This window comes from Nocardioides albertanoniae, from assembly GCF_006716315.1.
Lineage (GTDB): Bacteria > Actinomycetota > Actinomycetes > Propionibacteriales > Nocardioidaceae > Nocardioides > Nocardioides albertanoniae.
In genome coordinates this window covers 2,432,574-2,545,024 of the sequence record NZ_VFOV01000001.1, presented here as the reverse complement: position 1 = coordinate 2,545,024, position 112,451 = coordinate 2,432,574, and the positions used below count along the sequence as shown (strand labels likewise).

The following is a 112,451-nucleotide window of genomic DNA, read 5'->3' as shown; positions in this document are numbered from 1 at the left end:
AGGCTGTGCGGGGAGAGCTTGTCGGCGTGCTCGATGCCGGCCGCGGTGCCGAGCCTGCGCACGAGACGGAAGGCCTCGGAGCGATGCCAGCGGTTGCCGCTGCTGGTGATGAAGACCGGGCCCTCGACTCGTGCGTCGAGATAGGCATCGAGCGCCTGCGACGTGGCGGGGTTGAGCACCACGTCGCGGCGGGCGCCGCCCTTGCGGGTGATCGTCAGGATGCGGTGGCCGCGGGCGTGGCTGAGGTCGCCCACGTCTGCTCCCAGCGCCTCCGAGATGCGCAGGCCGTCGTGGAGAAGGAGCGTGACGAGCGCCCCAGCACGGGTGGAGTGCTCCTTGGCGGCGGCGAGGAACGCTCGGGCCTCTCCCCTGTCCATGCCGAGGGTCTGGGAGTCGTTGGCGGTCTTCGGGCGTTTGATGTGAGCAGCCGGGGACGAGGTGAGCACCTCCTCGGCGATGGCGTAGCGGTAGAAGCCGGCGAGCGCGGAGAGCCGCCGAGCGATCGTCGCGGGGCTCCGTCGGGCCTCCAGGTGGCGGGCGTAGCCGTCGACCATCGCCCGGTTGGCGGCCAGCGGGTCGATCTCCAGGGCTGCGCACCAGCCGAACCAGTCGGCGAGGTCGCGTCCGTAGGCGGCGCGGGTGTGGCCGGTGTAGGAGAGCAGGAACCGGCGGGCGAGCGCGTCGGCCCGTTGTGTCGGGGGCAGCTCCCTGAGGTCGCCGAGGAACAGCTCTCTGACGGATTGCGTCACCGCCAGGCCGGTGGACGGGGTCTGCTGACGGGGTTCGATGGCGCTCACGGACACACATCATAATGCCAGTTATGTTGTGCCGTCACTCAGGGGATCAGCTCGACAGTCTTTGAGTAACTGTTTCGTCTTTCGTCACGATACGGTGACGTTATGACGTCGATGAGCATGACGGACGAGAAGACCTGTCGCTTCCCCGGGTGCCCCCTGCCAGCCGCGGCCGCAGAGAGCGGGAGCGGCCGACCGCCGGAATACTGTGACGACCCCACGCACAACCGGGCAGCCGCATGGCGCGAGCGCAAACGGCAGCAGCGGCTGGCCGAGTCCCGCCCGCCCGAGGAGACGGCCCGTCCGGTGCAGGCGGCGCAGCAGCGTGCCGCGGAGATCACCACCCAGCTGACCCAGCTCGCCGACAGGTTTCTCGACCAGCTCCCGAAGGCGATCGACGAGCTGCGTACGGTCGGCGACCTGACCGCCGCCGAAGCCCAGATCGCCACGGTGCAGAGCGAGGCGCAGGAGCAGATCGCGGCAGCCGGAGCCCGGGCGGTGCGAGCCGAACAGGCACAGCGTGCAGCCCAGGCGGAGCGCGACGAAGCAGATGCTGCCGCTGCCGAGGCGATCGAGGATGCCGAGCGCGCCGCGGAAGAGCTCGACAAGGCACTCGAAGCCAAGACCGCCGCCGTGGAGTCGCAGCAGGGCGCGCAGGAGGCCTTGAAGAAGGCCGAGTCCGAGGCCGCGGAGGCAGCCAGGACGGCCGCGGCGAGGATCAACGAGCTCGAGGCGCAACTGGCGTCGACCGCCGCAGCCCACGACGGCGTGGCCGCGATGCTCGAGTCCGAGCAGGCAGCCCATGCCTCTGCCGTGCTTCGCACGAAGAGCGAGGCCGCGCGGGCCGACCATGCCGACAAGGCCGCGGCGCGCGTGCAGGAGCAGCTCGTCGCGGAGAAGCGAGCCGGCGAGAAGGCTGCCCAGAGCGCTGAGGCGACGATCGCCGAGACGCGTACGCAGCGCGACGCCGCCCGGGAGCAGGTCGACGCGCTGCGCGACTGGGTCGCCGACCTTCGAGGCAGCGAAGCCTCGGCGATCGCCGACCGCGACGCCACCCGGGCCGAGCTCGATCGTGAGCGCGCCTACGCCAGCCAGCGCCTCGATGACCTCAGGGCAGCTCACGCCGCGCAGGTCACACAGCTGATGGAGCAGATCGAGCGGCGTACGTCGTCGGCCGATGTCTCCAGCGATGTCTCCGGCGATGTCGCTGAAGAGACGCCGTGACACGCGCCCCCAGTTGGAGCTGAGCAGACCTCATCCGCTACTGTTCTTCTCGCAAGCGGACGTAGCTCAGTTGGTAGAGCGCAACCTTGCCAAGGTTGAGGTCGCGAGTTCGAGCCTCGTCGTCCGCTCCACTTTCGAGGGCCGCCCCACGGGGCGGCCCTCGGTCAATTTTCCCGTGGCGAAGCCACTATCCAGGCGCAACTGCTCTAGGATTTCACTGCTTTGGATCCATGGGCACCGGGTGCGACGCTCGGGGTCGAGACAGACAACCGGAGGACCGTGCGTGGGGGGCGTTGAGTGAGCGGGAAGTTCATCGACGCCTATTCCGTCCTGCAGATCGGCTCCGACGCCGACGACGCTGCTGTCCGGGCCAGGCACCGAGAGCTCGCGAAGCAGTTCCATCCCGACCGGGGCGGGCGCGCCGCTGACGGCGAGCTGATGATGCGCATCAACCGGGCTCGTGACGTGCTCCTGGACCCGGTCGCCCGCGCGATCCTCGACGAGGAGCTCGCCCGTCGTCGGCGTGAGTCGACTCGCGCGGGTTCCCCGGAAGAGACCCCCGCCGCATCCCCCGGGCCCCAGTCTCCTGGCCGTGACCGTCGCTGGCGGGCCGAGTGGGGCACCCCGTCGCCGTGGGCCACGCCGCCGACGGGCAGCGCGGTTCCGGGCCCGGTGCCACCGCCGGCCGCTGCCCCGGTGCGACCCTCGGTCAACCGGTTGCGGCACGCATCGCGCCAGGCACGAGCAGCGAGCACCAACCCCGCGCTCTCGGCGCGACGCCGCGCCGCGGCTGCGGCCCCGCCACCGCAGTCCGAACAGCCCCAGCAGGCACCGGCACAGCCCACACAGCCGGCACAGCGGCAACGGGTCAAGCCACAGCAGGCTCAGCCGACGGCCGCGGAGTCGGAGCTGCCTCGCCGTCGCCCGGCGAAGCCGCAGCGACCTGCCCGTGCAGCGGCCAAGCCACAGGCAGCCGACTCCCAGGGCACGTCGCAAGCAGCCAAGCCGACCGCGCCGCCGGCCGACAAGCCTGCCGGCGCCTGGTCCCTCTACTCGGTGCCGCTCGACGGCGTCTCGGTGGCGGCTTTCGTGGCGAGCGTGATCATGTGCGGGCCCCTGGGGTTCATCCTCGGCATCATCGGCCTGGCCCGCACCGCCGATGAGAAGCGCCGCGGACGCTGGGCCGCGGTCGCCGGGATCGCCATCAGCAGCCTGACGATGCTGGTCGCGATCGGCTACGTCATGCAGGCGATGTCCTCGCCCGTGCCCTGACCGCTCTTCAGCAGGGATACCCGGCCTCCCCAATTCCAAGGATGAGGTCGCGAAGTGGCACGGGCGCCGGTCGAGGATCATCCAGATTTGCCGACGGCACTCGGGCGTTCGACACGGGGGAGGTCGCTCACCGTGCGCCCGCGACGCTGCCACCAGCAGAGAAGAAGCCCGTTCAATGAAGCAGCACATCGTCCGGATCGCCGCGCTCGGGCTGTCCACCACCGCCATCATCGGCGCGGGCAGCACGTTCACCGCGGGTTACGCCGCCACCCCTGAGTGCACCGCCGGCTCAGCCCAGCTCATCGAGACCATCGCCGCGGTGACTCACACCGAGTCCCGCTATGCCAAGACTGTCCCCGGCACCCATCACGACGCCGTGACCCATGAGGTGGTGGCGCCGGACGGCTACGCCTACACGCAGCAGACGACCGGCAAGGTCCAGTTCAAGGACTCTTCCGACTGGAACCCCGGGAAGGGCTGGGACCGTACGCCGTCTCTCGACAAGCTCGTCACGATCGTCGACGCTCCCGCCTACGACGACCCCGACACCGTGCTCTACTACACCGGAAAGCCGGCCGGCTCGACGAACGTCGATGACGCCGCGTGGGTGCGCTACTCCCCCACCGGCTGGCCCACCAAGGTGGAGACCAGGACCGTCACCGATGCGCCCGAGACGTACGTCTGCGACTTCGTCAAGCCGGTGACGACGCTGCTCAACCCGGAGCCGCTGGTGCGTCCCGGCTATGTGTTCGAGCTGCAGACGACCGACGACCATGCGGTCGCCAAGACCGTCGGTAACGTCTATCGCGACGGGAAGCTGTTCACGTCCTTCCAGTCACCGACCGGTTCGCTCTCGGTGCCGGCGAACCTGCCCGACGGCGCCTACACGCTGCGCTACAACGGGCTCGACTCGGTCGGCAACCTCGCCAGCACCTCGACGTACGACTTCGTGGTCGACGGAACCGGCCCGACGGTGACCGACAAGGGCACCGCTGGTGCGGCTGCACAGTCGAAGTCGTTCAAGCTCTTCGACGCTCGTCGCGTCGACAAGGTCACCATCAACGGGGTCACGAAAGACCTCACCAACAACAACTGGTCCGACGTCAACGACATCAGACCCGGCCGATACGGCGCCGTCGAGGGCAAGAACGTCCTGATCGCCTACGACGAGGGCGGGAACGCATCCGCCCCGGTCGAGTTCATCCTCGACACCACGGGCCCGACGATCACCGACAAGGGCACCGCTGGTGCGGCGGGACGGACCAAGTCGTTCAAGCTCTTTGACCTGCGCAAGGTCGACAAGGTCACCATCAACGGAGTGACCAAGGATCTGACCGACGGCGTGTGGTCCGACGTCAACGACATCAAGCCCGGGCGTTACGGCGCTGTCGAAGGTGCCACCACGCTGGTCGCCTTCGACGCGCTCGGCAACACCTCGACCGTCACCTTCGTCCTCGACACCACCGGCCCGGTGATCACCGAGAAGGACGGCTCCTCGGAGACCAGCCGGTCGTTCAAGCTCGACGACGGCGCGCTCGGCTCGAAGGTCGCCGGGGTGCGCGTCAACGGCACCGACTTCCCGCTCTCGGTCAACCGCTGGTCGGACGCCAACAACCTCGAGATCGGCAACTGGTGGGGTGTCCACGCCGGTGAGAACACGCTCGTCGCCTACGACACGCTCGGCAACGAGAGCACGGTGACCTTCACCATCGCCGAGGCGGAGGCAGGCGGAACGGGTGCGGTCGACGGTGACCCTCAAGTAGAGCCTGAGACTGCTGCGACGCCGGGCGAAGCGGCCTCGGCCGAGACCGTCTCCGCCCCGGTTGCACCTCTCGGCGTCGCCACTCCGTCCGACGCAGGTCCGGTCGCGACGACCACGTCGAGCGCCGGACCCGCGGTGCACGCCACGACGGCTCTGGCGCCCGAGCTCGCTCGCGCGCCCTTCGCCGACGCGGGTCAGGACTCGACACCCACCTCCGCGCTCGACGAGACCGAGACCGTACGCACCGTGGCGGCCGCCGCACCCACGGCGGTCGACGACAGCCTTCCCGGGCTCGGGATCGCGATCGTGGCCGGTGGCGGCGTGCTGGCGCTCGGGGCCGCGTTCGGGCTGCGTGCCGCCGGCCGGCGAGTCTGATCGAGCCAGCCTGATCACGTCGGTGCCGGCCGGACTCACCGTTCGGCCGGCACCGTCACCGTCCCAGCGGCCACTCGGCGATCAGCCTGCAGCCGTGGTTGGCGTACCACTGCAGGCTGATCCGGTCCGCATGGCATCGCGCCGGCAGCACGCGGGCGAGCAACGTACGTGTCGAGTCGAGGTCGGCTCCCCCGGCGACATGGTCGACCGTCAGATGCGGTACCGGCGCGAAGCGACCCTCGTAGGGCGGGCACTGCGGGAACGCCGCGCACAGCTCGGCGGTCAGCGCCGCGAACGGCTCGGCCGCCTCCGGGGCGAGATGGATGTTGCCACCGGCCGACATCTCGACGTCGGCCAACGTGTAGGTCCAGGACGCCGCCGCGCTCGCGATCTTCCCGACCAGCTCCAGGTCGGCGTCCGACGGCGCCGGAACGAAGGGTGCGAGCAGCGTGATGTGGGCATGGACGAACGCCGGATCGGTCGACACGAACGAGTCGTCGTAGTGACGCGTCCGTTCCAGGACGTACGCCTCGAGCTCGGGAACCGGCACCACCAGCACCGAGTGGCCCGCAGTCGTCATGGCCGAATTCTCGCCGACGGCGGACCGCGCAGCTGCACCGGCCTCGGCTGGGCTAGGGTGCCGGGGTGTCAGCACCCGAGATGCCCGCCGATCTGCTCAAGCACGCCCTCGACGCGACGGGGTTCATGCCTCCCGAGGAGGGCCTGGCACTCTTCTCCTACGCCGCCGAGCGGCTGCCCCACGGGCCCGTCGTCGAGATCGGCACCTACTGCGGGAAGTCGTCGGTCTACCTCGGCGCGGCAGCCAAGCTGACCGGCGGCACGGTGTTCACCGTCGACCACCACCACGGCAGCGAGGAGAACCAGGCCGGCTGGGAGCACCACGACACCTCCCTCGTCGACCCGGCCACGGGGCGGCTCGACACCCTGCCCACCTTCCGCCGCACCATCGAGCAGGCCGGCCTCGAGGACGAGGTGGTCGCGGTGATCGGCTCCTCGCCCACCGTGAGCCGGTGGTGGACGACTCCCGTCTCGCTCGTCTTCATCGACGGTGGCCACGGCGTCGAGCCCGCGCAGCAGGACTACCGCGGCTGGGCCCCGAAGGTCGTGCCTGGCGGGCTGCTGCTCGTGCACGACGTCTTTCCCGACCCCGCCGACGGCGGCCGGCCCCCGTACGAGGAGATCTACCTGCCCGCGCTCGCCTCGAAGCAGTTCGAGGAGATCGACGCGGTCGGGTCCCTACGCGTGCTGCGCCGCCTCTGAGAGGTCGCAGCCACACTCCAGCGCCAGCTCCTCGAACCGCGCGGCCAGGGAGGTGCCGCGCATGATGCCGGACCCCGAGGTGGCGGCTCCGTAGCGCTCCCCCAGGGCGTCGACGGCCAGGATGACGGCGGCCGCGGTGAAGGTGGAGTGCTCCTCGGGCCAGAAGGCGTTCGGGTTGGGGTTGGGATAGCTCGGCGACTCGTAGACCCAGCCCGTCCAGTAGCCGCCGTCGGCGGCGCGCATGTGCTGCATCTCCGTCAGCAGCTGGAGGGCCCGGCGATGGTCGCCTATGTTGTCGAGCGCCATCGCGAGCTCGCAGGTCTCGGCGCCGGTCACCCAGGGGTTGGTGTCGACGCAGAGCGCACCGAGGCCGGGGCGTACGAAATGGTCCCAGCGCGACTCGATCAGATCGGCGCCGTCAGCGCCGAGCACGGCGCCGCCGAGCACCGGGTAGTACCAGTCCATCGAGTGGTGCGACTTGTCCTCGAAGAGGTCACGATGGCGGCGCAGCGCATGACCGAGACGGCCGCCGACGATCTCCCACTCCGGCTGCGGGTCGTCCATCAGGTCGGCCAGGGCGACCCCGGCGCGCAGCGACTGGTAGATCGACGACGAGCCGGTGAGCAGCGCGAACGGGTCGCGTGGGGTCCAGGCGATGCCGCCGAAGGGCAGCTGCAGCCCGACCACGAAGTCGAGCCCGGCGCGCACCGAGGGCCACAGCCGCTCCACGAACGCGCGATCACGCCGGATCAGCCAGTGGTGCCAGAGGCCGACGGCGAAGTAGGCCGACATGTTGGACTCGCCGATCGTCTCGGCCGCGACGCCGTCGACGATCTTCATCGGCCACGAGCCGTCGGGGTTCTGCAGCTCCGGGATCCAGGAGTACGCCGCCTCGGCCTCCTCCACCAGACCACCGACGAGCAGACCCATCGCCGCCTCGACGTGGTTCCAGATGTCGGTGTGCTGGCCCGGCACCCACGGGATGGCGCCGGAGGGCTCCTGGGCACGGGCGATGGACCGGGCGGTCGCGGTCACCTGGGCAGAGGTCAGCACGCCGTCGACGTAGGGCACCCGGATGCTCATGCGTGACAAGAAATCAGACCGGCTTGTGGAAGTAGAGGACCATGCTCTTGCCGATCAGCGGGTCGAGCACCTTGCCGGCGGCCTGCAGCACGCGGGGCGCCTTGACGATCTCCCACTCCAGGAGCTTGTGGTAGGCCTTCACCGCGGGGTGGTCGTTCTTCTCGACGCCGACGGCACACTTGAGCCACCAGTAGGGCGAGTGCAGACCGTGCGCGTAGTCGTCACCGTCGTAGACCAGGCCGCGCTTGGTGACCTTGTCGACGAGCTCCTCGCGCGTGTAGATGCGGATGTGGCCGCCCTCGTTGTTGTGGTAGTCGTCGGAGAGCTTCCAGTTGACGATCTCGGGGAACCAGCGCGGCACCGAGACGGCGAGGGTGCCGCCCGGGCGCAGCACCCGCACGAGCTCCTCGATCGCCTGGATGTCGGCGGGGATGTGCTCGAGGATCTCGGCCGCCACGATGCGGTCGAACTCGCCGTCGCCGAAGGGCAGCGAGAGCGCGTCGCCCTCCTTGATCTCGGCGTTGGCACCGGCCGGCACCTCGTCGCGCATCGCGAAGAACCACTCGCTGACCTTGGCGAGCTCGTCGGCGTCCTGGTCGAACGCGATCACGTCGGCGCCGCGGCGATACATCTCGAAGGCGTGACGGCCGCCGCCGGCCCCCATGTCGAGCACGCGCTCTCCGGCCTGCAGGCCAAGGCGGTCGAAGTCAACGGTGAGCACGGCTCACGTCCTTTCGGTGTTGGAGCTGGTTCCGGTCGAGGCCCGGAACTCGTCGATGGATTGCTGATAGACGGCCGTCATCCGCTCGGCGACGGCGTGCCAGGAGAAGTGCTCCTCGACCCGGGCGCGGCCGGCGGCCGAGTAGCGGGCCCGGCGCTTGGGGTCGTCGAGCAGCGCCGCGATGGCACGTTCGAGCTCCTCGGTGTCGCCCGGGGTGACCTGGGTGGCGCACACGTCGTCGTCCCCGACGACCTCGGGGATCGCGCCGGCGCGAGAGACGACCAGCGGGGTGCCGCAGGCCATCAGCTCGGCGGTCGGCAGCGAGAAACCCTCGTAGAGGGAGGGCACGCAGGCGATCTCCGCGGAGCCCATCAGCTCGACGAGCTCGGCATCGGAGATGCCGTTGACGAAACGTACGTGGTCCTTGATCGCGAGCTTCTCGATGAGCTGCTCGGTGGGGCCGCCCTTCTTGGGCTTGGAGACCAGCACCAGCTCGAGGTCACGCTCGGTGCGGAGCTTGGCGAACGCCTCGAGCAGGAAGGAGATGCCCTTCAACGGCGCGTCGGCGCTCGCCATGGCCAGGATCCGGCCGCGCACGCGCGGCTCGGTCGGCGGCACGAACTCCTCCGGCACCCCGAGGTGCACGGTCTGCACACGCTCGGAGGGCACGTTGAAGTCGGTGAGGATGTCGCGCTTGGAGTTGTCGGACGGCGTGATCACGTGGCGCAGCCGGGAGGCGACCTTCGCCTGCATCGTCACGAACGAGTACCAGCGCCACACGCCGAACTTCTTCTTCCAGCCCGTCGCGCTGTCGAGCTCGATGCGGCGGTCGAACGAGATCGGGTGGTGGATCGTGGTCACCAGCGGCAGCCCGAGGTCGGCCTCGACGCGCAGCAGCGGGGTGGCCAGCGTCTGGTTGTCGTGGACGACGTCGAAGTCGCCGGTGCACTCCCCCAGCACGCGCATCACGCGCTTGGCGAAGGTCAGCGGCTCCGGGAAGGCGCCGGTGCGCATCCGCGCCCACTCCTCCACATCGATCCGGTCGCGGATCTCGGAGAGCTTCGGGTTGCCGAACGGGTTGGGCTCCTCATACAGCCCGAGGCTCGGCACCTTGGTGAGGGTCACGCCCTCCCCCACGAGGTCGAGCTCGGGATAGGGCTGCCCGGAGAAGACCTCGACCGTGTGCCCGAGCTTGGCCAGCTCCCGGCTCAGATGGCGGATGTAGACGCCTTGGCCGCCGACGTGCGGCTTGCTGCGGTATGACAGCAGAGCGATCCGCATCCGCCACCCCCTCTAAGATCATCACGGTAAAACTAGAACGTGTTCTATACTAGCAGGTAACCTGCACGGGTCACTCTAATGCAGCCACGCGGTCGCACCGCGCCCCGTTCCCACCCGGGGTTGACGCCCACCCTCTAGGCTGAACGCGTGGACGGGTTCTGGGAGCAGTTCCGCATCGACCCGCGGGAGACGGACAACGCGCGCATGCGTGCCTCCGACGCCGATCGCGAGATCGTACGCACCGTGCTCGGTGATGCGTTCGGAGACGGCCGGCTCACCCGCGACGAGCACGACGACAGGGTCGGCACCCTCCTGGAGGCCCGTACGCTCGGCGAGCTCCCTCCGCTCGTGGACGATCTGGTCATCGACCGTCCCGCGCCGGCCACGTCTGCGCAGGCCAACCTCCCCGCCGCCGCCGATCTCCGCGAACGGGGTGCTGCCGCCTACCGCAAGGAGGTGCAGGAGACCCTCTCGACGCTCCTCGTGGTCAGCCTGATCACGTGGGCGATCTGGGGCTTCACGTCTGCGCCTGACGGACACCCGTGGCCGATCTACCCGATGCTCGTCCTGATCGCCAACCTCGTCGGCACGGTGGTGCGGCGGGAGGCGATCGTGGAGCGCGAGGTCCACCGCCTGGAGAAGAAGGCAGCCAAGAAGGCGGCGAAGAAGGCGGCGGAGGCCGCTGCCCACGCCGAGATCGAGGCACCTGCCGAGGAGTCCGGCCCGATCCTCGACCCGCCGTCAGGTCACTCCACGAAAGAGCGCCCCGGCGACGCCACCGCCTGAGCCGCTCGGCGGCCTATCGACCGAGCTTCACGTGCCTGATCCCCGGACGCGGCAGGCCGCAGCCGGCGGCGCAGCTGCGAGACGACGTACGCGGCGACGGCGAGCATCACCACGTCGGCAGCAATCAGGGCAAAGAGCCAGGAGGCGTCGGCCGGGCCGTCGATGCGCTGCTGGATGTGGAGGTGGGCGACCATCGCCGAGACGATGAACCCAACGCTCGCGAACAGTGCGATCCGGAGGTCGACGGACTCCTCGCTCCGCGCTGTGACCCAGCGGCGGCCGACGCGGAGGACGGCGAGCGAGGTGAGCGCCGCGATCACCGGCAGGAACGGCATCGCGTAGCGGGCATGGATCCACCCGCCGCCTGCGTGGAAGGACGCCAGGTTGACGATGATGATCACGCAGTACATCGCCATCAGCGCCCGCACCACCACCTCCAGGCGCAGCTGGAACCGGCTCGCTCCGGGCAGGTCGACGCGGCGCATCACCCCGACGGCCCGGGGTCGGGCCTTCGCGTTGGCGTCGAGGATCAGGCCGGTGATCGTCACCGCGAGCGTGGCGACGGCAGCCACGACCCAGATCTTCGGGAGGACGTCGTCGGCCCACAACGAGCCGTACAGGTGCAGATAGAGCTCGGGGTTGACCAGCTGGAAGAGCGTGCCGCCGTGCGTCTGGCGGGAGAATTTCGCGAACAGCGCCGCGGAGGCGGTCGGGTCACCGTAGAGCGCGATGTTGCGCGCGTAGAACCAGCCGATCACCACCACCGGCGCGAGCCCGATCTTCGCGGCCAGGACGACACCGCGGCGCAACGTACGGGCGGTCGGTTCGCGCATCCACAGCGCTGCCAGTACGCAGGCGCCCAGGACGAGCACGGCCACCAGGCCGGTGGACCGGAACGAGGCCGCGGCGACCCCGGCGGTCGTGGCCCAGATCAGCCGGTCACGGGTGACTCCCTCCCGCACCATCCGAAACCCCAGGAGCAGGGTCAGGTAGGCGGCGGCGGTGCCCCATCCATCGTTGTAGATCGCGCCGCCGTCGTAGGTGACCGCACCGCAGCCGAGCACCATCGCGCCTGCGAGCACCGGCACCACCCGTCTCCGCGGCACCAGCTCACGGGCGAGCAGCCCGACCAGCACGATGCTCAGCGCGTAGCCGAGCGCGTTGAGCAGCCGCATCCCGAGCAGCGTGACCCCTGAGGACCCGACCGCGTCGCCGAGCCAGACCAGCGGCAGGCTCATCACGTAGAACAGCGGCGGATGGTTGGCGACCCAGATGTCGCGGCGCGGCTCGTCGAGCCCGAAGAGCGCCTCGGCGAGCTGCGGGTAGCGCACCGGATCGGCCGGGGTGTTGGTGTCGATCGTGGGCAGGACACCCTGGGAGAGGACGATCGCGTAGGCGGCGTGCTGCTTCTCGTCGGCCTTGAGCAGCGGCGGCATCCCGATCGCGTACTGGGCGCTCATCGCGAAGCCGAGCACGCCCAGCAGGAGCAGACATGCGGTCATCTGGGACAGCGAGCGCGGACGCGAAGACACCTCGACAAGCTAGACCTCCTCGATGCCCGTCTGGCCGCTCGGCGGTTGGCTGCCAGATGACGAGTCGGCGAACGCTGTGTCGGGACCGCCGAGGTCGTCAACGCTCAGTCGGGCACCATCGAGGATCCCGACGCGACCTGCTCGCGCGACGTACGCCGCCGCACGTCGCGCCGGTGACGCCAGATCTGCACCGCGCCGACGCCCCAGAACAGATACTGCACCGACATCGCCCAGTGGAACGCCTCCGGCGTGTAGGAGGTCGACGCGCCCGGCGTATGCCAGTCGAGGATCCAGCCGACCAGCACGATCACGAGCAGGGCCGCCACGAAGCCGCCCTGGTTGATGATCCCGCTGGCACTGGCCATCCGAGCGGGTGGGTTGCTGGTGCGGCCGACGTCGAAACCGATCATCGAGGCCGGGCCGCCGATACCGACCACGCACATCAGGAGCAGCAGCACCGGCAGCGGGGCCTCCCCCGGCCAGGCGAGCACGATGGTCCACATCGACGCGATCGCGGCGATCATGGTCAGCGCCACGGTCGAACGGTGCCACGGGTGCCGGCCGGCGATGAGACCCATCACCGGCCCCGCGGCCAGGGCGGCGACGACCGTGACGGAGAGCAGGGTGCCGGCGAGGGTGTCGGAGAGCCCCTCGGAGGTGACCAGGAACGGGAAGCCCCACAGCAGCCCCATCAGGTGGGAGCTGAACGGGGTGGAGAAGTGGATCCAGAAGCCCAGCCGCGTGCCGGGTTGATACCAGGAAGCCTTCAGGCTCCGGCCGACCTCGCGGGGCTCGAGGGTGGTGCCACGCCGGTTGCGCTCCCCCGGGCCGTCGTGGACGAAGATCAGCAGCAGCACCAGCAGCACCGGGCCGATGAGCGCGGCGGAGACGTAGGCGCGCGTCCACCCGAGATGGCCCAGCGCCCAGGTCATCGGCACCGCAGCCGCGATCGCACCGATCTGGCCGATCGTGCCGGTCAGCTGGCTGACCAGGGGCACCCGCCGGAGCGGGAACCACGACGGCACCAGCCGCAGCACGCAGATGAACGTCATCGCGTCGCCCATCCCCACGAACGTACGCGCCAGCAGCGCCAGCGGGTAGGAGTCGGCGAACGCGAAGCCGGTCTGCGCCACGGCCAGGATCAGCGCACCTGCCGAGAGCACCGTGCGCGACCCGAACCGGTCGACCAGCAGCCCGACCGGCACCTGCATACCCGCATATACCAACAGCTGGAGCATGGTGAAGGTGGCCAGCTGGCTGGCGCTGATCCCGAAGCGTTCGGTGGCGACCAGACCTGCCACGGCCAGACTGCTGCGGTGGAAGACCGCCAGGCCGTAGACCGACACGCCGATGCCCCACACGAGCCATGAGCGGGCGGATGCCTGGGGGTCGTCGTGGTTCACATAGAGAGGCTACGTTGTCTTCGTGCCCGACGAGCTTCCGGTGCTCTGCCGTGGACGGTCATCAGCGACGTCGGTCACAGCACGGTCCTCGGCACCATTCACAGCACCGGTCGGCACAGGCGCCGCCAAGGCGCGGGCGGTGTCGAACGTGCCGGGCCGCATGCGGCGTCGCAGCTCGGTCGCGACGTACGCCGCGACGGCGAACATCACCAGGTCGGCCGCCACCAGGGCGACCAGCGCGAACGTGCTGCTGACCGGCCCGTCGACGTACTGCTCGGTGTCGAGGTGGCAGACCAGACCGACGACCAGGAACGCCAGCGAAACTCCCAGGCCGATACGCAGGTCGCGGGTCTCGTCCACCGAGGTCCCAGGCAGGTTCGGGGCTGCCGGGGCCCGCAGCGGCAGGAGTCGCCCCAGCCGGAGCGCGGCGACCCCGGCACCCGCGGCAAGGAACGGGAGGAACGGCACCGCGTAACGGGCGTGGATCCAGCCGCCGCCGGCGATGAAGCCGGCGACGTTGATCAGGATCAGCAGGCAGTAGGCGCCCAGCAGCGTCCAGATCGCGAGGTCTTGGTGATGCTGCACGGTGCTCTGCGGCGCGAGGCTGATGCGCCGCAGGACGCCGCGTCGACGCGGGTTGGCCTTGGCCACCGCGTCGAGCGCGAGACCTGCCACGGTGAGCGTCAGGACGACGACGGCAGCCTGGCTCCAGGTGTTGGCGATGTTGCCGTCGGTCCACAGGCTGCCGAGGAGGTGGCCGTAGAACTCCGGGTTGACCAGCTGAAACAGCGTGGATCCGTTGGGTTCACGCCCGAACTTCTCGAACAGCGAGCTCGACGCGGTCGGGTCGCCGTAGATGTGGATGTTGCGCACGTAGAACCAGCCGAACACGACGACCGGCGCCATCCCGATGCAGGCGGCGATGCCGACCGCACGCCAGAAGGTGCCCCGCAGGAACGTACGCAGCGACGACTCCCCCGTCGACGACTCACGCAGCCACATGGCCACCAGCACGCAGGCGCCGAGGAAGAGGACCGCCACGAGGCCGGTCGATCGAAAGCCCGCCGCGGCGACGCCGACGGCCGTCGCGGTGATCAGGCGCTCGCGCGTCACCCCCTGACGGATCATCCGGAAGCCCAGGTAGAGGGTCAAGAACGCCGCCGCGGAGGACCAGCCGTCGTTGTAGATCCCGCCGCCCACGAAGGTCATCGCACCACAGCCGAGGCTCATCGCCGATGCGATCACCGGCACCGCCGGACGCCTGGGCACCAGCTCGCGTGCCAGCAGACCCACCATGATCGTCGTCAGCGCGAATCCGAGAGCGTTGAGGAGCCGCATCCCGAGCAGCGTCAGGCCGGGCGAGCCGACCGCGTCGCCGAGCCAGACCAGCGGCAGGCTCATCACGTAGAACAGCGGCGGATGGTTGGCGACCCAGATGTCGCGGTGCGCCTCGTCGGCACCGAACAGGCTCTCCGCGAGCTGCGGGTAGCGCGCGGGGTCGTCGGGGATGTCGGTGTCGATCGTCGGCAGCGTGCCCTGAGAGAGCGCCACCGCGTAGGCGGCATGAGCACGCTCGTCGGCTTTGAAGAGGGCCGGCATCGCGATCGCCACCTGGGCACTCATCGCGAAGCCGAGCACGCCCAGCAGCAAGACGCAGATCGTGGACTGGGACCACGCAACCCGGGACGAAGACACCTCGCGATCGTATTCGGCGATTCTGGCCGATTCGTCCGCGCGCGGGTCACGGCGGGTGAATAGCGCGCGACGAGAAGGTAGCCCGGCGGTGCGGAAAACTCGGTCGCCCCGGAGCCGGTCCGGCACGTAGCGTCGGCGGCGCCATGACTACACCGCTGCCGCACCACATCGCCATGGTCGCCTCGCCCGCGATCAGCCACGTCCTGCCGAGCCTCGAGCTGATCAAGGAGCTGGTCGCCCACGGACACCGGGTCACCTACGCCACCCACGAGTCGATGGCCGGCGCCATCAAGCCGACCGGGGCCGAGCTGGTTCCGATGCCGACGGTGCTGCCCGTGGAGGACCGGCAGTGGCCCGAGGACCCGGTCGCCGGCATGGGGATCTTCCTCGACGACGCGATCGGGGCGCTCCCCCACCTGCATGCTTTCTACGACGCCGAGCCCGCCGATCTCTACCTCTACGACATCGGCGGCTATGCCGCACGGGCGCTCGCCGAGTCGCAGCAGCGTCGGTTCGTGCAGCTCTCGCCGACCTTCGTCGCCTGGGAGGGGTACGCCGAGGAGGTCGGTGCGCAGATGCGGCAGATGCCGGGCTACGACGGTTACCTGGATCGGTTCTCTGCGTGGCTCTCGGAGGCCGGTGGCGTCACGGGCGACCCGGAGACGTTCGCCGGTGCACCACAGCGGGCTCTCGCCCTGGTCCCGCGGGCGATGCAGCCCAACGCGGACAAGGTCGACGGGGACGTCGTCACCTTCGTCGGGCCCTGCTTCGCCCTCGACTCCGACGAGACCTGGACCCGCCCAGCCGCCGCCGAGCACGTCCTGCTGGTCTCGCTCGGCTCGGCTTACACCGGCGACGCCGACTTCTTCCGCGCCTGCGTCGAGGCGTACGCCGCGCTGCCGGGCTGGCACGTCGTGATGTCGATCGGCACCCAGCTCGACCCGGCCGCGCTCGGCGACCTCCCCGGCAACGTCGAGGTGCACTCCTGGCTGCCGCAGCGCGCGATCCTGGCCGAGGCCGACGCGTTCCTCACCCACGCCGGGATGGGCGGGAGCAGTGAGGGCCTGCTGGCCGGGGTGCCGATGATCGCCGTGCCGCAGGCGGTCGACCAGTTCATGAACGCAGACCGGCTGGTCGAGCTCGGCGTCGCCCGTCGGGTCGACGCCGAGGACGTCACGGCTGCTGTGCTGCGTACGGCGCTGGTGGAGCTGCTCGACGATCCGGACCGGGCAGCGCGTTCGGCTCAGCTGCGGGCCGATGCGCTCGCGGAGGGTGGCACGCGGCGGGCTGCTGATCTGGTCGAGGGCATGCTCGGTCGGTGATCCCGCTGGTCGAGCCGCCGGAGCCGCTAGGCGAAGGCGTGTCGAGACCAACACTGACACCTCGGCGTTCGGGGACTGTGTCGCTTGACGACTACTTCGTCGCCGGCGCTCGCTTCGCTCGCGCACGCCCCTCGTTCGTCGGGAGACCGCTTTCGACCTCGTACCTCGGTCGAGCGGTCTCCCTCCTCACTTCGTGGCTTCCATCATCTGCCGAAGCTCCTTCTTGAGCTCCGAGATCTCGTCGCGCAACCGGGCGGCGACCTCGAACTGGAGCTCGCCGGCGGCGCCCTTCATCTGCTCGGTGAGGTCGCCGATGAGCTGGGCGAGGTCGGAGGACGGGAGACCGACGAGGCCGCGCTCGCGGGCCTCGCGGGCGGCGTCGCCGAGCATCGGGGTGGGCGACTTCGCCGTCGTCTTGCCGGCGCGGCCCTTGGCCTCGGTGCCGGCCCAGGTGTTGAGCAGCTCCTGGGTGGACTCGTCCTCGCGGGCGAGCATGTCGGTGATGTCGGCGATCTTCTTGCGCAGCGGCTGCGGGTCGACGCCGTTGGCCTTGTTGTAGGCGATCTGGATCGCCCGCCGTCGGTTGGTCTCCTCGATCGCGGCCTCCATCGAGGGCGTGATCTTGTCGGCGTACATGTGCACCTGGCCGGACACGTTTCGGGCGGCTCGGCCGATGGTCTGGATCAGCGACTTGTCGGAGCGCAGGAAGCCCTCCTTGTCGGCGTCGAGGATGCTCACCAGCGAGACCTCGGGCAGGTCGAGACCCTCACGGAGCAGGTTGATGCCGACCAGCACGTCGTATTCACCCAGCCGGAGATCACGCAGCAGCTCGATGCGTTTGAGCGTGTCGACCTCGGAGTGGAGATATCTCGTGCGGATGCCGGCGTCGAGCAGGTAGTCGGTGAGATCCTCGGACATCTTCTTGGTCAGTGTGGTGACCAGGACGCGCTCGTTCTTGGCGACCCGGTCGTTGATCTCGCCGATCAGGTCGTCGATCTGGCCCTTGGTCTGCTTGATGACGACCTCGGGGTCGACCAGGCCGGTCGGGCGGATGATCTGCTCGACCGTGTCGCCACCCACCTTGTCGAGCTCATAGTTGCCCGGCGTCGCGGAGAGGTAGATGGTCTGCCCGATGCGCTCGAGGAACTCCTCCCACTTCAGCGGGCGGTTGTCCTGCGCGCTGGGGAGCCGGAAGCCGTGCTCGACGAGGTTGCGCTTGCGGGACATGTCGCCCTCGTACATCCCGCCGATCTGCGGGACCGCGACGTGGGACTCGTCGACGACGAGGACGAAGTCTTCCGGGAAGTAGTCGAGCAGACAGTTGGGCGCAGAACCCGGATCACGCCCGTCGATGTGCATCGAGTAGTTCTCGATGCCGGAGCACGAACCGACCTGGCGCATCATCTCGACGTCGTAGGTGGTGCGCATCCGCAGCCGCTGCGCCTCGAGCATCTTGCCCTGCTTCTCGAAGGTGCTCAGCTGCTGGTCGAGCTCGGCCTCGATGCCGTTGATCGCGCGCTCCATGCGCTCGGGCCCGGCGACATAGTGGGTCGCCGGGAAGACGTAGAGCTCCTGGTCTTCGGTGAGCACCTCACCGGTGACCGCGTGCAGCGTCATCAGCCGCTCGATCTCGTCCCCGAAGAACTCGATCCGCACCGCGTGCTCCTCGTAGACCGGGAAGATCTCGAGGGTGTCTCCGCGCACCCGGAACGTGCCGCGGGTGAAGCTCAGGTCGTTGCGGGTGTATTGGATCTCGACCAGCCGCCGCAGGATCGAGTCACGGTCGTGCTCCTCCCCCACCCGCAGCCGGATCATCCGGTCGACGTACTCCTGCGGGGTGCCGAGGCCGTAGATGCAGGACACCGTCGAGACCACGATCACGTCCCGCCTGGTCAGCAGCGAGTTGGTGGCCGAGTGGCGCAGCCGTTCGACCTCCTCGTTGATCGAGGAGTCCTTCTCGATGTAGGTGTCGGTCTGGGGGACGTAGGCCTCGGGTTGGTAGTAGTCGTAGTAGGAGACGAAGTATTCGATCGCGTTGTCGGGGAAGAGCTGGCGCAGCTCGTTGGCGAACTGGGCGGCGAGGGTCTTGTTGGGCTGCAGCACCAGCAACGGACGCTGCAGCTGCTCCGCCGTCCAGGCCACGGTCGCCGTCTTGCCGGTGCCGGTCGCGCCGAGGAGGACGACGTCCTTGACGCCGCCCTGGATCCGCTGGGAGATCTCCGCGATCGCCGCCGGCTGATCGCCCGAGGGCTGGTAGTCGGAGACCACCTTCAACGGTGCGACGCGGCGCTCGAGATCGGTGACTGGACGCATGACAACCAGGCTACGCGGGACCACCGACAGTTTCGCGCGAGCCGCCGCTGCGACGCGGCTCCACGATGCGTACGACCTCCGGAACCGGCCTCTCCGGCCGGCCCCCACGTGGTCGCCAGACCAGGGGCAGCACGACTGCGGTGAGCGCACAGAGCACCCCGACCCCCAGGATCACGTACGCCACCGGCCTGATCTCAGGAAGCAACGTGTCGGTGCCACGACGGAGCTGGGCAGTCATCGCGACGGCGAAGGTGTTGATCGCCATCCCCACCAGGAACGCGGAGATCAGCGCCGCCGCGATCTCCTCGCGCCGACGGATCTCGCCCCACGGCACCGCGTCGACGATGGCCAGCAGACCCATCGAGATCACGATCGCCACCAGCGGCATGATCGTCATCAGGTAGCGCTCGTGGGCGTTTCCGCCACCGGATCGGAACTGGGCGAGGTTGACGATGATCACGAGCGCGTGGGCACCGAGCACCAGCAGACCGACCGCGGCCACCGACGGCCCTCGCGAGAGCCGGGCGCCGAGCTCTCGGCCTCGGCTCTGGTCGCGCAATCGGGCTACGGCGCCGAGCATCAGCCCCAGCAGCGCGATGATCGTGATGGTGTCGATCACCCAGTGCAACCCGGTGCCGCGCAGCTGGAAGGGCACCCACAGGTGGTCGTACCAGCCGTGCCAGAAGCGGGGCGCGGTCATCACCTCGAACCAGGTGTCGACCTGCACCCTGTCATAGCGCTCCAGCAGCGCCGAGCTCGCCGTCGGATCACCGTAGAGCACGATGTTGCGCACGTAGAACCAGCCGATCGCCAGGCCCGGCACCGCGGTGGCGATCGTCGTAAGCCCGGCTGCGCGGAGGAAGCCCCGCAGCGTACGGTCCCTGAACAGCAGCGTGAGGCCGAGAGCCGCCCCGCACATGATCACCGTGATCACACCCGGTGCTTTCGCGGAGGCGGCGAGCGTGCCGGCCACCGTCATGACGATCATCCGGTTGCGGGTCACCCCGAGCCTGAGGATGCGCAGCGTCGCGAGCACCGTGAGCGACGACGCGGCCACGGCCAGGCTGTCGTTCACGATGTAGCCGGCCGCGACCGCCAGCACCGCGGGCGAGGCGGTGACGGCAGCGGCGAGCATGGACATCGCCGGACGCCGCGGCGTGACCTCGAACGCGATCAGACCGACGAGGAACACCAGCGCCCCGTAGGCGAGGGCGCTCACGATGCGCATCCCGGCGGTGAGCACCTGCGGCTTGTCGAGCGCGTCGGCGAGCACGACCGACGGCACCCCCAGCAGGTAGTAGAGGGGCGGGTGGTTGGCGGTCCAGATCAACCGATGCTGGGGGCGCTCCTCGCGGGCGGCGCCGCGCGTGATCTGCGGGTAGCGCTCCAGGTCGTGGGCGACCGGGGTGTCGATCGTGGGCAGGTGGCCCTCGGAGAGCTGGATGGCGTAGGACGCGTTCGGGCCCTCGTCACGGGCGTGGTAGGACAACGACTGCGTGGTGGCGAAGTAGAGGCTCATCGAGGCCGCGAAGGCGCCGAGCAGGGCGAGCACGGCGATCAGCCTGGCCGATGGCCGGCCCGGCACGTCCCTCTGGCCGGAGGCCAGCACAGCAGTGGCACCACTCATCGCAGCTCCCGGAGGTCGGTCAGCGTCATGAGGCGCAGGCCCGCGAGCTCGTCACGAACGTTAGGACACCACACGTGAGTCATCCGACCGACCCGCCGAACCAGTCCTGGCCGGTGGCGGGCACCAGGAAGAGCAGCAGCCCGGCGCACAGCAGCACCGGCGTCGCCACCGAGACCACCACCCGGTCGCGCAGCCGGCGTGAACCGACCCCGACCAGCGCGCCCAGATCACCGAGCCCGAGGAGGCCGATCGCGAGCACGGTGGCGGTCAGCGGGAGCAGCGAGAGCAGGTAGCGCTCGTGGTAGCCGCCGCCCGCGGCGGCGAAACCAGGCAGGTTGTAGAGCAGGGTCGCCCCGTACGCCGCCATCAGTCCCCAGGCGAGCACGGTCCGGCCCGCGGGGCGCACCGGATGCCGGACCCAGCGCACCGCGACCACCACCAGTCCGGCCACGGCGGCGAGAGCGAGCACGTCCACGAACGGCTCGGCCCAGCCAGAGCGGACACCGCCGATGTGCGTCCACGGCCGGGCGAACCACAGGTGCCACATGTCCAGATCGGTGGCCATCTCCGACCAGGTGCCGCGCAGGTCGCGGGGGAACTTCTCCCGGTTCACCCCGCTCGCGGTCAGGTCGCCGTAGATCATCAGGTTGCGCACGTAGAACCAGCCGATCGCCAGCGCGGGCACGACGGTGGCGACGGCGGCGGCGCCCAGCGCCCGCAGCGCTCCGGTGCGCGAACGGTCGCGGAGCAGCAGGCCGAGGAACAGTGCCGCACCGCACAGCGCGACCGTCGCCACGCCGGGGATCTTCGCCGCGGCCGCTGCGGTGCCCGCCAGGGTGAGCAGGACCAACCTTCTTCGGGTGAGACCGAGCCGGAGGATCCGTAAGGTCGCGAAGACGGTCAGCGCCGCGGTCGCGGCGGCGACGCCGTCGTTCTGCACGTGCCCGCCGGTGTAGGCGAACCGTCCGCAGGAGGCGGCGACCGCGGTGGCGAGCAGGGAGACTCCAGGCCGACGCGGGACCATCTCGAACGCGATCAGCCCGACCAGCAGCACGCTCAGCGCCAGCCCCACGGCGTTGACCAGCCGCATGCCGACGAGCATCACCTGCTCATCGCCCAGCGCATCGGCCAGGGCGACCACCGGCACGCAGAGCGCGTAGTAGAGCGGCGGGTGGTTGCCCGTCCAGATGTCGTGGTGCGCGGCGGTCGGCATCGTCGCCAGCTCGCTCGCCATCCGCGGCTGCTCTGCCGGGTCGAAGCGCATCTTCGTGTTCACCGTCGGCAGCTCGCCACGATAGAGCTCGAGGGCGTACGCCGTGTTCGGGCCCTCGTCGTGGGCGTGGAACTCCAGGTCGCCGGTGACGGCGACCCAGGTGCTCAGCGAGAGCACGAGCACGGCGATCAGCAGCAGCCCGGCCATGACAGCGCGCGGGGGACGTCGGCGTGCGATGGTCTCGTCGACGGGATCAGGCACGTCCCCGAACGCTAGTGCTGCTTCGGTGACTCCCCGACGACGAGAATCAGAACTCTTCGCGAACCTGCTCTTCGCTGAGCCCGTAGTCGGCGAGGCTGTAGGCGTGCTTTGGCCGGGCACTCCCGGAGCGCGACTCGGCGTCGATGCGGGCGACCTCGGCGCGTGCGGCCGCGCTCCAGTCGAGCCCGAAGCGGTCGTAGATCCCCTCCACGGTGCCGAAGGGGTCGTCGACGAACGCGCGGTAGTCGACGTCGACGAACTGCGCGGGGTCGTACCGCTCGCGGGCCTCGCCGAAGGCGCGCCAGGTGCGGGAGAGCATCTCCAGCTGGGTCGCGCCGATGGTCTCGCCGACGAACGTCGTCGACATCCCCGCCGTCGCCTCCGCCGACAGGGAGCAGCCCGACGCGACCGCGACGACCGGGTCGCGATGGGTGACCACCACGAGCGCGTCGGGGTAGACCTCCATCAGGGCGTCGAGCGCGACCAGGTGGGAGGGGTTCTTGAGCACCCAACGCCGGCCCTGGTCGTTGAGCCCGATCAGCTGAAGGGTCTGGCGATGGAGCTCGTACGCATCGCGCCAGTCCTGCTTCGCCAGCCACGCCGAGTAGCGCGGCACGTGGGCGAGAGACTCGAACGAGATCGACTTCCCGCTCTGCCGCAGCACCCGCCAGCACTCCTCCACGCTGGTGGCGTCCATGTAGTGGATCCCCATGAACTCCGGGTTGCTCACATGGTGCTGCTGGTAGGCGCCCTGCAGCGCGGTGAAGATCGGGTCCTGCTCCCAGGTCTCGCGCGGCGGCCTGGGCTGCGGGAACTCCGTCAGCCACGTCTCCAGCCCCTGGTGCGCGGGGTCCGCGGCCAGGAGCCGGTGCAGCGCGGTGGTGCCGGTGCGGACGAGCCCTGTCACGAAGATCGGGCGCTCGATGCGTACGTCGCGGTGCTGGGGGAACTCCGCGAACCGCGCCTGCGTCATCAGGCGGCCGACGAGGGCCGACTTCACCTGAGCGCGGTGGAAGTAGTTGCCGACCGGGGTCAGTCCGGCCTCCGACGAGGCCAGATCCTCGACGAGGAGCCGAAGGCCCTCCTCGTGGTCGGTGCCACCGAAGTCCGTCAGCCCGGTGGTGCGGGAGGCAGCGGCGCAGATGTCTTCGTAGGTCCCGAGATCCGCACGCTCGCGCGGCGCGGTCTCAGCGGTCATGGAACTCTCCGCAGTCGACGTTGAGCATGGTGCCGGTGACCGCGGAGGCCAGGTCGCTGCCGAGGAACAGCGCAGCCCGGGCGACCTCGTCGGGGGTCGCGAGCCGCTTGAGGTCCGTCGGAGCCGCCTTCTCGGCGTAGACCTCCTCGTGGGTGCGCCCCGAATCGGAGGCGATCCAGTCGAAGTAGGCCTTGTTGACGTCCTCGTAGATGTAGGACGGTGCGACGGAGTTGACCCGGATGCCTCGGGGGCCGAGCTCGGTCGCCAACGACGACGCCAGGTGGGCGAGCGCGCCCTTGGAAAGCTTGTAGCCCGCGAACTCGGGCTGGCTCTGGTAGACCACCGCCGAGTTGATCATCACGATCGCGCCGCCGGGCTTGTCCGGGGTGGCCGCGAGCGCATCGGCGAAGAGGGCCGAGAGGCGCAGCGGAGCGTGCACGTTGGACTCCTGGGCCAGCCGGAGCGCATCGAGCGGGATCTGGGTGAGCGGGTCCATGGGCGGGATGCCGAAGGCGTTGTTGAGGAGCAGGTCGACGTGACCGAACTCCTCCAGCGCGGCGTCGACCAGGTGACGGCGAGCGTCCTCGTCGGTGATGTCGGTCGGCACCACGAGCGCACGGCGGCCGAGCTCCTCGATGACTCCCGCCATCTTCTGCAGCCTCTTCTCGGTGCGGCTCGCCAGCACCAGGTCGGCACCCATCAGTGCCGCCTGCTCACCCAGCGAGCGCCCGAGTCCGGGGCCGACGCCCGAGAGCACGACGACCTTGCCATCCAGGAGTCCAGTCATGGCGCCTAGACTAGAACGTGTTTCAGTTCTTTGAAAGGGCGGAGCCGGAAAGGACTCACCCGATCACGTCGGGAAGCTGAACCTGGCGACCTCGTCGACCCAGTCCGCGTACGCCCCGATCCCCTGCGGCACCTGGTAGACCCGGGCGATGTCGGTGTAGGCACGGATCACCCGTGACCAGTCGGCACAGGGGCCGCACGTCGCCCGCCCGCACGCCACGGTGTGCTCGCGCGCGACCGTCTCGAGCAGCTTGCGGAAGGTGGTGCCGTCCTCGCCGGCCGCGAGGGCCTCGACCACGGCGTCACGCACCTGGTCGGCCTGCAACGGTGCGCCGACCAGGATGGCCATCAAGATCCCGAGGGCGCTGCGGTCGGCCGGCTCCTTGGTGGCGCTCTTCACCGGCGCGGATCGCGCCAGCCGATAGAGCGTGAGCAGCTTGCGCGCGCCTCGAGGAGTCGCACAGAAGCGCGCCAGCTCACTGGTGAACAACGCCTCGCCCGGAGAGATCTCGACGCTCTCGACCACGCCCCGGCGCGCCGACCGGTCTTCCGCGCCGCCGGCGGCCAGCGCGGAGGGCCACGACGGCACGGCCTGACGCATCAGCGACCGCATGAACCGCACCGCTGGGTCGCCCACGAACGCGCGCAGCGCGAACGGCACGTCGAAGACCTTCGCCAGGTAGGCCGACGGCTCGGCCACGCGGCCGGCGATCGAGCGTTGCAGCGTACGCGCATCGACGGCCGCGACCACCGCGACGCCGGGCTGGGTGCTCAGCTCGTCGATCGCCTGCAGCACGCCAGCGACGGTCGCCGGGTCGCACCTGTCGAGGTCGTCCACGTAGACGATCGTCGTCTCGGCCGGCCCCGTGGGCCCGGCCGGCGGGCCTGGCGGTGGTCCTGGTGGCGCAGCCCGCAACGCGGCCTCGGCGGCCGCGACCTCCCTGTCCACGGCCTCGAGCGCCATCGTGGAGGTCAGCGGCTGCGGCTTGCGCTTGCCACGGTGGCCGTCGTCGTCGGGAAGCCCCGCGAGGGCCGTACGCAGCTCCGCCTGCCGCTGCTGCGCAGCCCGGAGCCTCACCACTCCTGCCGGCGGCTCGTTCCGTCCCTCTCTCCGCACGCTCTCGAGCAACCGGGTCGCCACGTCTCCGTCGCCATGGCGGCGAGCGTCGACGCGGACGTGTCGTGCGCGGGGACGCTGCCCGCCGTCGTGCGCGGTGAGCCACTCGATGCGCTCCTGGAGGGTGCGCAGGAACGTCGACCGGCCGCTCCCGGGCAGCCCCTGCACCGCCACCGAGACCGGCAGCTGGGTGTGCGGGGACGCGAGCAGTCGCGCGAGCCGGTCGACGTCGGCGCGATGACCGAGCAGATCGTCCTCGTGGTCGATCCACGCGGAGTCCTCCGAGACCGGTCTCCCCTCGGCGACGGGCAGGGCGCTCGAGGTGGGCGCGGGGTCGATTACGACGGGCACCTCGGCGGTGTTCTCCGCCGGAGGCAGAACGGACTGGGACGGGTCGGGTGCCGGCGCGGCCGCCGGCTCCGGCGCGACCTCGGGCCTCGGCGCGGTGGCCGCGGTGGGCTCGAGGTCCTGCTCCCTCTCCTGCTCCGGGTCGGGGTCGGATGCGAAGGCCACCGAGTACGTCGCCATCCCCGGCGCCTTGAAGGCCGTCGGCGCGGTCTTCTCCGGCGGCGGCTGGACGATCCACTCCCCCGTCTTGACCTTGCCGGCCTCGGTCACGCTCGCCTCTGCAGCACCGGTCTCGGGGGTGGGCTCTGGACCGGGCTCGGGGCCGAGCTCTGGACTGGGCTCGGGCGTGGCGTCGGCGGCACTCTCGGCCGCGGCCTCACCTGCGGCCTCGAGCCTCGAGACCACCTTGGTCTCGGCAGTCGCCTCAGGTCGCCGCGCGGGCTGGGGCGAGGCCGCTTCGGCCTCGACGTACGGATCTGCGGCCGGCTCGGCCACCTGTTGCTCCGGCGGCTCGGCTACGGCCTCGTCGGCAGGCAGCTCGCTCGCCGAGACATCGGGTTCAGCCACCTCGGACACAGTCGCCTCGGACGCAGCCGCCTCGGGCACGGCCTCGATCTCGTCAGCCTCGGCCTCGTCGGGCGCGACGTCGGCCGTGTAGGACGGCGCCTCGTGCATGTCCGCGAGCGGCGTGACGGGCAGGCCGAGCTCCTTCTCGACGGTCTGGAGCGCCTTGGCGAAATCGGCGGCGCTCCAGTGTCGTCCGGCCCGCCGCTTGTACATCCCCTTGCGCAGCGCGCGCTCGAGCGATGCCGGGACGTCGTCACGGCCGATGGCCAGCGGGTCGTACTCCCGGATCCGCTCCACCACCGCCTCGGTGGCGTTGTCGGCGCTCACCCCTTCGAACGGCGTACGTCCCGCCAGCAGCGTGTAGCAGGTCGCGGCGAGGCTCCAGATGTCTGCCCAGGCGCTCGGCTCGGGCGGTTCGTCGAGCATCTCCGGCGCCGTCCACGGGAGCGAGGTCGACTCGACCCCGCTGGCGCGGCCGGCCGAGGAGATGCTGCCGAAGCCCGCCAGCTGCGGCACCCCGGCACTGGTCAGCAGGATGTTCGCGGGCTTGACGTCTCCGTGCAGGATCCCGTGCCGAGCGGCGACATCGAGAGCGCCGGCGACCTTGATCGTCAGGCTCAGCGCCTCCTCGACCGGCACCGGCTCCCGGCGCCAACGCCTCTCGAGGTCACCGCCGCCGCGATAGTCGGTCACCACGAACGTACGGTCGTCGCTGGTGACGCCGACGGCGTGGAGGGGCAGCACGTAGGGGTGCGGCACGAGCTCGGCGACGTCCTTGGTCTCCAGCGCGACCGCACCGTGCGTCTCGATGCCGAGCCGCTCGTGCCAGACCTTCACGGCGACGTTGACCCTCTCCTGCCGCCACTCGTAGAGGAAGACGTCCGAGGATCCGCCGGTGCCGATCAGCCGGCGAAACCGGAATCCCGGAATCTTCGGGGGCTCGTGATGGGGGCTGACCATAGACCGGAAGCATAGGGGTCGTGCGCTATCGCGTCGCGACCTGTCCTCAACTCAGCATCCGGCGCGCAACTGACCGCTGACGTGCGGTGATCCTGTCCTCATACCCCCCGGGGCTCAGCGTCTCACCATGCGGCAGCAGGCCGGCGACGTCCGCGAGGGGCACCTTGTGCACGACCGGTCCGTCGGCGGCGGTGAGGTCGCGTTCGAGCCGCTGCCAACGCAGCATCAACGAGCCCGTGCGGTGCCCGGTGGTCTCGAGCCAGTTGGCGATCGGCGCTCCGTCCAGCGGCGGACGCTCCGAGATCACGAACCGCATCACACCGTCGGGGTCGGTGACCGCCTGTGCCTTGGTGAGGCTGGTCTGGTGGGTCTCGTAGTCGGTCGAGGCATACCAGTCCGAGCCGATCTGGATCGCCTGATAGGAGCAGTCGTCGCACCGAGGAACCTCCACCACGAGCGCCTCGTCGTCGGCCAGCTCGTAGTGGCCGATCGAGGAGAACTGCGACTCCAGCCCGCCCGGCGTGCGGGCCGGCACGGTCAGGGTGTTGACCGGCTCCTTGTACTGGAAGAACTGAGGGAAGGCGAACCACGTCTGGATGGACCCGGTCAGCGACCGCGCCGCGACCTCGTACTTCTTCCGCATCACCTCCTGGGCCAGCGGGCGGCGCGGCTTCCCGAGCGTGTCGGGCCGCTCGATGGTGATGGTGCCGCGGGTCTCGGTGTCCCAGTCGTTGAAGACCTCACGCACGATCAGCGTCTTCGCGCCCGGCTCGGCCGTGTAGGTGAACTCGAAGCGCCCGTCGTCGTCGAGCTGCAGCTTGCGGTCGTCGAAGGCCATCAGGCTGGTCGCGGCGGAGTCGGCGGTGTAGGCGCCGCCCATGACCTGGAAGGAGAGGTCGGCGCTGGTGCCACGGCGGCCGCGGACGACGTACTCCACGTCTTCGCGCAGGTAGGCGCTGAGATAGATCGCGTCGGGGTTGTCGAGGCCCTGCTTGGAGAACTGGTGGGTCGGGTTCATGAAGAGCGGCTGCTCGAGGTCGTAGTCGAACGCGGTCTGCATCGCCATCCGGATCCGGCCGGAGAGGTATTCGTAGCCTTCGAGCCGGTCCTGCTCGGTGCGGATGAACGGCGCGTTCGCGATCAGCTCCTCCGCCTCCGCGATCGCCTTCTGGAGCGGCTCGGTGAGTCCGTACGCAGCGCTCGACCCCTGCGTCGCCATCTGCTGTGTCACTTCTGGGCCTTCGCGATGATGTTCTCGCCGTACCACTCCAGGTGCTTGATCTTCTTCTCCAGCGGCTCGGTGTCGGCGCCCTTCACGTAGGGGTCGCGGAAGCCGACGATGCAGTCGGTGACGCCCTTGTCCTCGAGGCGTTTGATGCCGTCGAGGTCGTAGGCGTCATAGCTGATCACGTGCACCTCGAAGTCGTCGCGGGTGTCGCCCTCCTCCTTGCGGATCTCGGCGAGGCGCACCAGGAGCCGGTCGAGCTCCTCGCCGTCGCCGCCGGCGTGCATCCAACCGTCGCCCTTGCGCACCGCACGGCGCAGGGCGGCGTCGGCGTGGCCACCGACGAGCAGCGGGATCTTCTCAGTAGGCGCCGGGCACTGCTGGAGCGGCTCGAAGCTGTAGAACTCGCCGTCGTAGCCGAAGAAGTCGCCTGACGGGTCGGTGAGCCCGCTCAGGATGTCCATGCACTCGTCCATCCGCTTGCCGCGGCGCTTCCAGTCGACGCCGAGGGCGGCGAAGTCCTCCGGCCACGGGGAGAGCCCGACGCCGAGACCGAGCCGGTTGCCGGAGAGGAAGGCGAGGCTCGAGGCCTGCTTGGCGGCGAGCACCGGGGGCCGCACCGGCAGCTTCACCACGAACGGCGTCAGCCGCAGGGTCTCGGTGACCGCGAAGAGATGGGCGCACATGATGAACGCCTCGACGAACTCCTTGCCCTCCAGGAACTCCCGGTCACCGGTGTCGGTGTAGGGATAGGTGGAGTCGGACTCCTCGGGGTAGATCAGGCTGTCGGCGACGGTCATGCTCGTGTAGCCCGCGCGCTCGGCGGCCTGCGCCAGCGGCGCGTAGTAGTCGGCCTGGGTCATTGCCTCGGCATAGGTGAAGCGCATGGGCCAACACTAGAACGTGTTCTAAGTTTCTGCCAGAGTGTTGGCCATGTCTCCTGCTCTCGATCGTCCTCCCGGCCTCGACTCGCCGCTGACGGCGAGGATCATCAAATACGGCGCCCGCGCCAACACGGCGCTCTTCAAGCTGACCGACGGGCGCGTCGGCGGTCGGTGGCGGGTGATGGCGGGCTGGCGCAAGCCCGCACCCGTGCTCCTGCTCGAGCACGTCGGCCGTCGCTCGGGGCGCAGCTTCACCACTCCCCTGCTGTTCATGCGCTCCGGCTCCGACCTGGTCGTGGTCGGCTCCCAGGGCGGCCTGCCGAAAGACCCGCAATGGGTCGCCAACCTGCGCGCCCAGCCCGACGTCGCTGTGCGCGTGCCTCGTCGTGGGCAGAGCCTCGTCCGGGCGCGCATCGCCGACCCCACCGAGCGGGCGGCACTGTGGCCACGGCTGCTGGAGACGTACGCAGACTTCGAGACCTACCAGACCTGGACCGACCGGGAGATCCCGGTCATCGTCCTCTCACCTCGCTGAAGGAGCATTCTCCATGGACGTCCACGAGCTGATCGACCGCACCGAGATCACCGACGCGATCACCCGCTACACCCTGGCTGTCGACGACGGCGACTGGGACGCGCTCGACACCGTCTTCGCCCCCGACGCCACCATCGACTACTCGGAGTCAGGCGGCACCGTCGGGTCATTTCCCGAGGTCAAGGCCTGGCTCGCCGAGATGCTCCCCGCCTTCTCGAGCAAGCGGCTGCACACCGTCGGCCAGGTCGCCATCACGTTCACCGGCGAGGGCGCGGCACCGGATGCCTCGGGCTTCGCCTCGGCAGACGTCGTGGCCTACTTCGACAACCCCATGGTCATCTCCGACGGCTCCGGCGGCGAACGTGTCGTCGAGGTCGGCGGCCGCTACCGCCACACCTTCGTGCGTACGCCGGACGGCTGGCGCTCGCGCCACCTCCACGAGGAAGTCACTTGGACCCGCGGCTTCTGACCGACACGATGTCTGCGTGACCCATGCCATCGAGGTGCGCCCACGGCGCGAGGACGATCTGGCGGATCTGACCGCATCGCTGCTCGAGCAGCAGCCGCAGACCCGCTATCCCGTACGCAACCCGCTGCCGTTCCCGGTCAGCGACTTCCTCCACTTCGACGATGCCGTCGCCGCCTGGACCGCGACGATCGACGGCACCCCCGTCGGCCACATCAGCACCACCCGAAGTCATACCGGCGTCAACGGCGGCGACGAGCTCCAGCGAGCCTGCGCCCAGGCACACGGTTGCGCCGTCGAGGATCTCGTATGGCTCAGTGCGTTCTTCGTCGGCACGCGTGCCCGGGGTCTCGGTCTCGGGCGCACGCTGCTGCACACGGCCGTCGACGACATCCGCCGCGCCGGCGGCCGTCCCAGCCTCGAGGTCGTGCCGGCCTTCCCCGCCGCCCTCCGGCTCTACGAGTCGACCGGCTGGTCCGAGGTGCTTCGCACCCGCCCCGAGTGGCTCGCGAGCGCTGCTGACAGCGATGGTCTCGAGGTCGTCGTGATGGTCCTGCTCTGAGTCACGACCAAACCCGTCGGGCAGGTGGTTGCTGCAGCGGCCACGAGGCGGGCAACACGGGCTGCGACACGCCGAGAACGCGGCGCGTCTCGAGCACATCACGCGCGGTTGCGGCCCCCACCCCGATCGGATCAGCGTGATACGGCGGTGGCGATGTGCTGTGGGTCAGGCACGCGAGCCAGAAAGACATGTTCCTTCCCCGGGCGATCGGGGGCGTCACGTACGTCGCTCACGGCGAAGCCATGGGTGGCCAGGTCGCGCGTGATCTCGTCGGGGCCGCGGAACCGGAGCGTCGAGGTCGACCTCAGCACCTCGTCGTCGATCGTGGCCGACGCCTCGAAGGTGACGAGCGGGAGCTCGACGTGGGTGACGTGGCGAGCGACGACGGCGGTGCGGCCGTCCGGGAGGTCGACGGTGGTCGGCGCGACGTCCCAGTCCTGCCAGGCTCGGGCCTCGGGACGGCGGGTCTCGAAGACGAACCAGCCACCGGGACGGAGAGCGGCACAGACAGCGGCGAGCGTCTGCGACCAGTCCTCGTCGGTGACGAAGACCTGCGCCACGTTTCCGGTCATGACGACCAGGTCGGCCTCGGCCGAGTGGCCGCCGAGAGCGTTCGCGTCGCCGTTGATCCAGGTGACGAGCTCGGCGTACGGCTTGGTGCGGGCCACCTCGAGGGAGGCCAGCGCCGGGTCCACCCCGACGACCGAGGCGCCCTCGGCAGCCAGCCGGACGGCGAGCGATCCCGTGCCACAGCCGATGTCGATGACCCGATGAGCGCCGACCTCGCGGGCGATCGCGGCGTACGCGTCCAGGTCGGAGCGGTCGTCGTCGAAGACGTCGTAGAGCGCGGCCTGACGGGGGTCGGCGAACGCGGCATCGGGGTCTCGCATCGGTGACGAACACTAGTCCGGAACGCTGGGTAGGGTGGTCGCATGGCGACCAGCACCCCGCTCCTGCCCTCGCCGGCCGCGGTCTCTGCCGCGATTCTCGAGCTGGCCGGGTCCGAGCGACCCGGCGGGGTCGACGACGGCCTGCGTCTCATGACGTCGCTCGGGATCGCCCACGAGACCTCAGGCGGCGCAGCGGATCAGGGGCCCACGGTGATCGCCGACGTCACCGGCGACTGGGGCGCCACCAGGTCGGGTCTGGTGCTCGCGCCCGACGGCACGGTCGAGCACTTCTGGTCGCACCTGTGGGTCGCCGCCGCGAGCGGCGCGTCCGGTTTCGACTCCCTCGTCGACGCCATCAGCTCCTCGATCGGCACCGCCGACGAGGACGTCGAGACCGACGGGTCGCGCTCCGCCTGGTGGAACCGGCATCCGGCCGAGATCGAGCTCTACCTCTACCCCGAGCGTGCGCCCGCACCTGCCGCCGCCCAGATCGGCATCACCTGGGCAGACGGCGCGAGCGCCGCCCGAGCGTTCTGACCAGCCCGGAACCGATCAGCCCAGACCCGGCCGGGCGTGCAGCCCGCCGCCGGACTCGTAGAGCAGACCCTTGTCCTTGATCATCTGGCCGGCCGCGGCCAGGATCGGGCTGTCGCCGACGGCCGTGTTGGCGAGGGAGACGATGGCCTCGAACATCTTGCCGGCGGCGTCGTCGACAGCCGGCCAGTTCCACTCCGACGGAGCGGCGCCGATCGGCTCCACGGCGTGCCAGCGGGTCGCACGGGCCTCGGCCATGGTGTTGAGGGTGCTCCAGCCGAGGCCGCCGAGCCCGACGACACCACCGAAGTTGAGCCCGATCAGGCCCCAGCCGTTGCACTGATACTCATAGGCGGATGGGCCGAACTCGTCCTCGTCGAGCTCCACCCGGGTGATCACCGGCTCCGGGCCGGTGTTGGGTGCGTACAGCTTGAACGCGGGCCGTGCCGCCAGGAGCGAGGCGGAGGCCGTCGTGGTGATCTCGCTGAGCGGCTGGCCGGGCGCCGAGAAGGCGTCGAAGACTCGGAAACCGAGGTCGAGGGCATAACCGACGACGAAGCGGCGATCGTCCTGGGCAGCGTAGAAGTTGCGGTTGAACACGTTGGGGGAAACCTCGCTAAAGCCCTACCGGTCAACCGACCTCGTTCGTCTCGGGTGACACGGCGGGATGTGGTCCGGGCAGCGCGACACTATCGCGCCGATCACGCGAATCCGACAACCGGTTGCTGATCTGTATCTCGGGCGAGTCCCTCAGGAGTAGGTGCCACGGACGGTGTCGGTGGTCGGCAGAGACTGGCACCCCAGCCGGATCCCGTCGTCGAGATCATCCTGCTCGAGCACGTCGTTGCGCACCATCTTCACCTCGCCCTCGAGCAGCCGGAAGGCACACGCCGAGCACTCCCCCTCGCGGCACGAGTAGGGCGCCTTGACGCCCTTGGCCTCGAGGAACTCGAGCATCGGCGTGCCGGGATCCCAGTCGTCGAAGGTCGTCGTGTCGCCGTCGAGCTCGATCTCCAGAGTCGCCGGCTGCTTGGGCCCGCCGTCGGTGTCGACGTCGGGCTCGGCCACCTCGACGTCGACGGTCTCGACCGGGGCGACGTCACCGAACGGGTTGCCGCCCAGCGAGGAGAACTTCTCCTGATGACGACGCGCCCGCGGGAACTCGAGCTCCTTGAGCGCCGCGACCGTCGCCTTCATGAACGGCGCAGGACCACAGACGAAGGCGTCGTACCTCAGATGGTCGGCCGCGAAGGCCTTGAGCTGCTCCCCGGTGGGGAGACCCTGCACAGACTCGAGCCAATGGACCACCTGGAGCCGGTCGGGGTGCTCCGCGGCCAGCCGCGCCCACTCCTCGGCGAAGATCACCGACGCCTCGTCGCGGTTGGCGTAGAAGACCACGATCCGGCCCTTGCCCTCGCGCAGGGCGGTGCGGGCGATCGAGATGATCGGGGTGACGCCGGAGCCGCCGGCGAACAGCAGCAGGTCGGCGTCGATGTCGGCAGGGGTGAAGATCCCGCTCGGCGGGAGCACGCGCAGCGTGTCGCCGGGCCGGAGGTTGTCGCAGATCCAGTTGGACGCATACCCGTCGGCGGTGCGCTTGACGGTCACCGTCAGCTGGTCGCCCGGAGCGCTCGAGAGCGAGTAGCAGCGCGCCGCCAGGCCGTCGCGGTCGCTCGGCACCGCGACCGTGAGAAACTGCCCCGGCTTCGGCTGGAACGACTCACGAGCATCCGCGGGCACCTCGAAGACGATCGAGTGGGCCTCGGCCGTCTCCTCGACGACATCGGCGACGGAGAGGAGAAACGAGTCAGTAGCCATCCTCGGCCCCGATCTGGATCCGGCCGTCGGCGACGGCTGCTTCGATGGAGGCTGCCAGACGCGGGCAGCCGGCATGGATGAGCCGACCGCCGTCGGCGGCCTGCTTGCGGCGTACGAGGTCGGGGCACTGTGCCTGTGCCTGCGCCGTCCACTGCACGGAGGTCTGGTGCTCGCTGTTCTTCTTCACGCCCACGCGGGCGAGACAGTCGAGACACTCGACCTCGACCAGGCGGGCCTGGGTGTAGAGGCGCTGGTCCTCGACGGTCTCGGGCGAGCTCGGGACGAACGAGGCCATCAACTGGCCCCGTGGGTGGTCTCGACAGGCGCCTCGGCCGTCTCGACGGACTCCGCCGCCTCCTCCGCCGACGCCTTGTCGGCCTCGATCTTGCGGAGGTTCTCGGCGACCTCGTCGTGCCAGAACTCGTTGGCCTTGGTCGTGTCGACCTCGAACTCGAAGCGGGCGCGCATCTCGGGCTCGATGTCGGCGACGTCGACGTAGAACTGCTCGTACCAACGACGCAGCTGGTAGACCGGGCCGTCCTCCTCGCACAGCAGCGGGTTCTGCACGGGTGCCTTGTTCTCCCAGATGGCGACGTCCTGCAGGAAGCCGTCGCCGAACATGTCGGCGTACTTCTTGCCGATGAAGTTGGCGGTCTTGTCGTCGAGACCCTCGGGCTTCTTGACGACGATTCCGTACTGCAGCAGGAACGAGTCGGGGCCGGTCGGGATGTGGCTGTTGATCAGGATCACCTCGGTCACGAACCCCTTGTAGTCGACCTCGAGCCAGTTGATCATGTAGGCCGGACCGTAGTAGGTCGCCTCCGACTTGAGGAACATGTCGGCGTCACCATAGCCGCCGTTGGCGACGTCGGGGCGCCCCTTGGAGGCCATGTACTGCGTCGCGGTGTGATCCTCGAAGACGTTGCGGAAGTCCGTCGGGAAGGCGAAGTGCACGTAGTAGAAGTGCGCCATGTCGACCACGTTGTCGATCAGCTCGCGGCAGTGGCTGCCGTTGATCTGCACAGTGTTCCAGATCCAGTCGGTGTAGACCTCGCGGTTGCTGATGTCGGGCAGCTCCGGGGGCAGGATGTCGTAGTCGGCCTTCGACCCCTCGGGGTCGTGCCAGATCAGCAGCGAGTCGTTGCGGATGACCGTCTCGTACGCCTTCGTGCGGGCGCGCAGCGGCACCCGGCGCGCGTAGGGGATCTGCTTGCAGCGACCGTCGGCGCCCCAGCGCCAGTCGTGGAACGGGCAGCCGACCTCGTCGCCCTTCACAGTGCCCTGGGTCAGGTCACCGCCCATGTGGCGGCAGTAGCCGTCGAGCACACCGAGCTCGCCCTTGGTGTTCTCCCAGACGACCAGCTTGCCGCCGAACGCCTCCACGGCGTGGGGCTTGCCGTCCTTGAAGTCGCTGGCCAGGCCCAGACAGTGCCAACCGCGCGCGAAGCGCTCGGGCTGGGTGCCGTGGTCGAGCGTGCGGGTCTGGGTGGTGGGGTCGGCCATCGTCGTACCTTCCGCTGTGGTCTTTCGAACCTGTACCTGGTCAAAACGTAGAACCTGTTCTAGTTTTATCACATGCATGTGGCCTTGACACCCGCCCAGGAGCAACTTCGCTCAGAGCTCAACGCGTATTTCGCCCAGTTGGTCACGCCGGAGCGCCGGGCGGCGCTCGCGCGGGCATCGGGCGAGTTCGGGGACGAGGCCGACAAAGAGGTCTACCTCTCGACCATCCGGCAGATCGGCTCCGACGGGTGGCTCGGGATCGGCTGGCCCAAGGAGTACGGCGGCCAGGACCGCTCCATGGTCGAGCAGCTGATCTTCACCGACGCCGCCGCCGTGGCCGGGGTGCCGATCCCCTATCTCACGCTCAACACGGTCGGCCCGACGATCATGCGGTTCGGCACCGCGGAGCAGAAGGAGTACTTCCTGCCGAAGATCCTCGCCGGCGAGCTGCACTTCTCGATCGGCTACTCCGAGCCGGGCTCCGGCACCGACCTCGCCTCGCTGCAGACCAAGGCGGTGCTCGACGGCGACGACTGGGTGATCAACGGCCAGAAGATGTGGACCTCGCTGATCCAGTATGCGGACTGGATCTGGCTCGCCTGCCGGACAGAGCCCGACGAGAAGCGTCACAAGGGGCTCTCGATGATCCTGGTGCCGGCCTCTGCGGAGGGTTTCTCCTACACGCCCGTGCAGACCGTCGCCGGCGTCGGCACCTCGGCGACCTACTACTCCGACGTGCGCGTGCCGGCCTCCAACCTCGTCTCCGAGCGAGGCGGCGGCTGGGCGCTGATGACCAACCAGCTCAACCACGAACGCGTCGCGCTCACCTCGGCGGCTCCGCTGGTGCACTCCCTGGGAATGGTCAAGGAGTGGGCGCGCTCGACCACGCTTCCGGGCGGCGGCCGGGTCATCGACACCGAGTGGGTGCAGCTCGCCCTCGGCCGAGCGCACGCACGGATCGAGGCGCTCTCGCTCGTCAACTGGAAGCTCGCCTCCGACGCCGACCACGGCGTCGCGCTCTCGCCGGCCGAGGCGTCGGCCACCAAGGTCTACGGCTCGGAGCTGGCGACCGAGGTCTACCGCACCCTGATGGAGGTCGTCGGACCGCACGCGGGCATCACCGCCGACTCCCCCGGCGCGGTGCTCGCCGGCCGCCTGGAGCGGTTCCACCGCTCCTCGCTGGTGATGACCTTCGGCGGCGGCACCAACGAGATCCAACGAGACATCATCGGCTACGTGGGCCTCGGCCTCCCCGCCGCCAAGCGCTGAACCGACGACAGGGACACACCATGGACTTCTCCTTCACCGCCGAATCCGACGACGCCGCCGAGCTCGCCGCGAAGATCATCGGCGACGCGACCACCGTCGAGAGGCTGCGTACGGTCGAGACGGCCGCCGCGGACCGCGGACGCTTCGACGCCGACCTGTGGTCGAGCCTCGGCCAGGCCGGCCTGCTCGGCCTGCATCTGCCCGAGGCGTACGACGGCGCCGGGCTCGGTCTCGCCGAGCTGTGCCGGGTGCTCGTCGAGTCGGGTCGCCGCCTCGCGCCGGTGCCGCTCGCGGTGCACGGCCCGTGCGGGGCACTGCTCGGCGAAGCCGAGCCGGAGGCGATGGCGGGCATCTCCGACGGGTCGCGCGTGCTGACTGCCGCCGTAGCCGAGGAGCACTCGCACCTGCCGGAATCTCCCACCGTCGTCGCCGCGGGAGACGCCATCACTGGCGTGAAGACGCTGGTCAGAGCCGGAATGATCGCAGACGCGTTCTTGGTCACCGCGTCGCTGCCCGACGGCGAGACCGGCGTCTTCCTGGTCGAGGCGACGGCCCCGGGCGTCGACCGCACCGCGCAGCACACCAGCGACGGCGATGTCACCGCACTGGTCTCGTTCACCTCGGCGCCAGCACAACGGGTCGGCGGCCCCACCGCCGCTGCCCGTCTCGGCGACCTGCTCACGGTCGCCGCTGCCGCCGAGCTGCTCGGCGTCACCGAAGGCGCCCTGACGCTGACCTCGTCGTACGCGAAGACCCGGGAGCAGTTCGGCCGCGCGATCGGCACCTTCCAGGCGGTCTCCCAGCGCCTCGCCGACGGGTTCATCGACGTGCTCGCCCAGCGCCTCACGCTCTGGCAGGCCGTCTGGCGGGTCGGCTCGGACCTGCCCGCGGCCGAGCAGGTCGCCGTCGCGAAGCTCTGGGCCGCCGATGCCGCCCACCACCTCGCCCACACCACCGTCCACGTGCACGGCGGCGTCGGCATCGACCTCGACGGCGAGGCCCACCGCTACTTCACCGCCGCCAAACGCTTCGAGTTCGTCTTCGGCGGCGCCACCGAGCAGGCGCTGCGGATCGGACGCGCGTACGCCGCGTCGTGACCCGTCACTGATCCTCAGCTCGCCTCGAGGGGCTCCGGTGCCAGCCGGAGCCCCTCTCTCGTGGCGGGGTGTGCGTGCTGTATCGCGGCAAACGACACAGATGTGCGATAGCGCTGTCACCTAGCGTCCGGGCCGAGACGACCTGAAGTGCCCAGCACAGGACTTTTATATGCGTTTCGCATATAGTTGCCGCATGGAGTCAGTGCTTGAATCAGCCGTCAACGAGTGGCACGCCGGCGTCAACGCCGGCGACCTGCAACGGTCGAAGGCGGCAGTCGGCGACCCGGTCGTCGTCCTCGGCCCGAAGGGCGCGGGCCCGATCACGCCCGACCAGTTCGCCGACTGGGTGGAGCGCTCCGGGATCAAGCTCGTCCCCCGTTCGTGGCACCCGATCAGCGATCGGCTCATGGTGGTCGAGGAGGATGCCACCTGGCCCGAGAGCCCCGAGCCCACTCGAGTGGCGACGATCTTCCGCGCCTCCGAGGAGAAGATCACCGCGGCGCTGCGACTCCCCGATCTCAAGGCCGCGCTCGAGCTGGCCTACATCTGCCGCGAGATGGCAGCGACCGAATGACGAGCGAGGGCCCGGGACAGGTCCTGTTCGGCTTCGTCCGCCACTGGGCGCGGCGATCCGGGTCGGCAGACGCCGGCGGAGAGCAGGGCCGCATCGTCCTGGCCTGCGAGGCCGTCGACGCACTCAGGCAGCGACAGGCGCCGGTCACGGTCAACGCCGTGGCGTGCGAGATCGGGATCGACCAGAGTGGCGCCTCCCGACTGATCAAGAGCGCCACCGCGGCCGGCCACCTGGCGATGACGGTGTCGGCGACCGACGGACGGCGACGCGAAGCATCGCTCACCCCGGCTGGTCGATCGATGCTCGACCAGGCACGTCACTGGCAGGAGGACGTCTTCGCGCAGCTGACCACCGACTGGAGCGACACGGAGCGCCGCACGTTCCAGCGAGCGATGACCGACCTGATGGACCGCTCCCGCACGATGAACCTCTGACGCCGGCCCGCATACAGACGGAGCAGACGTAGTCCCTGCTGGCCAGGGTCGCTCAGTCGCCCTCTCCCACGCCGCCGTCACGCAGTGACCGGATCAGACCCTGCAAGATCCGGAATGCTTCCGCCTGGTCGGCTGACGACATGCCGGCCAGCATCCGGACCTCGACGGACCGGACCGCCACGGTCGCCTTCTCGAGCCTCTCGCGGCCGCGCGGTGTGAGCCGCGCGGGAAGCACCTTGCCCACGGCTGCCTCGGTCGGCCGGGTCACGTCGCCGTCGCGTTCGAGCGACTTGAGCAGCACGTTCATCGTCTGCCGGGTCACGAACGCGCCCCGGGCCAGCTCGGAGTTCGACAGGCCCGGTCGTTGGGCCAGCAGCTCGAGACAGGAGTAGTGCGTCACGCTCATGCCAAGCGGCCGGAGCACCTCTTCCATCGACGCTCGCAGCGCGCTCGAGGACTCCTTCAGCAGGTAGCCCAGCGACTTGTCCAGGTCGACACCCTCTTGACTCATGTCAGTATTCTGACATACCGTTGCGTGTCAGATAACTGACACGCAAACGAAGGAGATCATCATGCCCGTCACCGGACCCGACTTCATCTCGCTGCAGGCTCGCGACCTCGACGCGTCGCAGGCGTTCTACGAGCGCTATCTCGGCCTCGTCCGCTCACCCGCCGGGCCGCCGCACGCCGTCGTCTTCGAGACGAAGCCGATCGCTTTCGCGCTCCGCGAGGTCATTCCCGGCACTGATCTGACCGCCGTGGCCCAGCCCGGCATCGGTGCTGCGATCTGGCTCCACGCAACCGACGTGCAGGCGATCCACGACCAGCTGGTCGCCGACGGCCACACCATCGTCTCGGCACCGATCGACGGCCCCTTCGGCCGTACGTTCGCCTTCGCCGATCCCGACGGCTACCAGATCACCCTCCACGACCGAGCCTGACAACCCCGGACCACAGCGCCCTCGTCGCGGCTCAGCCGCCGACGCACTCGTCGTTGTCACCGCCCGAGTAGCACGAAGGAGCGCTGTAGCCGTCCTCGACGTGCTCCACGCGCGGTAGATCGAGCGCGCCGGGGATGTAGCAGATCAGGGCGATGGCGGCACTGCCCAGCACCAGCAGGACCTGCCAGATCATCCCGAGCAGGCGCCGACGTCGGTTCAGGGCGTGAGCGGCCGCACCGCACAGGACAGCCACGACCAGGATCGCTCCCCAGATGCGGTAGCAGGCGATGTTCGACGGCTCGATCTCCGGCTGCTCGCCGAAGAAGACCAGATAGACATCCAGCCAGTTCGCCGCCAGGTTCGCCACCGCGAGGAGGGCCACGACGGAGGCGAGCACCGTCGCCGCCGGCAGCCAGCGCAGGCGTGAGACCCGCCAGCGCGTGATGATCGGGCGGTCGAGAACGGGCATGCGACGAGTCTCACGGCCAGGCGCCGCGATGGGATGAGCCTGCGTACTCATCTCCTTGACCTTCAGGCCGCTCGAAGGCTCAGGATCGGCGTCATGACCCCGACGCCTAGCGCTGACCCGACGATGGATGCCATCACCACCGCTGTGACCCTCGGCCGCGAAGGCGACGTCATCAGAGCGCGGGAGGAGCTGCTCGCGATCTGGGCCGACATCGGCGTGCTGGGCGATCCGTTCCACCGCTGCACGTTGGCGCACTATCTCGCCGACCTCTACGCCGCGCCGGCGACGTCACTGATCTGGGACGTACGCGCACTCGACGCCGCCGACGCCCTCACCGACGAGCGCGCCCACGAGCACGACGAGAGCCTGCAGGTCGCGGGTTTCTACCCGAGCCTGCATCTCAACATCGCCGACGACCTCCGCCGGCTGAGCGCCTTCGAGGAGGCGACCGAGCACATCGGCAGGGCCGAGGAGCGCGCCGCCGCGCTGCCGGTGGGTGCGTACGGAGACATGATCCGTGCGGGGATCGGCGGGGTCGCCGCCGCGATCACCGCGCGCGACACCGCCCCGCGAACCACCTCGCCGAACCTCGCCGCGAGCGAGTGAGCCTCAGGAAGCCTTGGCGATCGTGCCGAGGATCGCCGAGGCGGCGGCCTCGGGGGCCTTGGTCGGGATCCAGTGGCTGACACCGGTGAGCTCGATGAGCTCGTACGGGCCCGTCACGGAGTCTTCGTTGCCCTCGAGCGCCGAGCGGCCGATCGCCACGTCGCGGTCGCTCCACAGCATGGTCGTCGGCACCGAGACCCGACCGACGCGCGGCGCGAGGAAGAGGGCGCGATACCAGCCCAGGCCGCCGGGCAGCGCGCCGTAGTCGACGATCTCCTCGCGGAAGCGTTCGACGTCGGCGTCCTTCCAGCCGCTCCCCCGCATCATCCGCTCCATCCGGCCGTTCCGGCCGGCGACCAGCTCGGGCACGAACGGGACGTTGAAGAACGCCATGTAGGCCGACCTGCGTCGCTGCGGACCCTTCATCGAGCGCGCGAACGGCACCGGGTGCGGCACCGACATCGCGGTCCAGGAGCGCACCAGGTCGGGGCGCTCGGCCGCCACTCCCCAACCGACCGCACTCCCCCAGTCATGACCGGCCAGGTGCACCGGGCGACCGATCTCGTCGATGAGAGCCACCACGTCGGCGACCAGGTCGCGGGCACCGTAGCCCAGCCGAGTACGCGGTCGAGCGCCCGGCGAGTAGCCGCGCTGATCGGGGGCGAGGGTGCGGAAGCCCGCCTCGTGCAGGATCGGCGAGACCTCGCGCCAGCAGGTCGCCCGCTCGGGGAAACCGTGCAGCAGCACGACCGGGTCGCCGTCGGCGGGGCCGGAGTCGATCACGTCGAAGGTGAGTCCGTCACGTACGTAGCTCGAGATCGTCACGCGACCATCCTGTCAGGACTCCCCTGCTCGTGGCGGGGTGTGGGTGCGATAGCGGGCCGGACGACCCAGGTGTGCGATAGCGCGCCCGGATAAGGCGCGCGCGGCGGCGGGCACGAACGAGGGCGCCGGCTCGGGTGACCGAGCCGGCGCCCTCCTGGATCCTGCGGTCTACCCCTCGGAGATCGCGTCCAGGCGCTTGACGGTGGCCTCGAACTCCGCGATCAGGTCGCCCATCACCTCGGCGACGGGACGCACCTCGTTCATCCGGCCCACGATCTGGCCCACCGGCATCGCGACGACATCAGGGTCACCGGCCGCGTTGATGCGGTTGTGCGCGTCGGAGACCAGCAGGTTCTGCAGCGGCATCGGCAACGGCGCCGGCGAGCCGTCGGCCTCCCAGGCATCGGTCCACCTCGACTTGAGCAACCGGGCGGGCTTTCCGGTGTAGATCCGCATCCGGCGGGTGTCGGCCGAGGTGGCCCGGGTGAAGGCCGGCTCCCAGCCGGCGTGGGAGTTGAGGTTGCGATATTCGCTCGTGCCGAGCCAGATCGACCCGGTCCACACACCCTGGGCACCCAGCGCCAGCGAGGCGGCGATCTGGCGACCCGAGCCGATCCCGCCGGCGCCCAGCACGGGCACGTCGGGGCCGACGGCGTCGACGATGTCGGGCTGGAGCACCATCGAGGCGATCTCACCGGTGTGACCGCCCGCCTCGTAGCCCTGGGCGACGATGATGTCGACGCCGTTGGAGACGTGGGAGACGGCGTGCTTGGGTGCGCCGGCGAGCGCGGCCACCTTGATGCCGTGCTCGTGGGCCTTCTCGATCACGTCGTTGGGCGGGGTGCCGAGCGCGTTGGCGATGAGCACCGGGCGGTGCTGCAGCGCGACGTCGACGTGGGAGCGCGCGGTCGAGTGGAGCCAGCCGAGCACACCCTCACGACCCTCGCCGTCGGGCAGCGGAGGCACCCCGAGCGAGAGCAGCGTCTTGTCGACCCAGTCCTTGTGCTCCTCGGGGATGTAGGACGAGAGGTCGGTGGAGGTGCCCTCGGTCGGCACCTTCATCGGCATGACCACGTCGACGCCGTACGGCTTGCCGTCGGTGTTCTCGTCCATCCAGGTCAGGGTGCGGTCGAGCTCTTCGGCGTCGTTGAAGCGCACACAGCCCAGCACACCGAGCCCGCCGGCCTTGGAGACCTCGGCGGCCACATGCTCCGAGGGGGTGAAGGCGAAGATCGGGTAGTCGATCCCGAAGGCCTCGCACAGCGGCGTACGGATCATGCCTTTGCTCCTTCCGAGCCGGCGGTGTCGGTCTCAGGTGTGGGTCGGGAGGCCAGGGCGATCTCCTTGGCCTTGGGATACTGCGCCTTGCCGGTGGCGTTGCGCGGCACCTCGTCGACGATGGTCACCGCACGCGGCAGCTTGTAGCCCGAGAGGTGAGCACGCAGGAACGTACGCAGCTCCTCGACCTCGATCGTCGCGCCCGGTCGTGGCTCGATGACGGCGGCGACGGCCTGGCCGTAGCGCTCGTCGGGCACCCCGACGACGAGGGTGTCGTAGACGTCGGGGTGCGCCTTGATCGCGGCCTCGACCTCCTCGGGGTAGACCTTCTCGCCGCCGGTGTTGATGCAGTTGGAGCCGCGGCCCAGCAGGGTGAGCCGGTTGTCGGTCTCGATCCGCGCGTAGTCGCCCGGGATCGCGTAGCGCTCGCCGTCGATCTCGACGAAGGTCTTCGCCGACTTCTCCGGGTCCTTGTAGTAGCCGACCGGCACGTGGCCCTTGCGGGCCGTGCGGCCGATCTTGCCGACGTCGGTGGCGAGATCGAGGGGGTGGCCGTCGTCGCCGATCACCGCGGTGTGGTTGCCGGCGGTCACCACGGGGCCGTCGGTGGAGAGCGCGGAGGCGTCCTGCAGGCCGGTGCCCTGGAACCCGGTCTCGGTCGATCCGACCGAGTCGGTGAAGACGGCGTTGGGGAAGGCCTTCATCCAGCGCTCCTTGACCGACTTGGAGAAGATCGCGGCGCTGGAGGCGATCGCGAACAGCGACTGGCCGTCGAAGCTCTGCCCATTTCCGGGACCGGCTTCGTACGCGTCGATGAGCGGCACAGCCATCGCGTCACCGGTCATGAACATCATCTGGACCTTCTCGCGGTCGACGATCTCCCAGGTCTTCACCGGGTCGAACTTCGGCTCGAGGATCGTCACCTGGCCGGCGAAGAGGTGCATGAGGAGCGAGGCCTGGGCGCCACCGTGCATCAGCGGGCTCAGCGGCAGCGTGATGAGCCCGTCACCCGCGGCCTGCTTGGACTGGTCGTACTCTTCGAGCGGCTCGCCGGTCATGAAGTCGATGCCACCGCCGAGCACGCGCCAGAAGTCCTCGTGACGCCACATCACGCCCTTCGGGAAGCCCGTGGTGCCGCCGGTGTAGATGACGTGGATGTCGTCGGGGCTGCGCTCACCGAAGTCACGCTCCGTCGACTGCCCGGAGAGCGCTTCTTCGAGCGTGATGCCGCCGAACGGCGTCAGGTCGGAGGCGTCGGTGGGCTCGAGCGGGTTCGGCACGGCGACGAAGGTCTTCAGCCCGCCCAGCTTCGGAGCGACCTCGGCGACCAGCGGTGCGTAGACGCGGTCGTGGACGAGTGCCTTGAGGTCGGCGTTGGTGAACAGATACTCGAGCTCGCCGGCGACGTAGCGGAAGTTGACGTTGATCGCCACCGCCCGGATCTTGAGGATCGCCAGCAGGGCGATCACGTGCTCGACGGAGTTCTTCGAGTAGAGCCCGACGTGATCGCCCTTCCCGATCCCCTGGCCGGCCAGATAGTGGGCCAGCCGGTTGGACTCACGCTCGAGCTCGGCGTACGTCACTGTGCGGTCGCCGACTTGGACCGACACCTTGTCGGGCGCGGCGTCGACGGCGTGTTCGAAGAGGTCAGCAAGGTTCAGCGCCATGCGGCCGAGACTAGAACACGTTTCAGTTTTTCGCTAGGGTCTGGTGCCATGCCGATCACCGAATCTTCCACCCCGGAGCAGCCGCACGCGATCGTCGAGCAGGACGGCCACAAGCTCGTCGTGACCTTGAACCGCCCCGAACGACGCAACGCCCTCTCCTCGGAGATGATGCGGATCATGGAGGAAGCCTGGGACCGGGTGAACTCCGACCCCGAGATCAGGGTGTGCATCCTGACCGGCGCCGGCGGCTACTTCTGCGCCGGCATGGACCTCCAGAAGGCCGATGAGAAGCCGCCCTCGGAGTCGTTCGAGGAGGGTTTCGACCCCTCGGTGATCAAGGGCCTGCTCAAGGGCTTCCGGCTCACGAAGCCACTGATCGCCGCGGTCGAGGGCCCCGCCATCGCCGGCGGCACCGAGATCCTGCAGGGCACCGACATCCGCGTCGCCGGCGAGTCGGCGAAGTTCGGCGTCGCCGAGGCCCGCTGGTCGCTCTACCCGATGGGCGGCTCCGCGGTCCGGCTCCCCCGCCAGATCCCCTACACCGTCGCCGCCGAGCTGCTGCTGACCGGACGTACCTTGAAGGCGCCCGAGGCCAAGGAGCTCGGCCTCATCGGCCACGTCGTCCCCGACGGCACCGCGATCGCGAAGGCCCACGAGCTCGCCGACATGATCGCCGCCAACGGCCCGCTCGCCGTGCAGGCGATCCTGCGCACCATGCGCGACTCCGAGGGCAAGCACGAGGAGGAGGCCTGGGCCGAGGACGCCAAGGTCGGCGCCGCCGTCTTCGCCTCCGAGGACGCCAAGGAGGGCCCGAAGGCCTTCCTGGAGAAGCGCAAGCCCGAGTTCAAGGGCAAGTAGCCCGTCGAAGCGTCACTCCTGCAGGTCGAGAAGTCACGGCGTGACTTCTCGACCTGCAGGAGTGACTTCTCGGCTTCAGACGAGCCAGCTCGGGTCCGCAAGCAGTGTGCGGAGGTCGTCGACGAGACGGGCCGTATGGAAGCCATCGGCGGCGGCGTGGTGGATCTGGACGGCGAGCGGAAGGTGTGTCTCCTCGCCGCGCTCCTCATACTTCCCGAGAGTGAAGATCGGGGCCAGGTGATCCCAGCCGTCCTTGATGTTCAGCGCGAAGGACGAGAACGAGGTCCACGGCAGGCTGGAGACGTCGAAGTGGTTGGCCGGTAGATCGGCCTGCGGGAAGAGCTCGGTGGCGTGACGATGTTCGGCCAGGTCCTCGCTCATCCGGGCGCTGAACGCGCCGAAGTCAGCGTCGTAGGGCGTCGAGACGCAGGCGAAGGTCTCCCGGTCGGGGTTGAAGACGGTGTACGCCGGGTGGAGCAACGGCCAGGTCGCCGGCGCGCCGTCGACGAGCGTCATCCGGAATTCCTCGTGGCGGTTCACCACGGTCGCCAGCGCCCAGACCTGGGCGGCGTACGTCTTGGCTCCGGTCCCTCTCGACGCGGCACGGAGGTCGGTGACGTCGAGGTCGACCGTGATCGCATACGAGCACGGCACCCGGCTGCGGTAGTGCTCGAAATGCTCTCGGCGGGGCCACGCCGCCAGGTCGATCCGCTCGGGTTGATCCATGACCGGATCCTTGCATCAGGACCGGTCGGCATCCCACCGAGTTTGTGGCTCCCCGTTCAGGCGAAGCGGGCGCGCAGGGCCTTCTTGTCAGGCTTGCCGAGGGCCGTCATCGGGATCGCGTCGACCTCGACGACCTGCTTCGGTGTGTGCACGGAGCCCTTCTTCTCCTTGACCAGGGCCTGGATCTCGGCGACGACCTCGTCGGAGAGGGCTGCGTCGGGGCGCGGCACGACGACGGCGGTGACGGCCTCGCCGAACTTCTCGTGCGGGGTGCCGATGACGGCGACCTGGGCGATCGCGGGATGGGTCGCGACGACGTCCTCGACCTCGCGCGGGAAGACGTTGAAGCCGCCGGTGACGATCATGTCCTTGGTGCGGTCGACGATGTACCAGAAGCCGTCCTCGTCCTCGCGGGCGACGTCGCCGGTGTGCATCCAACCGTCCGTGAAGGTCTCGGCGGTCTCCTCCGGCTTCTGCCAGTAGCCACCGGAGACCAGCGGCCCGGCCACGCAGATCTCGCCGGGCTCGCCGGGGGTCACCGGGGCGCCGTCGGCGTCGAGCAGTGCCGTACGCACCAGGGCGGCCGGGCGGCCGCAGGAGGTGAGTCGGTGGGTGGCCGGGGTGCCGTCGGGGTTCACGTGGTCGCCCTTGGCGAAGTAGGTGATCGCCATCGGCGCCTCCGACTGGCCGTAGTACTGCGCGAAGATCGGCCCGAACCGTTCGATCGCCTCGGCCAGGCGCACCGGGTTGATCGAGGAGGCTCCGTAGTAGACCGTCTCCAGCGAGGAGAGGTCGCGGGTGCGGGAGTCGGGGTGGTCCAGCAGCGCGTAGAGCATCGAGGGCACCACCATCAGCGAGGAGATCCGCTCGCGCTCGATGGTCTCCAAGACGGCTGCAGGGTCGAACTTCGGAAGCACGAAGAGGGTGCCGCCCTTGATCACGACGGGTACGAAGAAGGCGGCGCCGGCGTGCGAGAGCGGGGTGCACATCAGGAACCGCGGGTCCTCGGGCCACTCCCACTCCGAGAGCTGCACCTGGGTCATGGTCGCGAACGAGCCGGCCTGGCCGATCACACCCTTGGGCTTGCCGGTCGTGCCGCCTGTGTAGGTGATCGAGGTGACATGGTCGGGCGGGAGCAGCCGCGCCTCGAGGGGCTCGACCGGGTATGTCGCCGCGGCGGCGACCAGGTCGACACCGACGTCGGCGAGCTGCGCTGGCACCGGACCGATGGTGAGCACCTGCTTCAGGCCCGGGCACAGCTCGAGGAGCTCGACGGCGCGGTCGGCGAAGTGGGGGTCGATGATGATGCCGGTGATGCCCGCGTCGTTGATGACGTACGCCTGGTCCTCGGCGCTGCCCAGCGGGTGCAGCGCCGTGCGCTGGAAGCCCTGGGTCTGCCCGGCGCCGAGGATGAAGAGCACCTCGGGCCGGTTGAGCGCGAGCAGCGCCGACGCCGTGCCGGTGCCGACACCGAGCGCCTCGAACGCCTGCACGTACTGGCTGATCCGAGCCGCCACCTCTCCCCCGGTCAGCGTGACCTCTCCGAGATGGATGATCGGACGGTGCTTGTGGCGCGCCAGCGCCGAGACCATCAGATGACCGTTGTGGGGACCGATACGGCGTGATTCCATGACCGCACCCTACCGCGGAACTAGAACGTGTTCTAGAGGTTGTGGCTGGGTCGGGCACGGCGCAGCACCGCCTCAGGCGTCGCCGACGTGCTCCCGATCGGCGCCGTCAGGCTCGTCGCGCGCCCAGCGAGGCAGGATGAAGATGCCCTCGGCCTCGACGCACAGCACCGGCTCGGAGCCGTCGGTCGGCCGGGTCAGCAGGCGACCGCGTACGACAGACTTCACGCCTTCGGTCGACTCGATCCGCGCCTCGCCGCGCAGCGGGCCCAGCGGGGTGCCGTGCCGGTAGACGACGTTGAGGGTGCCGGTCATCCCCGGCTTGCCGCCCGCGGAGGCGGCCTCCCCGAGCATCTGGTCGAGGACCATCGCGGAGACTCCCCCGTGGACCAGTCCCGGAGGGCCCTCGTAGGCCGGCCCGAGCTCGAAGTCGGCCCAGACCGCTTCACCCTCGCGCTGGAAGTCGATCGGCGGGGCGATCGCGTTGCCCCTCCCGACCACCGGGTTGCCGTAGTTGCGGTAGCCGCCCTCGATGCCGAACCGCACCCCGTGCGGGCCCGGGAGGGCATCGGCGAGAAGCTCGTCGGTGAGCGCGTCGACCCGGTGGCGTACGCCGTCGAGCTCCGGCTCCGCGACCTGCGTGCGCACGAGCGCGTCGATGAGCCGGCGCACCGAGTCGGTCAGCGGAACCAGGGCGGCCTCGCGTGCCTCGATGTCGGCGTTGGTCATCTCGTCGTGGACGAAGCCTGCCGGCGTCTGCATGCGGCGCGGGCGCCCGTAGTGGGTGGACATCTAAGGCCTCGTCTCAGGTTCCGGGAGTCAGGATCGGGTGAGCCTCACCGTAGACGTGGTCGGTGTCGAGGTGGCAGTGGGTCCCCGAGTAGATCGTCGACATGCACAGGTTGCAGTGGATGCACCGCGAGGTGGCCGTACGGTCCACCTGGATCCGGTTGACCAGATCGGGCTCACGCAGCAGGGCACGGGCCATCGCGACGTAGTCGAACCCCTCCTCCATCGCGGTGCTCATCCCGTCCAGGTCGGTGACGCCACCGAGGAGCACGAGCGGCATCGACAGCGCACGGCGGAACTCCCGGGCGTTGTCGAGGAAGTAGAGCGGCTTGTAGGGGTAGTTCTTGAAGAAGCCCTTCCCCACCATCCGCATGCCCATCTTGATCACCGGGTGCAGAGGCATGCCGGCGGCCATCTCCCGGTAGGGCGCGTCGCCGCGGAAGAGATACATCGGGTTCATGAACGAGGAGCCGCCGGTGAGCTCGAGCGCGTCGAGATGGCCGTCGGACTCCAGCGTGCGCGCGAGCTCCACCGACTCGGGCATGTCGAAGCCGCCGCGGTAGCCGTCGCGCATGTTCATCTTCGCGAGCACCGCGACCTGGCTCCCGACCGCCCCTCGTACGGCCTCGAGGATCCGACGCGGGAACGAGGCCCGGTTGGCCAGCGAGCCACCGAGCTCGTCGGTGCGCTGGTTCAGCCGCGGGCTGAGGAACGAGCTGGGCAGGTAGTTGTGACCCAGGTGCACCTCGATCGCGTCGAAGCCCGACTCCAGCGCCATCCTGGCGGCATCGGCGTGCTGATCGACGACCCGGTCGAGGTCCTCGGCGGTGGCGGCCCGGTTGAACGCCATCCCCAGCGCGTTGAACGACCGCGTCGGCGCCAGCGACGGCACCCCGTTGGACTTCGCGTTGGCCACCGGTCCGGCGTGGCCGATCTGAGCGGAGACCTTGGCGCCGGTCTTGTGGATCTCCTCGGTCAGCCGGCGCAGACCAGGCAGCACCTCGGGTCGCCAGTAGATGCAGTCGGCATGCGTACGCCCCTCCGGGGAGACCGCGAGATAGGCGACCGTCGTCATTCCGACACCACCCTCGGCGACGGCGAGGTGGTAGTCGATCAGCCGGTCGGAGACCAGCGCGCCGGGCGAGGCCCCCTCGAAGGTCGCCGCCTTGATCACCCGGTTGCGCAGCGTCAGCGGCCCCAACCTCGCCGGGGCGAGCGGGTCGGGTGTCGGGCCGCTCATGCGCGCACCGCCCTGAACTCACGCATCCGGCGCAGATATCCCCGCAGCCGTCGGGCGGGCACCGGCCGTGGCCAGTCGTCGGCCCGGAACCACGCGTCGGTGCCGCCGTCGACCACGACGACGCTGCCCACCATGAAGTCGGCAGCCGGACTCAGCATGTGGATGACCCAGTCGGCCAGCAGTCCCGGGTCGCCGAAGCCACCGGCCGGCACCGGGAACGACCTGATCGCCCGTGCCTCCCCCGGCGTGGCCAGCTGCCTCTCCAGCAGCGGCGTCATGACAGCGCCCGGCGCGATCGCGTTGAGCCGGATCCCCGCGTCGACCCATGACGGGTCGACGGCCCGGCGCCGCACCCAGCGCGAGAGCGCGACCTTGGAGGCGCCGTAGGCCATCGTCGGAGCGTTCTTCCCGAAGAGCCGGTAGGCCTTCAGAGCGCGCTCCGCGTCGCCGTCGAGCAGGGCGGTGACGGCACGGCCCGGGATCATCGGCATCGTCGTGGCCGAGTTGCTGGCGAACACCACGACCTTGGCGGCGCCCGTCGCGGCGAGCGCGTCGCGCCAGCCCTCCAGCAGCTCGACGACGCCGAAGTAGTTGACCTGGGTGATCAGCGACGGTCGGTCTCGGCCGGGTGCCGGTCCGAGACCGGCGGCGAGCACCGCGCCGTCGAGCCGGCCATCCGCGGCGGCGAGCACCTTCTCCACGGCGCCGCGTCGACCCGCCGCGGTCGAGAGATCGGCGACGACGTCAGCGTCGTCGATGTCGACGGTGATGACGCGGTGGTGCGCGGCGCGCAGCCGATCGACGACCGCGGCGCCCATCCCGGAGGCCGAGCCGGTGACGACGTACGTTCCCACTCAGCGGGCCTCGCTCTCTGTCGACGCTCTCGCCCAGCTCATCCGAGCACCTCGGCGATGCGACGCACCTCGTCGGCCGAGCCGAGACTCAGCAGGAGCGTGGTCACACCCGTCTCCTCCCACTGCGCGACCTTCTCGCGAACCTCGCTCTCGGTGCCGATGATGTGGAGGTCCTCGACGAGCTCGTCGGGGATGAGCGCGGTGGCCTTCTCCTTCTCCCCGGTCAGGTAGAGAGCCTGCACCTGGCCGGCGAGCTCGGCGTAGCCCATCCTCTCGAAGACCTGGTTGTGGAAGTTCTGCTCCTTGGCACCCATGCCGCCCATGTAGAGCGCTGCGAAAGGCTTCATCGCATCCAGGACGGCGCGCTTCTCGCTCTCGCCGGAGACGATCTGCAGATGACAGGTCGCCGCGATCTCGAAGTCGTCGGCGCTGCGCCGAGCCCCGGGCCGCGCGAAGCCCTCGGCCAGCCAGTCGGCGTACATCGGAGCGGACTTGGGCGTGTAGAAGATCGGGATCCAGCCGTCGGCGATCTCCGCGGTCTGGGCAACGTTCTTGGGGCCTTCGGCGCCGATCCAGATCGGGATGTCGGCGCGCAGCGGATGCACGATCGGCTTGAGCGGCTTCCCGAGGCCGACCGACCCCGGACCGGCATAGGGAAGCGGATAGTGGGGGCCGGGGCTGGTCACCGGCGCCTCCCGGGCCAGCACCTGCCTGATGATCGAGACGGCCTCGCGGGTGCGGGCCAGCGGCTTGGCGAACGGCTGGCCGTACCAGCCCTCGACGACCTGCGGTCCGCTCACGCCGAGGCCCAGGATGAACCGGCCGCCGGAGAGGTGGTCGAGGGTGAGCGCGTGCATGGCGATCGAGGTCGGCGCGCGGCCCGACATCTGCACGATCGAGGTGCCGAGGCGTACGCGAGAGGTCTCCCTGCCCCACCAGGCCAACGGGGTGAACGCGTCGCTCCCCCAGGCCTCGGCGGAGAAGATCGCGTCGAACCCGGCCTCCTCGGCCGCGGCCACGAGCTCCGCGACCCCGTTCGGCGGCTGCGCGCCCCAGTACCCCAGCTGCAGACCTAGCTTCACCTGTGACTCCTTCGTCGCCTCGTACGGGTTGTGGCCAATAGTAGAACGTGTTTCACTTTCTGTCATGACCGAGCGCCAGCGAGTGACCCCCGAAACCCCCTTGCCGCCACCTCCGTGTCCAGGCGCTCCAGCGAGGGCGGTGACCGCATGAGCCGCACCCTGCAGGCACCCGTGACGGTCGCCTTCGACTACACCAGGTCGACCGGTCCGGTGATCGGCCGCTTCCTCACCGGGCTGCGCGACGCCACCGTCGTGGGCGGACGTCTCGCCGACGGCCGGGTCGCCGTGCCCCCGCCCGAGTACGACCCCGTCTCCCACCAGGCGGTGACCGAGTTCGTCGACCTGCCCGACACCGGCACGGTGACGTCGTGGACCTGGGTCAGCGAGCCGGTCGCCGGCCAGCCGTTCGACCGCCCGTTCGCGTACGCCCTGGTCACCGTCGACGGTGCCGACACCGGGTGGCTGCACGCGGTCGACGTGGCCTCGGCGGCCGAGATCGAGACCGGGATGAAGGTGCGCGCCCGCTGGGCGGAGCAGCGCACCGGGTCGGTCAACGACCTGGTCTTCGTGCCCGACGACGGCGGAGACAGCGGCGGCGCCACCGGCGAGCCCGGGAACGAGGACGTCGACCGGATCATCACCCCGGTCAGCCTCGACTACAGCTACGCGGCCTCCCCCGAGGAGTCGGCGTTCTTCCGCGGCCTCGCCGAGGGCCGGATCCTCGGCCAGCGCTGTCCGCAGTGCAAGAAGGTCTACGTGCCACCGCGCGGCGCCTGCCCCACCGACGGCGTGCCGACCTCCGAGGAGGTCGAGCTCGCCCAGGTGGGCACGGTGACCACCTTCTGCGTCGTCAACGTCCCCTTCCTCGGGCAGAAGATCAAGCCGCCCTACGTCTCGGCGTACGTCCTCCTCGACGGCGCCGACATCGCGCTGCAGCACCTGATCCTCGACATCCCGGCCGAGGAGGTCCGGATGGGGATGCGGGTCGAGGCCGTCTGGCGCCCGCGCGATGAGTGGGGCACGAGCATCGAGAACATCAGCCACTTCGCGCCGGCCGACGAGCCGGACGCGGACTTCGACAGCTACAAGCACCACCTGTGACCCGCGACGAATCGATGAGAGGCCGCGCATGAGAGAGACAGCCGTCGTCGGGTTCGCCCAGCGACAGATGAAGGACTTCGACGGGTCACCGAGCATGGCCGAGCTGCTCGTACCGATCCTGGCCGAGTGCTACGAGCAGACCGGATGGGCGAAGAAGGACATCGGGTTCTGGTGCTCCGGCTCCTCCGACTACCTGGCCGGCCGGTCGTTCTCGTTCGTGAGCGCGATCGATGCGATCGGGGTGCTGCCGCCGGTCAACGAGTCGCACGTCGAGATGGACGCCGCCTGGGCGCTCTACGAGGCGTGGCTCAAGATCCAGACCGGCGAGGTCGACACCGCGCTGGTCTTCGGCTTCGGGAAGGCGTCGGCCGGCGTGCTGCGCCGCACCCTGGCGCTGCAGCTCGACCCCTACACGATGACTCCCCTGTGGCCCGACACGGTCTCGCTGGCTGCGCTCCAGGCGCGCGCCGGGCTCGACGCCGGGCTCTGGGACGAGGCCGCGCTGGCCGAGGTGGTCAACCGCTCCCTGACGGATGCGGAGAAGAACGAGTACGCCGTGCGTGCCGGTGGCTCCTCGGTCGAGGAGCTGCTCGCCCGGCCGATGTTCGCCGACCCGCTGCGCAAGCACGACTGCGCGCCGGTCACCGACGGCGCGGCCGCGATCGTGCTTGCCGCAGGCGACCGGGCGCGCGAGGCCAACCAGCGCCCGGCCTGGATCTCCGGGATCGCGCACAGCTCCGACGGGCTCCACCTCGGCACCCGCGACCTGACGAGCTCTGGTTCGGCCGAGCGTGCCGTCGCCGCCGCGGGCGGCACCGCCGGCGTCCAGGTGGCGGAGCTGCACGCCCCCTTCAGCCACCAGGAGCTGGTCCTGCGCTCCGCGCTCGGGCTGGGCAACGACGTGCGGATCAGTCCCTCGGGTGGGGCGCTGGCCGCCAACCCGATGTTCAGCGCCGGTGCGATCCGGATCGGTGAGGCCGCCAAGCAGATCTGGGACGGCTCCGCCGACAAGGTGCTCGGTCACGCGACCAGCGGGCCCGCACTGCAGCAGAACCTCGTGTGCGTGATGGAAGGACGAAACTGATGGGCAAGACCCCAGCCGCCGTGATCGGGATCGGCCAGACCCACCACCGCGCCAAGCGTGAGGACCTCTCGATGGCCGGGCTGTGCCGTGAGGCCATGGACCGCGCCCTCGAGGACGCTGGACTGACCCTCGACGAGGTCGACGCCATCGTCATCGGCAAGGCACCTGACCTGTTCGAGGGCGTCATGATGCCCGAGCTCTATCTCGCCGAGGCGCTCGGAGCGGCCGGCAAGCCGCTGCTCCGTGTGCACACGGCCGGATCGGTCGGCGGCTCGACCGCCATCGTGGCCTCCTCGCTGGTGCAGGCCGGCGTCCACAAGCGCGTCCTCACCGTCGCCTTCGAGAAGCAGTCGGAGTCGAACGCGATGTGGGCGCTCTCTGTGCCGGTGCCGTTCGTGATGCCGGTCCACGCCGGCGCGGGCGGCTACTTCGCCCCGCACGTACGCTCCTACATCCGCCGCGCGAACGCCCCTTCGCACATCGGCGCCATCGTCGCGGCCAAGGACCGCACCAACGCGCTCAAGAACCCCTACGCCCACCTGCACAACGAGGGCACCACGGTCGAGTCGGTGCTGGCCTCGCAGATGCTCTGGGACCCCATCCACTATGACGAGACCTGCCCGTCCTCCGACGGCGCCTGCGCGATGGTCATCGCCGCCGAGGACGTCGCCAAGACCTACGACTCCCCCGCCTGGATCCACGGCACCGTGATGCGCTCGGAGCCCACCAGCGCCGCCGAGCGCGACCAGGTCAACCCGCAGGCCGGGCGTGACGCCGCGGCCGCACTGTGGAAGGCCACCGGCATCACCGACCCCGCGCGCGAGATCGACTGCGCCGAGATCTACGTGCCGTTCGCGTGGTTCGAGCCGATGTGGATCGAGAACCTCGGCTTCGCGCCCGAGGGCGCGGGCTGGAAGCTCACCGAGGCCGGGGAGACCGCGATCGGCGGCAGCCTGCCGATCAACATGAGCGGTGGCGTGCTCTCCTCCAACCCCATCGGCGCCTCCGGCATGCTCCGCTTCGCCGAGGCCGCCCTCCAGGTCCGCGGCCGCGCCGGCGAGCACCAGGTCGACGGCGCCCACCGCGCGCTCGGCCACGCCTACGGCGGCGGGTCGCAGTTCTTCTCGATGTGGGTCGTGGGATCGCAGCCGCCCTCGAACTGACCCGCACACAGTCGTTACGGGTGTGACGGATGGGCCACCTCATCTGTCACACCCGTAACCTCTGTGTGCATGACCCACTCAGGCCTGAGCAAGCTGCTGGTCCTACCGGAAGGGTTCGAGGCGCCGAAGGTGCTCACCCACGGCGACCTGCGCGCGACGCCGCTGGCGCGCGAGTGCCTCGCCGATGACGTACGCGCGATCAACGACGACCGCGAGCTGATCAACGCGACGCGGGGCGGCGGCTGGCCGGAGGGACCGACGTCGGAGGAGGACGACTACGTCGACCTCGTCTGGCACGAGGGCGAGTGGAAGGAGAGCAAGTCGTTCTCCTACGTCCTCTCGACGCCCGATCTGGGCTACGTCGGGTGCGCCTATCTCTACCCGCTCGGCGTGCGGCAGGACCTGAGCGAGGAGCTGGCGGCGTACGACGTCGACGTGAGCTGGTGGGTGACCACCGAGGCCTACGAGCAGGGGCTCTACGAGGGGGTCTATGAAGCACTGAAGAAGTGGGTGCCGGCGGAGTATCCGTTCCGCCGGCCCCACTTCTCCAACGTGAGGCTCCCCGATCAGGCGTAGGTGACCGGCAGCTCCTTGATGCCGTTGATCCAGGAGTGGCGCAGCCGGCGCGCGGCGCCGTTGGGCTTGAGGTCGGGCATCCGGTCGGCGATCACGTCGAACATGATCCGCACCTCCATCCGGGCCAGGTTGGCGCCGATGCAGTAGTGGGCGCCGTGGCCGCCGAAGGCGAGGTGGGGGTTGTGCTCGCGGGTGATGTCGAAGGTGTCGGGGTCGTCGTAGACGTCCTCGTCGTGGTTGCCGGAGGCGTAGAAGATGCCGACGCGCTGGCCCTTCTTGACCAGCTGGCCGCCGACCTCGACGTCATTGAGGGCCGTACGCTGGAAGACGGTCACCGGGGTGGCCCAGCGGATCACCTCGTCGACCATCGTGTCGGGACGCTCCTTCTTCCACAGCTCCCACTGGTCGGGGTTGTCGAAGAAGGCCTGCATACCGTGGGAGATCGCGTTGCGGGTGGTCTCGTTGCCGGCGACGGCCAGCAGGATCACGAAGAAGCCGAACTCGTCCTCGCCCAGCGCCCCGCCCTCGAGCTCGGCGTTGATGAGCTTGGAGATGATGTCGTCCTGCGGGTCGGCCTTGCGCTCGGCGGCCAGCGTCATCGCGTATGTCAGGATCTCGATCGAGGCGGCCTCGGGGTCGGCGTCGTACTCCGGGTCGTCGTAGGCGAGCATCTGGTTGGACCAGTCGAAGAGCTTGCGGCGGTCCTCCTGCGGCACGCCGAGGAGCTCGGCGATCGCCTGCAGCGGAAGCTCGGCGGCGACCTCGGAGACGAAGTCGCCCTCACCTTTGGCCAGGGCGTCGTCGACGATGTTGTTGGCTCGCTCGACCAGGCGCTCCTTGAGCGCGTTGATCGCGCGCGGGGTGAAGCCGCGGCTGATGATCTGGCGCAGCTTGGTGTGGTCGGGGGCGTCGTGGTGGATGAGCATCGCGCGCTGCAGCTCGACCTGCTCGCGGGTCATGTCGGGCGCGAAACGGATGATCACGCCGTTCTCGTTGGTGCCGAAGTTCTCGCTGTCCTTGGAGACGGCGAGGATGTCCTCGTGCTTGCTCACCGCCCAGAAGCCGGTGTCGAGGAAGCCCGCGCGGGCTTCCGGCGTCTGCTCGACCCACCACACCGGAGCGGTCTTGCGCAGCTCGAGGAACTCCTGAAGCGGCACGCGCTCTTCGTTGAGCACAGGATCAGTCGGATCGAAGTCCACGGGGAGAGCGGTCACGGCGGGGTGCTCCTTCTGCTGTAGTTCTACAAGCACAGAATTTCTATAACACGTTCTAGTTTATCGTCACACAGTGTTCGCCATCACACAAGGCTCAGAACACAGGGTTGCGCCAAACGAGAACACGTTCTAATTTGGTGGACAGTTGTTGACCCCGAAGAGCGAGGTTCCATGGGCACGCCCGTCATCGTCGAAGCCGTCCGTTCCCCCATCGGCAAGCGCAAGGGTTGGCTCGCCGGCCTGCACCCGGGCGTGCTGCTCGGGGCCGCCCAGGTCGAGGTGCTCAAGCGCTCCGGCGTCGACCCCGAGCTGGTCGACGAGGTGATCGGCGGCTGCGTCTCCCAGGCGGGCGAGCAGTCCAACAACATGGTGCGCCGCGCCTGGCTGCACGCCGGGCTGCCGATCCACACCGGCTCGACGGTCATCGACGCGCAGTGCTCCTCCGCACAGCAGGCCACCCACCTGATCAACGCGATGATCGCCTCCGACCAGATCAAGGTCGGGATCGCGTGCGGCATCGAGTCGATGTCACGCATCCCGCTCGGCGCGAACGTACCCAAGGGTGCCGGCGACCCTCGCCCCGCCGACTGGAACATCGACCTGCCCGACCAGTTCACCGGCGCCGACCGGATCGTGGCCGACCGCGGGTTCTCCCGCAACGAGGTCGACGAGTTCGGCCTGTGGTCGCAGGTCAAGGCGCGTCAGGCCCGCGACGCGGGCTACTTCAAGAGCCAGATCTTCGCCGTCGAAGCCCCCATGCTCGACGACGAGGGCAAGCCCACGGGCGAGGTGCGCACCATCGCCGAGGACCAGGGCATCCGGGAGACCTCGCTCGAGAAGCTGGCCGCCCTGAGCCCGGTGCGTGAGGGCGGCTTCCACACCGCGGGCACCTCCTCCCAGATCTCCGACGGCGCCTCGGCGCTGCTGCTGATGGACTCCGAGGTCGCGACCTCGCTGGGGCTGAAGCCGCGCGCCCGGATCATCACCTCCAACCTGGTCGGCTCCGACCCCTACTACCACCTCGACGGACCGGTGCAGGCGACCGAGAAGGCGCTGAAGGACTCCGGTATGTCGATCGGCGACATCGACATCGCCGAGGTCAACGAGGCGTTCGCCGGCGTGGTCATGTCGTGGGCCAAGGTGCACGAGGTGCCCGAGGAGAAGATCAACGTCAACGGCGGCGCGATCGCCCTGGGCCACCCCGTAGGCTCCACCGGCACGCGACTGCTCACCACCGCGCTGCACGAGCTCGAACGCCGTGACGCCAGCACTGCCCTGGTCTCGATGTGCGCCGGCGGCGCGCAGGCGACCGCAACGATCATCGAGAGGCTCTGAGATGGCACGAGAGAAGATCACCGAGGCCGAGTACGTGGTCGTCGGGGCGGGATCGGCCGGCTGTGCCGTCGCCGGACGGCTCGCGGCCGCGGGCAAGTCGGTCATCCTGCTCGAGGCCGGCAAGCGCGACAAGCACAACTACCTGGTCACCAAGCCCGGGATGATCGGGCCGCTGCACGCCGAGCCGCGGTTGAAGAAGCTGGTCGACTGGGGTTACCACACCGTGCCCCAGCAGCACGCCCGCAACCGCGAGCTCCCCCAGCCGCGCGGCAAGGTGCTCGGCGGGTCGTCCTCCGTCAACGGACTCCTGTGGGTGCGTGGCAACCGGGCCAACTACGACGCCTGGGCCGCCGAGGGCAACACCGGTTGGGACGCCGACACGGTCAACGACGTCTACCGAGGCATCGAGGACTACGACGGCGGCTCCTCCGACTTCCGCGGCGTGGGCGGGCCGATCAAGGTCATGAAGCACCCGCGACCGACCGAGGCGTCGCTGACCTTCCAGCAGGCGACCTCGCAGACCTTGGACGTCAAGGTGCTCGACGACTACAACGGCGCCGAGCAGGAGGGTGTCTCGACCTTCCAGCAGAGCGGCATCGACGGCCTGCGCTACTCGACCTCGCGTGGCTACCTCCACGACCAGGACCTGCCGAGCCTGACCACGCTCACCAGCGTGCACGTGAGTCGCATCGTGATCGAGGGCGGCCGTGCGCGTGGGGTCGAGATCACCACGAAGCGGGGACCGCAGACGATCTCGGCCACCAAGGAGGTCATCGTCTCGGCGGGCGTCTTCGGCTCACCGCAGCTGCTGATGCTCTCCGGGATCGGGCACCCCGACCACCTGGCCGAGCACGGGATCAGCACCCTCCACGACCTGCCGGTCGGCGACAACCTGCACGACCACATGTTCGTGCCCACCACCTGGGAGATGCCCTCCGCGATCCACCACGGCACGGCTGGCTACTTCGCCAAGGCCGTGCTCAAGGAGCAGACTGTCGGCAAGTCGATCCTCGGTCACACCGTCTTCGAGACGGTCGGGTTCGTGCGTACGTCGCAGGCCACCGACGTACCCGACCTGCAGCTGCACGTGCTCCCGTGGGCCTACCCGTCCCCCAACCAGGACGCACCGATCCGCCACGACGTCGACCCACGGGCCGCGCTGACGGTGATGTCGTCGCTGATCTACCCGCGCTCGCGAGGCACCCTGCGGCTGCGCAACGCCGACCCGAGCGCCGCGCCGCTGATCGACTTCAACTATCTCGCCGAGCCCGGTGACAAGCAGGTGCTCCTCGAGGGCGTCGAGATGATCCGCGAGATCATGGCCTCCTCCGCCTTCGGCGGCCAGGTCAAGTCCGAGATCCACCCCGGCAAGGCGATCGACTCCGAGGCGATGAAGGACGAGGTCACCAACCGGGCCACCTCGATCTATCACGGTGTCGGCTCCTGCCGGATGGGCGTCGACGAGCGGGCCGTGGTCGACCCACAGCTTCGCGTACGCGGCGTCGAAGGGCTCCGCGTCGCCGACGCCTCGATCATGCCGTCGATCATCGGCGGCAACACCAACGCTCCTGCGGTCATGATCGGTGACCGTTGCGCAGCCTTCGTGCTCGAGAACAGCTGATCGGAGCAGATGTGACCACCGAGACCGCCAACACCCGAGGCGTACGCCGCCCCGACTGGATCACCGAGGACATCCTCAACGAGCTCGTCTCACGGGTGCCGTCCTCGACCGGATCGTCGTGGAAGCTGACCGAGGTCTACAGCGGCGAGGTGCTGGTGGCGCTGCCCCAGTCCTCACCGGCCGATGTGGAGCGGGCGGCCGCGGCCGGGCGGGCAGCTCAGCGCCAGTGGGCGGCCACGCCTCTGCCCGAGCGGCTGGCGGTCTTCAGGCGCGCCCACGAGCTGATCCTGCGCAACCAGCACAAGATCGCCGACCTCATCCAGGCCGAGTCGGGCAAGGCCCGGCGGATCGCGTTCGAGGAGGTGTGCGACCCGCCGATGGTGATCTCGCACTACCTCAAGCGCGCCCCGAAGCTGCTCAAGGACAAGACGCGCCCCGGCGTGATGCCGCTGCTGTCGAGCTCGATCGAGCGTCACCCGCCACGCGGCCTGATCGGCATCATCGCGCCGTGGAACTTCCCGTTCGCGACCGGTCTCTCCGACGCCATCCCGGCGCTGATGGCCGGCAACGCGGTGCTGCTCAAGCCCGACAACAAGACGGCGCTCTCGCCCCTGTTCGGCATCTCGCTGCTCGAGGAGGCGGGCCTGCCCAAGGGTCTGTTCCAGGTGGTCTGCGGCGAGGGGCCCGACGTCGGCCCGACCCTGATGGACAACGTCGACTATGCGATGTTCACCGGGTCGACCGCCACCGGCAAGGTCATCGGCGAACAGGCCGGCCGCAACCTGATCGGCGCCTGCCTCGAGCTCGGCGGCAAGAACCCGATGATCGTGCTCGACGACGCCGACATCGACGAGACCGTCGCCGGCTCGATGTTCGCGGTCTTCGGCAACACCGGCCAGATCTGCATGCACATCGAGCGCATCTACATCCCGGATGCGATGTACGACGAGTTCCGCGACAAGTTCGTGGCCGCCGTCGAGGGGATGCGGATCGAGGCCGCCTACGCCTTCGGGCCCGACCTCGGAGCACTGATCTCGCCCGACCACCTGGCACGGGTGCAGTCGCACGTCGACGACGCGGTCGCCAAGGGCGCCACCGTGCTCACCGGCGGGAAGGCGCGCCCCGACATCGGGCCGACCTTCTTCGAGCCGACCATCCTGGAGGGCACCACCAAGGAGATGGAGCACGGGGTCACCGAGACCTTCGGGCCGGTCGTCTCCCTGCACGCCTACTCCACCCTCGACGAGGCGGTCGAGCTGGCCAACGACACCGACTACGGGCTCAACGCCTCGGTGTGGACCACCGACTTCAAGCGGGCCCAGGCCGTGGCGACCCGGATCGAGTCGGGCAACGTCAACATCAACGACGGCCTCGCCGCGGCGTACGCCTCCAAGTCGACGCCGTCGGGCGGCATGAAGAAGTCGGGCGTCGGCGCCCGCCACGGCGACCAGGGCCTGCTGAAGTACACCGAGACCCAGAACGTCGCCACCTTGAAGAAGCAGGTCATGGGGCCGCAGGGCAAGCAGACCTTCGACGACTACGCCAAGCAGATGCAGATGTCGCTTCGATGGATGCGCAAGCTTCGGATCCGTTGAGCCCAGCAGGCTCGACCCCCGCAGCATCGGCCACCGGCGAGCCACCCCGGTCCCGCTACGCCGACCTGAGCCGCGAGGAGCTCGCCGACGTCGTCCGCGAGCTCCTCCTCATCGGGCAGCTCATCGACCGCTCCGGGATGGCCTGGTGCATCTCCGCGTTCGGGCGCGAGGAGATGGTGCAGATCGCGATCGTCGAATGGGCGGCGGCCTCGCCCATCTACACCCGGCGGATGCAGCGGGCGCTCGGCTACGCGCCGGAGGTGGACGGCCAGGGTGATGTGCCGACGATCTTCAAGGGCCTCCAGCTCGACATCGGCGCCCCGCCGCAGTTCATGGACTTCCGCTACACCGTCCACGACGCCCGCCACGGCGAGTTCCACCTCGACCACTGCGGGGCGCTGATGGACGTGGAGCCGATGGGCGAGGCGTACGTGCGGGGAATGTGTCACGACATCGAGGATCCGACCTTCGACGCCACCGCCATCGCGACCCATCCTCGGGCTCAGGTCCGCCCGATCCACCGGCCGCCGCGCGCGCCCGCCGACCGTACGCCGCACTGTCGCTGGAGCGTCGTCATCGACGACACCCACCCGGAGGCGGTCGCCGTGCCCGAGCTGGCCGTCAACGAGCGTTCGCGGGCGGCGGGCCTCGAGCTCGCACCGATCGACGCTGCCGAGGACGGCGCCGCCGACTACTCCGGACCGCTCGTCTCCGACCTCGACCTGGGTGCGTTCTCCCGCTCGGCACTGGTGCGCATCGCCGACGAGGTCTGTCTCCAGATGGCGCTGCTCGACCGTGGCTTCACGCTCGCGCTGGAGCCACGGGTCTCCTCGCCCGATCAGCTCGTCGAGATCCGCCGCAAGCAGCTCATCGGGGTGGCGGGCATCGCCGCCGCCCGGCTCGCCCGGGTGCTCGACCTCTCGCCCGACCCCGCTGGCGCGCTGCGCCTGCTCGCGCTCCATCCCATGCTCAACCCCGCCGCGTACGTCACGGTGCGGGTCGACGAGGCCAGCCTGGTCGTGCGCCCCTCGGCGGCCGACGACGACGGCGCCTGGGTGTCCCTGATCGGACCGGAGTGGACCGCCCCGCTCCAGGCGGCCGTCCACGCCCTCGACCCTCACCTCGACGTCGAGGTGAGGCCGATCGAGGACGGCTGGCGGGTCGAGGTGGTGCGGCGCGCCGAGCCGGCGCCCGAGGCCGCCGAGGTCGCGGTGGTGCGGTTCAGCACCGGAGCCGACTTCGACTTCGAGCCCCGACGCTCCTTGCCGATCACACCGGTCTGATCAGCGGCGGCGCAGCGAGAGCACCGGGATGACGCGGTCGGTCTTGGCCTCGTACTCACCGAAACCCGGGCTCATCGCCTTGAACCGCTCCCACGCGGCGTCGCGCTCGGCGCCGGCCAGCTCGGTCACGGTGACCTCGACGACGCCGTCCTCGGGGGTCTCGATCTCGGTCTCCGGGTTGGCCAGCAGGTTGTGATACCAGGCCGGGTTCTCCGGAGCTCCGGCCTTCGAGGCCGCGATCAGCCAGGTGTCTCTGTCATGACGCAGGAACGCCACCGGAGAGACCCGCTCGGTGCCGGACCTCGCACCGCTGTGGTGCACCAGCACGAGACCGCGTCCGAACGGGACCGAGGTCACGTTGCCGCCGTTGGCTCGGAACTCGTCGATGATCGACTGGTTCCAGTCCTTGTAGCTGCTGCCTGCCATCGAGCGCCCTCCCGACGATCGGTTTTCGTCCACTCTTACAGACATTCCCGGTCGGCCAGGGCAAAACCGCGGCATCAGGGCGTGTCGAGGCTCCCGACGAAGTCCTCGACCCGCGCAGCGACAGCCTCCACATCGCCTGCCCAGAGGGCCGAGTCCTCACCTGGGAGGAAGGCTGTCCGGCCGTGTGGCACCCCGGCAGCGATCGTCCGAGCACACTCAGGCGGGACAAACTCGTCCCCGGCCCGGCTCATCGCGAGCACCGGAGCCGCGACGCGGCCGAGGACCGGGCGGATGTCCACCTCGCGGAACCGTCTCACCGCCGCCACGGTGCCGCCACCGCCGGCCGCGAGCCGGACGTACCGTCCGAACCAGTCACAGAACGCCGGGTCGTCGGCCCGACTCGGTGCCATCACCGCAATCACCGAGTCCAGGCGCAGCCCATCATCGAAACCTTCGACCAGCTCATCGAACGCCGCGGCGGCCCCCGGAGGGACCAGACTCCACACAGGCCACGTCGCATACGTCACGACGCCCAGGACTCGTTGGGGGGGCGTCGGCCGCGCAGCGCAGGGCGATCGCGCCGCCGTCCATGACGCCGAACAGGGCCGCTCGCTCCGAGCCCACCTCGTCGAGAACGGCCTGCACGTCCCCAGCCTGCGCTTGGTCGACGGGATCCCACCGTCGCGGTCGGAGAGGCCGGTACCCCTCCGATCCATGAGGATCACACGGCTCGAGCGCGCCAAGCGCCGATAGAAGCTCGCCAAGCCGGGATCCTCCCAACGGATCTCGAGGTTGGCCCCGAAACCAGGCACCACGAGGAGGTCCTTCGGACCGTCGCCGACGATCTGGTACGCGAGGAGACCCGTCGCACCGCGCGCGAACCGGATCTGCGGTGTCGGCGTCGTGGCGGCCACACCCAACGCGGCATCATGGCGGAGGATCTCCCGGCCGAGCTCCTCGATCCGTGGGCCAGGCTCTACTCCCAGCTCGTCGCCGAGCAGCGAGCGCAGATCTCGCCATCGCTCCAGCGCATCGGCCTGTCTGCCGACGCGGTAGAGCGCGAGGATGAGCTGACCCCACCGTCGTTCCCGGAACGGTTCGGCTCTCACCAGACTCTCGGCTTCGCCAACCGCGGCCTCCGGGCATCCGTCGAGAAGCAGAGCCTCGACCAGGTCCTCCTGTACGTCTCGGTGCAGCTCCTCCACCCCCTGAACCTCGGCGCCGGCGAAGCGTTCCCACGGCACGTCCACAAGCGGAGGACCTCGCCAGATCTCCAGGGCCGTCCGCAGGTAGCTCAGGGCCGTAGTCGCGCGCCCGTTCCTCAGTTCGGTCGCAGCCTGCCCGGCGAGCTCACGGAAACGGTCCACGTCCGTCGCCCGGGCGCCGGCTGAGAGCTGGTAGCCGCCGGAGCATCGTTCGACTATCAGATCGGGTGGGAGGAGGCGGCGCAGGTTCGAGATGTGCACCTGCAGCGCGTGCGGTGCCGTGCGCGGGGCGGCGTCGCCCCAGAGTGCCTGGAGCAGCGTATCCACCGGCACGACTCGGCCCGGCTGGAGCGCGAGTGCTGCCAACAGCGTGCGGGTCCGCACGCCCCCGGCCTGGATCCGTCCAGCCGCGGTCAGCACATCGACGCCGCCGAGCAGCCGCACGAGGCTTGAGCGGTCCTTGAGCGGACCCGACGATCCTCCACCCATGGGCCGAGTCAACCGCCTCGGCCCCGCACGAGCAACCCCGATGATGGAGCACACACATGGACATCTCGAACCCCACCTACGCAGGCCAGGCCGTCTACACCGAGCGCGTGCTGAAGTCGTACGACACCGTCGTCCTGCGGTTGTCGAGCAGTCTCGTCTGGCGCTGTCCGGCTTTTCGCATACTCAGCCACTATGACCGCTACGTCGGCGAGACGCACCTCGACATCGGTCCCGGCACAGGGTTCTTCCTCGACCGCTGCCGGTTCCCGGTGCCCGATCCCCGGATCACCCTTCTCGACCCGAACCCCACGGTGCTCGAGCACGCCGCTGCTCGTATCGCCCGCTATCGGCCGAGCACCCGGCAGCACGATGCACTGGTGCCGATCGATCTTCCTGCCCGTTCCTTTGGCTCCGTCGGCCTGAGCTACGTCTTGCACTGCCTCCCCGGCGACCCCACCGAGAAGGCGGTGGTGCTCGACCACGTGCTGCCGCTGCTCGCGCCCGGCGGAGTCGTGTTCGGTGCCACGGTCCTGGCCGACCTCGAGACGCACACCCGGTTCGGACGGCGGCTCATGGACGTCTACAACCGGAAGGGCATCTTCGCCAACGCCGCTGACACCAGAGCGGATCTCGAGCTCGCTCTGGCCGAGCGCTTCCCTCACTACGAGCTGGACGTGGTGGGCGCCGTTGCGCTCTTCGCGGCGTGGCCCGACGAGAACTGAGTGCAGCGCTCAGGCGCTCGTCGGGGTCGCGACGGATGAGGCGCGGGTCGCGATGTCTACCTGCTCGCTTCGGTCGGTCACCTTGATCCTCGGTCGCCCGGCCTTCTTGCCGGACTCGCGCTCGTGGGTGTCCAGCATCTCCCAGCCGGCGTGGTCGACGCGGGGCGCGCCACGGGCGTCCAGGATCTCGTCGATCGACTGGCCGGTCGGCTCGGCGAGCCTGCCGGCGGCGTGGTCGTCGAGCAGGGTGCGTACGGTCTCGGCGGCGCAGGCACGGTTGGTGCCGATCACGCCGGTCGGTCCGCGCTTGGCCCAGCCCGCCGTGTAGGTCGCCCGGGTGCCGATGAGCCGACCCGCCTCGTGGTCGAACCGGCCGGTGGTCTCCTCGGCGGGCACGCCGGCGATGGCCGCGGAGCGGTAGCCGGTGGCGCGTACGACCAGACCGGCCTCGAGCTCCTCTCCCGAGTCGAAGCGGATCCCGGAGACGGCGTCGTCGCCGAGGATCCCGGTCGGGGTGAGTCCGAAGCGGAGCACGAGCCGCTTCGCTCCAGGCGTACGCGGCCTCGCGGCCAGGTCGCGGAGCAGATCCGCCTTCTGGAGGGCTGCGAAGGCGGCGGCGTCGCGCACGGTCAGATCGTCCTCGCTCGGCAGGCCTGTCAGATCGGCCTCGTCGACCACGACGTCGATCGCGGGGTCGTCGGCCAGTGCCCGCAGCTCGGGGCTGGTGAACGCGGCGTGCTCGGCGCCGCGCCGTGCGGTGACCACGACCTCGCGGATGTCGGAGGCGCTCAGCGCGACGAGGGCGTGGTCAGCCAGGTCGGAGGCCACCAGCGCCTCGGCGTCGGCCAGCAGCAGCCGGGCCAGGTCGAGGGCGACGTTGCCGTTGCCGATGACGACGGCACGCTCATGGGTGAGCGGGAAGGTGAGCGCAGCGCGGTCGGGATGGCCGTTGTACCAGCCCACGAGCTCGGCGGCCGAGGTCGATCCGGGCAGCTCCTCCCCCGGAACGTCTAGGCTGCGGCCCTCACCGGCGCCGGTGGTGTAGACGACCGCATGATGGGCGGCGAGGAGCTCGTCGTGGCTGATGTCGCGACCGATCTCGATGTTGTAGCGGGTGCTCACCCTGCGGTGACGAGCCGTCTTGGCGAAGCCGGAGACGATCTCCTTGGTGTCGAGATGGTCGGGGGCGACGCCGTAGCGGACCAGGCCGTAGGGAGTCGAGAGACGGTCGATGACGGTGATCTCGACGTCGCAGCGCCGGGTGGTGGCGAGATCGTCGGCGACGAACCAGCCCGCTGGTCCGGCGCCGACCACGGCGACCTTCAGCGGGGTGTCGCCATCGATCTTGGCTCCCCTCGGCGGCGCCGGGGCCGGCATCTCCTGCTCGCCGGTGAACTCGAAGAAGGCGGCGTTGATGTCGGTGTAGGCCGCGAACATCTCCGGCACCTCGTCGTCGGGGAAGATCGCGTTGACCGGGCACGCCTCCTCGCAGGCTCCGCAGTCGATGCACTCGTCGGGGTGGATGTAGAGCATCTCCGCGGAGGCGAACCCTGCCTCGTCGGGCGCCGGGTGGATGCAGTCCACCGGACAGACCTCCACGCAGGAGGAGTCGTTGCAGCACGACTGGGTGATGACGTACGTCATGAGCGCTGGTCCTTCCGCTGGTCGTTCCGCTGGGCGTGCCGGCGGGCCTTGCCGATGGTCTCCTCGACGACAGTGTTGATCTTGGCACCGTTGGGCCAGCCCGTGTAGTGGCAGAGGAAGACCACGATCTCGCGCAGCTCCTCGTCGTCGAGCTCGCCGTTGGCGTGGGCCGCGGGGATCTGGATCCCGAGCACGTCGGAGGCGCCCTGGCCGGCGAGCAGCCCGACCAGCAGGAGGCGCCGGTCGCGCGTGGTCAGGCCGGGGCGCTGCCAGATGTCGCCGAAGAGGTGGTCGGCGGTGTAGCGGAAGAAGTCGCCGTCGCCGTCGTTCATCTCGAAGCCGTAGACCTCCTCCATCTTGCGCAGGCCTCTGGCCCGGGCCTCTGGCAGCCCGGCGAACTTCTCGGTGTCGTCACTCATGGTCTTTCCTTGCTCGGTCCTTGCTCGGTCCTTGCTCGGTCCTTGCTCGCTGCTCGTCTGCTCACTGCTCGGTCTGCTCAGTCATGGGAATCCCGAGGCCGGGTCCCAGCCGGTCGAGGGCGATGCGGGCGAGCGGCACCTCGACCCCGAGCTCGTCGGCGAGCTCGATCGCGAAGCCGAGGTCCTTCTCCCCCAGCGCGGCCACGTGGCCGAAGACGCCGTGCCAGAAGTCGGTCTCCGCGAGCGGCGCCGTGCTCTCGCGGTGCATGATCGCGCCCGGTCCACCGGTGATCGCGTCGGTGTGGCGTACGACGTCACCGAGCGCCACCAGGTCGAGCCCGGCCGCCTCGGCGAGGCGCTGAGCCTCGGTGGCGGCGGTGAAGGAGGCGAAGTGGAGCAGGTTGCGAGCCAGCTTGAGGCGAGTGCCGGCCCCGGCCGGACCGGCATGGACGACCTTGGTGCCCATCGCCTCCAGCACGGGGCGGGCTGCTGCGTACGCCTCGGGCGCGCCGCCCACGAGGATGGCCAGGGTGCCCTCGGCCGCCCCCATCGGGCCACCGGAGACAGGAGCGTCGAGCACGCGGACACCGTGCGGCTCGGCGGCGGCCGCGAGCTCGGCGGGGGTCTGCGGGCCAACGGTCGAGTGCACCAGGACCGTCAGCGTGGCGCCGTCGGCACGGTCACCGACAGCACCGAGCACCTCGGCGAGCACCTGACGCACCTGGTCGTCGTCGCGCACCATCACGCTGAGCACGTCGACGCTCGCGGCCAGTTCGGCGACGGAGCCGGCCGTCGTGGCACCGGCGGCGCTCAGCTCGGCCACCGGCTCGGGCGCGATGTCGTGCACCCACAGCTCGACCGCGTCCGCGCTCGCGAGCCGGTGGGCCATCGGCCTGCCGATGTTGCCGAGCCCCACGAAGCCTGCGCGGGTCTTGTGAAAGTCCCTCACAGCCGGAACGTCCCGCCACCGTCGACCGCGATGATCTGGCCGGAGATCCACGACGAGTCCGGCGAGAGCAGGAACTTCGCGGCGCCGACCATGTCGTCGGTCGTACCGAGCCGCTTGATCGCCATCTGCTTGGTCATCTCCTTGGCCGCGTCGCCGGCCTGGGTGCGGGTCGCCTCGGTGTCGGTCGGTCCGGGAGCGATCGCGTTGACCCGGATGTTCATCCCGCCGAGCTCGTGGGCGAGCTGCTGCGTCAAGCCGTTGATGCCGACCTTCGCCAACCCGTAGAACCCGGAGTAGAGGTAGGCCGCGGTGCTCGACTGGTTGAGGATCGCGCCCCCGCCCCGCTGCTGCATCGCGGGATAGACCGCGCGGGTCATCACCAGCGCGCCGTTGAGGTTCACGTCCATGAACTTCTCGTAGTAGTCCCAGTCGACGGTGATCAGCAGGTCGAAGGCCATCTCGCCGTAGATCGCGGCGTTGTTGATCAGCCCGTCGATCCCGCCGTACGCCTCGGTCGTCTCGGCCACGAGCGCGGCCGCCGAGGCGTGCTCGGAGACATCGCAGCGGACGAATCTCGCCGCGCCTCCGGACGCCTCGATCTCCTTGGCGACCTGCTGTCCCTTGTCCTCGTTCAGGTCGGCGACGACGACCGCCGCCCCCTCGGCCGCCAGCCCCTTGGCGTACGCCTCCCCGATCCCCTGCGCCGCCCCGGTGACCACGACGACCTTGTCCTTGAACCGACCATCGACCTTCATGCTCCACCTACCTCCCGCGCGCCGAGTCGGCGCGTTCTGACATCGATCCCTGCCGAGTCGGCTCCTTCTGACAAGATTTCCCGTCGAGTCGGCTCGTTATAACGAGCCGACTCGACGGGGTTTCCGGTCAGAACGAGCCGGCTCGGGTTCATGCGGGCTCCGCGACGAGCTTGGTCTCGAGGTACTCCTCGAAGCCCTCGACCCCCATCTCCCGGCCGAGGCCGGACTGCTTGTAGCCGCCGAAGGGGGCGTCAGCGCCGAACCACTGGCCGCCGTTGACGCCGATGGTGCCGGTGCGGATCCGGGCGGCGACCGACTTGGCGCGCTCCAGCGACCCGGACTCGACGGAGCCGGAGAGGCCGTAGGGCGAGTCGTTGGCGATGCGTACGGCATCGTCGTCGCCGTCGTGGGCGATGACGGTGAGCACGGGGCCGAAGATCTCCTCGCGGGCGACGCGGGCGGTGTTGTCGAGGCCGGCGACGACGGTGGGCTGGATCCAGAACCCCTCGGCGAGGTCACCGTCGTGCGCCGCGACGGCGCCTCCGGCCGCGAACCGGCCGCCCTCCTCCTCGGCGAGCGCGAGATAGCGCAGGATCCGGTCGCGCTGCACGGAGGAGATCACCGGTCCGCAGATGGTGCCGGGATCGGCCGGGTCGCCCACGCCGAGGGCAGACATCGTGGCCGCGGCGGACTCGACCGCGGCGTCGTAGTCGGCTCGGGGCACCACGAGACGGGTGGTCAGCGCGCAGCCCTGACCTGCGTGGACGGCAACCGAGAAGGCGGCCATCGAGGCCGCCGAGGCGACGTCGGCGTCGTCGAGCACGATCGCCGCCGACTTGCCGCCGAGCTCGAGGAAGACCTTCTTCAGGCTGGGCGCTGCGGCGGCCATGATCGCCCGGCCCGTGCCGGTCGAGCCGGTGAAGGAGACCAGGTCGACCCGCGGGTCCTCGGCCAGCATCGCCGCCACGCCGTTGTCGCGCGGGGTGACGACGTTGAAGACGCCGGGCGGGATGTCGGTGTGCTCGGCGGCCAGGCGCCCGAGCTCCGCGGCCAGCCACGGCGTGTCGGGCGCAGGCTTGAGGATCACGGTGTTGCCGGCGGCCAGCGCGGGGCCGATCTTGGCCAGGTTGATCTGGTTGGGGAAGTTCCACGGCGTGATCGCGGCAACGACTCCGACGGCCTCCTTGCGCACGGTGCGGCGCGAGGAGATCCCCATCGTGACGCCGACGCCGAGATCGCGCTCCCACTCGTAGGACTCGGCCAGGTCGATGGTCCAGGCCAGCGTCTCGACCGGGGTGTCGAACTGCGGCCCGGCCACCAGGAACGCCGGCGCGCCGACCTCGGCGGTGGTCAGCTCCCGCAGCGTCTCGGCCTCGTCGAGGATCGCCTGGTGCAGCTGGCGCAGGCACCTGATCCGGAAGGCCACGTCGGTGGACCAGTCGGTCTCGTCGAAGGCCCTGCGCGCGGAGGCGATCGCGGCGTCCATGTCGTCGGCCGTCGAGTCGGGCGCACGCCCGATCTCCTGCCCGGTGGCCGGGTTGAGGATCGCGTACGTCTCGCCCAAGCTCGCCGCGCCGAGCTTGCCGTCGACGAGCTGCTGAGCGGGCGGGTTGGTGGGCACTCTGGTCGTCACACGGACTCCTGGGTCACGAAGTTCCCGGCCGCGACGGGCGGCGGCCAGACGGTCGAGGGCAGGTCGGCGAGCCGGTAGTGACCGGGCTGCTCGATCCCGTTCAGCGACATCCGCTCCAGCAGCCCGGCGGTTGCCTTCTTGGCCTTGACGATGTCGAGGAAAGTGGCTGCGGTGGAGCCGAGGTCGAACCAGTCGCGCTGCCAGGAGAACTCCAGCCCACGACCGTCGGGCCGCGGCGCGAGGCCGAACCATGAGCCGCCGATGCCGAGGATCTCGTACTCCTCCCCCGTCGCGTCGTCGACGATCCCGGCGCGCTGGCGCCAGAAACCGATCACCATCGCGTTGACGTCGTCGATGACCGTCGCCTGGTAGTCGTAGTGCCAGCCCTCGAGCCCGGCCATCTCGGTGCCCAGCGCCCACTCGCGGATCTGATCGCGGCCGACCGCCATGAAGTGCTCGTCGGGGGTGTACATCCAGCCGTACGTCGCGTCCTCGGCATACACATCGGCCAGCTGCCCCCAGTCACCCTCAGCCTCTGCTTGACGGTTAAGGCTGAGCCAGTCGGCCCAGAACCCCTCGATCTCGGTGCGGTCCATGTCAGTCCTCCCTATCGATTGTCTCGGGCTCCGCTTCGACCAAGGTGAGAGCGAAAGCAGGGCAGTACTTGACGGCCGCCCGCGCGGCGTCCAGTTGGCCGGCGGACGGTTCGCTGACGCGTACGACGACCTGGTAGCTGTCGTCGTCGAAGCCAAAGAGCTCCGGCGCCTCGGCGAGGCACTCCTGGTGCCCCTGGCACAGATCCAGGTCAGCGGCGACCTTCATGCTCTGCCACCACCCACGGGCCGCCTCCGATAGCGGACCCGGCAGGGCTGCTGGAGCTGGATCACCATCTTGGTGAAGTCGTCGGCGTAGGAGTCGACCGGCTGGGCCGGCTCGAACGAGTAGTCGCGCAGGATGACCGAGAAGATCGCCTTCATCTGCATCATCGCGAACGCGTTGCCCACGCAGCGGTGCTTGCCGGCGCCGAACGGGATCCAGGTCCAGCGGTTCTGCATGTCCTCCTGGCGCGGGTCGATGTAACGGCTCGGGTCGAACGTCTCCGCCTTCGGGAAGTCGGCCTCGATCCGGTTGGAGACCCTCGGCGAGGCGGCGAGCAGGGTGCCTGCCGGGATGGTCTCCCCGAGCAGCTCGAAGTCCTCGCGCACCAGCCGCATCAGGATGATCAGCGGCGGGTGCAGCCGCAGGGTCTCCTTCAAGGTCGCCTCGAGCACCGGGATCGAGCGCAGCGCCTGGAAGGAGACCTCGCTGCCGTCGTCGTACAGCTCGTCGAGCTCTTCGACGACATCGATCATGACCTCGGGGTTGCGCAGCAGCTCGATCATCGCCCATGACGCCGTGCCCGAGGAGGTGTGATGCCCGGCGAACATCATCGAGATGAAGATCCCGGTGATGGTGTCGGTGTCCATATCGATCGAGATCAGCACGTCGAGCAGGTCACGATCCTCGCGCGCCACCGTGCCCCGCGCGACCCGCTTGTCGACGATCGCCTGGACCAGCGCGACCAGCTTGTCCCGGGCGGCGTCGCGCTTGCGGAAGCTGTCGATGTCGGCGTACGCATCGACGTACGCGATCGCATCTGTGCCGTGCTCGAGCTCGTGGTAGTGCCGGGCGAACGAGGAGTCGAGCTCCTCGCGGAACGGCTTGCCGACGAGGCAGGCCGAGGTCGTGTAGATGGTCAGCTCGGCGAAGAAGTCGAGCAGGTCGATCTCGCCCTCCTCACCCCAGCCGGCGATCATCCGGCGGATCTCCGCCTCGATCGTCCGGGCGTGGCCGCGCATCATGTCGCCGCGCAGCGCCTGGTTCTTCAGCATCTGCTGGCGCTCCTCCGGCGAGGCGTCGAAGACGACGCCCTTGCCGAAGATCGGCGTCATGAACGGATAGGCAGCCGCCTGGTCGAGCACGTCGTCGGGCGCCCGGAAGAACGCCTCGTTGGCCTCGGCACCGCTGGCCAGCACGACCTCCTTGTCGGCGAGGCGGAAGCGGCCGAGGTCGCCGCACTCCTCGCGTACGCGAGTGAAGAGCGCGATCGGGTCGACCCGCATCTCGGGCAGATGCCCGGTGCCGCGGATGATCTCGGGAACGCTCGGGTCCTGGTCGTCCAGGACGGTGGAGACGGTGGGGATCGTCATGCTCGCTCCTCGACGGGTGCCTCGGGGTTGACGTCGATGCTGCTGAGGTGGACTCCGCGGGGCGCGGTCACGACCGTCGTGATCGCGTCGGCCAGCGCGCGGGCCTTGAGGAAGTGCGGATGCCGGGCCAGGCCCCACTTCACCCACTGGTCCAGCACGAACCCACCGAGGTCGGCGGGCCACTCGTTGCCGATGTCGGAGTGGGTCGGGCCGGGTCGCACGATGGTTGCCCTGACCCCGGTGCCCTCGAGCTCCATCTGGAGCGCGTTGACCATGCCTTCCAGCCCCCACTTCGAGGCTGCGTACGCTCCCATGAACGGTCGCGGCCGCAGCGCCACGTCGGAGGAGAGGAAGACCAGGTCGCCGCGCTGCCGCTCGATCATCCCGGGTCCGAAGGCGCGCAGGACGCGGTGGGCGCCGAGCAGGTTGACGTCGACCTGGCCGGCGAAGGTCTCGGTGGGCACCTCGACGGTCGCGCCGGGATGGGTCACCCCGGCGTTGCTGACCAGCACCTCGACGTCGCCCAGATCCGCGGTCACCTTCGCGGCGAACTCGGCCACCGAGTCGTCGGAGGTGACGTCGAGCGGGTGCGCGACCGCCTCTCCCCCGTCTGCACGGATCGCGGCCGCGACCTCCTCGATCCGGTCGAGCCGCCGGGCGCCCAGCGCGACCGGAAGACCAGCCCCGGCCAGCGCTCGCGCAGTCTCCGCGCCGATCCCGGACGAGGCGCCGGTGATCACCGCCGGGCGGCGGTCGGATTGTGCGTACTTCATGCGTCCTCCTTCGATGTCGACCGAGTTACCTCGGTGAACATCCGCCGCCCGCTCATCGCACCCTCCGAGCGAAGGTGACCGGGAGCTCGGCGAACCCACGCACGCTGGTCGAGTGCACCCGGACGGCGCGCTCGGCGTGCACCTCGAAGCCCGACGTACGCCGCACCAGCTCCTCCAGCACGATGCGGGTCTCGAGGCGGGCGAGGTTGGCACCCAGACAGAAGTGACGACCGACCCCGAAGCTGAGGCTCTTGCCGAGCTCGTCGGGGTCACGGTGGATGTCGAAGGTCTGCGGCGAGGTGAAGACCCGCTCGTCCCGGTTGGCCGCTCCGATCAGCACCAGCAGCTTGGAGCCGGCCGGCACCACCTGCCCGTGGAGCTCCACGTCGTCGGCGACATAACGCGCCAGCATCTGGGTCGAGGTGTCGTGGCGCAGCGTCTCCTCGACCCAGGTCCCGACGAGCTCGGGTCCGGTGAACACGTCCTCGACCTGGGAGGGGTTCGCCCCGAGATGGAGGAGTGCGTTGCCGAGCAGCTTGGTGGTGGTCTCGTTGCCGGCCACGACCATCAGCATCAAGAACGCGATGATCTCGTGGTCGTGGAGCCGGTCGCCGTCGATCTCGGCCTGCACCAGAGCTGAGGTCAGGTCGTCGCCCGGACGCTTCCGTCGCTCGGTCACCATCGCCGAGTAGTAGCCGATCAGCTCCAGGGCGGCGGCCATGCCGGCCTCCGGCACGTCACGTACGCCGGCCTCGCGGTGCACCGTCAGGTCCGCCAGCCGCCGCACCTCGTCGCGGTCGGACTCGGCCACCCCGATCATCCCCGAGATCACGTCCATCGGGAGCCTGCCGGCGAGCTCGGCGATCCAGTCGGCCTCGCCGTCGTCATCGTTTCGGGCGAGCAACCGGTCGAGATAGTGGTCGGCGAGCGCCTGCACCCCGGGAGCGAGCTCGCGGACCCTGCGCGGGGTGAAGCCTGCCGAGACCAGCTTGCGCAGCCTGGTCTGCTCCTTGCCGTCCAGGGCCAGGAACGACATCACCCGGTGAGCGTCCTTGCTCCAGGCGCTCGCATCGAGCGAGACTCCCATCCGGTTGGAGAAGACGACATCGTCCTTGAGCGCCGCGTGCACGTCGGCATGTCGCGACAGCGCCCAGAAGTCGTCGGAGGCGTTGTAGTAGAGGGGTGCCTCGTCCCGCAGCCGGGCATAGACCGGGTAGGGGTCCTCGTGGAAGTCGTAGTCGTAGGGGTCGAAGATCTCGGTGGCCGTGCTGGTCATCTCTCTCCTCACGCGACGATCACGGCGACGACCGGCGCGAGCCGGTCCACCATCTCGTCGAAGGTCATCAGGCCCATGCCCGCCTGCAGCAGCGCGCCGAAGAAGGCGAGCAGCAAGGCTTCACGCACCGCTTCCTCAGCGCCCTCCCCGAGCGCCGCGTCGAACCTGGAGGCGAACTCCGAGCCGATCCGCAGCCGCAGCCTGGCCACGTCCGCGTCGCTGCCCAGCAGCGCCGGGGTGACCGCCGCCGCGAGCTCCGGCTCCTGGGCGATCCGGGTCGTCAGGCTGCGTACGGCCGCCTGCACCCGCTCCGCGCGGGAACCCGTCGTCTCCACCGCCGACGCCTCGGCGAGATGGCGCCAGAACAGCTCGACGAAGAGACGGTTCTTGGAGCCCAGGTAGGTGTAGGCCGTCGCCGAGGAGACTCCGGCGCGCAACGCGACGCCGCGCACCGTCAGGGTCTCGTGACCGACGGCGCGAAGCTCCTCCATGCCGGCGACCATGAGCCGCTCGACCGTACGCGCCTGGCGGCCGTCGACACCTCGGCGAGGCGTCTGGTTCACCTGACTGGACACGTGTCCAGATTAGAACGTGTTCTACATTGCCGCAAGGAAATTGCGGAAAGATGTCTCAGGCGCCGGGCGGAAGGTTCGTGAAGTCGGGCTCCCGCCCCTCGGCGAAGGCGGTGAGCGCCTCCAGGTTGGCCGGGGCGCCCATCAGCTCGGCAAACTTCGCGTTCTCCAGCTCGCGGGCTGCCTCGATGCCGGGGCGCAACGACGCGGTCATGGTCTCCTTGACCGCCACCAGGCTGCTGATCGGGCGAGCCGCGAGCGTGGCGGCATGCTTCCAGGCGGTGGCGAGAAGCCCCTCGGGCGAGGTGACCCGCCAGACCAGGCCCATCTCGAGGGCCTCCTCGGCGTCGACCCACTCCCCCGACAACAGCATCCACGCGGCGTTCTGACGCCCGACGAGCCGCGGGACCAAGAAGCTGGAAGCCGCCTCGGGAGCCACCCCGAGGGTCGTGAACGGCGTCTTGAACCTTGCGGCGCTCGAGGCGAAGGCCAGGTCGGCGTAGCCGAGCAGCGTCACCCCGATGCCGAGACCCAGCCCGTTGACCGCCACGACCAGCGGCTTGGTGAACCCGGCCAACGCGTCGACCAGCCCGACGAAGCCGTGCGAGGCGCCGGCGTCGTCGGCACCGGCGGCGGTCTGCCTCATCTCGAGGAGGTCCGTGCCCGCGGAGAAGGCCCGGCCGACACCGGTCAGCATCACGACGGCGACGTCCGGGTCGCCGTCCGCCTCGCCCAGCGCCTCGGCCAGCGCGACGTAGAGCTCCTGGTTGAAGGCGTTGAGCTGGTCGGGGCGGTTCAGGCTCAGCGTACGGACACGCTCTCGATCCTCGCGCAGGAGCAGATCCGACATCCCAACCTCACTTCTCTGTCCCGGTGTTCCCTTCCCCAAAGACTAGAACACGTTCTACTGTTGTGTCATGCGCCACGGCATCGTCCTGTTCACCTCGGACCGCGGCATCACGCCCGCCGAGCTCGCCACCGCCGCCGAGGAGCGCGGCTTCGACACGTTCTACGTGCCCGAGCACACCCATATCCCGGTGCGTCGCGACGCGCTCCACCCCACCGGCGGCACCGAGCTCCCCGACGATCGCTACCTGCGTACGCTCGACCCCTGGGTCACGCTCGGCACCTGTGCCGCGGTGACGTCGCGGATCGGTCTCTCCACCGCCGTCGCGCTGCCGGTGGAGTCGGACCCGATCACGCTCGCCAAGACCATCGCGACCCTCGACCACCTCTCCGGCGGTCGGGTCTCGCTGGGCGTCGGCTTCGGCTGGAACACCGACGAGCTCGCCGACCACGGCGTCCCCGGCGACCGTAAGCGCACCGCCCTGAAGGAGTATCTCGAGGCGATGCGCGCGCTGTGGACCGAGGAGGAGGCCGCCTATCACGGCGAGTTCGTCGACTTCGGTCCGTCCTGGGCCTACCCGAAGCCTCCCCAGGGCCGGATCCCGACGATCGTCGGAGCCGGCGGCGGCCCGAAGACGCTGCGCTGGATCGCCCGCAACGCCGAGGGGTGGATGTCGACCCCGACCGAGGACGGCATCGGCGACAAGGTCAAGACGCTCCAGGACGAGTGGGAGTCGGCCGGGCGCGAGGGCAAGCCCGAGGTGCGGGTGCTCGTCGCGAAGAGGCCGACGCCCGACGACCTCGCCGAGTGGGCGGTCGCCGACGAGCTGATCTGGGGCGTACCCGACGCCGATCCGTCCGGCGTGCTCACCTATCTCGACAAGCTCGCCGGCCGTCTCGACCTGGCCTGATCAGACAAGCCGCTCGCGCAGGAACCCGACGATCCGGTCCATCCCCCGGCGCGAGGCCGGCGAGATGCCCGGAAGGGCGAGGTAGGCGTGGGTCGCCAGCGCCGGAGAGTGCACGGCGACCTCCACCCCGGCAGTACGCAGCGCCCTGGCGTAGCGCTCCGAGTGCGCGCGCAACGGGTCGAACCGCGCGGTGAGCACCAGGGCTGGCGGGAGGTCCTGGTGAGAGGCGGCCCGGAGCGGCGAGGCCTGCCACTGGCGAGCGAGCGACTCGTCTCCGCCGAGATAGCTCTCCACGATCCGGCCCAGGCCCGGCCCGCTGCGCCCGACGAGGTCGGCGACCGGGTAGACGAGCACCTGGCCACGGATCCGGGGCCGGCCGGCGTCGCGGGCACGCAGCGCGACGACGGCGGCCAGCGTGCCTCCGGCGCTGTCGCCCGTCACCGCGACCCTGCCCGCGTCGGCGCCCAGATCGGCGGCGTTCGCCACCGCCCATCGCAGCGCGGCCCAGCAGTCCTCGACCGCCGCCGGATACGGATGCTCGGGCGCGAGCCGGTAGGCCGGAGCCACCATCACGGCTCCGGTGCGCGCCGCGATCTGCCCGATCATCCAGCGAGACTGCTCCGGCGACCCCCAGCACCAGCCCCCGCCGTGGAACGCGAGCACGAGGGGCCGCGACGACCCCGCCCACGATCGCGAGGCATGCACCTCGATCCGAAGGTCGCCGACCCACGCCTCGCGCACCACGACCTCAGGGTCCTCGGCACCGAAGACCCAGGTGAGGCAGCGGTTCGCCAGCAACGCCGCTCGTCGCCGGCGCAGCTCGACCATCCTGTCCACACCGCGATCCTGCCGCTCGATCACCGACCGCGTCGTGACCTTCGGTCGACCAGGTGCCGAACGTCGCGCCAGATCCTGCCCACATCGACCCCGAAATAGAACGTGTTCTACTATGATCCAGCCATGAGCGACATCAGCGAGATCGAGCAGCTCAAGTTCCGCTACGTACGCCTGCTCGACACCAAGCAGTGGGACGAGTTCGCGACCTGCTTCAGCGACGACGCCACCGCCGACTACGCCGGGCTCTCCTTCACCTCACCCGGCGACCTGGTCGACTACATGCGCACCAACCTGCCCGCCGAGATCATCACCATGCACCACCTCCACCACCCGGAGATCACGGTGGACGGAGACGGGGCAACCGGCCGGTGGTACCTCTACGACAAGGTCTTCGCCCCCGCCTACGACTTCGCCCTCGAGGGCGCCGCCTTCTACGAGGACCGCTACATCCGTACGCCGCAGGGCTGGCGCATCGCCCACACCGGCTACCAGCGCACCTGGGAGCTCACCACCAGCCTGAAGGACCAGCCGCACGCGAAGTTCACCGGGCCTGGCGGACCGGCCACCCACGCCTGAGACGCGGGGTGAGTCAGTCGACCTCGTACTGTCCTTCCTCGACGAAGTGCCGCAGGGCCTCGAAGCTGCCATCTTCCAGGGCCGCGATCGCAGCCTGCTCGAGAGCGCTGCCGGGTGCGGCGAGGCGGAGGATCCGGAAGGTCTCGACGCGGTAGTCCTCCCACAGTGCCGCTTGGTAGCCGGTCTGGAGGAACTCCTCGAGCGCCTCGGCCGACCCGTCGTCGAGCGCCGCCTCCGCAGCTCGGCGTACGGCCGTGCCCGAATCCGCGTCGCCCAGGATCCGGAAGATCTTCACGCGGTTGTCCTCGGTGCGCGGGCCCCAGCGTCCGGTCTCGAGGAAGTAGGCGATCGCCTCGGCCGAGCCGTCGTCCAGCGCTGCTTCCGCAGCGGCTCGTTCCGCAGGGCCGGTATCCGGGTCGCCCAGGATCAACAACACGTCAGCTCGGTCGTCCTCGATCTGCGCGATCCACCGTCCGGTCTCCAGAAAGTAGGTGAGTGCCTCCTGCGACCCATCGTCCAGCGCTGCCTCAGCGGCGGCCTCCTCAGCACGCCCGGTCTCCGGAGCACCCAGGATCTCGAGCACTCTGGCCCTGTCGTCCTCGAGCTGCGCGATCGATCGACCGGTCTCCAGGAAGTAGGTCATCGCCTCGATGCTGCCGTCGGCCAGCGCCTCGTGCGCCTTCGCCAGCACCGTGCGACCGCTCGCTGGATCATCGATGATGGCCTGAATCGCGGCGCGCAGCGCCTCCGGGTCCGTCTCGTCGCCTGCCTTCTCAGCGGCCGGAGCCATGATCGTCGAGACCTGATCGGCGGGAGCCGCGACAGCCGGCGGCCCGATCTGCAGTAACGAGCCGACGAGCACGGTCAACCCGGCTCCCGACAGAACACGTAGGGGTCTCATCTGATCTCCTCGATGTGGGGCGCGATCGCCGCGCTGAGTGTCCCGACACCGTCACTGCTCGTCAACGCCAATTCGCTACGCCCGGCGATGGGGCCCGGCGATGGGGCCCGGCGATAGGTTGGGGCCATGCGGATCGTGTTCGGCGCCGACGACGAGAACGAGACCACCCGGGCGGTGCTCGGCCACCTGCGTGAGCGTGGCGAGGTCGACGTGCTCACCGCGGCCTCCTGGCCCGACCTGGGGGCCGGCATCGGCCGAGCGGTCGTCGAGGGCCGGGCCGACGTCGGCGTGGTGATGTGCTGGACCGGCACCGGCACGGCGATCGCCGCCAACAAGGTCCCCGGCGTACGCGCCGCCCTCGCCTGGGAGCCCTGGATCGCCCACGGCGCGCGGCTGTGGAACGACGCCAACGTCCTCGCGATGAGCCTCAAGCGGCTCGCCCCCGACGTGGCTGCCGAGGTGACCCGAGCCTTTCTCGACGAGCCCGAGCCCGACCCCGACGAAGCCGAAGCGATCCGCCGCCTCGACCAGCTCCCCTGACCAGGCTGGTATCGCCGAGTCGGCTCGTTATAACGAGCCGACTCGACACGAAATCCCGTCACAACGAGCCGACTCGGCGTGGGTTCAGCCGAGCTCGCGGTAGTCGCTGCGGAAGAAGAGCAGCGGGTCGGTGGCGTCGCCCTCCGAGAGGTCGAGGACGCGGCCGACGACGAGGTAGTGGTCGCCCTCCTCGTGGACCGAGTGGACGGCGCAGTCGAGGTAGCCGACCGCGCCGGACAGATGCGGGTCGCCGTGCTGCTCCGAGGGCGTCCAGGAGATGTCGGCGTACTTGTCGGCGGCACGGGAGGCGAACTGGTTGGAGACGGCCTCCTGGCCGGCGGCGAGGATGTTGACCGAGAAGTGGCCGGCGCGACGGATCCGGGCCCAGGCGCGCGAGGTCTTGGTCGGTGCGAACAGGATCAGTGGCGGCCGCAGCGAGACCGAGGAAAACGACTGGCAGGTCATCCCTACCGGGCCTTCGGAGGTCTGCGCCGCGATCACGGTGACTCCGGAGGCGAACCGGCCCAGCACCGTACGGAACCTGGCGTCGGCCTCGGCATCGGCAGGGGTCTCCGGAGGCGACGGCGGCGCCTCGAAGTCGAAACGGCCGTGGAAGGACTCGATCAGCTCCGGGTGCGGCCAGCTCTCGGCGGCATCGGGAGACATCCCGTCCGGGATCCCCCCGGTCGTCTCGCCGGACGACCTCGCTCCACTCGTATCAGGCACCTCTATACGCATACCCGATCACTGGCCTACGCCGAAGTCGTGACCCCAGTACGAGACGGCGGTGGACTCGCGGGCGACCCATCGCTGGTCGTCGACCTGGAGCCCCTCGGTGCCGAACTCGATGTCGAACCCACCCGGCGACTTCACGTAGAAGGAGACCATCTCGTCGTTCATGTGGCGCCCGAGCGTTGCCGACAGCTTGGCGCCGTGTTTCTTGACCCGCTCCAGCGCTCGGCCGACGTCGTCGAGCTTGTCGACCTCGAGCATGATGTGGACGCACTTGGAGTCGTTGGGGAACGGTAGGAACGCCAGCGAGTGGTGGCGCGGGTTGACCCCGAGGAAGCGCAGCCAGATCTTCGTGCCGGGCTCCTTGCCGGCGAACTCCCCGGGCATGCTCATCGAGTCGCGCAGCCGGAAGCCGAGCGTGTCGCGGTAGAACTCCAGCGCCTCGACGTCGTCGCTGACCGGGATCACCACGTGGCCCATCCCCTGCTCGCCGGTCACGAAGGTGTGGCCGTACGGCGAGACCGCGGGGCGCCGCTCGTAGGTGATGCCGTGGAAGAGCTCGAAGACATTGTCGAAGGGGTCGCGGAAGCGCAGCATCTCCTGCACCCGCCGCTCGGCGAGCTCCTCAGGGGTGCCCTCCTCGACCTCGACACCCGACTTCTCCAGGTGCTCGCGGGCCTGGGCCAGCGCGGTGTGGTCGGCGACCTCCCAGCCGACGCAGCTGAGCTGGTCCGCTTCCCCCGGCTCGATCACCAGCCGGGCCGAGACCTCGTCGACGCGGTAGTAGAGATTCTCCGGGTTCGGACCCTTGGCCGTCGCCAGGCCGAGGACCTTCTCGGCGAACGTACGCCACGCGTCCAGGTCGGTGCTGGTGACGCGTACGTAGCCCATGGACTTGATGTCGATCGTCATGACTTCTCCTCGGGAGTACGTTCGCGGTGCCGCCTCAAGAAGTTCACGGCGATCTCGCGGAACTCGTCAGCGGCCTCGATCTGTGCCCAGTGCCCACAACGCGGGAAGACATGCAGCTGCGCCTTGGGGATCAGCTTCAGCGCCGGGAACGCGCCGTCGAGCGGGTTGACCCGGTCCTCGCGGCCCCAGGTGAGCAGGGTGTGGTGGCGCAGCTTGTGGGCCTCACGCCACAGCATGCCGTCCTCGGCGGTCTCCGGGTTGTAGAACGACCAGCCCATCGAGCCCATCGCCTCGCGCGCGCCGGGCGCGGTCGCGTCGGCGAACCGCTCCTCGACCAGCTCGTCGGTGACCAGCTTCTGGTTGACGACCATCGTCGAGATAAACGCCTTGAGCGCCTCACGGGTGGGGTCGCCGGAGAAGTCCATCAACCGTTGCACGCCCTCGGTCGGATCGGCATGGAAGAGGTTGAGCGAGAGGCCTCCCGGCCCCATCAGCACCAGCCGCCCCACCCGGTCGGGGTAGGTCAGCGCGATCCGCATCGCCGTGCCACCGCCGAGCGAGTTGCCCAGCAGGTGCACCTTCTCCAGGCCGAGCTCGTCGAGCAGCGCGATCACCGCGTCGCCAGCGAAGCGGTAGTAGTTGCCCACCACCGGCGGCTTGTCGGAGGCGCCGAAACCCGGCTGGTCGACCAGGATCGTGCGGAAGTCGGCCGCGAAGCCCTCCAGCGCGGAGCCGAAGTTCGACCACGACGAGGCCCCGGGACCCCCGCCGTGAAGCATCACCAGCGGCAGCCGGTCCTCGTCGGCCGACCCGAGGTCGTAGTAGCGCAGCGAGATCTCGCCGGCCGCCGCGGTCTTGATCGTGACGTCGTGGGCGACGTCGTCTTTCACCAGTCCCATCAGTACATCCCCGGGTCGACCTTGTGCCCGAACTCGGAGGCGCCATACATCTGCAGCGCCCGCTCGGGATCGTTGGCAGCGTGCACGCGACCCGCGTGGGCGTCGCGCCAGGCTCTCTGGAGCGGGGTGCCGTTGGCCAGCGCCCGGCCGCCGGAGGCCTCGAAGAGCAGGTCGATCGCGTCGATCGCCCGCTGGGTGCCGAGCACCTGGTCGCGACGGATCCGCAGCCGCTGGGTGATCGGGATCTTCTCGCCGCGCGCCACATAGGCCTGCTGCTCGCGGATGTTGCTCATCAGCAGCGCCCAGGCGGCGTCGATGTCGGAGGAGGCGGTCGCTACGCGCACGGCGGCGAACGGGTCCAGGGACGCCTTCTCACCGTAGGAGGCGCGCACCCGGTTCTGCTGCATGGTCACGTGCTCCTCGTACGCACCGCGGGCCATGCCGATGATCGGCGTGGTGATCGTGGAGGTGAACAGCGAGTGGAACTGCAGCTTGTAGAGGTCGCTGGTGTTGACCGCCTGGCCCGGGCCCTTGCACCGCCCGGTCTCGGCCATCGAGAGCGTGAACGTCTCCGGGACGAAGACGTCCTCGACGACGATGTCGTTGGAGCCGGTGCCGGCGAGACCGACGACGTTCCACACGTCGACGATCTCGTAGCGCTCGCGCGGCACCAGGAACGTACGGAAGTCGACCACCTGGCCCTCGTGGTTGAAGACGAGGCCGCCGAGCAGCACCCAGGTGGCGTGCGCGCAGCCGGAGGAGAACGACCAACGACCGGAGAGGTTGAAGCCACCCTCGGTGATCGCCGCCTTGCCCACCGGGGCGTAGGAGGAGGAGACCCGGGTGTCGGTGTCCTCGCCCCAGACCGCCTGCTGCGCCTCGTCGTCGAAGAGCGCGATCTGCCACGGGTGCACGCCCAGGACGCTGGAGACCCAGCCGGTCGATCCGCATGCCGAGGCGATGTCACGTACGCAGGTGTAGAAGTCGACCGGGTCGGCCTCGAGGCCGCCGAAGCGCGTCGGCTGCAGCAGCCTGAAGAAACCGACCTCCTCCAGCTCCTTGACGCTCGACTCAGGCACGACCCGGAGGCGCTCGGTCTCCTCGGCCCGCTCCCGGATGGTGGGCAGCAGATCCTGCACACCGTCCTTGACGGCCTGTGTGTCCTTACGGGCGCGCTGTGTCTCTTCGCTCACCGCTCTGCCTTCCTGCATGGTGTCCCCAGATGTTCTCGGGCGGCGCGCGTCGGGCGCTGCCTATGGACCAATACTAGAACACGTTTCAGTTTTGTCGAGTCCTTGGGCCGGTTTCGTTCTGTGTCGTCTATGGTAGAACGTGTTCCAGTTCTGAGCAGAGACGACAGAGCACGGTGACAGAGCACGGTGTCTGCAGGACGCCACGACGTTGAGGGAGCACCATGGGAATGACCGACAGCGACGAGACCTACGACGTCGTCGTCGTGGGCGCCGGTGGCGCCGGGATGACCGCCGCGCTGGCCGCCGCCCGCCGCCACGGACTCGAGACCGTCGTCATCGAGAAGAGCGCCTACTTCGGTGGATCGACCTCGCGATCGGGTGGCGGCGTCTGGATCCCGGGCAACCACGCCCTCGAGGCAGCCCACCAGAAGGACTCCCCCGAGGCCGCCAGCCTCTACCTCGAGTCGATCGTGGGCGACGCCGTGCCGGCCGAGCGCCGCGAGACGTTCCTCGGGCGCGGCCCCGAGGTGCTCTCCTTCATCGACGAGTCGACGCCGACGCGGTTCACCTGGGTCCCCGACTACTCCGACTACCATCCCGAGGCACCCGGCGGTCGTGGCGCGGGGCGCTCCGTGGAGCCGGTGCCGCTCGATGCCCGGATCATCGGCGACGAGCTCGATCGACTGCATCCGCCCTACACCAAGTCGCCGGCCAACATGGTCGTCACCCAGGCCGACTTCCGCAAGATCAGCCTCGGGATGCGCACCCTCAAGGGCCCCATCACGATGATCAAGATCGCGGTGGCACGCATCCTCGCCGGGCTGCTCGGCAAGAAGATGTACGCCATGGGCGCAGCGCTCGCGATCGGGCTGCGCAAGGGTCTGCACGACGTGGGCGTGCCGATCCGCTACGAGACCGAGCTGGTCGGTCTGGTCACCGAGGGTGGCCGTGTCGTCGGCGTCGAGGTGCGGCGCGGCGAAGACGGTCCGACACAGGTGATCCGCGCCCGCCGGGGCGTGATCCTCGGCTCCGGCGGCTTCGAGCGCAACCTGGAGATGCGGGAGAAGTACCTGCCCACGCCGACCTCGGTCGAGTGGACCACTGGCGCGTTCTCCAACACCGGCGGCGGCATCCTCGCCGGGATCGCGGCCGGCGCCGACACCGACCTGATGGACGAGTCGTGGTGGGGTCCGACCATCCCCTTCCCGGGGCGGCCGTGGTTCGCGCTCGCCGAGCGCAACCTGCCGGGCTCGATCATCGTCAACAGCGCCGGCAAGCGCTTCATGAACGAGGCGCTCCCCTATGTCGAGGCCGTCCACGAGATCTACAAGGGAGAAGCCACGGGCGTCTCGCACGTGCCGGCATGGCTGGTCTTCGACCAGCGCTACCGCAACCGCTACATCTTCGCCGGACTCGGACCGGGCCAGCCCTTCCCCGGGCGCTGGCTCAAGAGCGGTGTCGTGGTGAAGGCATCCTCCGTCGAGGCGCTCGCAGAGAGGATCGAGGTGCCCGCCGACGGGCTGCGCGAGACGCTGACCCGCTTCAACGGGTTCGCCGAGTCGGGCGTCGACGAGGACTTCCACCGCGGTGAGTCGACCTACGACAAGTACTACTCCGACCCCACCGTCAAGCCGAACTGCTCGCTCAACGTCATCGACCAGGGGCCGTTCTACGCCGTCAAGATGGCGCCCGGCGACCTCGGCACCAAGGGCGGCCTGGTCACCGACCGGCGCGCCCGCGTGCTGCGGCCCGACGGCTCCGCCATCGACGGCCTCTACGCCGCCGGCAACGCCTCCTCGGCGGTCATGGGCCGCACCTACGCCGGCCCCGGCGCCACCATCGGACCCGCCCTGGTCTTCGGCTATCTGGCTGCCGAAGACTGCGCCACCTCGCTCAAGCCGCTCGACGAGACCACCGCCTCCACCGACGAGAAGGGGAACTGATGCCCATCGATCCCGCCAAGGCCATCGGAGCCTCGCTGCCCGAGCAACGGTTCACGTGGAGCTCGTCCGACGTGCTGCTCTACCACCTCGGCATCGGCGCGGGCTCACGTGCGGGCGACGCGACCGACCCCGCGGCCCTTCGCTACACGCTCGACTCCGACGCCCTCACGGTGCTGCCGTCCTTCGGGGTCGTGGCACCCACCTTCCACGTCACCGAGCCGCCCTCGCTCGACATGCCGGGCTGCGACATCGACCTGGCCTCGGTGCTCCACGGCTCCCAGGAGATCCACGTCGACGGCCCGATCCCGGCCTCCGGCGAGGCCGTCGTCTCGACCCGGATCGCCGAGGTCTGGGACAAGGGCAAGGCCGCCGTCATCGTGCAGGAGGGGGTCGCCACGACCCCGGCCGGCGAGCCGTTGTGGACGGTCAGAAGCTCGATCTTCGTACGCGGCGAGGGCGGCTTCGGAGGCGAACGCGGCCCGTCGACCGCGCTCCCGGTCCCCGATCGCGCGCCCGATGCTGTCGCGGCGTACGACGTCACGGAGCAGCAGGCGCTCCTCTACCGGCTCTGCGGCGACCGCAACCCGCTCCACGCCGACCCCGCCTTCGCCGCGAAGGCCGGCTTCCCGAAGCCGATCCTGCACGGGCTGTGCTCCTACGGGATCGTGCTGCGCGAGGCGACCGCGCTCCTTCTCGACGGCGATGCCACCCGGGTGGCCGGGTTCGGGGCGAGGTTCGCGGGGATCGTCTTCCCAGGCGAGACGATCTCGGTCGAGGCATGGGACGACGGCCCGAAGATCCTGATCAGGGCCACGATCTCCTCGGAGGATCCTGACCGTGACGGCGCCCCGGTGCTCGCCGACTGCTACGTGGTGAAGCGATGAGCCGCGCAGGCTGTAACACGTTGTTCGTAGGACTACTCGCCCTATTGGAACGACCGGATAGTCCTACGAACAACGTGTTACACGGGAAGGCATCAGCATGAGCGGCACAGCACTGCCCGACGTACTCTCCCCCGCCGACGTCGAGGAACGTTTCGGTGGCTGGTCGGAGCAGACCGATGTGATCGTGGTCGGCTTCGGGGTCTCCGGCGGGGCGGCGGCGCTCGAGGCGGCGCGCAGCGGGGCGCGGGTCGTGCTCCTCGAGCGCGCGGCCGAGCCCGGCGGCACCTCGGCGATGGCCGGCGGCCACTTCTACCTCGGCGGCGGCACCGCGGTACAGAAGGCCACCGGGATCGAGGACTCGGCCGAGGAGATGTTCAACTACATCCACGCGGTCTCCAAGGATCCCGAGGACGACAAGATCCGCGCCTACTGCGACGACTCGGTCGAGCACTTCGACTGGCTGGAGGCGCTGGGCTTCGAGTTCGAGCGCACCTTCTGGCCGGGCAAGGCGGTGATCCAGCCCGGCACCGAGGGGCTGATGTACACCGGCAACGAGAAGGTGCACCCCTTCCGCGACCTCGCCGTGCCGGCGCCGCGCGGCCACAAGGTTCCGGTGCCGGGCGACACCGGGGGTGCCAAGCTGGTCGTCGACCGGATGGCCGACCGGCTCGCGGAGACCTCGGCGACCATCCGCTTCGAGACCGGCGCGACCAACCTGGTCATGGAGTCGGGCCGGGTGGTCGGGCTGGCATGGCGCCACTTCGAGGAGCGCGGCGCGATCCGCGCCGACGCGGTGATCGTCGCTGCCGGTGGCTTCGTCGGCAACGCCGACATGGTCACCGAGCACACCCCGCGCCTCGGCGAGAAGCTCTTCCCCCTCGCCTCCACCTACGACGACGGTCTCGGCCTGCGGCTGGGTGCCTCGGCCGGCGGCGAGTGGCGGTTCATGGACGAGCCGTTCCAGACCGCCCCCTTCTACCCACCCTCGATCCTGCTGACCGGCATCATCGTCAACAAGCACGGAAAGCGGTTCGTCGCCGAGGACTCCTACCACGCGCGTACGGCGGCCTTCGTCATGGAGCAGCCCGACTCGGCCGCGTTCTTGATCGTCGACTCCGCGCACATCGAGCACCCGCAGATGCCGCTGTGCCCGTTCATCGACGGCTGGGAGACGGTCGAGGAGATGGCTGCCGGTCTCGGCGTACCCTTCGACGCGCTCGACGAGACCCTGACCTCCTACAACACCCATGCCGCGGCGGGCGAGGACCCCGAGCTGCACAAGGCGGCCGAGTGGACGCAGGCACAGGACACCGGCCCCTGGGGCGCCTACGACCTCTCCCTGGGCAAGGCGATGTACGCCGGGTTCACCATGGGCGGCCTCGCCACCACCGTCGACGGCGAGGTGCGCCGCGAGGACGGATCGGCGATCACCGGCCTCTACGCCGCCGGCGCCTGCGCGGCCAACCTCGCCCAGGACGCCAAGGGCTACGCCTCGGGGATGCAGCTCGGCGACGGATCCTACTTCGGGCGGCGTGCCGGCCGTCACGCCGCAGGGGGCCGTGGTCCAGCGCAGTAAGGTGGAGCGGTAAAGTCTTTACCAGTCGCCGGCGAACAGTTGCCATAGCACATATCGCCCGACAGATAAATAGGTCGACGCCAGATCGGGACTTTCTGCCCTACGCGCCTCCGGCCGTCTCTGGTTTCGTATACGCGACGCCATGGGCTCAGATCACCGTCTCGTTCGGCATGGACGCCCCGGAGCTCACCGGGACCGCCAGTCGGATCGCCGATGACTGGCTTCCCGACGCGTCCGCAGGCCCTCGACTCCCCGCACGACGCCTGACGCCGAACTATTTCGAAAGGAACCCCCATGTTCGACTTCCGGAGCCCGGTCGGCCTGATGGTGATCGCGTCCCTGGTTGTCATCACGCTCGTGGTGGTCGGCGCGATCGCCGGCAACAACCCGTCCTGATCTTCGCTGGATCCAGACCGCAGGCCCCGGCTGCTCGCCGGGGCCGCGTCGATTTCACCCTCGCGCCGGTCAGCGCGTGAAGACCGCGACCGTGCGGGCAGGCACCGTGAACGTGCCCGACCCGGCTGTGAACGACGACTCCTTGACCACGTCGTCGGTGCCGTCGGCCTGGACCGGGTGGAGCCGATAGTCGATCCCCTCGGCCTCCTTCACGACCTGCTGTTGGGGAGCCGCGGTCGCGTTGAAGACCACCACGAGATCGCCCAGACGCATGGTGATGACGCCCGCCGTCTCCCCCGCACCCGAGAGCGGGAACGAGAGCTCCTTCTGCACATGGCCGGAGTCGGCGAGATGGAACGCCGCCTCGTCCGTACGCAGCTTCAGCAGGTCCTGGTAGGCGGCCGAAGCACCTTCGATGTCGGAGCACCCCGGGACCGGCACCGAGGCGAGCAACGGCTTGGCGTAGGACCACTTGTCCTCGTTGTCGGTGGCCGGCGGAAGACCGCGGGCGAAACCGTTCCCGGCGCCGCAGTCCCAGTGGATCGCGTTGAACCAGTCACCGCTGTCGTAGGAGTTGCGGTCGAGCGACTTCGAGCGCAGCAGGTCGCTGCCGGCCTGGGAGAGCGCCGGCCCCTGGGAGAGGAGGGCGGTCGCCATCGCGACGACCTGCATCCGAGCGCGGTCGGCGGTGCTGGTCGCTACCGGCAGCTTGAACGCGAGCGTGTCGTAGAGGGTCTCGTTGTCGTGGGCGTCGGCATAGGCGAGCGCATCGCCCGGGGCGTCGGCATAGCCCGCGGGCGCACCGTTGTAGTCCACCTGTGAGCCCCTCACACGTCGGCCCGTCGAGTCGGTGAACTCATAATCGGCGAGATTGCCGGACAGCCCGACCTTGATCAGGTCCTGATAGTGGAGCAGGCGTTCCTTCTGCTCGGCTGGGGTGCCGTTGGCCTCCGAGTCGTTCGGGTCGGTGAACAGACCGCTCGCAAAACCCTGGACGCCCGGGTCGGCGTCGAACGGCGAGCCGCCGCGTACGGCATCTCGGGAGCGGTCGTTGAAGGTCGCGATGCCGGTGCCAGCCATGTTCTTCTGAGTGGCCTGGACGAATCGGGCGTCGTCGGCGATCTCGCCGAAGTTCCAGCCCTCGCCGTAGAGGATGATCGACTTGCCGTCGACACCGTCCTTCGATGTCGTCAACGCGTCGAGCGCCTTGCGCACAGCCATGATGTTCGCCTTCGGGTGATGGCCCATCAGGTCGAACCGGAACCCGTCGACCTTGTAGGCCTTGGCCCAGGTGAGGACCGAGTCGACGACGAGCTTGCCCATCATCGCGTTCTCCGGCGCCGTGTTGGCGCAGCAGGTGGAGGTGGCGACCGAGCCGTCGGCGAGAAGACGCTGGTAGTAGCCCGGGACGATCTTGTCGAGCACCGATGTCTTCGCCTGACCGCTGCCGGCGGTGTGGTTGTAGACCACGTCCATGACGACGCGCAGGCCGTCCTCGTTGAGGGACTGGACCATCTCGCGGAACTCGACGGTGCGGGCCGTGCCGTCCGGGTCGCTCGCGTAGGAACCCTCGGGCACCGTGTAGTGGTAGGGGTCGTAGCCCCAGTTGTACGCATCGGCGGGAGCGGCCTTCATGACGCACTCCTGCTGCTTGTCGCTGTCGCCGGGAAGGGCCCCGAGATCACAGTCGGGAGTTGCCTGGTCGGCCCTCTTCTCCGCGATGGTAACGATGTCGAAGGCTGGCAGCAGGTGCACGTAGGACGTGCCCGAGCGGGCCAGCTCGCGCAGGTGCTCGGAGCCGTCGCTGTGCTGCTCGGTGAAGGCACGGTAGGTGCCCGGATGCGCACTGGTCGTGTCTTCCACGGACAAGTCGCGGATGTGGAGCTCCTGGATCTGCGCGTCCTTCATCGCCACGGCCCTCGGCTTGCGCAGGGTGGTCCACCCCGCGGGAGCCAGCGCACGGTCGCCGAGGTCGACGACGAGGCTGCGTTCGGAGTCTGCGGTCAGAGCGAGCGAGTAGGGATCGGTGACCTTGTTGGTCACGACCTTCTGCACGCTCGGCGCCCAGACCTCGACCTGATAGCGGTAGGCCTTGCCGCGCCATGCCGACGCTGGTCCGGTCGCCGACCAGACGCCGCTGGCGCGGTCTCGTCGCATCCGCACCGTAGCGGTGTCGGCGGATCCCGCCTCACCGAGCTCCAGCTCCACGTCGTGGGCGGTGGGCGCCCACACCGACAGGGTGACCGAGCCGGCCTTGAAGACAGGCCCGAGGGCGGCTCTCGTCGCCTTCGCGCCGTAGAGGTCGTCGAGGACTCCTTGGGTCTGCACCCCGGTCGCCGTCACCAGTGCCTCGTCGCCGCTCTGGGCGAACAACACCTGACCGGTCAGCGCCTCACGGACCCGGGAACGGCCGCCGCGGTCGACGGTGAACGCCGCGTAGTCGGAGAGATGCGGGAATCTCGCCTTCTGCGCGTCCGAGAGCGAGGTGGCCCGCAGGCGCAGCTGGTGCTCCGCGCCGTCGAGCTCGCCGTCGCCGACGGCGATGCCACCGTCGCGGTCGTAGACGAGCGCCGCCGAGGTCGCCGAGCCGCTCGCCATCTCCCTCGGCACGACGACCGTGCCGGCGTCGATCCATTGCGCGTGGGCCGTGCTCAGGTCGAGCCTGTCGTCCTGAGTCTCGGACGCCACGTACGCCGCGGACGCCGACGGCACCGGCGGCGCCGCGGACAACGCCGCCGCGATCAGTGCTCCGGCGATCGTGACCACCGTCCTGCTTCTTCGATTCACCTCGAGGCCTCTCTGGGCGTTGCTGGAGACCGACCGCCCGACACGTGTGGGGCGAGCGTCGGACGGTCGGCGATGGTGGGGTCAGCCGCAGGTCGTGGCGCCCACGTGCAGGGCGAGCGCCGCGTCGGGTCCGAGGGTGGCGGTGAACTGTCCGGAGTCGTTCACGGTGACCGGGTTGCCACTCTGCACGTCGCAGTAGTCGCCGCCCGGCAGGGACGTCTCGAACGTACGGCTCAGTGCGGAGGACTCGTGGTTGATCACGACGTAGGCCTTGTCGCCGCGGCCGAACGCGATCTGGTCGGCGCCGTTGTCCCACCAGTCGGTGACGGCCTCGCCGCGTGCGGTGTTGCGGAGAGCGACCATCGAGGAGATCTCGGGCCAGGCGTGCTGACACTTCCAGCCGTCGGAGTAGCAGGCGCTGACCGCGCCGGAGCTGGGCGGGCCGGCATCCTTGTCGCTCCACTCGTAGCCGGAGTTGATGTCGGGCGATCCGTAGGGCCAGGCCAGCATGAAGACGTTGGCCAGGGTGTAGGCGGCGCCGTCCTTGTAGCTGAGGGTGTCGCCGCCGCGCTCGGTGTCGTGGTTGTCGACGAAGACCGCCGCATCGTCTGAGGCCATGTGACCCCAGCCCTCGCCGAAGTTGTTCAGGTAGGCGAGGTTCTCGTCGTTGAAGACCCGCTTGAGGTCGCGGCCGTAGCGGAACTCCTGGACGTCGCCGGTGCCGACGTACTCGGTCGGGGAGACCGCCTCACCGGCGCCGAAGATCGCCTCCTGCTTCCAGTAGACGTTCGGGTCGCTCAGTCGCGACTTGATGTCGGCGAGGTCTGCGGCCGCCATGTGCTTGGCGGCGTCGATGCGGAACCCGTCGACCCCGAGCGAGAGCAGGTCGTTCATGTAGCCGGCGATCTTGCCGCGTACGTAGTCCTCACCGGTGTCGAGATCCGCGAGCCCGACCAGCTCGCACTCCTGGACGTTTGCGCGGTCCTGGTAGTTGCTGATCGTGGCCGTGCAGCTGTCCATGTCGGCGGCGGAGTAGAGGCCGGGGTAGTCGTACTTGGTGTAGGAGGACCCGCCGGTGCCGGTGCCCGACCCCGCCGACATGTGGTTGATGACGGTGTCGGCGACGACCTTCACCCCTGCGCCGTGACAGGTCTCGACCATGCTCGCGAAGGCGTTGCGGTCACCGAGCCTGCCCGCGATCTTGTAGCTGACGGGCTGGTAGGACGTCCACCACTGAGATCCCTGGATGTGCTCCTGGGGCGGGGAGACCTGGACGTAGCCGTAACCGGCCGGCCCGAGGGAGTCGGTGCAGGCCGTTGCCACCGAGGCGAAGCTCCATTCGAACATCACCGCGGTGACGTCCTTCTCCCCCGGCGGCGCGGCTTGCGCCTGGGCTGGGGTCGTGAGCGCGGCGGCGGCTCCGGCCGAGAGGGCAAGCGCCGCCGCCATGGCCCTTCTCCCGATGAAATGTCTGGCCATGGTTCCTCCTGCGTCGAAGGGCGCGCGCCAGGTCTGTGTAGGGGGCAGGCCGGCACGCTTGAATCTTGCAGCAAGATCTTGCAGGACGAACCTAGAGTGATCCACGTCACGCGTCAACCCTCATGTCGCATACGTTCCGAAACCTGCAGTGCCCGGGCGCTCCACGAGAGACCGGGCACTGCAAGTAGTTGCGCAACGTTTCAACCGGCTATCCGGACGTGAGCACCAACCCGCTCGTCGGGACGCCGGTGCCGGCGGTGACGAGCACCCGCGCGGCCCCGTCGACGTGGTTGACCGAGGTGCCGCGCACCTGGCGTACGCCCTCGGCGATGCCGTTCATGCCGTGCAGGTACGCCTCGCCGAGCTGACCGCCGTGGGTGTTGATCGGCAGCCGGCCACCGAGCTCGATGGCGCCGTCGCGTACGAAGTCCTTCGCCTCTCCCCTGCCGCAGAAGCCGAGCTCCTCGAGCTGCATGAGCACATAGGGGGTGAAGTGGTCGTAGAGGACGGCGGTGTCGATGTCGGCCGGGGTGAGGCCGGACTGGCGCCAGAGATCCTTGGCCACGACACCCATCTCCGGGATGCCGATCTCGTCGCGGTAGTAGGAGGTCATCACGTACTGGTCGGCGGCGCTGCCCTGGGCGGCTGCGGCGACGGCGACCGGCGACTGGGCCAGGTCGCGGGCTCGCTCGGGGCTGGTGACGACGATCGCGACGGCGCCGTCGGACTCCTGGCAGCAGTCGAGCAGGTGCAGCGGGTCGGCGATCATCCTCGAGGCCTGGTGGTCCGCGAGCGTGATCGGCTTCTGATAGAAGAACGCCGCGGGGTTGGTCGCGGCGTGGCGCCGGTCGGCGACGGCGACAGCACCGAAATCGGCGCTGGTCACGCCGTAGTCGTGCATATAGCGGCGCGCCTGCATCGCCACGGTCGCCGCCGGCGTCGAGAGGCCGAGCGGGTAGGTCCAGGAGTTGTCGATGCCGTTGGTGTTGACCTGCTGGGCGGCCCAGGGCTGCACCTGCCCGAACCGCTGCCCGGAGCGCTCGTTGAAGCCACGGTAGGCGACGACGACGTCCGCGACACCGGTGGCGACCGCCATCGCGGCCTGCTGGATCGTCGCGCACGCCGCGCCGCCGCCGTAGTTGATCCGGGAGAAGAACCTCAGGTCGCCGAGGCCCAGCTCGCGGGCCAGCGCGATCTCGGAGCTGGTGTCCATGGTGAACGTGGTGAGCCCGTCGACGTCTGCGGGGGTGAGACCGGCGTCTTTCAGGGCGGCCCGGGTCGCCTCGATGCTCAGCTGGAGCTCGGATCGCCCGGATTCCTTGGAGAACTCGGTGGCGCCGATCCCGACGATCGCGGCCTTCTTGCTCAGGCTCATGCGGCGATCCTCACCGTTCCGGTCACGTGCGCACCGAGCGAGACCGCGCCGGTGACAGCGATGGTGGCGACGCCGTCGGCCACCTCGGTGACCTCGCCGGAGAACGACAGCGTGTCGTAGGGATAGGCCGGGGCGCCGAGCCGGATCGCGATGCCCTTGATCTGCACCTCGGTCCCGGCCCAGTCGGTGACGTAGCGCTCGCACAGCGCCGTCGAGGTCAGGATGTTCATGAAGATGTCCTTCGAGCCGGCCGCCTGGGCGCGGTCGCGGTCGTGGTGCACGTCCTGGAAGTCGCGGGTCGCGATCGCAGTCGAGACCACCAGCGTCGGGGTGATCGGGAGCTCCCAGACAGGGATCTTCTCGCCGGTCTGCATCTTCATGGCCTCCTCCAGATCGGGAGCGTGAGCTCCTCGTCGATCACGTTCCAGTCCACGACGAGCCGCTCGCCGATCTGCAGGGCGTCCTCGCCCTCGGGCGGCACGCCGCTCACCTCGGCCACGAGGCGTACGCCCTCGGGCAGGTCGAGCAGCGCCACCACCAGCGGGAGCTCCTTGCCGGGCAACTTCGGGGCGTGCACGACGGTGAACGAGTAGACGGTGCCCTCGCCCCTGGCGACGACGTGGCCGCGGTCGTACGCATCGCAGGCCAGGCACGCCGGACCCGGCGGGTGCCGCAGGGCGCCGCAGGCGTTGCAGCTCTGGATCCGGAGCTCCTGCTCGGCGGTGCCTTCGAAGAAGTACGCGTTGTCCCGGCCGACCACCGGGCGCACCGGGCCGCTCATGCTTTCCCCTTCGGAACGAACTTCAGGACGCGGAAGAGCATCGTCGCGACGCGCTCGTCGCCGACGTACCAGGTGCTCCTCGACGTCACGAAGTAGCCGACGCCCATACCGGTGGCCTTCGGACCGACGACCGAGTCGAGCGCAGTGGTGACCCGCACCTGCTCGCCTACGCGCAGATAGCGGTCGTAGCTCTGCTCGGAGTTGGTGCCCAGCACACCGTGGAAGCCGGCCTCGGTGAGCACGTTCATCATCGCGTGCAGCGGGTCGCGGTCGGGATGACGACCTCCCTGGCCGTACATCGTCCACACCTGGGCCATCGACGGCGGCGCCTCGCCCTGGTGGAACCGCTCGGAGGTCAGGCCCATCGCCTCGAGCCAGTTGTTGATCGTGGGCTGGTTGACCACGTCGCGCGCCTCGCGCTCGGCGGCCTCCCCCCACGCCTCGATCTCCTCGGCGGCGGCCATGATCTTCTCGTGGGTGGCCTCCTCGAGGCCGTGCAGGTCGGTCATCTCGCTCCTCATCGCGGCACCCGCGGCATCCCGAGGCCGAACATCGCGATCAGCTCGCGCTGGATCTCCTGGACGCCGCCGCCGAAGGTCAGCACCAGGTTGCGCTTCGCCTGCGCGTCGAGATAGTCGAGCAGGCTCTTCGTCTCGGGCTCGCCGGGGTCGCCGTGGCGATGCACGAGCGCGATCAGGTCGGCCAGCAGATGCTGCACCTGGTCGGCCGCGAAGACCTTCGACGACGACGCGTCGGCGACCTCGATCTCGCCGGCCTCGGCCGCCCTCGCGACCGCCCAGTTGAGCAGCTCGTTGACCCGGAACACGGCCGTGGTCTCGCCCATCAGGGTGCGTACGTCGGGGCTGTCGGTGACGCCACGGGTCTCTGCCCACCGCAGCACGCGGTCGCGCAGGCCTTCGATCCGGCCCGCGGGGCCGAGCATGACCCGCTCGTGGTTGAGCTGGGTCGTGATCAGCTTCCAGCCCTTGTTCTCCTCGCCCACCAGCATCTCGACCGGCACCCGCACGTCGTTGAAGTAGGTGGCGTTCACGTGGTGGGAGCCGTCGGCGGTGATGATCGGGGTCCAGGAGAAGCCCGGGTCGGAGGTGTCGACGATCAGGATCGAGATGCCCTTGTGCTTGGGAGCGTCGGGGTCGGTGCGGCAGGCCAGCCAGATGTAGTCGGCGGCGTGGCCACCGGTGGTCCACAGCTTCTGGCCGTTGACGACATAGTGGTCGCCGTCGAGGCGTGCCGTGGTGCGGATCGAGGCCAGATCGGTGCCGGCCTCGGCCTCGGAGTAGCCGATCGCGAAGTGCACCTCGCCCGCGAGGATCCGGTTGAGGAACATCTCCTTCTGCATGTCGGTGCCGTAGCGGATCAGGGTGGGGCCGACCGTCTGCAGGGTCACCGCGGGCAGGTGCACGTCGGCATACTGCGCCTCGTTGGCGAAGATGGTCTGCTCGACCTCGCCGAGGCCGTGACCGCCGTACTCCTTCGGCCAGCCGACCCCCATCCAGCCGTCGTCGCCGAGCCGCTTGATGAGCTTCTGGTAGGTCGGGCCGTGACGGTCCCAGGAGCCCTCAGGTCCGGGGTCACCGGACTCGCCCTGATGAGAGAGATCCGCGAAGTAGGTCCTGACCTGCGACTTCAGACTCCGCTGCGCGTCGGTGAGCTCGTGGTTCTTCGACTCGGCGGTCTCGACCGGCACGGCCGCGGCCGGGGTGTCGAGCAGGTGGGCGATGTCGGTGCCCCAGGTGGTGAACGCGAGCAGCGGATAGGTCACATCCACCCCCATGCCCCCGTGCAGATGGTGGCAGGTGCGGAACGCCTCGGGTGCCACCTGGCTCGCCCAGTAGGCGGCGACCGCCAGGTCGGTGCCCGACGAGCGTCCGTCGGCGACCGCGGCGACCGCGTTGTCGGCGGCGAGGTCGAGCGTGCGGGAGGTGACGTAGACGTCGGCCATCTGCAGAGCGACCGCCTGGAACTCGGCCAGGGCGCGACCGAACTGCCTCCGGCCCGAGACGTACGCCGCGCTCAGGTCGCGCGCGCCGGCCAGCACGCCCGATCCGACGACCGCCAGGGCGGCGGTCGCGATCTCGGTGAGCGCCTCGTGGGCCCCCTCGCCGAGGAGCTCGGCCGGGGCGTCGTCGAGCACGACGGTGTGCTGCGGCACCTGCCCCGAGGCGCTCGAGGCGACCAGCGTGACCCCGGCGCCGCCGGGGTCGACGAGCACCACGACCGGGACCCCGGTCTCCGCCGATGTCGCGGTGACCAGGAGATGCTTGCTCTCGGCGGCGTACGTCACGCCGGTCTTGCGTCCGCTGACCGTGCCGTCGCGATAGCTGGTCTCCGGCGCCTGCGGGCGGCCCGGCTCCAGCCATGCCGGACTCAGCAGCGTCTCGCCGGCCGCCACGCCGGGCAGGACCGCCGCCTGCTGCTCGGTCGTGCCGTGCCGTGCGAGCGTCAGCGCGCCGACCGCGAGGGTCTCCCACGCCGGCACCCGCACCGCATGGCGGCCCGTCTCGCGCAGCAGCACCGCGATCTCGGCCAGGCCGAAGCCCTCACCGCCGTGAGCCTCCGGCACGGGCAGAGCGGTCAGGCCCGCCTTCGCCCAGGCCGCCCAGTCGCCGCGGTCGGACTCGCGGGCGAGCACTTCGGCCACCACGCTGCGTACGGCATCGAGCGTCTCTTCTCCCATGAGCCAAACTGTAACGTGTTCTAGTTCTCCAAGCGAGCCCATCGTCACAACCCGGCATCGCCTCGCCCGACGACCCTGCAACCCCGGCGACAGACCTGGAACGTGTTCTAGACTTCTTTTCGTGAAGGTATCGATTCAGGGCATCCTCGATCGGCTCGAGCCGGTGCTCCGTGTCCCGCAGGTCGACATCCCCGAACCCCACCGGGTCGACCTGCCCGGCCGGGGCGAGCTCTGGATCACCGACACCGGCGCCCCCGAAGGGCGACCCGACGCGCCCACCGTCATCCTCCTGCACGCCGTCGGCTGCACCGGGATGCTCACCTGGTTCCCCGTCGTCGGCGAGCTCGCCGAGCACTTCCGGGTGGTGACGTTCGACCAGCGCTGGCACGGCCGCGGCATCGTCTCCGACGAGTTCGCGCTGCGCGACTGTGCCGACGACGTCGCCGCCCTGATCGACCAGCTCGCTCTGGACCGACCCATCGTGGTCGGCTACTCGATGGGCGGTGTGATCGCCCAACGGGTCTGGCGCCAGCACCCGGATTCGATCGGCGGACTGGTGCTGGCCGCCACCGCCGACCACTTCCGTCAGCGAGGCTACGAGATCGTGTTCCTCCAGGGCGTCGAGGTGGCGATGACCGGTCTGCGGCGGCTCACCACCGCCCGGGTTCGCCGGGCGAGCCAGGCTCGCGTGCGACGCGCGCTCGAGACCCTCCCCTCGCCGGTCAACATGTGGGCGCTGAACCAGTGGCGCGCCACCAGCCCGTGGGCGCTGGCCCAGGCGCTGGCCGCGATCGGACGCCACAACTCCCGGCCGTGGCTGGGTCAGGTCGACGTGCCCACCGCCGTCGTCATCACGGGCCGCGACCACCTGATCCCACCCGGCCGGCAACGCGCGATGGCGTCGCGCATCCAGGGCGCGCACGTGCACGACGCCGCCTGCGGGCACGCCGGCTGCGTGCTGCAGTCGGAGGCGTTCAACCCTGCCCTCCTCGCCGCCGTCGACGACGTCGCCGCCCGGATCTCCAGCGTCGCCGTCTAGCCGCGACCCACGCCTAGCGGACCCACGCCTGGCCGAACCACGCCTAGCCGAGCACCGCCGTCTTGAGCTCCTCGAGCTCCTTGGGGAAGCTCTCCGCGAGCGCGCCGGGCCGCGGCACCGACTCGCGACAGCCGATGATGCCGACGTACATCCGACCGCTCAGGCTCATCACGGTCACGTTCAAGCCGGCACCGTGAAAGATCGGCCCGAGCGGGTAGAGACCCTCGATGCGCGCGCCCAGGAAGTAGAGCGGCACCGGCGGGCCCGGCACGTTGGAGACGATCAGGTTGTGGATCACCGGTCCGCCCTCGGCCAGGCGCATGCCCGAGACCATCCGCACTCCCAGCGCGAACGTGCGTGGCGCCGCGAACTTCGCCCAGTCCTGCAGGGTGTCGGCCGGGATCGCCCGGTGATGCTCCTTGGCGTTGCTGTTGGTGACGGAGAGCTGCGCGAGACGATCGACCGGGTCCTCGATGTCGGTGCCCAACCGGGTGAACATCGTCGAGATCTTGTTGGTGCCGCGCTCGTGACGTGACTCGCCGTGCACCGAGACCGGCACCACGGCCATCAGCGACGCCTCCGGCAGCTCGTCGCGGTCGTTCAGGTAGCGACGCAGCGCTCCCCCGGTCACCGTCAGCACCACGTCGTTGACGGTCGCGCCGGGCACGGCGTTCTTGACCGCGCGTACGTCGTCGAGGTCGAACTCGGCCAGCGCGATCGAGCGGTGGCCGGTGATGTTGCCGTTGAAGGACGTACGCGGCGCCAGCAACGGCGCGGCCATCGCCTCGCCTCGGCGGGCCCTCGCGAACGCGCCCGCCGCGATGCGCGCCGTCGGGGCGATCATCTTGACGAGGCTGAAGGGCCGGGCGGCTGTCGCCGCGGCGCCGCGGGCGGCGAGCTCGCGATAGCTCGGGGTGCGCTCCGGCACCTCCTCGGCGGGGACCGGCTCGACGGGCTCCGCCTCCGGAGCGAGGCTGCACAGGTGGGCGATCAGGTTGGCGCCGCTGACCCCGTCGACGGTGGCGTGGTGGGCCTTGAGCAGCATGACGATGTGCCCGTCCGCGAGCCCCTCGAGCACCCACATCTCCCACAGCGGCCGCGAACGGTCCAGCGGGAGGCCGGCCAGGTGGCCGACGACCTCGGTGAGCTCCTTCTCGCCACCGGGCGCCGGCACGGCCAGCCGGTGCACGTGCCGTTCGATGTCGAAGTGCTTGTCGGTGACCCAGACCGGATGGTCGAGCCCGAGCGGCACCCGCCGCAGCTTGCGGTTGAACATCGGCAGCCCGGCCACACGCGTGGCGATCTTGTCGCGCAGCGAGACGAAGTCGTATCCCTCGCTCAGCGTCGAGGTGTCGAGCACGAGCACCGCACACACATGCATCAGCTGCTCGGGGGACTCCAGGTAGAGAAAGCTGGCATCGAGACCACTGAGGCGTTCCATGGCGGCACGATAGCGTGAGATCTGGAACCAGTTCTCGTGTCTCGTTCCATGTCGGCCGTAGCCTCTCCCACATGCCTCGCTACCTCCCCAAGCCCCACACCGTGCGCCAGGCCGCACTCGCCTCGCTGGCAGTGATCGCGCTTCGACCACCTCGCCGTGGCGGGACGAGAGTCGCGATCGGTTCGTTCGCCGCAGGATGGATCGGCGGCGACCTGGCTCCACAGCTGCTCGCCCTCGGCGCGACCGACACAGCACTGTCGGCGGCGCGCCGGCGCGTCTCGCCGCTGGGCCTGGCCCTGGCCGGGGTCGCGGCCGCCGGGTTCGCCGTCAACGCCCGCCGGGCCAGCTCCTCCCACGGCCCTCTCGACTCGGCGCTCTCCGAGACGCTCGGGGCGCCTCCCGGCGAGCGGTTGCCGTTGGACGTCAGGCGTCTGGCCCGCCCGTTCCGGATGACCGAGCCCGGAGTCGAGGTCATCCGCGACGTCCGCTACGCCGACAGCGACAGCTCACGTGCCCGGCTCGACATCTACCGGCCCGCCGGGGCAGACCTGACCAACGCCCCGGTGCTCTTCCAGATCCACGGCGGCGCCTGGACGATCGGCTCCAAGGAGCAGCAGGGGCTGCTCCTGATGAACCGGATGGCCGCCCAGGGCTGGGTGTGCGTGGCGATCAACTACCGGCTGGCTCCCCAGCACCGCTGGCCGGCGCAGATCGTCGACGTGAAACGAGCGCTCGCCTGGGTCCACGACAACATCGCCTCCTACGGCGGCAACCCCGACTACGTCATCACCACCGGTGGCTCGGCGGGCGGCCACCTGGCCGCGCTGGCCGCGCTGACTCCCGGCTATGCGCCGTTCCAGCCGGGATTCGAGTCGGGCGACACCAGGGTGCAGGGCTGCGTACCCCTCTACGGGGTCTACGACGTCGCCGGCGACGACGGCGACGTCTACACCACGGCGGTGCGCGACGGGCTGTGGACGCAGAAGATCATGCCCCGCGGCGTCACCCGTGACGACTTCCGTGAGGCCTCCCCGATCAACCACGTCACCGAGGACTCCCCCGACTTCTTCGTGCTGCACGGCGCGCTCGACACCTTGGTCTCGATCCGCCAGGCCAACGCCTTCGTCGAGCGCCTGCGCGCGGTCTCCCAGCGCACGGTCTCCTACGTGGAGATGCCCGGCGCCCAGCACGCCTTCGACGTCTTCGGTGGCATCCGCGCCCACCGGGCCGTGGCCGCCATGGAGCGCTGGCTCCAGTGGCACCACACCCAGCACACGGCGCCCGTCGCGGGCTAGCCGGCCCGGCACGGGCGCGGCTAGCGCGGCAGGCCCAGGATCCGCTCCGCGGCGACGTTGCGCAGCACCTGGGTGGTGCCGCCGGCGATCGAGAGGCAGCGGGTGAGCTGCGACTGGTGCACGTCGGCGCGCACCTGCGGGTCGTCGGTGAGCGCCAGCGGGCCGAGGAGGTCGACGACGAGCTCGGAGGCGTCCTGGCGGTTGCGCACGGTCAGCAGCTTGGCCACCGACGACTCCGCGCCCGGCCCGCGGCCGGCCAGCGCCTTGAGCGTGGAGCGTACGCCGAGCAGCGCGCACACCGTGGAGAGCGCGACAGCGCGCCCGACACGGCCGTGGTCGCTCTCGCCGCGGCCGGCGACCAGCTCGAGCGCCCGCTCGACGCTGCCCTCGAGGTTGGTCGAGGCCATCGCGACCCGCTCGTTGGCCAGCGTCGTGCGGGCAAGCCGCCAGCCGCCGCCGACCTCTCCGACGACGAGGTCGTCGGCCACGAACACACCGTCGAGGAAGACCTCGTTGAAGAGCGCGTCGCCGGTCATCTCTCGCAGCGGGCGCACGTCGATGCCCTCGCTGCGCATGTCGAGGAGGAAGTAGGTGATGCCGCGCTGCTTGGCGCCCTTGCCCTCGGACTCGTCGAGCGGTGTGGTGCGGGCCAGCGCGATCGCCCAGTCGGCGTCGGCAGCGAGCGAGGTCCAGACCTTCTGGCCGGTCAGCCGCCAGCCTCCCTCGACCCGCTCGGCGCGGGTGGCGAGCGAGGCCAGGTCGGATCCGGCGCCCGGCTCACTGAAGAGCTGGCACCAGATGATCTCCCCGCGCAACGACGCGTCGACGAACCGCTCGCGCTGCGCGTCGGTGCCGTGGTTGAGGATGGTCGGCACCGCCCAGCCGGCGATCTTGATGTCGGGGCGTACGACACCGGCGGCGGCCAGCTCCTCGTCGATGACCAGCTGCTCGACCGGACCGGCTCCGAGACCGTGCGGCGCGGGCCAGTGCGGTGCCAGGTAGCGGGAGTCGACGAGCGCCGAGCGCCGATCCGCCTCGGGCAGCGCGGCGATGGTGGAGACCGTCTCGCGCACGCCGGGGCGTACGGCCTCGTCCTCACCGTCGAGGTCGACCCGGACCGTGCGGCGCGACCCGGCGACAGCCTGGCGCGCCAGCTCGGCGGCGTGCGCGTCGCCACCACCCAGGAGACTGCGCAGGGCGACCGCGCGGCGGAGGTAGAGGTGAGCGTCGTGCTCGAAGGTGAACCCGATGCCGCCCAGCACCTGGATGCAGTCCTGCGCCACGCTGACCGCGCCGTCGAGGGCGGTCACGCCGGCGACTCCGGCGGCCAGCGCCCACTGCGTCGTGTCACCGTCGTCGGCTGCGCAGGCCGCGTCCCAGGCGACCGCGGCGATGGCCTCGGTCGTCTCCAGCATCTGCGCGCACAGGTGCTTGATGGCCTGGAACGAGCCGATCGGGGCCCCGAACTGCTCGCGCACCTTCGCATACTCCACCGCCGTCGAGAGCGACCACTGCGCGATGCCTGACGCCTCCGCGGCGGCGAGCGTCATGGTCGTACGCCGCAGCGAACCCTCGCTGAGGCCGGGCACCTCGACGGCATCGCCGACGGCGATGTCGACACGCACCTCGGCGACCCGCCTGGTCAGATCAGGACCGGCCTGCAGGCGTACGCCCGCCTGGTCGGCCCGGACGAAGAACCACCGCTCCGCGCCCTCAGTGGTGCGAGCACCGAGCAGCAGCTGCGCGGCGCCGCCGGCGTCATAGACGACCGGGACGACGCCCACCAGCCGATCACCGGCCTCGAGGGCGGGCTCGAGCGCGATGCCGCAGCCGCCGCCCGAGACGGCTTCGACGATGTCAACGAGGCCGGCGGCACCGGCGTGATACGCGGCGACCGTGCTACCCAGCAGCGGGCCGGGGAGCAGCTCGTGCGCGCAGGCCTCGACGGCGACGGCGGCGTCGAGCAGCGTGCCGCCACCACCGCTCGGCTCCGGCGCCGCGATGCCGGCCACGCCGTACTCCTCGACCCCACGCCACGCGTCCACGAAGCTCGCAGCCGGCTCGCCCTCGGCGGCCCGGGCCAGCGCCGTGCCGCCCAGGCCCTTCGCCCAGTCACGCAGGCTCTCGCTGAGGGCTTGGTGTTCGTCGGTGATGCCGATCGGCACAGGGACCTCCCGATGTCTGCGGCCAGAGGGCCAGAGCTTGCTGGATCAGAGCTTCTAGATCAGCACACTGATGTAGAACGTGTTATAAGTCTAGACTCACAGAGGAACGTGTTTCATTTTTGGGCGGTGAAGCGGCTAGCCTGAGATCCACAGATCGAGATCCGGTCAGAGTCCGAGGGGGACAAACAGTGACGTCCGTCAGCACGGAGCCACACAACACCGATGGCACCAAGCCGACCGCTCCGCCCACCGGCGGCTCCGCGGCACAGCGGGAGCGCCGTCGGCGCATCCTCGATGCCACCATCACGCTCGCCGCCGAGGGCGGGTTCGACGCCGTGCAGATGCGCGCCGTCGCCGAGCAGGCCGAGGTCGCGCTCGGCACCCTCTACCGCTACTTCCCCTCGAAGATCCACCTGCTGGTCTCCGCGCTCGCACGCGAGTTCAACAAGGACGTCGACCGCTCGGCGATCCGCGCGACACCGGGCGAGAGCGCCCACGAGCGGATCATGTATGTGCTCAACCGGCGCACCCACGCCCTGCAGAAGCAGCCCAAGCTCACCGAGGCGCTGGTGCGCGCGTTCATGTTCGCCGACCAGTCGGTGACCGGCGAGATCCACGAGGTCGGCACCAGCCTGACCACCGTCATCGCCCGCGCCATGCACGGCACTCCTACCCACGGCGAGGTCACCGAGGAGGAGGCGGCCATCATCCGGATCATCTCCGACGTATGGCTCTCCGCCCTGATCTCCTGGGTCACCGGCCGCATGGACACCGACGAGGTCGAGAAGTCGATCGACGTCGCCGTACGCCTCCTCCTGCGCTGACCCCTCCCCCGCCGAGGCGTCACGTCTGCAGGCCGAAACGTCACGTCTGCAGGCCGAGTTGGCACCGTGTGACTCCTCGGTCTGCACGAGTGACTCCTCGACCTGCAGGGGTGACCTCTCGGCTGGGGGTTGCCCTCAGCCTCCGAAGGCGTGGGTGGCGGTGGCCCCGCCGTCGATGGCGATCTCGGCGCCGGTGACGTAGCCCGACTCGTCGCTGGCCAGGTAGACGTAGAGGGGTGCGATGTCCTCAGGGCTGCCGACGCGCTTGAGGGCGACCTTGGCGCCGCCGAACTCCATCGCGGAGTCGTCGGCGCCGACGCCGCGCGTCATGGGCGTGTCGATCATGCCGGGGTGGACGGAGTTGACCCGGATGCCGCTGGGGCCGAGCTCGAGGGCGGCCGCCTTCGTCATCCCGCGGATCGCGAACTTGGTGGAGGTGTAGGCGGCCACGAACGCCATCCCGGCCAGCCCCTCGATCGAGGAGGCGTTGATGATCGAACCGCCGCCGTTGGCCTTCATCGTCTCGATGACCGACCGCATCCCGAGGAAGCAGCCGAGCGTGTTGACCCGCCACAGCAGCTCGAACTCCTCCATCGGCTGCGTGAGGATCTCACCGAAGCGCAGGATGCCGGCGTTGTTGGCCAGGATGCTGACCGGGCCGTACGCCTCGGCCGACTGCGCCACCAGCGACGTCCAGGACTCCTCGGAGCTGACGTCGTGGTGCACGAACAGCGCGGCATCACCCAGCTCGTCGGCGAGCAGCTTGCCCGGTTCGTCGGCGACGTCGGCGATCACCACCTTCGCGCCCTCGGAGACGAAGGCACGCACGATCGCGGCCCCCTGCCCCTGCGCGCCACCGGTGACGATCGCGATCTTCCCATCGAGACGTGCCATCACTGTTCCTCCAGCTTGAGCTGCATGATCGAGTCGGCAGAGAACCCTGCCGCCGGGTCGCGGTCGGCGAACCATCCGCCGACCTGCTTGTCGAGCGAGTCGAGATCCCACGCGGCGTTGTCGAAGCGCTCCGCGACCGTCGGTGGAGCGAGCACGGCGATCATCCCGCCGTAGACCACGAACACCTGTCCGGTGATCGCGGCGGCCGCCGGCGAGGCGAGATAGGTGACCAGCGGGGTCACGTGCTCGGCGCCGTAGGAGTCACCCGAGAGAACGCCCTCGGTCATCGCGGTCGCCGCCCGCGGGCAGATCGCGTTGGCGCGTACGCCGGAGCGACCCATCGAGCGTGCCGTCGACATCGTCAGCGCGGTGATGCCGGCCTTGGCGGCACCGTAGTTGGCCTGTCCCGGCGGGCCGGCGAGAAAGGCCTCGGAGGAGGTGTTGACGACCGCGGCATCGACCGGCGCCCCCGTCGACTTCGCCAGCGAACGCCAGTGGGCCGAGGCGTTGCGGGTCAGCAGGAAGTGGCCGCGCAGGTGGACGCGCACGACCAGGTCGAACTCCTCGTCCGACATGTTGAAGAGCATCTTGTCGCGGGTGATGCCCGCGTTGTTGACGACGATGTCGAGGCGGCCGAAACCGTCGACGGCCGCGGCGAGCATCGCGTCGGCGGTCGCCCTCTCGCTCACGTCTCCGGCGGCCACCACCGCCTCGCCGCCGAAGCCGCGGATCTCCTCGACCGCCTCCTCGGCCGCGCCCGGGAGGTCGTTGACGACCACCCGCGCGCCCGCCCTGGCCAGCGCGACCGCCTCTGCCCGCCCGAGGCCCGCCCCGGAACCGGTGACGATCGCTACCTTCCCATCGAAGTCAACGCTCACGTGCTGCTACTCCTCGATCCTCAAGGCTGCCTTCGGGCAGCTGGCCACGGCCTGCTCGACACGGTCGCGGTTCTCGTCGGTCACCGTCGGGTCCGCGATCTGCAGGAAGTCGTCGTCGTCGATCTCGAACATGTCGGGGGCGAGCGACTCGCACATCCCGTTGGACTCGCACAGGTCGAAGTCCGCAATCACCTTTGCCATGACCATCTCCTCACTCTTTCGCCATCACTGTCCGGAACCCTGACCGGGCAGTGCACCCAGCTTCCGGTGGTCCCAGCTTGCGACCTTGTCGGGCTCGATGACGATGCCGACGCGCTTGTGGGCCTGCTTCGAGACCAGGTCGTCGCCGGCCTCGCCGAGGTCGGCACCACCGGCCATCCGGTTCATGACCTGGGTGCCGATGGCCTTGATCTCGTCGTAGTCCTCGACCAGCCGCGCCGTGCCGGTGATGCTCACGCCGCGCAGCTCGAAGTAGTCGACGCCGTCCTCGACCAGGCAGGTGACCCGCGGGTCTCGGCGCAGGTTGCGCACCTTCTGCGACGACGCGTAGGTCCAGAATGCGATCTTGCCCTCGTCGAGCACGTAGAAGAGCGTGGTCAGGTGCGGCGCCCCGTCGGAGCCGACAGTCGCCACCTGCACCTTCAGCTGTGAACCGAGGAACTCCTCGATCTCGGCGTCGGTCAGCTGTACGGACTGGCGTGAGCCGGCCATATGTCCTCCTCGAGCACTAAACTAGAACACGTTCTACTATATCAGGGCGTACGCCTCCTACGAAGGAAACACCCCTACGACCTAGGACGCAGCCTTCATGTCTGAGATCAGCCAGCCGCCGTCGTCCTTGACCAGCGTCAGCACCTCCCAGGTCGGGCTGACCACGGTGTTCTTCGTCTTCGGCGCCGACGCGCTCTGATTGACGAAGAGCAGCACCTTCGCGGTCTCCTCGGTGGCCGAGACGATCGACGCGGCGCAGTCCTCGTCGACGCAGGCCTTGCCCTTCTCGGCGGCCTTGGCGCCCTCCTGGGAGAGCGGCGCCACCTCGGCGTCGACCTTGATGCCGAGCTTGGACTGCTCCTTGCGCTTGGCAGCGTCCGGCAGCGTCTTCTCGTAGTCCTTCGCCATCGCCGGGGTCATCAGCTTCTCGGCGGCCGCGATGTCCTTGTCGGCGCTCGCCGCCTGGTAGGACATCACCGTCTGGGTCAGGTCGACCGAGTGCTCCATGATCGCTGCCCGCGACCCGGCCGCCGTCAGCTCGCCACCGGGGGCCACGTCGTCGCCGGACGCCTCGTCGATGACCAGCCACAGCACACCGGCGGCCACCAGCAGAAGCACCCCGAGCACGGCGGTCAGCTTGCGACTCCCGTCGCCCAGCCAGCGCGCGGCGAGACCAGGGCGATCCTCGTCCGCACCCTCGGCATCGTCCGACGCCGTCTCGGACTCGACCTCAGCCGGCTCGTCATCGAGATCGGTCTCGTCCGAGTCCGCCTCGTCCGAGTCCGCCTCGCCCGACTCCGCGTCGCCCGGCTCCGCATCGTCCGAGCCCTCCGCGCGCGACTCCGCCGCACCCGGGTCGGTCTCCCGCGGAGCAGCCACGTCGTCGCGTACGTCCTGGTCGGCCGACTCCTCGGCGGGAGGCAACAGGTCGGAGCCGCAGTAGCGGCACTTGATCGCGGCAGCCTTGATGGTCTCCGCGCAGAAAGGGCAGTCCTTCTGCTCGGCCGACAAGGATCCGTTGCTCGCTCGTAGGCCCGCCATCAGTTGACTCCTGCCAGGTCGGACATGCGCCATCCGTCCTTCGTCATGGACAGCGAGACCTTGAAGCGATACTTGGAGCACTTCGCGCCCTCGTACGGGCAGGCCTCGCTCTTCTTCAGCTCACCGGTCTGGGAGCTGGTCACGATCGAGTCGACCGCGACCAGCACGACCGCCTTCTTCTCGCTGATCGCGCGGATGCCGACCTCCTTGACCTTGCCCTTGGACACGGTCTGAGCCGGGATCGCGGCCTGCCGGATCTGCTCGGCGATCGCGCCGTACTCCTTGCCGAAGGTGCCGGTCGAGATCTCCTTGACCGCCTGGATACGCGGGTCCATGTCGCGGTAGTCGACATCGAGGAAGGCGATCACGCCCTCTTCGGCGACCGACTTGGCATCGTCGTAGTCGGCGGCCGCGGCCTCGGCCGGCGTGGTCCACGGGAGCACCCGCGCACCGGCGACGAAGACGACCGCGGCCAGGACGACGAGGATCACCACCGCCGCCGCCAGGATCGTGTTGACCCGCCCCAGTCTGCTGGCGAGCGGGCTGCGCAGCGGGTTGGCGGGAAGCTTGACCTCAAGAGGATTCTTCGTGTTCATCGAGCTCATTCCTCCGTCCCCAGGATCATCGATCGCCAGGAGTCGTCGGACAGGGCGGAGACAAGGCCTCCGTCTTCGTTCGGGGTGGACATCGTGACCGTCTTTCCGTTGGGAAGGTTGGTGCGTCCGGTCTTGGGATCGTATGACGTGACGTACTTCTCCACGCCCTCGGCCTTCGGCACCATGTTGACGCCACGCTGCATGATCGGGTCGTTGCCCTCGTAGTCCGGCTGGGCGCGCTTGTCGGTGCACTTGGCGGGATAGAGGGGCTGGGGGTCGGTCACAGTGCCCGGGATCCACTGGTCGGCCGGCTTGTAGCCCTTCTGGCACGGCGGCGTGGTGTAGACGTAGCCCATCGAGAGGTGGCCGTAGCCGTCGCCGGGCGACCCGGTGAAGCCGGTCGCGACGACCCGCGGGAACGTCACCAGGGTCTGCTCCAGCGCCGGCAGCCGGGCGGTGAGCACCTGGTTGACGGTGGTCAGGTTGGCCAGGAAGGTCGGCAGCAGCGGCTGTAGGCCGTCGAGCAGCGACTGCACCTGCACCGCGGTCGCCTCGCCGCCCTGCAGGATCTCGCGCAGCTCGGGGTCACGCTTGTCGAGCGTCGCGGTCACCTCCTCCAAGCCGTTGGCGAACTCGCGGATGTCGCCACTGTGCTCCTTCTGCGTCTTGAGCACCGTCTGGCTGGTGTCGAGCAGCCGCACGGTGTCCTTCTGATGGGCGGAAGCCTGGTCGACCAGCGTGGAGCCGGAGTCGAGCAGCGTACGCAGGTTCTCGGCGTTGCCGCGGAACAGCGTGCCGAGCTCGGCGACGACGGTGCTCAGGTCGTCGCCGTTGATCGACGTGGTGAAGGAGTTGAGCTCGGTGAGCAGCTCGTCGGTGGTGCCGGGCATCGACTCGGGTCCGGCGGTGACGACATCACCCTCGGCCAGATACGGACCGGAGGCGGAGTCGGGGATGAAGTTGAGGTACTGCTCCCCCACCGCGGAGAGGTTGTGCACCTCGATCTTGGCGTCCTTGGGCACCTCGGTGCCGGGGTCGAGCTCGAGCCCGGCACGCACGCCGTCGTCGGTGACGGTCATCGTGGCCACCCGGCCGATGCTGATGCCGCGGTAGTTGACCTCGCTGCCCTCGTAGAGGCCACCCGAGGCGGGCAGGTCGACCGAGACCTCCACCTGGCGGCCCAGGACACGGTCGACGATGCCGAGGTAGGCCGCGGAGACGTAGAAGATCCCGACGGCGGCGAGCACCAGGAAGATGACCAACCGGTTGCGCACGCTGCGTGTCACTTGGTGCCACCTCCCAGCAGGCCCAGCAGGCCGGACAGACCACCGGATGGCGCCTCGGCGGTGGACGATCCGCCCGGTGGCGCAGTCAGCCCTTCGGTGATCTCCGGGACCAGATCGTTCAGTCCCGGTGCCTTGCTCTGGGTCTGGCTCTTCGGCAGCAGATCGGACATGTCGGGCAGCTTCGGGGTCTTCTCGCCCGGCTTCGGCGCGGTGTCCTCCTTGCCGACCACCGAGCAGGTGATCTGCAGGTTGGTCAGGTCGCACAGCGCCTTGGCCAGCGGCTGGATCGCCTCGCAGCCCTTGGAGTAGGACAGGCAGATCTGGAAGACCTGGGGCAGCAGGCCGGGCGACTTACCGTTGGTGAGGCTGCCCACCAGCTTGCCGAGGTCGAGATCCATGTGGAACAGCGCGTTGGAGTAGTCACCCATCGCCAGCCCGGAGGCGTTCTCCGGGAACGGGAAGCTGGCCGCCATCATCAGGCCGCGCGGCAGCGAGTCACCGGCGTCGGCGAGCTCACGCAGGGTCGGTGCCAGGTCTTCGAGGACCGAGGTCAGGTTGGCGCCGCTCTGGTTGATCACCCGGGTCGCGACCACTCCCAGCCGGTCGAGTGCCTTCATCATCTTCAGCAGGTCGGCATGCTGCTGGCGGAGCACCTTCAGCGCCGGCCCGAAGGAGTCGATGGCGTCCTCGATCGACTTGGACTCCTTGTTGAGGGTGCGGGTCAGCCGGTCGACCTGCTCCATCGCCTTGATGATCGAGCCCTTCTGCTGGTTGAGCGAGGCGACCGTGGTCTCCAGGTTGCCCAGCAGGGAGCGCATGTCACCGGTGCGCCCGTCCATCATCGTGTTGAGCTCGTCGCTGATCGTCTTCAGCTGCCCGACGCCGCCGCCGGCGAGCAGGAACGAGAGCGCGCCGAGCACCTCCTCGACCTCGGGGTTGCGGTTGGTGCGGTCGAGCCCGATCGCGGCGCCGTCGCCGAGCTTGCCCGCGCTCGCGACGGTGGAACCCTCAGGCGCGATCAGGGCGATGTACTTCTCCCCCAGCAGGCTGGTCTGGCGTACGTTGGCGAGCGCGTCGGCCGGCAGGTCGATGTTCTTGCGGATGGTCATGGTGACCTTCGCGTGCCAGCCCTTGCGCTGCACCGAGTCGACCTGCCCGACCGGCACGTCGTTGGCCATCACCTTGGTGCGGGGCACCACGTCGACCACGTCGCGGAACTCGGCGGTGACCACGTAGCCCTCGCCGGTGGCGACCTCCTTGCCCGGGAGCGGCAGGTCATAGGCCTGTACGCCGCACCCGCTCGCCGCCGCGACGAGGCCGAGCATCGCGACGAGTGCCCAGATCCGGGATCTCATCTCTTACCTCCCGACATCTGATCCTGCAACGATCCGCTCAGCTCGGAGATGCCGCCGTCGGTGACGACCTCGGGCTTCACCTCCGGCTGCTTGGCCTGAGCGCCGCCAGGGGTCTCGACGGGCAGCCCGGACTCGGTCTCGCGGCGGGTCGGTGCGTTCGCCTGGTCGGTGAGCGCCTGGCCTGCCGAGTCGGTCGACCCGGTGGGGAGCAGCGCCTTGAAGAGCGCGCAGATCTCCTTGGATCCGGGGATCTTGTCGTTCTCCACGACCATGCACAAGATGTTGGACAGGTCGTTGCCGATCGGTCCGACCTGCAGGCGGAAGCCGACCGACCCGGAGCGGGTGTCGAAGGCCTCGGCCAGGTTGCCGATGCCGAGCGGAGCCAGGTCGACGACCTCGCCGATCGTCTTCTTCTCCTTGGCCAAGACACCGAGGGTCGTGTTGAGCTCCTTGACGTCGCCGACCAGCGCGTCCTGGTTGTTCTTGACGAAGTCGCGGGTCACATGCACCGCCTGCGCGATCGCGACCAGCGCCTGGTCGAGCTCGTCGCTCTCCCCCGCCAGCTGGCTGGAGACGGTGCCGAGGTCGGTGAGGAACTTGTCGGTCGTCTTGTCGTTCTTGGCCAAGGTGGTGGTGACCTCGGAGAGCTGGGAGAGCGTCTCGAAGAGCTGCTCGGAGTTGCCGCCCAGCACCTGCGCCGCCTCGGACATGTCGGAGATCGCCTTGTTGCCGACCTTGCCGTTGCCCTCCAGCGCGTCGGCCCCCTCGCTGAGCACGTCGCTCAGCGCGCCGTTCTTGTTGGCCCCGTTGGGCCCGAGGGCCGTGGTCAGCTCGGAGAGGCTGCCGTAGATGCGGTCGAGCTCGACAGGCGTTGCGGTGCGCGAGACCGGGATCTTGCCGCCGTCGGCCATCGCCGGGCCGCTGGTGTAGGCGGGTGTGAGCTGCACGAACCGGTCGGCGA

106 protein-coding genes and 1 tRNA gene (2 of these 107 cut by a window edge) are annotated in these 112,451 nt (G+C 69.6%); 36 read left to right on the top strand and 71 right to left on the bottom strand.

The window, feature by feature from the left end:
• Positions 1–797: the 5' portion of a tyrosine-type recombinase/integrase gene (locus FB381_RS12120; RefSeq protein ID WP_211352402.1), read on the bottom strand. Its footprint begins 166 nt before the window's first position; the window shows 797 of its 963 coding nt (coding positions 1–797); its start codon is at positions 795–797; its stop codon lies off the left edge, out of view.
• Between the two features lie 102 nt (positions 798–899).
• Between FB381_RS12120 and FB381_RS12115 the strand changes: the two genes are divergently transcribed.
• The 4 genes from FB381_RS12115 to FB381_RS12100 all read left to right on the top strand — a co-directional run bounded on the left by FB381_RS12115 (position 900) and on the right by FB381_RS12100 (position 5,427).
• Positions 900–2,018: a coiled-coil domain-containing protein gene (locus FB381_RS12115; protein WP_141780524.1), complete on the top strand. Its 1,119-nt coding sequence runs from the start codon at positions 900–902 to the stop codon at positions 2,016–2,018.
• A gap of 55 nt (positions 2,019–2,073) precedes the next feature.
• Positions 2,074–2,149 (top strand) — tRNA-Gly (locus FB381_RS12110).
• 166 nt (positions 2,150–2,315) lie between these two features.
• The gene (locus FB381_RS12105; RefSeq protein WP_141780523.1) at positions 2,316–3,290 is read left to right on the top strand and encodes a DnaJ domain-containing protein; all 975 of its coding nucleotides are present in this window, start codon (positions 2,316–2,318) and stop codon (positions 3,288–3,290) included.
• A 175-nt stretch (positions 3,291–3,465) separates the two neighbouring features.
• Positions 3,466–5,427, top strand: a complete 1,962-nt coding sequence (locus FB381_RS12100) for a hypothetical protein (protein ID WP_141780522.1) — start codon at positions 3,466–3,468, stop codon at positions 5,425–5,427.
• A gap of 55 nt (positions 5,428–5,482) precedes the next feature.
• Here FB381_RS12100 and FB381_RS12095 read toward each other — a convergent pair whose 3' ends face one another.
• Entirely contained in the window at positions 5,483–6,007 is a 525-nt protein-coding gene (locus FB381_RS12095) for a 2'-5' RNA ligase family protein (protein WP_141780521.1), read from the bottom strand.
• Positions 6,008–6,072: 65 nt separating this feature from the next.
• Between FB381_RS12095 and FB381_RS12090 the strand changes: the two genes are divergently transcribed.
• Positions 6,073–6,708 carry a class I SAM-dependent methyltransferase gene (locus FB381_RS12090; protein WP_246088078.1) on the top strand — a complete coding sequence of 212 codons (636 nt, stop codon included), beginning with the start codon at positions 6,073–6,075 and terminating at the stop codon, positions 6,706–6,708.
• Here FB381_RS12090 and FB381_RS12085 read toward each other — a convergent pair.
• Genes FB381_RS12085 through FB381_RS12075 form a run of 3 tightly spaced genes read right to left on the bottom strand, consistent with a single transcriptional unit; the run spans position 6,685 to position 9,793 of the window.
• Positions 6,685–7,791, bottom strand: a complete 1,107-nt coding sequence (locus tag FB381_RS12085) for a prenyltransferase (protein ID WP_141780520.1) — start codon at positions 7,789–7,791, stop codon at positions 6,685–6,687. The genes FB381_RS12090 and FB381_RS12085 overlap by 24 nt on opposite strands.
• A 13-nt stretch (positions 7,792–7,804) precedes the next feature.
• The gene (locus tag FB381_RS12080) at positions 7,805–8,512 is read right to left on the bottom strand and encodes a class I SAM-dependent methyltransferase (RefSeq protein WP_141780519.1); all 708 of its coding nucleotides are present in this window, start codon (positions 8,510–8,512) and stop codon (positions 7,805–7,807) included.
• A 3-nt stretch (positions 8,513–8,515) separates the two neighbouring features.
• A complete protein-coding gene (locus FB381_RS12075; protein WP_141780518.1) occupies positions 8,516–9,793 on the bottom strand; it encodes a glycosyltransferase family 4 protein in 1,278 nt (425 codons plus the stop codon).
• A gap of 147 nt (positions 9,794–9,940) precedes the next feature.
• Here FB381_RS12075 and FB381_RS12070 point away from each other — a divergent pair, with 147 nt between their 5' ends.
• Positions 9,941–10,579: a DUF1707 SHOCT-like domain-containing protein gene (locus FB381_RS12070; protein ID WP_141780517.1), complete on the top strand. Its 639-nt coding sequence runs from the start codon at positions 9,941–9,943 to the stop codon at positions 10,577–10,579.
• Here FB381_RS12070 and FB381_RS12065 read toward each other — a convergent pair.
• The 3 genes from FB381_RS12065 to FB381_RS12055 form a co-directional block, all read right to left on the bottom strand.
• Positions 10,540–12,111 carry an ArnT family glycosyltransferase gene (locus tag FB381_RS12065; protein WP_246088077.1) on the bottom strand — a complete coding sequence of 524 codons (1,572 nt, stop codon included), beginning with the start codon at positions 12,109–12,111 and terminating at the stop codon, positions 10,540–10,542. The genes FB381_RS12070 and FB381_RS12065 overlap by 40 nt on opposite strands.
• Before the next feature lie 104 nt (positions 12,112–12,215).
• The gene (locus tag FB381_RS12060; protein WP_246088076.1) at positions 12,216–13,514 is read right to left on the bottom strand and encodes an MFS transporter; all 1,299 of its coding nucleotides are present in this window, start codon (positions 13,512–13,514) and stop codon (positions 12,216–12,218) included.
• Between the two features lie 9 nt (positions 13,515–13,523).
• Positions 13,524–15,209, bottom strand: coding sequence for a hypothetical protein (locus FB381_RS12055; RefSeq protein ID WP_211352401.1), 1,686 nt, complete (start codon positions 15,207–15,209; stop codon positions 13,524–13,526).
• Between the two features lie 143 nt (positions 15,210–15,352).
• Here FB381_RS12055 and FB381_RS12050 point away from each other — a divergent pair, with 143 nt between their 5' ends.
• Complete coding sequence (locus FB381_RS12050; RefSeq protein WP_211352400.1) at positions 15,353–16,531, top strand: macrolide family glycosyltransferase; 1,179 nt, start codon at positions 15,353–15,355, stop codon at positions 16,529–16,531.
• Between the two features lie 186 nt (positions 16,532–16,717).
• Here FB381_RS12050 and uvrB read toward each other — a convergent pair whose 3' ends face one another.
• From uvrB to FB381_RS12010, 8 genes are all read right to left on the bottom strand, one after another.
• Positions 16,718–18,844 (bottom strand): excinuclease ABC subunit UvrB, encoded by a 2,127-nt coding sequence (gene uvrB / locus FB381_RS12045; RefSeq protein ID WP_141780516.1) that lies wholly within the window; start codon positions 18,842–18,844, stop codon positions 16,718–16,720.
• Positions 18,845–18,854: 10 nt separating this feature from the next.
• Positions 18,855–20,471, bottom strand: coding sequence for a hypothetical protein (locus tag FB381_RS12040; RefSeq protein WP_141780515.1), 1,617 nt, complete (start codon positions 20,469–20,471; stop codon positions 18,855–18,857).
• Positions 20,472–20,550: 79 nt separating this feature from the next.
• Entirely contained in the window at positions 20,551–21,945 is a 1,395-nt protein-coding gene (locus FB381_RS12035) for a hypothetical protein (protein ID WP_141780514.1), read from the bottom strand.
• 46 nt (positions 21,946–21,991) lie between these two features.
• Positions 21,992–23,143 (bottom strand): sulfotransferase family protein, encoded by a 1,152-nt coding sequence (locus FB381_RS12030; RefSeq protein WP_141780513.1) that lies wholly within the window; start codon positions 23,141–23,143, stop codon positions 21,992–21,994.
• Entirely contained in the window at positions 23,133–23,930 is a 798-nt protein-coding gene (locus FB381_RS12025; RefSeq protein WP_141780512.1) for an SDR family oxidoreductase, read from the bottom strand. Before FB381_RS12025 ends, FB381_RS12030 begins: the two co-directional genes overlap by 11 nt.
• A gap of 63 nt (positions 23,931–23,993) precedes the next feature.
• On the bottom strand, positions 23,994–26,921 hold the full coding sequence (locus tag FB381_RS12020; RefSeq protein ID WP_141780511.1) for a serine/threonine-protein kinase: 2,928 nt from the start codon (positions 26,919–26,921) through the stop codon (positions 23,994–23,996).
• 46 nt (positions 26,922–26,967) lie between these two features.
• On the bottom strand, positions 26,968–28,152 hold the full coding sequence (locus FB381_RS12015) for a hypothetical protein (RefSeq protein ID WP_246088075.1): 1,185 nt from the start codon (positions 28,150–28,152) through the stop codon (positions 26,968–26,970).
• The gene (locus tag FB381_RS12010) at positions 28,149–29,033 is read right to left on the bottom strand and encodes a TIGR03619 family F420-dependent LLM class oxidoreductase (RefSeq protein ID WP_141780510.1); all 885 of its coding nucleotides are present in this window, start codon (positions 29,031–29,033) and stop codon (positions 28,149–28,151) included. Before FB381_RS12010 ends, FB381_RS12015 begins: the two co-directional genes overlap by 4 nt.
• Positions 29,034–29,079: 46 nt before the next feature.
• On the opposite strand from FB381_RS12010, the gene FB381_RS12005 reads away from it, so the two are divergent.
• From FB381_RS12005 to FB381_RS11995, 3 genes are read left to right on the top strand one after another with little or no spacing between them, the layout of a single operon-like run.
• Positions 29,080–29,565, top strand: a complete 486-nt coding sequence (locus FB381_RS12005) for a nitroreductase/quinone reductase family protein (protein WP_141780509.1) — start codon at positions 29,080–29,082, stop codon at positions 29,563–29,565.
• 13 nt (positions 29,566–29,578) lie between these two features.
• Positions 29,579–30,034, top strand: coding sequence for a nuclear transport factor 2 family protein (locus FB381_RS12000; RefSeq protein WP_141780508.1), 456 nt, complete (start codon positions 29,579–29,581; stop codon positions 30,032–30,034).
• 16 nt (positions 30,035–30,050) lie between these two features.
• Positions 30,051–30,593, top strand: coding sequence for a GNAT family N-acetyltransferase (locus FB381_RS11995; RefSeq protein WP_170225140.1), 543 nt, complete (start codon positions 30,051–30,053; stop codon positions 30,591–30,593).
• Positions 30,594–30,724: 131 nt separating this feature from the next.
• Here FB381_RS11995 and FB381_RS11990 read toward each other — a convergent pair whose 3' ends face one another.
• Positions 30,725–31,483, bottom strand: a complete 759-nt coding sequence (locus tag FB381_RS11990) for a class I SAM-dependent DNA methyltransferase (RefSeq protein WP_141780506.1) — start codon at positions 31,481–31,483, stop codon at positions 30,725–30,727.
• Positions 31,484–31,525: 42 nt separating this feature from the next.
• Here FB381_RS11990 and FB381_RS11985 point away from each other — a divergent pair, with 42 nt between their 5' ends.
• Positions 31,526–32,020, top strand: a complete 495-nt coding sequence (locus FB381_RS11985) for a hypothetical protein (protein WP_141780505.1) — start codon at positions 31,526–31,528, stop codon at positions 32,018–32,020.
• Between the two features lie 15 nt (positions 32,021–32,035).
• Here the strand turns inward: FB381_RS11985 and FB381_RS11980 are convergent, their stop codons facing one another.
• The 4 genes from FB381_RS11980 to FB381_RS11965 form a co-directional block, all read right to left on the bottom strand.
• Entirely contained in the window at positions 32,036–32,617 is a 582-nt protein-coding gene (locus FB381_RS11980; protein WP_141780504.1) for a hypothetical protein, read from the bottom strand.
• Positions 32,618–32,767: 150 nt separating this feature from the next.
• Positions 32,768–33,835: a ferredoxin--NADP reductase gene (locus tag FB381_RS11975; protein ID WP_141780503.1), complete on the bottom strand. Its 1,068-nt coding sequence runs from the start codon at positions 33,833–33,835 to the stop codon at positions 32,768–32,770.
• Positions 33,825–34,130, bottom strand: a complete 306-nt coding sequence (locus FB381_RS11970) for a hypothetical protein (protein WP_141780502.1) — start codon at positions 34,128–34,130, stop codon at positions 33,825–33,827. The genes FB381_RS11975 and FB381_RS11970 overlap by 11 nt, the downstream gene beginning before the upstream one ends.
• On the bottom strand, positions 34,130–35,338 hold the full coding sequence (locus FB381_RS11965; protein WP_141780501.1) for a 3-ketosteroid-9-alpha-monooxygenase, oxygenase component: 1,209 nt from the start codon (positions 35,336–35,338) through the stop codon (positions 34,130–34,132). Before FB381_RS11965 ends, FB381_RS11970 begins: the two co-directional genes overlap by 1 nt.
• A 72-nt stretch (positions 35,339–35,410) precedes the next feature.
• Here FB381_RS11965 and FB381_RS11960 point away from each other — a divergent pair, with 72 nt between their 5' ends.
• The 4 genes from FB381_RS11960 (at position 35,411) to FB381_RS11945 (ending at position 38,712) form a co-directional block, all read left to right on the top strand.
• A complete protein-coding gene (locus FB381_RS11960; protein ID WP_141780500.1) occupies positions 35,411–36,607 on the top strand; it encodes an acyl-CoA dehydrogenase family protein in 1,197 nt (398 codons plus the stop codon).
• Positions 36,608–36,627: 20 nt separating this feature from the next.
• A complete protein-coding gene (locus tag FB381_RS11955) occupies positions 36,628–37,704 on the top strand; it encodes an acyl-CoA dehydrogenase family protein (protein ID WP_141780499.1) in 1,077 nt (358 codons plus the stop codon).
• Between the two features lie 193 nt (positions 37,705–37,897).
• The gene (locus tag FB381_RS11950) at positions 37,898–38,278 is read left to right on the top strand and encodes a hypothetical protein (RefSeq protein ID WP_141780498.1); all 381 of its coding nucleotides are present in this window, start codon (positions 37,898–37,900) and stop codon (positions 38,276–38,278) included.
• A complete protein-coding gene (locus FB381_RS11945; RefSeq protein ID WP_141780497.1) occupies positions 38,275–38,712 on the top strand; it encodes a MarR family winged helix-turn-helix transcriptional regulator in 438 nt (145 codons plus the stop codon). The genes FB381_RS11950 and FB381_RS11945 overlap by 4 nt, the downstream gene beginning before the upstream one ends.
• 52 nt (positions 38,713–38,764) lie before the next feature.
• Here the strand turns inward: FB381_RS11945 and FB381_RS11940 are convergent, their stop codons facing one another.
• Entirely contained in the window at positions 38,765–39,223 is a 459-nt protein-coding gene (locus tag FB381_RS11940) for a MarR family winged helix-turn-helix transcriptional regulator (RefSeq protein WP_141780496.1), read from the bottom strand.
• Between the two features lie 61 nt (positions 39,224–39,284).
• Here FB381_RS11940 and FB381_RS11935 point away from each other — a divergent pair, with 61 nt between their 5' ends.
• Positions 39,285–39,653: a VOC family protein gene (locus FB381_RS11935; protein ID WP_141780495.1), complete on the top strand. Its 369-nt coding sequence runs from the start codon at positions 39,285–39,287 to the stop codon at positions 39,651–39,653.
• 31 nt (positions 39,654–39,684) lie between these two features.
• On the opposite strand, the gene FB381_RS11930 is transcribed toward FB381_RS11935, so the two are convergent.
• On the bottom strand, positions 39,685–40,122 hold the full coding sequence (locus tag FB381_RS11930; RefSeq protein WP_141780494.1) for a hypothetical protein: 438 nt from the start codon (positions 40,120–40,122) through the stop codon (positions 39,685–39,687).
• A gap of 93 nt (positions 40,123–40,215) precedes the next feature.
• Here FB381_RS11930 and FB381_RS11925 point away from each other — a divergent pair, with 93 nt between their 5' ends.
• On the top strand, positions 40,216–40,728 hold the full coding sequence (locus FB381_RS11925) for a hypothetical protein (RefSeq protein ID WP_141780493.1): 513 nt from the start codon (positions 40,216–40,218) through the stop codon (positions 40,726–40,728).
• A gap of 3 nt (positions 40,729–40,731) precedes the next feature.
• Here FB381_RS11925 and FB381_RS11920 read toward each other — a convergent pair whose 3' ends face one another.
• The 3 genes from FB381_RS11920 to FB381_RS11910 form a co-directional block, all read right to left on the bottom strand.
• Positions 40,732–41,553, bottom strand: a complete 822-nt coding sequence (locus FB381_RS11920) for an alpha/beta fold hydrolase (protein WP_141780492.1) — start codon at positions 41,551–41,553, stop codon at positions 40,732–40,734.
• 168 nt (positions 41,554–41,721) lie between these two features.
• On the bottom strand, positions 41,722–42,831 hold the full coding sequence (locus tag FB381_RS11915; RefSeq protein WP_246088074.1) for an NAD(P)H-dependent flavin oxidoreductase: 1,110 nt from the start codon (positions 42,829–42,831) through the stop codon (positions 41,722–41,724).
• Positions 42,828–44,498 carry an acyl-CoA synthetase gene (locus FB381_RS11910; RefSeq protein WP_141780491.1) on the bottom strand — a complete coding sequence of 557 codons (1,671 nt, stop codon included), beginning with the start codon at positions 44,496–44,498 and terminating at the stop codon, positions 42,828–42,830. The genes FB381_RS11915 and FB381_RS11910 overlap by 4 nt, the downstream gene beginning before the upstream one ends.
• Positions 44,499–44,546: 48 nt before the next feature.
• On the opposite strand from FB381_RS11910, the gene FB381_RS11905 reads away from it, so the two are divergent.
• Complete coding sequence (locus FB381_RS11905) at positions 44,547–45,356, top strand: crotonase/enoyl-CoA hydratase family protein (RefSeq protein WP_141780490.1); 810 nt, start codon at positions 44,547–44,549, stop codon at positions 45,354–45,356.
• 75 nt (positions 45,357–45,431) lie between these two features.
• Here FB381_RS11905 and FB381_RS11900 read toward each other — a convergent pair whose 3' ends face one another.
• From FB381_RS11900 to FB381_RS11875, 6 genes are all read right to left on the bottom strand, one after another.
• The gene (locus FB381_RS11900; protein ID WP_141780489.1) at positions 45,432–46,082 is read right to left on the bottom strand and encodes a CatA-like O-acetyltransferase; all 651 of its coding nucleotides are present in this window, start codon (positions 46,080–46,082) and stop codon (positions 45,432–45,434) included.
• Positions 46,083–46,138: 56 nt separating this feature from the next.
• Positions 46,139–47,713: a fatty-acid--CoA ligase FadD8 gene (gene fadD8 / locus FB381_RS11895; protein WP_141780488.1), complete on the bottom strand. Its 1,575-nt coding sequence runs from the start codon at positions 47,711–47,713 to the stop codon at positions 46,139–46,141.
• Between the two features lie 72 nt (positions 47,714–47,785).
• Positions 47,786–48,502, bottom strand: a complete 717-nt coding sequence (locus FB381_RS11890; protein WP_141780487.1) for a PaaI family thioesterase — start codon at positions 48,500–48,502, stop codon at positions 47,786–47,788.
• 13 nt (positions 48,503–48,515) lie between these two features.
• Complete coding sequence (locus FB381_RS11885) at positions 48,516–49,739, bottom strand: NADH:flavin oxidoreductase (protein ID WP_141780486.1); 1,224 nt, start codon at positions 49,737–49,739, stop codon at positions 48,516–48,518.
• A complete protein-coding gene (locus FB381_RS11880; RefSeq protein WP_141780485.1) occupies positions 49,736–50,593 on the bottom strand; it encodes an SDR family oxidoreductase in 858 nt (285 codons plus the stop codon). The genes FB381_RS11885 and FB381_RS11880 overlap by 4 nt, the downstream gene beginning before the upstream one ends.
• 38 nt (positions 50,594–50,631) lie before the next feature.
• Entirely contained in the window at positions 50,632–51,675 is a 1,044-nt protein-coding gene (locus FB381_RS11875; RefSeq protein ID WP_141780484.1) for an LLM class F420-dependent oxidoreductase, read from the bottom strand.
• A gap of 147 nt (positions 51,676–51,822) precedes the next feature.
• Here FB381_RS11875 and FB381_RS11870 point away from each other — a divergent pair, with 147 nt between their 5' ends.
• The 4 genes from FB381_RS11870 (at position 51,823) to FB381_RS11855 (ending at position 55,599) form a co-directional block, all read left to right on the top strand.
• Positions 51,823–52,776, top strand: coding sequence for a Zn-ribbon domain-containing OB-fold protein (locus tag FB381_RS11870; RefSeq protein ID WP_141780483.1), 954 nt, complete (start codon positions 51,823–51,825; stop codon positions 52,774–52,776).
• A 28-nt stretch (positions 52,777–52,804) separates the two neighbouring features.
• The gene (locus FB381_RS11865; protein WP_141780482.1) at positions 52,805–53,860 is read left to right on the top strand and encodes a thiolase domain-containing protein; all 1,056 of its coding nucleotides are present in this window, start codon (positions 52,805–52,807) and stop codon (positions 53,858–53,860) included.
• Entirely contained in the window at positions 53,860–55,023 is a 1,164-nt protein-coding gene (locus tag FB381_RS11860; protein ID WP_141780481.1) for a thiolase domain-containing protein, read from the top strand. Before FB381_RS11865 ends, FB381_RS11860 begins: the two co-directional genes overlap by 1 nt.
• 69 nt (positions 55,024–55,092) lie before the next feature.
• Positions 55,093–55,599, top strand: a complete 507-nt coding sequence (locus FB381_RS11855) for a GNAT family N-acetyltransferase (protein ID WP_141780480.1) — start codon at positions 55,093–55,095, stop codon at positions 55,597–55,599.
• Here FB381_RS11855 and FB381_RS11850 read toward each other — a convergent pair.
• Positions 55,590–56,813 carry a cytochrome P450 gene (locus FB381_RS11850; protein ID WP_141780479.1) on the bottom strand — a complete coding sequence of 408 codons (1,224 nt, stop codon included), beginning with the start codon at positions 56,811–56,813 and terminating at the stop codon, positions 55,590–55,592. The genes FB381_RS11855 and FB381_RS11850 overlap by 10 nt on opposite strands.
• Before the next feature lie 171 nt (positions 56,814–56,984).
• Between FB381_RS11850 and FB381_RS11845 the strand changes: the two genes are divergently transcribed.
• Genes FB381_RS11845 through FB381_RS11830 form a run of 4 tightly spaced genes read left to right on the top strand, consistent with a single transcriptional unit; the run spans position 56,985 to position 62,647 of the window.
• On the top strand, positions 56,985–58,148 hold the full coding sequence (locus FB381_RS11845; RefSeq protein WP_141780478.1) for a steroid 3-ketoacyl-CoA thiolase: 1,164 nt from the start codon (positions 56,985–56,987) through the stop codon (positions 58,146–58,148).
• 1 nt (position 58,149) lies between these two features.
• On the top strand, positions 58,150–59,769 hold the full coding sequence (locus tag FB381_RS11840; RefSeq protein ID WP_141780477.1) for a GMC family oxidoreductase: 1,620 nt from the start codon (positions 58,150–58,152) through the stop codon (positions 59,767–59,769).
• Between the two features lie 11 nt (positions 59,770–59,780).
• The gene (locus FB381_RS11835; RefSeq protein WP_141780476.1) at positions 59,781–61,364 is read left to right on the top strand and encodes a succinic semialdehyde dehydrogenase; all 1,584 of its coding nucleotides are present in this window, start codon (positions 59,781–59,783) and stop codon (positions 61,362–61,364) included.
• A complete protein-coding gene (locus FB381_RS11830) occupies positions 61,361–62,647 on the top strand; it encodes a hypothetical protein (RefSeq protein ID WP_141780475.1) in 1,287 nt (428 codons plus the stop codon). The genes FB381_RS11835 and FB381_RS11830 overlap by 4 nt, the downstream gene beginning before the upstream one ends.
• Here FB381_RS11830 and FB381_RS11825 read toward each other — a convergent pair whose 3' ends face one another.
• The gene (locus FB381_RS11825) at positions 62,648–63,073 is read right to left on the bottom strand and encodes a nitroreductase/quinone reductase family protein (protein WP_141780474.1); all 426 of its coding nucleotides are present in this window, start codon (positions 63,071–63,073) and stop codon (positions 62,648–62,650) included.
• A 74-nt stretch (positions 63,074–63,147) separates the two neighbouring features.
• Entirely contained in the window at positions 63,148–64,767 is a 1,620-nt protein-coding gene (locus FB381_RS11820; protein WP_141780473.1) for a bifunctional AfsR/SARP family transcriptional regulator/alpha/beta hydrolase, read from the bottom strand.
• Between the two features lie 56 nt (positions 64,768–64,823).
• Between FB381_RS11820 and FB381_RS11815 the strand changes: the two genes are divergently transcribed.
• A complete protein-coding gene (locus FB381_RS11815; protein WP_211352398.1) occupies positions 64,824–65,489 on the top strand; it encodes a class I SAM-dependent methyltransferase in 666 nt (221 codons plus the stop codon).
• A gap of 9 nt (positions 65,490–65,498) precedes the next feature.
• Here FB381_RS11815 and FB381_RS11810 read toward each other — a convergent pair whose 3' ends face one another.
• From FB381_RS11810 to FB381_RS11755, 12 genes are all read right to left on the bottom strand, one after another.
• On the bottom strand, positions 65,499–67,133 hold the full coding sequence (locus FB381_RS11810; protein WP_141780472.1) for a 4Fe-4S binding protein: 1,635 nt from the start codon (positions 67,131–67,133) through the stop codon (positions 65,499–65,501).
• Positions 67,130–67,552, bottom strand: a complete 423-nt coding sequence (locus FB381_RS11805) for a carboxymuconolactone decarboxylase family protein (RefSeq protein WP_141780471.1) — start codon at positions 67,550–67,552, stop codon at positions 67,130–67,132. Before FB381_RS11805 ends, FB381_RS11810 begins: the two co-directional genes overlap by 4 nt.
• Positions 67,553–67,613: 61 nt before the next feature.
• Positions 67,614–68,501: an NAD(P)-dependent oxidoreductase gene (locus FB381_RS11800; protein ID WP_246088073.1), complete on the bottom strand. Its 888-nt coding sequence runs from the start codon at positions 68,499–68,501 to the stop codon at positions 67,614–67,616.
• Complete coding sequence (locus tag FB381_RS11795) at positions 68,498–69,256, bottom strand: SDR family oxidoreductase (protein ID WP_141780470.1); 759 nt, start codon at positions 69,254–69,256, stop codon at positions 68,498–68,500. Before FB381_RS11795 ends, FB381_RS11800 begins: the two co-directional genes overlap by 4 nt.
• 148 nt (positions 69,257–69,404) lie before the next feature.
• A complete protein-coding gene (locus FB381_RS11790; RefSeq protein WP_141780469.1) occupies positions 69,405–70,889 on the bottom strand; it encodes an aldehyde dehydrogenase in 1,485 nt (494 codons plus the stop codon).
• Positions 70,886–71,485 (bottom strand): nuclear transport factor 2-like protein, encoded by a 600-nt coding sequence (locus FB381_RS11785; protein ID WP_141780468.1) that lies wholly within the window; start codon positions 71,483–71,485, stop codon positions 70,886–70,888. The genes FB381_RS11790 and FB381_RS11785 overlap by 4 nt, the downstream gene beginning before the upstream one ends.
• Position 71,486: 1 nt before the next feature.
• Complete coding sequence (locus FB381_RS11780) at positions 71,487–71,711, bottom strand: ferredoxin (protein WP_141780467.1); 225 nt, start codon at positions 71,709–71,711, stop codon at positions 71,487–71,489.
• On the bottom strand, positions 71,708–73,078 hold the full coding sequence (locus FB381_RS11775) for a cytochrome P450 (protein WP_141780466.1): 1,371 nt from the start codon (positions 73,076–73,078) through the stop codon (positions 71,708–71,710). The genes FB381_RS11780 and FB381_RS11775 overlap by 4 nt, the downstream gene beginning before the upstream one ends.
• Positions 73,075–73,851 carry an SDR family oxidoreductase gene (locus tag FB381_RS11770; protein WP_141780465.1) on the bottom strand — a complete coding sequence of 259 codons (777 nt, stop codon included), beginning with the start codon at positions 73,849–73,851 and terminating at the stop codon, positions 73,075–73,077. The genes FB381_RS11775 and FB381_RS11770 overlap by 4 nt, the downstream gene beginning before the upstream one ends.
• Positions 73,852–73,903: 52 nt before the next feature.
• A complete protein-coding gene (locus tag FB381_RS11765; RefSeq protein WP_141780464.1) occupies positions 73,904–75,127 on the bottom strand; it encodes a cytochrome P450 in 1,224 nt (407 codons plus the stop codon).
• Positions 75,128–75,135: 8 nt separating this feature from the next.
• Positions 75,136–75,702 (bottom strand): TetR/AcrR family transcriptional regulator, encoded by a 567-nt coding sequence (locus tag FB381_RS11760; protein ID WP_211352397.1) that lies wholly within the window; start codon positions 75,700–75,702, stop codon positions 75,136–75,138.
• A gap of 55 nt (positions 75,703–75,757) precedes the next feature.
• Entirely contained in the window at positions 75,758–76,549 is a 792-nt protein-coding gene (locus FB381_RS11755) for an enoyl-CoA hydratase/isomerase family protein (protein WP_141780463.1), read from the bottom strand.
• A 67-nt stretch (positions 76,550–76,616) separates the two neighbouring features.
• On the opposite strand from FB381_RS11755, the gene FB381_RS11750 reads away from it, so the two are divergent.
• Positions 76,617–77,456, top strand: coding sequence for an LLM class F420-dependent oxidoreductase (locus FB381_RS11750; RefSeq protein ID WP_141780462.1), 840 nt, complete (start codon positions 76,617–76,619; stop codon positions 77,454–77,456).
• Here FB381_RS11750 and FB381_RS11745 read toward each other — a convergent pair whose 3' ends face one another.
• Positions 77,457–78,284, bottom strand: a complete 828-nt coding sequence (locus FB381_RS11745) for an alpha/beta hydrolase (RefSeq protein WP_141782726.1) — start codon at positions 78,282–78,284, stop codon at positions 77,457–77,459. It lies immediately after the preceding gene.
• A gap of 132 nt (positions 78,285–78,416) precedes the next feature.
• On the opposite strand from FB381_RS11745, the gene FB381_RS11740 reads away from it, so the two are divergent.
• Positions 78,417–78,869 (top strand): nuclear transport factor 2 family protein, encoded by a 453-nt coding sequence (locus FB381_RS11740; RefSeq protein WP_141780461.1) that lies wholly within the window; start codon positions 78,417–78,419, stop codon positions 78,867–78,869.
• Positions 78,870–78,882: 13 nt separating this feature from the next.
• Here the strand turns inward: FB381_RS11740 and FB381_RS11735 are convergent, their stop codons facing one another.
• On the bottom strand, positions 78,883–79,770 hold the full coding sequence (locus FB381_RS11735; protein ID WP_141780460.1) for an ALF repeat-containing protein: 888 nt from the start codon (positions 79,768–79,770) through the stop codon (positions 78,883–78,885).
• Positions 79,771–79,896: 126 nt separating this feature from the next.
• Here FB381_RS11735 and FB381_RS11730 point away from each other — a divergent pair, with 126 nt between their 5' ends.
• The gene (locus FB381_RS11730) at positions 79,897–80,310 is read left to right on the top strand and encodes an RpiB/LacA/LacB family sugar-phosphate isomerase (protein ID WP_141780459.1); all 414 of its coding nucleotides are present in this window, start codon (positions 79,897–79,899) and stop codon (positions 80,308–80,310) included.
• 84 nt (positions 80,311–80,394) lie between these two features.
• Here the strand turns inward: FB381_RS11730 and FB381_RS11725 are convergent, their stop codons facing one another.
• Genes FB381_RS11725 through hsaA form a run of 4 tightly spaced genes read right to left on the bottom strand, consistent with a single transcriptional unit; the run spans position 80,395 to position 84,046 of the window.
• Positions 80,395–81,036 carry a flavin reductase family protein gene (locus FB381_RS11725; RefSeq protein WP_246088072.1) on the bottom strand — a complete coding sequence of 214 codons (642 nt, stop codon included), beginning with the start codon at positions 81,034–81,036 and terminating at the stop codon, positions 80,395–80,397.
• Between the two features lie 18 nt (positions 81,037–81,054).
• Positions 81,055–81,954 carry an iron-dependent extradiol dioxygenase HsaC gene (hsaC, locus tag FB381_RS11720; RefSeq protein ID WP_141780458.1) on the bottom strand — a complete coding sequence of 300 codons (900 nt, stop codon included), beginning with the start codon at positions 81,952–81,954 and terminating at the stop codon, positions 81,055–81,057.
• Positions 81,951–82,853 carry a 4,5:9,10-diseco-3-hydroxy-5,9,17-trioxoandrosta-1(10),2-diene-4-oate hydrolase gene (gene hsaD, locus FB381_RS11715; RefSeq protein ID WP_170225138.1) on the bottom strand — a complete coding sequence of 301 codons (903 nt, stop codon included), beginning with the start codon at positions 82,851–82,853 and terminating at the stop codon, positions 81,951–81,953. Before hsaD ends, hsaC begins: the two co-directional genes overlap by 4 nt.
• On the bottom strand, positions 82,853–84,046 hold the full coding sequence (gene hsaA / locus FB381_RS11710; RefSeq protein WP_246088071.1) for a 3-hydroxy-9,10-secoandrosta-1,3,5(10)-triene-9,17-dione monooxygenase oxygenase subunit: 1,194 nt from the start codon (positions 84,044–84,046) through the stop codon (positions 82,853–82,855). The genes hsaD and hsaA overlap by 1 nt, the downstream gene beginning before the upstream one ends.
• Before the next feature lie 221 nt (positions 84,047–84,267).
• Between hsaA and kstD the strand changes: the two genes are divergently transcribed.
• The 3 genes from kstD to FB381_RS11695 all read left to right on the top strand — a co-directional run bounded on the left by kstD (position 84,268) and on the right by FB381_RS11695 (position 88,449).
• Positions 84,268–85,989, top strand: coding sequence for a 3-oxosteroid 1-dehydrogenase (gene kstD, locus FB381_RS11705; protein ID WP_141780456.1), 1,722 nt, complete (start codon positions 84,268–84,270; stop codon positions 85,987–85,989).
• Positions 85,989–86,873 (top strand): MaoC/PaaZ C-terminal domain-containing protein, encoded by an 885-nt coding sequence (locus FB381_RS11700; protein WP_141780455.1) that lies wholly within the window; start codon positions 85,989–85,991, stop codon positions 86,871–86,873. The genes kstD and FB381_RS11700 overlap by 1 nt, the downstream gene beginning before the upstream one ends.
• Before the next feature lie 97 nt (positions 86,874–86,970).
• Positions 86,971–88,449, top strand: a complete 1,479-nt coding sequence (locus FB381_RS11695) for an FAD-binding protein (protein ID WP_141780454.1) — start codon at positions 86,971–86,973, stop codon at positions 88,447–88,449.
• Between the two features lie 465 nt (positions 88,450–88,914).
• Here the strand turns inward: FB381_RS11695 and pulA are convergent, their stop codons facing one another.
• From pulA to FB381_RS11660, 7 genes are all read right to left on the bottom strand, one after another.
• The gene (gene pulA, locus FB381_RS11690; RefSeq protein WP_246088070.1) at positions 88,915–91,611 is read right to left on the bottom strand and encodes a pullulanase-type alpha-1,6-glucosidase; all 2,697 of its coding nucleotides are present in this window, start codon (positions 91,609–91,611) and stop codon (positions 88,915–88,917) included.
• 102 nt (positions 91,612–91,713) lie between these two features.
• Entirely contained in the window at positions 91,714–93,111 is a 1,398-nt protein-coding gene (locus tag FB381_RS11685; protein ID WP_246088069.1) for an alpha-amylase, read from the bottom strand.
• A 208-nt stretch (positions 93,112–93,319) separates the two neighbouring features.
• Positions 93,320–94,486, bottom strand: coding sequence for a lipid-transfer protein (locus FB381_RS11680; RefSeq protein WP_141780452.1), 1,167 nt, complete (start codon positions 94,484–94,486; stop codon positions 93,320–93,322).
• Positions 94,483–94,866 carry a MaoC family dehydratase gene (locus FB381_RS11675; RefSeq protein ID WP_141780451.1) on the bottom strand — a complete coding sequence of 128 codons (384 nt, stop codon included), beginning with the start codon at positions 94,864–94,866 and terminating at the stop codon, positions 94,483–94,485. Before FB381_RS11675 ends, FB381_RS11680 begins: the two co-directional genes overlap by 4 nt.
• A complete protein-coding gene (locus tag FB381_RS24105) occupies positions 94,863–95,267 on the bottom strand; it encodes a Zn-ribbon domain-containing OB-fold protein (protein ID WP_246088068.1) in 405 nt (134 codons plus the stop codon). Before FB381_RS24105 ends, FB381_RS11675 begins: the two co-directional genes overlap by 4 nt.
• Positions 95,264–95,776: an FAS1-like dehydratase domain-containing protein gene (locus FB381_RS24100; protein WP_141780450.1), complete on the bottom strand. Its 513-nt coding sequence runs from the start codon at positions 95,774–95,776 to the stop codon at positions 95,264–95,266. The genes FB381_RS24105 and FB381_RS24100 overlap by 4 nt, the downstream gene beginning before the upstream one ends.
• A gap of 8 nt (positions 95,777–95,784) precedes the next feature.
• On the bottom strand, positions 95,785–97,965 hold the full coding sequence (locus FB381_RS11660) for an acyl-CoA dehydrogenase family protein (protein WP_141780449.1): 2,181 nt from the start codon (positions 97,963–97,965) through the stop codon (positions 95,785–95,787).
• Positions 97,966–98,086: 121 nt separating this feature from the next.
• Here FB381_RS11660 and FB381_RS11655 point away from each other — a divergent pair, with 121 nt between their 5' ends.
• Positions 98,087–99,004, top strand: a complete 918-nt coding sequence (locus tag FB381_RS11655; protein WP_211352396.1) for an alpha/beta fold hydrolase — start codon at positions 98,087–98,089, stop codon at positions 99,002–99,004.
• Positions 99,005–99,047: 43 nt separating this feature from the next.
• Here FB381_RS11655 and FB381_RS11650 read toward each other — a convergent pair whose 3' ends face one another.
• On the bottom strand, positions 99,048–100,445 hold the full coding sequence (locus FB381_RS11650; RefSeq protein ID WP_141780447.1) for a WS/DGAT/MGAT family O-acyltransferase: 1,398 nt from the start codon (positions 100,443–100,445) through the stop codon (positions 99,048–99,050).
• A 71-nt stretch (positions 100,446–100,516) separates the two neighbouring features.
• On the opposite strand from FB381_RS11650, the gene FB381_RS11645 reads away from it, so the two are divergent.
• Positions 100,517–101,740, top strand: a complete 1,224-nt coding sequence (locus tag FB381_RS11645) for an alpha/beta hydrolase (RefSeq protein ID WP_141780446.1) — start codon at positions 100,517–100,519, stop codon at positions 101,738–101,740.
• A gap of 20 nt (positions 101,741–101,760) precedes the next feature.
• On the opposite strand, the gene FB381_RS11640 is transcribed toward FB381_RS11645, so the two are convergent.
• Positions 101,761–103,905 (bottom strand): acyl-CoA dehydrogenase family protein, encoded by a 2,145-nt coding sequence (locus FB381_RS11640; RefSeq protein WP_141780445.1) that lies wholly within the window; start codon positions 103,903–103,905, stop codon positions 101,761–101,763.
• A gap of 188 nt (positions 103,906–104,093) precedes the next feature.
• Here FB381_RS11640 and FB381_RS11635 point away from each other — a divergent pair, with 188 nt between their 5' ends.
• Complete coding sequence (locus FB381_RS11635) at positions 104,094–104,729, top strand: TetR family transcriptional regulator (RefSeq protein ID WP_141780444.1); 636 nt, start codon at positions 104,094–104,096, stop codon at positions 104,727–104,729.
• 135 nt (positions 104,730–104,864) lie between these two features.
• On the opposite strand, the gene FB381_RS11630 is transcribed toward FB381_RS11635, so the two are convergent.
• The 9 genes from FB381_RS11630 to FB381_RS11590 form a co-directional block, all read right to left on the bottom strand.
• Positions 104,865–105,623 (bottom strand): glucose 1-dehydrogenase, encoded by a 759-nt coding sequence (locus FB381_RS11630; RefSeq protein WP_141780443.1) that lies wholly within the window; start codon positions 105,621–105,623, stop codon positions 104,865–104,867.
• Complete coding sequence (locus FB381_RS11625; RefSeq protein ID WP_141780442.1) at positions 105,623–106,501, bottom strand: SDR family NAD(P)-dependent oxidoreductase; 879 nt, start codon at positions 106,499–106,501, stop codon at positions 105,623–105,625. Before FB381_RS11625 ends, FB381_RS11630 begins: the two co-directional genes overlap by 1 nt.
• Positions 106,502–106,507: 6 nt before the next feature.
• On the bottom strand, positions 106,508–106,702 hold the full coding sequence (locus FB381_RS11620; protein WP_141780441.1) for a ferredoxin: 195 nt from the start codon (positions 106,700–106,702) through the stop codon (positions 106,508–106,510).
• A 24-nt stretch (positions 106,703–106,726) separates the two neighbouring features.
• Positions 106,727–107,212 (bottom strand): pyridoxamine 5'-phosphate oxidase family protein, encoded by a 486-nt coding sequence (locus tag FB381_RS11615; protein WP_141780440.1) that lies wholly within the window; start codon positions 107,210–107,212, stop codon positions 106,727–106,729.
• 81 nt (positions 107,213–107,293) lie between these two features.
• The gene (locus FB381_RS24095) at positions 107,294–108,253 is read right to left on the bottom strand and encodes a hypothetical protein (RefSeq protein WP_211352395.1); all 960 of its coding nucleotides are present in this window, start codon (positions 108,251–108,253) and stop codon (positions 107,294–107,296) included.
• Positions 108,253–108,849: a hypothetical protein gene (locus FB381_RS11605; protein WP_141780439.1), complete on the bottom strand. Its 597-nt coding sequence runs from the start codon at positions 108,847–108,849 to the stop codon at positions 108,253–108,255. Before FB381_RS11605 ends, FB381_RS24095 begins: the two co-directional genes overlap by 1 nt.
• Before the next feature lie 5 nt (positions 108,850–108,854).
• Positions 108,855–110,135 (bottom strand): MlaD family protein, encoded by a 1,281-nt coding sequence (locus FB381_RS11600; protein ID WP_170225137.1) that lies wholly within the window; start codon positions 110,133–110,135, stop codon positions 108,855–108,857.
• Positions 110,132–111,490 carry an MCE family protein gene (locus FB381_RS11595; protein ID WP_141780437.1) on the bottom strand — a complete coding sequence of 453 codons (1,359 nt, stop codon included), beginning with the start codon at positions 111,488–111,490 and terminating at the stop codon, positions 110,132–110,134. Before FB381_RS11595 ends, FB381_RS11600 begins: the two co-directional genes overlap by 4 nt.
• Positions 111,487–112,451, bottom strand: partial view of an MCE family protein gene (locus tag FB381_RS11590; RefSeq protein WP_141780436.1) — the 3' portion only. 388 nt of this gene lie beyond the right edge of the window; only the last 965 of its 1,353 coding nucleotides appear in the window; the start codon falls outside the window, past its right edge; the stop codon is at positions 111,487–111,489. The genes FB381_RS11595 and FB381_RS11590 overlap by 4 nt, the downstream gene beginning before the upstream one ends.

Excerpts from the sequence above, each read along its gene's own strand:
- FB381_RS11890 (WP_141780487.1), bottom strand. The coding sequence starts at position 48,502 with ATGTCCACCCACTACGGGCGCCCGCGCCGCATGCAGACGCCGGCAGGC.
- FB381_RS11990 (WP_141780506.1), bottom strand. The coding sequence starts at position 31,483 with ATGCGAGACCCCGATGCCGCGTTCGCCGACCCCCGTCAGGCCGCGCTC.
- FB381_RS11985 (WP_141780505.1), top strand. The coding sequence starts at position 31,526 with ATGGCGACCAGCACCCCGCTCCTGCCCTCGCCGGCCGCGGTCTCTGCC.
- FB381_RS12030 (WP_141780513.1), bottom strand. The coding sequence starts at position 23,143 with ATGACCGCTGAGACCGCGCCGCGCGAGCGTGCGGATCTCGGGACCTAC.
- FB381_RS11810 (WP_141780472.1), bottom strand. The coding sequence starts at position 67,133 with ATGACGTACGTCATCACCCAGTCGTGCTGCAACGACTCCTCCTGCGTG.
- FB381_RS11685 (WP_246088069.1), bottom strand. The coding sequence starts at position 93,111 with ATGGCCAGACATTTCATCGGGAGAAGGGCCATGGCGGCGGCGCTTGCC.
- FB381_RS11735 (WP_141780460.1), bottom strand. The coding sequence starts at position 79,770 with ATGAGACCCCTACGTGTTCTGTCGGGAGCCGGGTTGACCGTGCTCGTC.
- FB381_RS12115 (WP_141780524.1), top strand. The coding sequence starts at position 900 with ATGACGTCGATGAGCATGACGGACGAGAAGACCTGTCGCTTCCCCGGG.
- FB381_RS24105 (WP_246088068.1), bottom strand. The coding sequence starts at position 95,267 with ATGAGCGGCCCGGTGCGCCCGGTGGTCGGCCGGGACAACGCGTACTTC.
- FB381_RS11765 (WP_141780464.1), bottom strand. The coding sequence starts at position 75,127 with ATGACCAGCACGGCCACCGAGATCTTCGACCCCTACGACTACGACTTC.
- FB381_RS11845 (WP_141780478.1), top strand. The coding sequence starts at position 56,985 with ATGGGCACGCCCGTCATCGTCGAAGCCGTCCGTTCCCCCATCGGCAAG.
- FB381_RS11860 (WP_141780481.1), top strand. The coding sequence starts at position 53,860 with ATGGGCAAGACCCCAGCCGCCGTGATCGGGATCGGCCAGACCCACCAC.
- FB381_RS11815 (WP_211352398.1), top strand. The coding sequence starts at position 64,824 with ATGGACATCTCGAACCCCACCTACGCAGGCCAGGCCGTCTACACCGAG.
- FB381_RS24100 (WP_141780450.1), bottom strand. The coding sequence starts at position 95,776 with ATGACCGACCTGCACGGCCTCGAGGAGGCCACCCACGAGAAGATCATG.
- FB381_RS11825 (WP_141780474.1), bottom strand. The coding sequence starts at position 63,073 with ATGGCAGGCAGCAGCTACAAGGACTGGAACCAGTCGATCATCGACGAG.
- FB381_RS11965 (WP_141780501.1), bottom strand. The coding sequence starts at position 35,338 with ATGGCCGACCCCACCACCCAGACCCGCACGCTCGACCACGGCACCCAG.
- FB381_RS11605 (WP_141780439.1), bottom strand. The coding sequence starts at position 108,849 with ATGAACACGAAGAATCCTCTTGAGGTCAAGCTTCCCGCCAACCCGCTG.
- FB381_RS11695 (WP_141780454.1), top strand. The coding sequence starts at position 86,971 with ATGAGCGGCACAGCACTGCCCGACGTACTCTCCCCCGCCGACGTCGAG.
- FB381_RS11940 (WP_141780496.1), bottom strand. The coding sequence starts at position 39,223 with ATGAGTCAAGAGGGTGTCGACCTGGACAAGTCGCTGGGCTACCTGCTG.
- FB381_RS11935 (WP_141780495.1), top strand. The coding sequence starts at position 39,285 with ATGCCCGTCACCGGACCCGACTTCATCTCGCTGCAGGCTCGCGACCTC.
- FB381_RS11780 (WP_141780467.1), bottom strand. The coding sequence starts at position 71,711 with ATGAAGGTCGCCGCTGACCTGGATCTGTGCCAGGGGCACCAGGAGTGC.
- FB381_RS11915 (WP_246088074.1), bottom strand. The coding sequence starts at position 42,831 with ATGATCCGTACGCCGCTGTGCGAGGCCTTCGGGATCGACTACCCGATC.
- fadD8 (WP_141780488.1), bottom strand. The coding sequence starts at position 47,713 with ATGGAATCACGCCGTATCGGTCCCCACAACGGTCATCTGATGGTCTCG.
- FB381_RS11750 (WP_141780462.1), top strand. The coding sequence starts at position 76,617 with ATGCGCCACGGCATCGTCCTGTTCACCTCGGACCGCGGCATCACGCCC.
- FB381_RS11865 (WP_141780482.1), top strand. The coding sequence starts at position 52,805 with ATGAGAGAGACAGCCGTCGTCGGGTTCGCCCAGCGACAGATGAAGGAC.
- FB381_RS11870 (WP_141780483.1), top strand. The coding sequence starts at position 51,823 with ATGAGCCGCACCCTGCAGGCACCCGTGACGGTCGCCTTCGACTACACC.
- FB381_RS11650 (WP_141780447.1), bottom strand. The coding sequence starts at position 100,445 with ATGGAACGCCTCAGTGGTCTCGATGCCAGCTTTCTCTACCTGGAGTCC.
- FB381_RS12020 (WP_141780511.1), bottom strand. The coding sequence starts at position 26,921 with ATGGTCAGCCCCCATCACGAGCCCCCGAAGATTCCGGGATTCCGGTTT.
- FB381_RS11595 (WP_141780437.1), bottom strand. The coding sequence starts at position 111,490 with ATGAGATCCCGGATCTGGGCACTCGTCGCGATGCTCGGCCTCGTCGCG.
- FB381_RS12095 (WP_141780521.1), bottom strand. The coding sequence starts at position 6,007 with ATGACGACTGCGGGCCACTCGGTGCTGGTGGTGCCGGTTCCCGAGCTC.
- FB381_RS12025 (WP_141780512.1), bottom strand. The coding sequence starts at position 23,930 with ATGACTGGACTCCTGGATGGCAAGGTCGTCGTGCTCTCGGGCGTCGGC.
- hsaD (WP_170225138.1), bottom strand. The coding sequence starts at position 82,853 with ATGGGACTGGTGAAAGACGACGTCGCCCACGACGTCACGATCAAGACC.
- FB381_RS11950 (WP_141780498.1), top strand. The coding sequence starts at position 37,898 with ATGGAGTCAGTGCTTGAATCAGCCGTCAACGAGTGGCACGCCGGCGTC.
- uvrB (WP_141780516.1), bottom strand. The coding sequence starts at position 18,844 with ATGCGTCCAGTCACCGATCTCGAGCGCCGCGTCGCACCGTTGAAGGTG.
- FB381_RS11770 (WP_141780465.1), bottom strand. The coding sequence starts at position 73,851 with ATGAAGTACGCACAATCCGACCGCCGCCCGGCGGTGATCACCGGCGCC.
- FB381_RS11960 (WP_141780500.1), top strand. The coding sequence starts at position 35,411 with ATGCATGTGGCCTTGACACCCGCCCAGGAGCAACTTCGCTCAGAGCTC.
- FB381_RS12050 (WP_211352400.1), top strand. The coding sequence starts at position 15,353 with ATGACTACACCGCTGCCGCACCACATCGCCATGGTCGCCTCGCCCGCG.
- FB381_RS11730 (WP_141780459.1), top strand. The coding sequence starts at position 79,897 with ATGCGGATCGTGTTCGGCGCCGACGACGAGAACGAGACCACCCGGGCG.
- FB381_RS24095 (WP_211352395.1), bottom strand. The coding sequence starts at position 108,253 with ATGGCGGGCCTACGAGCGAGCAACGGATCCTTGTCGGCCGAGCAGAAG.
- FB381_RS11925 (WP_141780493.1), top strand. The coding sequence starts at position 40,216 with ATGACCCCGACGCCTAGCGCTGACCCGACGATGGATGCCATCACCACC.
- FB381_RS11905 (WP_141780490.1), top strand. The coding sequence starts at position 44,547 with ATGCCGATCACCGAATCTTCCACCCCGGAGCAGCCGCACGCGATCGTC.
- FB381_RS11755 (WP_141780463.1), bottom strand. The coding sequence starts at position 76,549 with ATGTCGGATCTGCTCCTGCGCGAGGATCGAGAGCGTGTCCGTACGCTG.
- FB381_RS11740 (WP_141780461.1), top strand. The coding sequence starts at position 78,417 with ATGAGCGACATCAGCGAGATCGAGCAGCTCAAGTTCCGCTACGTACGC.
- FB381_RS11745 (WP_141782726.1), bottom strand. The coding sequence starts at position 78,284 with ATGGTCGAGCTGCGCCGGCGACGAGCGGCGTTGCTGGCGAACCGCTGC.
- FB381_RS12100 (WP_141780522.1), top strand. The coding sequence starts at position 3,466 with ATGAAGCAGCACATCGTCCGGATCGCCGCGCTCGGGCTGTCCACCACC.
- FB381_RS11975 (WP_141780503.1), bottom strand. The coding sequence starts at position 33,835 with ATGGCTACTGACTCGTTTCTCCTCTCCGTCGCCGATGTCGTCGAGGAG.
- FB381_RS11945 (WP_141780497.1), top strand. The coding sequence starts at position 38,275 with ATGACGAGCGAGGGCCCGGGACAGGTCCTGTTCGGCTTCGTCCGCCAC.
- FB381_RS12085 (WP_141780520.1), bottom strand. The coding sequence starts at position 7,791 with ATGAGCATCCGGGTGCCCTACGTCGACGGCGTGCTGACCTCTGCCCAG.
- FB381_RS11620 (WP_141780441.1), bottom strand. The coding sequence starts at position 106,702 with ATGGCAAAGGTGATTGCGGACTTCGACCTGTGCGAGTCCAACGGGATG.
- FB381_RS12075 (WP_141780518.1), bottom strand. The coding sequence starts at position 9,793 with ATGCGGATCGCTCTGCTGTCATACCGCAGCAAGCCGCACGTCGGCGGC.
- FB381_RS11840 (WP_141780477.1), top strand. The coding sequence starts at position 58,150 with ATGGCACGAGAGAAGATCACCGAGGCCGAGTACGTGGTCGTCGGGGCG.
- kstD (WP_141780456.1), top strand. The coding sequence starts at position 84,268 with ATGGGAATGACCGACAGCGACGAGACCTACGACGTCGTCGTCGTGGGC.
- FB381_RS11795 (WP_141780470.1), bottom strand. The coding sequence starts at position 69,256 with ATGAAGGTCGATGGTCGGTTCAAGGACAAGGTCGTCGTGGTCACCGGG.
- FB381_RS11855 (WP_141780480.1), top strand. The coding sequence starts at position 55,093 with ATGACCCACTCAGGCCTGAGCAAGCTGCTGGTCCTACCGGAAGGGTTC.
- FB381_RS11970 (WP_141780502.1), bottom strand. The coding sequence starts at position 34,130 with ATGGCCTCGTTCGTCCCGAGCTCGCCCGAGACCGTCGAGGACCAGCGC.
- FB381_RS11675 (WP_141780451.1), bottom strand. The coding sequence starts at position 94,866 with ATGAAGATGCAGACCGGCGAGAAGATCCCTGTCTGGGAGCTCCCGATC.
- FB381_RS11615 (WP_141780440.1), bottom strand. The coding sequence starts at position 107,212 with ATGGCCGGCTCACGCCAGTCCGTACAGCTGACCGACGCCGAGATCGAG.
- FB381_RS11680 (WP_141780452.1), bottom strand. The coding sequence starts at position 94,486 with ATGAGCCTGAGCAAGAAGGCCGCGATCGTCGGGATCGGCGCCACCGAG.
- FB381_RS11900 (WP_141780489.1), bottom strand. The coding sequence starts at position 46,082 with ATGGATCAACCCGAGCGGATCGACCTGGCGGCGTGGCCCCGCCGAGAG.
- FB381_RS11930 (WP_141780494.1), bottom strand. The coding sequence starts at position 40,122 with ATGCCCGTTCTCGACCGCCCGATCATCACGCGCTGGCGGGTCTCACGC.
- FB381_RS11645 (WP_141780446.1), top strand. The coding sequence starts at position 100,517 with ATGCCTCGCTACCTCCCCAAGCCCCACACCGTGCGCCAGGCCGCACTC.
- FB381_RS12010 (WP_141780510.1), bottom strand. The coding sequence starts at position 29,033 with ATGCGCTTCACCTATGCCGAGGCAATGACCCAGGCCGACTACTACGCG.
- FB381_RS11660 (WP_141780449.1), bottom strand. The coding sequence starts at position 97,965 with ATGGGAGAAGAGACGCTCGATGCCGTACGCAGCGTGGTGGCCGAAGTG.
- FB381_RS11820 (WP_141780473.1), bottom strand. The coding sequence starts at position 64,767 with ATGGGTGGAGGATCGTCGGGTCCGCTCAAGGACCGCTCAAGCCTCGTG.
- FB381_RS11910 (WP_141780491.1), bottom strand. The coding sequence starts at position 44,498 with ATGGCGCTGAACCTTGCTGACCTCTTCGAACACGCCGTCGACGCCGCG.
- FB381_RS12005 (WP_141780509.1), top strand. The coding sequence starts at position 29,080 with ATGTCTCCTGCTCTCGATCGTCCTCCCGGCCTCGACTCGCCGCTGACG.
- FB381_RS12040 (WP_141780515.1), bottom strand. The coding sequence starts at position 20,471 with ATGAGTGGTGCCACTGCTGTGCTGGCCTCCGGCCAGAGGGACGTGCCG.
- FB381_RS11785 (WP_141780468.1), bottom strand. The coding sequence starts at position 71,485 with ATGGACCGCACCGAGATCGAGGGGTTCTGGGCCGACTGGCTCAGCCTT.
- FB381_RS12000 (WP_141780508.1), top strand. The coding sequence starts at position 29,579 with ATGGACGTCCACGAGCTGATCGACCGCACCGAGATCACCGACGCGATC.
- FB381_RS11775 (WP_141780466.1), bottom strand. The coding sequence starts at position 73,078 with ATGACGATCCCCACCGTCTCCACCGTCCTGGACGACCAGGACCCGAGC.
- FB381_RS11630 (WP_141780443.1), bottom strand. The coding sequence starts at position 105,623 with ATGGCACGTCTCGATGGGAAGATCGCGATCGTCACCGGTGGCGCGCAG.
- FB381_RS11805 (WP_141780471.1), bottom strand. The coding sequence starts at position 67,552 with ATGAGTGACGACACCGAGAAGTTCGCCGGGCTGCCAGAGGCCCGGGCC.
- hsaC (WP_141780458.1), bottom strand. The coding sequence starts at position 81,954 with ATGACGATCGACATCAAGTCCATGGGCTACGTACGCGTCACCAGCACC.
- FB381_RS11955 (WP_141780499.1), top strand. The coding sequence starts at position 36,628 with ATGGACTTCTCCTTCACCGCCGAATCCGACGACGCCGCCGAGCTCGCC.
- FB381_RS11885 (WP_141780486.1), bottom strand. The coding sequence starts at position 49,739 with ATGAGCGGCCCGACACCCGACCCGCTCGCCCCGGCGAGGTTGGGGCCG.
- FB381_RS11700 (WP_141780455.1), top strand. The coding sequence starts at position 85,989 with ATGCCCATCGATCCCGCCAAGGCCATCGGAGCCTCGCTGCCCGAGCAA.